Origin of the sequence: Microbacterium sp. cf046, from assembly GCF_900114345.1 — a bacterium.
In the GTDB taxonomy this organism is placed as follows: Bacteria; Actinomycetota; Actinomycetes; order Actinomycetales; family Microbacteriaceae; genus Microbacterium.
Genome location: NZ_FOZJ01000001.1, coordinates 455,919 through 569,501 on the forward strand (window position 1 = coordinate 455,919; position 113,583 = coordinate 569,501).

102 protein-coding genes and 3 tRNA genes (2 of these 105 running past the window's edge) are annotated in these 113,583 nt (G+C 69.8%); 61 read left to right on the forward strand and 44 right to left on the reverse strand.

Features of this window, described 5'->3' with window-relative positions:
* Positions 1 to 276: the start of a GNAT family N-acetyltransferase gene (locus tag BM349_RS02120; RefSeq protein ID WP_091702022.1), read on the reverse strand. 1,014 nt of this gene lie to the left of the window's left edge; 276 of the gene's 1,290 nt are visible here — the first part of the coding sequence; it begins with the start codon at positions 274 to 276; its stop codon lies beyond the left edge, outside the window.
* Between the two features lie 201 nt (positions 277 to 477).
* Here BM349_RS02120 and BM349_RS02125 point away from each other — a divergent pair, with 201 nt between their 5' ends.
* The 6 genes from BM349_RS02125 to BM349_RS02150 all read left to right on the forward strand — a co-directional run bounded on the left by BM349_RS02125 (position 478) and on the right by BM349_RS02150 (position 9,652).
* Positions 478 to 2,583 (forward strand): acyl-CoA dehydrogenase family protein, encoded by a 2,106-nt coding sequence (locus tag BM349_RS02125; protein WP_091702026.1) that lies wholly within the window; start codon positions 478 to 480, stop codon positions 2,581 to 2,583.
* A gap of 117 nt (positions 2,584 to 2,700) precedes the next feature.
* A complete protein-coding gene (locus BM349_RS02130; protein ID WP_091702031.1) occupies positions 2,701 to 3,663 on the forward strand; it encodes an NAD(P)-dependent alcohol dehydrogenase in 963 nt (320 codons plus the stop codon).
* 30 nt (positions 3,664 to 3,693) lie between these two features.
* Positions 3,694 to 4,287 (forward strand): DNA-3-methyladenine glycosylase I, encoded by a 594-nt coding sequence (locus tag BM349_RS02135; protein WP_302848242.1) that lies wholly within the window; start codon positions 3,694 to 3,696, stop codon positions 4,285 to 4,287.
* 39 nt (positions 4,288 to 4,326) lie between these two features.
* Entirely contained in the window at positions 4,327 to 4,932 is a 606-nt protein-coding gene (locus BM349_RS02140) for a TetR/AcrR family transcriptional regulator (RefSeq protein WP_091702034.1), read from the forward strand.
* Between the two features lie 9 nt (positions 4,933 to 4,941).
* Positions 4,942 to 7,188, forward strand: a complete 2,247-nt coding sequence (locus tag BM349_RS02145; protein ID WP_091702037.1) for an LLM class flavin-dependent oxidoreductase — start codon at positions 4,942 to 4,944, stop codon at positions 7,186 to 7,188.
* Between the two features lie 109 nt (positions 7,189 to 7,297).
* Positions 7,298 to 9,652: an ATP-binding cassette domain-containing protein gene (locus BM349_RS02150; protein ID WP_091704753.1), complete on the forward strand. Its 2,355-nt coding sequence runs from the start codon at positions 7,298 to 7,300 to the stop codon at positions 9,650 to 9,652.
* Positions 9,653 to 9,754: 102 nt separating this feature from the next.
* On the opposite strand, the gene BM349_RS02155 is transcribed toward BM349_RS02150, so the two are convergent.
* From BM349_RS02155 to BM349_RS02175, 5 genes are all read right to left on the reverse strand, one after another.
* Positions 9,755 to 11,104, reverse strand: a complete 1,350-nt coding sequence (locus BM349_RS02155) for an HNH endonuclease signature motif containing protein (RefSeq protein ID WP_091702040.1) — start codon at positions 11,102 to 11,104, stop codon at positions 9,755 to 9,757.
* Positions 11,101 to 12,084 (reverse strand): NYN domain-containing protein, encoded by a 984-nt coding sequence (locus BM349_RS02160; RefSeq protein WP_091704757.1) that lies wholly within the window; start codon positions 12,082 to 12,084, stop codon positions 11,101 to 11,103. The genes BM349_RS02155 and BM349_RS02160 overlap by 4 nt, the downstream gene beginning before the upstream one ends.
* Before the next feature lie 212 nt (positions 12,085 to 12,296).
* Complete coding sequence (locus tag BM349_RS02165; protein WP_091702043.1) at positions 12,297 to 12,779, reverse strand: recombinase family protein; 483 nt, start codon at positions 12,777 to 12,779, stop codon at positions 12,297 to 12,299.
* A gap of 56 nt (positions 12,780 to 12,835) precedes the next feature.
* Entirely contained in the window at positions 12,836 to 14,572 is a 1,737-nt protein-coding gene (locus BM349_RS02170) for a cation:proton antiporter (protein ID WP_091702047.1), read from the reverse strand.
* Between the two features lie 5 nt (positions 14,573 to 14,577).
* Entirely contained in the window at positions 14,578 to 15,624 is a 1,047-nt protein-coding gene (locus BM349_RS02175; RefSeq protein WP_091702051.1) for a malate dehydrogenase, read from the reverse strand.
* A 166-nt stretch (positions 15,625 to 15,790) separates the two neighbouring features.
* Between BM349_RS02175 and BM349_RS02180 the strand changes: the two genes are divergently transcribed.
* Both BM349_RS02180 and pip read left to right on the forward strand, forming a co-directional pair.
* Positions 15,791 to 16,663, forward strand: coding sequence for a KPN_02809 family neutral zinc metallopeptidase (locus tag BM349_RS02180; protein WP_091702056.1), 873 nt, complete (start codon positions 15,791 to 15,793; stop codon positions 16,661 to 16,663).
* Positions 16,660 to 17,634, forward strand: coding sequence for a prolyl aminopeptidase (gene pip, locus BM349_RS02185; protein WP_091702060.1), 975 nt, complete (start codon positions 16,660 to 16,662; stop codon positions 17,632 to 17,634). The genes BM349_RS02180 and pip overlap by 4 nt, the downstream gene beginning before the upstream one ends.
* Before the next feature lie 11 nt (positions 17,635 to 17,645).
* Here pip and BM349_RS02190 read toward each other — a convergent pair whose 3' ends face one another.
* From BM349_RS02190 to BM349_RS02220, 7 genes are all read right to left on the reverse strand, one after another.
* Positions 17,646 to 19,301 carry a GMC family oxidoreductase gene (locus BM349_RS02190; protein ID WP_091702065.1) on the reverse strand — a complete coding sequence of 552 codons (1,656 nt, stop codon included), beginning with the start codon at positions 19,299 to 19,301 and terminating at the stop codon, positions 17,646 to 17,648.
* Positions 19,298 to 21,022, reverse strand: a complete 1,725-nt coding sequence (locus tag BM349_RS02195; protein ID WP_091704761.1) for an aldehyde dehydrogenase family protein — start codon at positions 21,020 to 21,022, stop codon at positions 19,298 to 19,300. Before BM349_RS02195 ends, BM349_RS02190 begins: the two co-directional genes overlap by 4 nt.
* A 143-nt stretch (positions 21,023 to 21,165) precedes the next feature.
* Positions 21,166 to 22,593 (reverse strand): MFS transporter, encoded by a 1,428-nt coding sequence (locus tag BM349_RS02200; protein WP_091702069.1) that lies wholly within the window; start codon positions 22,591 to 22,593, stop codon positions 21,166 to 21,168.
* A gap of 13 nt (positions 22,594 to 22,606) precedes the next feature.
* The gene (locus BM349_RS02205) at positions 22,607 to 23,881 is read right to left on the reverse strand and encodes a kynureninase (protein ID WP_091702073.1); all 1,275 of its coding nucleotides are present in this window, start codon (positions 23,879 to 23,881) and stop codon (positions 22,607 to 22,609) included.
* The gene (locus BM349_RS02210) at positions 23,868 to 24,854 is read right to left on the reverse strand and encodes an amidohydrolase family protein (RefSeq protein ID WP_091702077.1); all 987 of its coding nucleotides are present in this window, start codon (positions 24,852 to 24,854) and stop codon (positions 23,868 to 23,870) included. Before BM349_RS02210 ends, BM349_RS02205 begins: the two co-directional genes overlap by 14 nt.
* A 3-nt stretch (positions 24,855 to 24,857) precedes the next feature.
* Positions 24,858 to 25,718, reverse strand: coding sequence for a tryptophan 2,3-dioxygenase (gene kynA / locus BM349_RS02215; protein WP_091702080.1), 861 nt, complete (start codon positions 25,716 to 25,718; stop codon positions 24,858 to 24,860).
* A gap of 27 nt (positions 25,719 to 25,745) precedes the next feature.
* Complete coding sequence (locus BM349_RS02220) at positions 25,746 to 26,006, reverse strand: glutaredoxin family protein (RefSeq protein ID WP_091702084.1); 261 nt, start codon at positions 26,004 to 26,006, stop codon at positions 25,746 to 25,748.
* A gap of 76 nt (positions 26,007 to 26,082) precedes the next feature.
* On the opposite strand from BM349_RS02220, the gene BM349_RS02225 reads away from it, so the two are divergent.
* Positions 26,083 to 27,228: a glycosyltransferase gene (locus BM349_RS02225; protein WP_091702089.1), complete on the forward strand. Its 1,146-nt coding sequence runs from the start codon at positions 26,083 to 26,085 to the stop codon at positions 27,226 to 27,228.
* Here BM349_RS02225 and BM349_RS02230 read toward each other — a convergent pair whose 3' ends face one another.
* The 3 genes from BM349_RS02230 to BM349_RS02240 are packed head-to-tail and all read right to left on the reverse strand — an operon-like array spanning position 27,229 to position 31,025.
* Entirely contained in the window at positions 27,229 to 28,074 is an 846-nt protein-coding gene (locus BM349_RS02230) for an SDR family NAD(P)-dependent oxidoreductase (RefSeq protein WP_091702094.1), read from the reverse strand. It lies immediately after the preceding gene.
* A gap of 37 nt (positions 28,075 to 28,111) precedes the next feature.
* On the reverse strand, positions 28,112 to 29,851 hold the full coding sequence (gene menD, locus BM349_RS02235; protein ID WP_091702098.1) for a 2-succinyl-5-enolpyruvyl-6-hydroxy-3-cyclohexene-1-carboxylic-acid synthase: 1,740 nt from the start codon (positions 29,849 to 29,851) through the stop codon (positions 28,112 to 28,114).
* Positions 29,852 to 29,858: 7 nt separating this feature from the next.
* Positions 29,859 to 31,025, reverse strand: coding sequence for a xylanase (locus tag BM349_RS02240; protein WP_254773687.1), 1,167 nt, complete (start codon positions 31,023 to 31,025; stop codon positions 29,859 to 29,861).
* Between the two features lie 232 nt (positions 31,026 to 31,257).
* On the opposite strand from BM349_RS02240, the gene BM349_RS02245 reads away from it, so the two are divergent.
* Positions 31,258 to 32,124 (forward strand): alpha/beta hydrolase, encoded by an 867-nt coding sequence (locus BM349_RS02245; RefSeq protein ID WP_217645635.1) that lies wholly within the window; start codon positions 31,258 to 31,260, stop codon positions 32,122 to 32,124.
* Positions 32,121 to 33,227, forward strand: a complete 1,107-nt coding sequence (locus tag BM349_RS02250) for a M20 family metallopeptidase (RefSeq protein ID WP_217645636.1) — start codon at positions 32,121 to 32,123, stop codon at positions 33,225 to 33,227. The genes BM349_RS02245 and BM349_RS02250 overlap by 4 nt, the downstream gene beginning before the upstream one ends.
* 1 nt (position 33,228) lies before the next feature.
* Here BM349_RS02250 and BM349_RS02255 read toward each other — a convergent pair whose 3' ends face one another.
* Positions 33,229 to 33,951, reverse strand: coding sequence for a TetR/AcrR family transcriptional regulator (locus BM349_RS02255; protein ID WP_091702114.1), 723 nt, complete (start codon positions 33,949 to 33,951; stop codon positions 33,229 to 33,231).
* Positions 33,952 to 34,124: 173 nt separating this feature from the next.
* Here BM349_RS02255 and BM349_RS02260 point away from each other — a divergent pair, with 173 nt between their 5' ends.
* The 8 genes from BM349_RS02260 to BM349_RS02295 all read left to right on the forward strand — a co-directional run bounded on the left by BM349_RS02260 (position 34,125) and on the right by BM349_RS02295 (position 43,359).
* Entirely contained in the window at positions 34,125 to 35,987 is a 1,863-nt protein-coding gene (locus BM349_RS02260) for a S9 family peptidase (protein ID WP_091702119.1), read from the forward strand.
* A 121-nt stretch (positions 35,988 to 36,108) separates the two neighbouring features.
* The gene (locus BM349_RS02265; protein ID WP_091702121.1) at positions 36,109 to 37,806 is read left to right on the forward strand and encodes a peptide ABC transporter substrate-binding protein; all 1,698 of its coding nucleotides are present in this window, start codon (positions 36,109 to 36,111) and stop codon (positions 37,804 to 37,806) included.
* A 24-nt stretch (positions 37,807 to 37,830) separates the two neighbouring features.
* The gene (locus BM349_RS02270) at positions 37,831 to 38,796 is read left to right on the forward strand and encodes an ABC transporter permease (protein WP_091702124.1); all 966 of its coding nucleotides are present in this window, start codon (positions 37,831 to 37,833) and stop codon (positions 38,794 to 38,796) included.
* On the forward strand, positions 38,793 to 39,695 hold the full coding sequence (locus BM349_RS18885) for an ABC transporter permease (RefSeq protein WP_091702127.1): 903 nt from the start codon (positions 38,793 to 38,795) through the stop codon (positions 39,693 to 39,695). The genes BM349_RS02270 and BM349_RS18885 overlap by 4 nt, the downstream gene beginning before the upstream one ends.
* Positions 39,692 to 40,696, forward strand: a complete 1,005-nt coding sequence (locus BM349_RS02280; RefSeq protein ID WP_091702131.1) for an ABC transporter ATP-binding protein — start codon at positions 39,692 to 39,694, stop codon at positions 40,694 to 40,696. Before BM349_RS18885 ends, BM349_RS02280 begins: the two co-directional genes overlap by 4 nt.
* A complete protein-coding gene (locus BM349_RS02285) occupies positions 40,693 to 41,676 on the forward strand; it encodes an ABC transporter ATP-binding protein (RefSeq protein WP_091702135.1) in 984 nt (327 codons plus the stop codon). The genes BM349_RS02280 and BM349_RS02285 overlap by 4 nt, the downstream gene beginning before the upstream one ends.
* Before the next feature lie 16 nt (positions 41,677 to 41,692).
* A complete protein-coding gene (locus BM349_RS02290) occupies positions 41,693 to 42,787 on the forward strand; it encodes a tartrate dehydrogenase (RefSeq protein ID WP_091702139.1) in 1,095 nt (364 codons plus the stop codon).
* A 56-nt stretch (positions 42,788 to 42,843) separates the two neighbouring features.
* The gene (locus BM349_RS02295) at positions 42,844 to 43,359 is read left to right on the forward strand and encodes a glycine cleavage system transcriptional repressor (RefSeq protein WP_091702144.1); all 516 of its coding nucleotides are present in this window, start codon (positions 42,844 to 42,846) and stop codon (positions 43,357 to 43,359) included.
* 43 nt (positions 43,360 to 43,402) lie between these two features.
* Here BM349_RS02295 and BM349_RS02300 read toward each other — a convergent pair whose 3' ends face one another.
* On the reverse strand, positions 43,403 to 44,020 hold the full coding sequence (locus BM349_RS02300; RefSeq protein WP_091702147.1) for a TetR/AcrR family transcriptional regulator: 618 nt from the start codon (positions 44,018 to 44,020) through the stop codon (positions 43,403 to 43,405).
* Positions 44,021 to 44,120: 100 nt separating this feature from the next.
* Between BM349_RS02300 and BM349_RS02305 the strand changes: the two genes are divergently transcribed.
* Positions 44,121 to 45,623, forward strand: coding sequence for an MFS transporter (locus tag BM349_RS02305; protein ID WP_091704765.1), 1,503 nt, complete (start codon positions 44,121 to 44,123; stop codon positions 45,621 to 45,623).
* Positions 45,624 to 45,656: 33 nt separating this feature from the next.
* On the opposite strand, the gene BM349_RS02310 is transcribed toward BM349_RS02305, so the two are convergent.
* From BM349_RS02310 to BM349_RS02325, 4 genes are all read right to left on the reverse strand, one after another.
* A complete protein-coding gene (locus BM349_RS02310; RefSeq protein WP_254773688.1) occupies positions 45,657 to 46,790 on the reverse strand; it encodes an aminotransferase class I/II-fold pyridoxal phosphate-dependent enzyme in 1,134 nt (377 codons plus the stop codon).
* Positions 46,791 to 46,938: 148 nt separating this feature from the next.
* Positions 46,939 to 47,011, reverse strand: a tRNA-Phe gene (locus tag BM349_RS02315).
* Between the two features lie 69 nt (positions 47,012 to 47,080).
* Positions 47,081 to 47,154 (reverse strand) — tRNA-Asp (locus BM349_RS02320).
* A gap of 30 nt (positions 47,155 to 47,184) precedes the next feature.
* Positions 47,185 to 47,257, reverse strand: a tRNA-Glu gene (locus BM349_RS02325).
* A gap of 223 nt (positions 47,258 to 47,480) precedes the next feature.
* Here BM349_RS02325 and BM349_RS02330 point away from each other — a divergent pair.
* Entirely contained in the window at positions 47,481 to 48,842 is a 1,362-nt protein-coding gene (locus tag BM349_RS02330; protein WP_091702154.1) for a M23 family metallopeptidase, read from the forward strand.
* An 18-nt stretch (positions 48,843 to 48,860) separates the two neighbouring features.
* On the opposite strand, the gene ppa is transcribed toward BM349_RS02330, so the two are convergent.
* On the reverse strand, positions 48,861 to 49,394 hold the full coding sequence (ppa, locus tag BM349_RS02335) for an inorganic diphosphatase (RefSeq protein ID WP_091702158.1): 534 nt from the start codon (positions 49,392 to 49,394) through the stop codon (positions 48,861 to 48,863).
* 172 nt (positions 49,395 to 49,566) lie between these two features.
* Here ppa and tilS point away from each other — a divergent pair, with 172 nt between their 5' ends.
* Positions 49,567 to 50,562: a tRNA lysidine(34) synthetase TilS gene (gene tilS / locus BM349_RS02340; RefSeq protein ID WP_091702162.1), complete on the forward strand. Its 996-nt coding sequence runs from the start codon at positions 49,567 to 49,569 to the stop codon at positions 50,560 to 50,562.
* Between the two features lie 15 nt (positions 50,563 to 50,577).
* Here the strand turns inward: tilS and BM349_RS02345 are convergent, their stop codons facing one another.
* Positions 50,578 to 51,123, reverse strand: a complete 546-nt coding sequence (locus BM349_RS02345; protein ID WP_091702165.1) for a DUF937 domain-containing protein — start codon at positions 51,121 to 51,123, stop codon at positions 50,578 to 50,580.
* Positions 51,124 to 51,242: 119 nt separating this feature from the next.
* Between BM349_RS02345 and hpt the strand changes: the two genes are divergently transcribed.
* The 12 genes from hpt to lysS all read left to right on the forward strand — a co-directional run bounded on the left by hpt (position 51,243) and on the right by lysS (position 62,131).
* Positions 51,243 to 51,794 (forward strand): hypoxanthine phosphoribosyltransferase, encoded by a 552-nt coding sequence (gene hpt, locus BM349_RS02350; RefSeq protein ID WP_091702170.1) that lies wholly within the window; start codon positions 51,243 to 51,245, stop codon positions 51,792 to 51,794.
* A gap of 164 nt (positions 51,795 to 51,958) precedes the next feature.
* Positions 51,959 to 53,965: an ATP-dependent zinc metalloprotease FtsH gene (gene ftsH, locus BM349_RS02355; RefSeq protein WP_091702174.1), complete on the forward strand. Its 2,007-nt coding sequence runs from the start codon at positions 51,959 to 51,961 to the stop codon at positions 53,963 to 53,965.
* 9 nt (positions 53,966 to 53,974) lie between these two features.
* Entirely contained in the window at positions 53,975 to 54,565 is a 591-nt protein-coding gene (gene folE, locus BM349_RS02360) for a GTP cyclohydrolase I (protein ID WP_091702177.1), read from the forward strand.
* Entirely contained in the window at positions 54,562 to 55,398 is an 837-nt protein-coding gene (folP, locus tag BM349_RS02365) for a dihydropteroate synthase (protein ID WP_091702181.1), read from the forward strand. Before folE ends, folP begins: the two co-directional genes overlap by 4 nt.
* Positions 55,398 to 55,787 carry a dihydroneopterin aldolase gene (gene folB / locus BM349_RS02370; RefSeq protein WP_091702186.1) on the forward strand — a complete coding sequence of 130 codons (390 nt, stop codon included), beginning with the start codon at positions 55,398 to 55,400 and terminating at the stop codon, positions 55,785 to 55,787. Before folP ends, folB begins: the two co-directional genes overlap by 1 nt.
* Positions 55,784 to 56,317 (forward strand): 2-amino-4-hydroxy-6-hydroxymethyldihydropteridine diphosphokinase, encoded by a 534-nt coding sequence (gene folK / locus BM349_RS02375; protein WP_091704768.1) that lies wholly within the window; start codon positions 55,784 to 55,786, stop codon positions 56,315 to 56,317. The genes folB and folK overlap by 4 nt, the downstream gene beginning before the upstream one ends.
* Complete coding sequence (locus BM349_RS02380; protein WP_091702189.1) at positions 56,314 to 56,796, forward strand: DUF3180 domain-containing protein; 483 nt, start codon at positions 56,314 to 56,316, stop codon at positions 56,794 to 56,796. Before folK ends, BM349_RS02380 begins: the two co-directional genes overlap by 4 nt.
* Positions 56,753 to 57,355, forward strand: coding sequence for a PH domain-containing protein (locus BM349_RS02385; protein WP_091702192.1), 603 nt, complete (start codon positions 56,753 to 56,755; stop codon positions 57,353 to 57,355). Before BM349_RS02380 ends, BM349_RS02385 begins: the two co-directional genes overlap by 44 nt.
* A gap of 2 nt (positions 57,356 to 57,357) precedes the next feature.
* Complete coding sequence (locus tag BM349_RS02390; protein ID WP_091702196.1) at positions 57,358 to 58,992, forward strand: PH domain-containing protein; 1,635 nt, start codon at positions 57,358 to 57,360, stop codon at positions 58,990 to 58,992.
* Positions 58,989 to 59,702, forward strand: coding sequence for a Rossmann-like and DUF2520 domain-containing protein (locus BM349_RS02395; protein WP_091702200.1), 714 nt, complete (start codon positions 58,989 to 58,991; stop codon positions 59,700 to 59,702). The genes BM349_RS02390 and BM349_RS02395 overlap by 4 nt, the downstream gene beginning before the upstream one ends.
* Positions 59,703 to 59,728: 26 nt before the next feature.
* A complete protein-coding gene (locus BM349_RS02400; protein WP_091702205.1) occupies positions 59,729 to 60,514 on the forward strand; it encodes an MBL fold metallo-hydrolase in 786 nt (261 codons plus the stop codon).
* Between the two features lie 69 nt (positions 60,515 to 60,583).
* Positions 60,584 to 62,131 (forward strand): lysine--tRNA ligase, encoded by a 1,548-nt coding sequence (gene lysS / locus BM349_RS02405; RefSeq protein ID WP_091702209.1) that lies wholly within the window; start codon positions 60,584 to 60,586, stop codon positions 62,129 to 62,131.
* A 23-nt stretch (positions 62,132 to 62,154) separates the two neighbouring features.
* Here the strand turns inward: lysS and BM349_RS02410 are convergent, their stop codons facing one another.
* Positions 62,155 to 63,333: a DUF4192 family protein gene (locus tag BM349_RS02410; RefSeq protein ID WP_091702212.1), complete on the reverse strand. Its 1,179-nt coding sequence runs from the start codon at positions 63,331 to 63,333 to the stop codon at positions 62,155 to 62,157.
* Between the two features lie 112 nt (positions 63,334 to 63,445).
* On the opposite strand from BM349_RS02410, the gene BM349_RS02415 reads away from it, so the two are divergent.
* Both BM349_RS02415 and cls read left to right on the forward strand, forming a co-directional pair.
* On the forward strand, positions 63,446 to 63,634 hold the full coding sequence (locus BM349_RS02415) for a hypothetical protein (protein WP_091702215.1): 189 nt from the start codon (positions 63,446 to 63,448) through the stop codon (positions 63,632 to 63,634).
* 48 nt (positions 63,635 to 63,682) lie between these two features.
* Positions 63,683 to 65,146, forward strand: coding sequence for a cardiolipin synthase (gene cls / locus BM349_RS02420; RefSeq protein ID WP_091702218.1), 1,464 nt, complete (start codon positions 63,683 to 63,685; stop codon positions 65,144 to 65,146).
* Here the strand turns inward: cls and BM349_RS02425 are convergent.
* Positions 65,127 to 66,302: a polysaccharide pyruvyl transferase family protein gene (locus BM349_RS02425; protein WP_175525160.1), complete on the reverse strand. Its 1,176-nt coding sequence runs from the start codon at positions 66,300 to 66,302 to the stop codon at positions 65,127 to 65,129. The two genes, cls and BM349_RS02425, sit on opposite strands and share 20 nt — an antisense overlap.
* Before the next feature lie 77 nt (positions 66,303 to 66,379).
* On the opposite strand from BM349_RS02425, the gene BM349_RS02430 reads away from it, so the two are divergent.
* From BM349_RS02430 to BM349_RS02465, 8 genes are all read left to right on the forward strand, one after another.
* Positions 66,380 to 67,309 carry a glycosyltransferase family A protein gene (locus BM349_RS02430; RefSeq protein ID WP_175525161.1) on the forward strand — a complete coding sequence of 310 codons (930 nt, stop codon included), beginning with the start codon at positions 66,380 to 66,382 and terminating at the stop codon, positions 67,307 to 67,309.
* A gap of 9 nt (positions 67,310 to 67,318) precedes the next feature.
* On the forward strand, positions 67,319 to 68,476 hold the full coding sequence (locus tag BM349_RS02435; protein ID WP_091702229.1) for a glycosyltransferase family 4 protein: 1,158 nt from the start codon (positions 67,319 to 67,321) through the stop codon (positions 68,474 to 68,476).
* An 89-nt stretch (positions 68,477 to 68,565) separates the two neighbouring features.
* On the forward strand, positions 68,566 to 69,417 hold the full coding sequence (locus BM349_RS02440) for a nucleotidyltransferase family protein (RefSeq protein WP_091702232.1): 852 nt from the start codon (positions 68,566 to 68,568) through the stop codon (positions 69,415 to 69,417).
* Positions 69,418 to 69,434: 17 nt separating this feature from the next.
* Positions 69,435 to 69,686, forward strand: coding sequence for a PqqD family protein (locus BM349_RS02445; protein ID WP_175525162.1), 252 nt, complete (start codon positions 69,435 to 69,437; stop codon positions 69,684 to 69,686).
* 61 nt (positions 69,687 to 69,747) lie between these two features.
* The gene (locus tag BM349_RS02450; protein ID WP_175525163.1) at positions 69,748 to 71,142 is read left to right on the forward strand and encodes an O-antigen ligase family protein; all 1,395 of its coding nucleotides are present in this window, start codon (positions 69,748 to 69,750) and stop codon (positions 71,140 to 71,142) included.
* 103 nt (positions 71,143 to 71,245) lie between these two features.
* Positions 71,246 to 72,751, forward strand: a complete 1,506-nt coding sequence (locus tag BM349_RS02455; RefSeq protein ID WP_091702242.1) for a tyrosine-protein kinase domain-containing protein — start codon at positions 71,246 to 71,248, stop codon at positions 72,749 to 72,751.
* On the forward strand, positions 72,748 to 73,932 hold the full coding sequence (locus tag BM349_RS02460; protein WP_091702245.1) for a glycosyltransferase family 4 protein: 1,185 nt from the start codon (positions 72,748 to 72,750) through the stop codon (positions 73,930 to 73,932). The genes BM349_RS02455 and BM349_RS02460 overlap by 4 nt, the downstream gene beginning before the upstream one ends.
* Positions 73,929 to 74,828, forward strand: a complete 900-nt coding sequence (locus tag BM349_RS02465; RefSeq protein WP_091702248.1) for a polysaccharide pyruvyl transferase family protein — start codon at positions 73,929 to 73,931, stop codon at positions 74,826 to 74,828. Before BM349_RS02460 ends, BM349_RS02465 begins: the two co-directional genes overlap by 4 nt.
* Positions 74,829 to 74,834: 6 nt before the next feature.
* On the opposite strand, the gene BM349_RS02470 is transcribed toward BM349_RS02465, so the two are convergent.
* Entirely contained in the window at positions 74,835 to 75,914 is a 1,080-nt protein-coding gene (locus BM349_RS02470; protein WP_091702251.1) for a glycosyltransferase family 4 protein, read from the reverse strand.
* Between the two features lie 90 nt (positions 75,915 to 76,004).
* Here BM349_RS02470 and BM349_RS02475 point away from each other — a divergent pair, with 90 nt between their 5' ends.
* Genes BM349_RS02475 through BM349_RS02485 form a run of 3 tightly spaced genes read left to right on the forward strand, consistent with a single transcriptional unit; the run spans position 76,005 to position 78,947 of the window.
* The gene (locus tag BM349_RS02475) at positions 76,005 to 76,994 is read left to right on the forward strand and encodes a glycosyltransferase family 2 protein (protein WP_091702254.1); all 990 of its coding nucleotides are present in this window, start codon (positions 76,005 to 76,007) and stop codon (positions 76,992 to 76,994) included.
* Positions 76,984 to 77,988, forward strand: coding sequence for a glycosyltransferase family 2 protein (locus tag BM349_RS02480; protein ID WP_091702257.1), 1,005 nt, complete (start codon positions 76,984 to 76,986; stop codon positions 77,986 to 77,988). The genes BM349_RS02475 and BM349_RS02480 overlap by 11 nt, the downstream gene beginning before the upstream one ends.
* On the forward strand, positions 77,985 to 78,947 hold the full coding sequence (locus tag BM349_RS02485) for a hypothetical protein (RefSeq protein ID WP_139230863.1): 963 nt from the start codon (positions 77,985 to 77,987) through the stop codon (positions 78,945 to 78,947). Before BM349_RS02480 ends, BM349_RS02485 begins: the two co-directional genes overlap by 4 nt.
* 13 nt (positions 78,948 to 78,960) lie before the next feature.
* On the opposite strand, the gene BM349_RS02490 is transcribed toward BM349_RS02485, so the two are convergent.
* Positions 78,961 to 80,772, reverse strand: coding sequence for an ABC transporter ATP-binding protein (locus tag BM349_RS02490; protein ID WP_175525164.1), 1,812 nt, complete (start codon positions 80,770 to 80,772; stop codon positions 78,961 to 78,963).
* A gap of 260 nt (positions 80,773 to 81,032) precedes the next feature.
* On the opposite strand from BM349_RS02490, the gene BM349_RS02495 reads away from it, so the two are divergent.
* On the forward strand, positions 81,033 to 81,638 hold the full coding sequence (locus tag BM349_RS02495) for a hypothetical protein (RefSeq protein ID WP_091702267.1): 606 nt from the start codon (positions 81,033 to 81,035) through the stop codon (positions 81,636 to 81,638).
* A 69-nt stretch (positions 81,639 to 81,707) separates the two neighbouring features.
* Here the strand turns inward: BM349_RS02495 and BM349_RS02500 are convergent, their stop codons facing one another.
* From BM349_RS02500 to BM349_RS02520, 5 genes are read right to left on the reverse strand one after another with little or no spacing between them, the layout of a single operon-like run.
* Positions 81,708 to 82,847, reverse strand: coding sequence for a glycosyltransferase (locus tag BM349_RS02500; RefSeq protein ID WP_091702271.1), 1,140 nt, complete (start codon positions 82,845 to 82,847; stop codon positions 81,708 to 81,710).
* Positions 82,844 to 83,893, reverse strand: a complete 1,050-nt coding sequence (locus BM349_RS02505) for a glycosyltransferase family 4 protein (protein ID WP_091702275.1) — start codon at positions 83,891 to 83,893, stop codon at positions 82,844 to 82,846. The genes BM349_RS02500 and BM349_RS02505 overlap by 4 nt, the downstream gene beginning before the upstream one ends.
* Positions 83,893 to 85,056 (reverse strand): glycosyltransferase family 4 protein, encoded by a 1,164-nt coding sequence (locus BM349_RS02510; protein ID WP_091702279.1) that lies wholly within the window; start codon positions 85,054 to 85,056, stop codon positions 83,893 to 83,895. The genes BM349_RS02505 and BM349_RS02510 overlap by 1 nt, the downstream gene beginning before the upstream one ends.
* Positions 85,053 to 86,195 carry a glycosyltransferase family 4 protein gene (locus tag BM349_RS02515; RefSeq protein ID WP_091702283.1) on the reverse strand — a complete coding sequence of 381 codons (1,143 nt, stop codon included), beginning with the start codon at positions 86,193 to 86,195 and terminating at the stop codon, positions 85,053 to 85,055. The genes BM349_RS02510 and BM349_RS02515 overlap by 4 nt, the downstream gene beginning before the upstream one ends.
* Positions 86,192 to 88,141: a glycosyltransferase gene (locus BM349_RS02520; protein WP_254773689.1), complete on the reverse strand. Its 1,950-nt coding sequence runs from the start codon at positions 88,139 to 88,141 to the stop codon at positions 86,192 to 86,194. The genes BM349_RS02515 and BM349_RS02520 overlap by 4 nt, the downstream gene beginning before the upstream one ends.
* Before the next feature lie 52 nt (positions 88,142 to 88,193).
* On the opposite strand from BM349_RS02520, the gene BM349_RS02525 reads away from it, so the two are divergent.
* From BM349_RS02525 to BM349_RS02535, 3 genes are read left to right on the forward strand one after another with little or no spacing between them, the layout of a single operon-like run.
* Entirely contained in the window at positions 88,194 to 89,201 is a 1,008-nt protein-coding gene (locus tag BM349_RS02525; protein WP_091702287.1) for a MauE/DoxX family redox-associated membrane protein, read from the forward strand.
* 11 nt (positions 89,202 to 89,212) lie between these two features.
* Positions 89,213 to 89,872 (forward strand): arsenate reductase/protein-tyrosine-phosphatase family protein, encoded by a 660-nt coding sequence (locus BM349_RS02530; RefSeq protein ID WP_175525165.1) that lies wholly within the window; start codon positions 89,213 to 89,215, stop codon positions 89,870 to 89,872.
* The gene (locus BM349_RS02535) at positions 89,869 to 91,059 is read left to right on the forward strand and encodes a glycosyltransferase (protein WP_139230864.1); all 1,191 of its coding nucleotides are present in this window, start codon (positions 89,869 to 89,871) and stop codon (positions 91,057 to 91,059) included. The genes BM349_RS02530 and BM349_RS02535 overlap by 4 nt, the downstream gene beginning before the upstream one ends.
* Here the strand turns inward: BM349_RS02535 and BM349_RS02540 are convergent.
* Positions 91,038 to 92,585 carry a hypothetical protein gene (locus BM349_RS02540; protein ID WP_091702299.1) on the reverse strand — a complete coding sequence of 516 codons (1,548 nt, stop codon included), beginning with the start codon at positions 92,583 to 92,585 and terminating at the stop codon, positions 91,038 to 91,040. The genes BM349_RS02535 and BM349_RS02540 overlap by 22 nt on opposite strands.
* A gap of 138 nt (positions 92,586 to 92,723) precedes the next feature.
* On the opposite strand from BM349_RS02540, the gene BM349_RS02545 reads away from it, so the two are divergent.
* From BM349_RS02545 to BM349_RS02560, 4 genes are all read left to right on the forward strand, one after another.
* A complete protein-coding gene (locus tag BM349_RS02545) occupies positions 92,724 to 93,449 on the forward strand; it encodes a hypothetical protein (RefSeq protein ID WP_091702303.1) in 726 nt (241 codons plus the stop codon).
* A gap of 85 nt (positions 93,450 to 93,534) precedes the next feature.
* Complete coding sequence (locus BM349_RS02550; protein WP_091702307.1) at positions 93,535 to 94,713, forward strand: hypothetical protein; 1,179 nt, start codon at positions 93,535 to 93,537, stop codon at positions 94,711 to 94,713.
* 124 nt (positions 94,714 to 94,837) lie between these two features.
* On the forward strand, positions 94,838 to 97,366 hold the full coding sequence (locus BM349_RS02555; protein ID WP_091704778.1) for an ATP-dependent Clp protease ATP-binding subunit: 2,529 nt from the start codon (positions 94,838 to 94,840) through the stop codon (positions 97,364 to 97,366).
* Between the two features lie 92 nt (positions 97,367 to 97,458).
* The gene (locus BM349_RS02560) at positions 97,459 to 97,962 is read left to right on the forward strand and encodes an amino-acid N-acetyltransferase (protein WP_091702312.1); all 504 of its coding nucleotides are present in this window, start codon (positions 97,459 to 97,461) and stop codon (positions 97,960 to 97,962) included.
* Between the two features lie 13 nt (positions 97,963 to 97,975).
* Here the strand turns inward: BM349_RS02560 and BM349_RS02565 are convergent, their stop codons facing one another.
* Genes BM349_RS02565 through paaA form a run of 6 tightly spaced genes read right to left on the reverse strand, consistent with a single transcriptional unit; the run spans position 97,976 to position 102,488 of the window.
* Positions 97,976 to 98,746: an enoyl-CoA hydratase/isomerase family protein gene (locus BM349_RS02565; RefSeq protein ID WP_091702316.1), complete on the reverse strand. Its 771-nt coding sequence runs from the start codon at positions 98,744 to 98,746 to the stop codon at positions 97,976 to 97,978.
* An 8-nt stretch (positions 98,747 to 98,754) separates the two neighbouring features.
* Positions 98,755 to 99,855 (reverse strand): 1,2-phenylacetyl-CoA epoxidase subunit PaaE, encoded by a 1,101-nt coding sequence (gene paaE / locus BM349_RS02570; RefSeq protein ID WP_254773690.1) that lies wholly within the window; start codon positions 99,853 to 99,855, stop codon positions 98,755 to 98,757.
* A 5-nt stretch (positions 99,856 to 99,860) separates the two neighbouring features.
* Positions 99,861 to 100,364 carry a 1,2-phenylacetyl-CoA epoxidase subunit PaaD gene (gene paaD, locus BM349_RS02575; RefSeq protein WP_091702323.1) on the reverse strand — a complete coding sequence of 168 codons (504 nt, stop codon included), beginning with the start codon at positions 100,362 to 100,364 and terminating at the stop codon, positions 99,861 to 99,863.
* The gene (gene paaC, locus BM349_RS02580) at positions 100,361 to 101,188 is read right to left on the reverse strand and encodes a 1,2-phenylacetyl-CoA epoxidase subunit PaaC (RefSeq protein WP_091702326.1); all 828 of its coding nucleotides are present in this window, start codon (positions 101,186 to 101,188) and stop codon (positions 100,361 to 100,363) included. The genes paaD and paaC overlap by 4 nt, the downstream gene beginning before the upstream one ends.
* Positions 101,185 to 101,490, reverse strand: a complete 306-nt coding sequence (gene paaB / locus BM349_RS02585) for a 1,2-phenylacetyl-CoA epoxidase subunit PaaB (protein WP_091702330.1) — start codon at positions 101,488 to 101,490, stop codon at positions 101,185 to 101,187. The genes paaC and paaB overlap by 4 nt, the downstream gene beginning before the upstream one ends.
* Positions 101,490 to 102,488 carry a 1,2-phenylacetyl-CoA epoxidase subunit PaaA gene (paaA, locus tag BM349_RS02590; RefSeq protein WP_091702334.1) on the reverse strand — a complete coding sequence of 333 codons (999 nt, stop codon included), beginning with the start codon at positions 102,486 to 102,488 and terminating at the stop codon, positions 101,490 to 101,492. The genes paaB and paaA overlap by 1 nt, the downstream gene beginning before the upstream one ends.
* Positions 102,489 to 102,537: 49 nt before the next feature.
* Here paaA and paaI point away from each other — a divergent pair, with 49 nt between their 5' ends.
* On the forward strand, positions 102,538 to 102,945 hold the full coding sequence (gene paaI, locus BM349_RS02595) for a hydroxyphenylacetyl-CoA thioesterase PaaI (RefSeq protein ID WP_091702339.1): 408 nt from the start codon (positions 102,538 to 102,540) through the stop codon (positions 102,943 to 102,945).
* Here the strand turns inward: paaI and paaZ are convergent.
* From paaZ to BM349_RS02610, 3 genes are read right to left on the reverse strand one after another with little or no spacing between them, the layout of a single operon-like run.
* A complete protein-coding gene (gene paaZ / locus BM349_RS02600; protein ID WP_091702344.1) occupies positions 102,942 to 105,011 on the reverse strand; it encodes a phenylacetic acid degradation bifunctional protein PaaZ in 2,070 nt (689 codons plus the stop codon). The two genes, paaI and paaZ, sit on opposite strands and share 4 nt — an antisense overlap.
* On the reverse strand, positions 105,008 to 105,886 hold the full coding sequence (locus BM349_RS02605) for a 3-hydroxyacyl-CoA dehydrogenase family protein (protein WP_091702347.1): 879 nt from the start codon (positions 105,884 to 105,886) through the stop codon (positions 105,008 to 105,010). The genes paaZ and BM349_RS02605 overlap by 4 nt, the downstream gene beginning before the upstream one ends.
* A complete protein-coding gene (locus tag BM349_RS02610) occupies positions 105,883 to 106,623 on the reverse strand; it encodes an enoyl-CoA hydratase/isomerase family protein (protein WP_091702350.1) in 741 nt (246 codons plus the stop codon). Before BM349_RS02610 ends, BM349_RS02605 begins: the two co-directional genes overlap by 4 nt.
* A gap of 135 nt (positions 106,624 to 106,758) precedes the next feature.
* Between BM349_RS02610 and BM349_RS02615 the strand changes: the two genes are divergently transcribed.
* The gene (locus tag BM349_RS02615) at positions 106,759 to 107,391 is read left to right on the forward strand and encodes a TetR/AcrR family transcriptional regulator (protein ID WP_254773691.1); all 633 of its coding nucleotides are present in this window, start codon (positions 106,759 to 106,761) and stop codon (positions 107,389 to 107,391) included.
* A 122-nt stretch (positions 107,392 to 107,513) separates the two neighbouring features.
* Positions 107,514 to 108,230, forward strand: coding sequence for a hypothetical protein (locus tag BM349_RS18690; RefSeq protein WP_175525166.1), 717 nt, complete (start codon positions 107,514 to 107,516; stop codon positions 108,228 to 108,230).
* Between the two features lie 317 nt (positions 108,231 to 108,547).
* Here the strand turns inward: BM349_RS18690 and BM349_RS02630 are convergent, their stop codons facing one another.
* The gene (locus tag BM349_RS02630; RefSeq protein WP_091702363.1) at positions 108,548 to 110,101 is read right to left on the reverse strand and encodes an amino acid permease; all 1,554 of its coding nucleotides are present in this window, start codon (positions 110,099 to 110,101) and stop codon (positions 108,548 to 108,550) included.
* A 176-nt stretch (positions 110,102 to 110,277) separates the two neighbouring features.
* On the opposite strand from BM349_RS02630, the gene BM349_RS02635 reads away from it, so the two are divergent.
* The 3 genes in view from BM349_RS02635 to BM349_RS02645 are tightly spaced (each overlapping or abutting the next) and all read left to right on the forward strand, a layout consistent with a single transcriptional unit that may run on beyond the window.
* Positions 110,278 to 111,633 (forward strand): glutamine synthetase family protein, encoded by a 1,356-nt coding sequence (locus tag BM349_RS02635; protein WP_091702367.1) that lies wholly within the window; start codon positions 110,278 to 110,280, stop codon positions 111,631 to 111,633.
* Complete coding sequence (locus BM349_RS02640) at positions 111,614 to 112,399, forward strand: gamma-glutamyl-gamma-aminobutyrate hydrolase family protein (protein ID WP_091702371.1); 786 nt, start codon at positions 111,614 to 111,616, stop codon at positions 112,397 to 112,399. Before BM349_RS02635 ends, BM349_RS02640 begins: the two co-directional genes overlap by 20 nt.
* Positions 112,396 to 113,583, forward strand: partial view of an aldehyde dehydrogenase family protein gene (locus tag BM349_RS02645; RefSeq protein ID WP_091702374.1) — the 5' portion only. 180 nt of this gene lie beyond the right edge of the window; the window shows 1,188 of its 1,368 coding nt (coding positions 1-1,188); it begins with the start codon at positions 112,396 to 112,398; its stop codon lies beyond the right edge, outside the window. Before BM349_RS02640 ends, BM349_RS02645 begins: the two co-directional genes overlap by 4 nt.

The window sequence follows — 113,583 nt, forward strand, 5'->3', positions numbered from 1 at the left end:
CCCCGTCTCATAGGCGGGGACTCCATCATGATCGACGTGCCACCAGCCGATGCCGCCGGCCGGCACTCCGTCGACTTCGACGGTCCACATCCGGGCGCGATCATCCGCGCCGAGTCGGAGGTAGCGGTCGTGGCGTTCCCGAAGCTGCTCCGGCGTCTCGGGGCCGCCCAGGTGCCGGGTCATCTCGGGGGCGTTGGCGCGCTCGAGCAGCGGGAAGTCCTCGTCGCTCCAGCGGCGCAGTGCAACCTCCAACGCATCCCTCTCGTCGTCGGCCATTGTCGTCCGGCCCTCCGACACCCGCAACGCCGGTGGGCGCGACCGTCACGGGCAGTTCGCTGTCAGGAGGGTACAAGCCGCCCGGCCCGGCGTGCCGAGGCGCGTTGTGCACTTCGTCCAATTGAGTTTGTCTGCGCTTGTGGGAGTCCTACCGTCGAAGAGACTCCTCCCTCCACCGATGCTCCACCGAAAGGTGCCCCAATGGCCGACGCCGCCGTACGTTCCAAGAAGCCCGCGACCAGCAAGCGCACGCCCGCCGGAGGTGCTCCCACCGCGCCGCACACCGCGGCAGAGGCATCCGAAGCGCGCATCGACCTCGACCGGGTCACCGACATGCTGCTCGGCACATGGGCCGACACCCGCCGCGAGGCTCGCGAGATGATCAAGGACCCCGCGTTCTGGCGCGTCGACGGCCTCAGCATGGACGAGCACCGCGAACGCGTGCTGAGCCAGATGCACCTCCTCGTCGACAACGGCGGCGTGCACCGCGCGTTCCCCGCGGAGTACGGCGGCGCCGCGGACAACGGAGCGAACATCGCCGGTTTCACCGAGCTCGTCGCGGCCGACCCGAGCCTGCAGATCAAGGCGGGCGTGCAGTGGGGCCTGTTCGGCTCGGCGGTGCTGCAGTTGGGCACGAAGGAGCACCACGACAAGTGGCTCCCCGGCATCATGAGCCTGGAGATCCCCGGCGCGTTCGCGATGACCGAGACGGGTCACGGGTCGGATGTCGCCGCGATCGGCACCACGGCCACCTACGACGCGGCGACCGAGGAGTTCGTGATCCACACGCCGTTCCGCGGCGCCTGGAAGGACTACCTCGGCAACGCCGCGCTGCACGGCATCGCGGCCACCGTGTTCGCGCAGCTCATCACGGACGGCGTGAACCACGGCGTGCACTGCTTCTACGTTCCGCTGCGCGACGAGAACGGCGACTTCCTCCCCGGGATCGGCGGCCAGGACGACGGGCTCAAGGGTGGCCTGAACGGGATCGACAACGGTCGGCTGCACTTCGACCATGTGCGCGTTCCCCGCACGAACCTGCTGAACAAGTACGGTGACGTCGCGCCCGACGGTACGTACTCGAGCCACATCTCCAGCCCGGGTCGCCGCTTCTTCACGATGCTCGGAACCCTCGTCCAGGGGCGCGTGTCGCTGGACGGCGCGGCATCCTGGGCATCGGCGATCGCACTCGACATCGCGATCACCTACGCGAACCAGCGCCGTCAGTTCGACTCCGGCGCCGGAAGCGACGAGGTGGTGCTGCTGGACTACGGCAAGCACCAGCGTCGTCTGCTCACCCGTCTCGCGACGACGTACGCGTCGATCTTCGCCCACGACGAGTTCCTCCAGAAGTTCGACGCAGTCTTCAGCGGGCAGGCCGACACGGATGAAGATCGCGAAGACCTCGAGACGCTCGCGGCCGCGCTCAAGCCGCTGTCGACCTGGCATGCCCTCGACACCCTGCAGGAGGCTCGCGAGGCCTGCGGTGGGGCGGGCTTCCTGTTCGAGAACCGCCTCGTGGGCCTGCGCTCGGACCTGGACATCTACGTGACGTTCGAGGGCGACAACAACGTCCTGCTGCAGCTCGTCGGCAAGCGCCTGCTCAGCGACTTCGGCAAGCAGTTCAAGGGCAAGGACGCGAAGGCGCTCGCCGCGTACGCGCTCGGGCACACCGCCGGCAAGGTGTTCCACGGCGCAGGACTTCGCCAGCTGGGGCAGACGGTGACCGACTTCGGATCGACCGCTCGTGCGATCGAGCGCGGGCTCCGTGCCGATCAGCAGCACGAGCTGCTCGCCGGCCGTGTGCAGCAGATGGTCACCGACGTCGCGACGCGCCTGCGTCCGGCATCCGGTCTGTCGCCCGCCGATGCGGCCGCCCTCTTCAACGCGAACCAGTCCGAGCTCATCGAGGCCGCTCGCGCGCACGGCGAGCTGCTGCAGTGGGAGGCGTTCACGGATGCCGTCAACGCCGTCGAGCACGCCGGCACGAAGCACGTCCTCACCTGGCTGCGCGACCTGTTCGGCCTCGGGCTGATCGAGAAGCACCTCGCGTGGTACCTGATCAACGGGCGTCTCTCGTCCCAGCGCGCGGGCGCCGTGTCGTCGTACATCGATCGCCTGTGCCTGCGGCTGCGGCCGCACGCGCAGGACCTCGTGGACGCATTCGGCTACGCGCCGGAGCACCTGCGGGCCCCGATCGCCTCCGGCGCCGAACAGGCCCGCCAGGATGAGGCGCGCGACTACTATCGCGTGCTCGCCGAGTCGGGCGGGGCGCCGATCTCCGAGAAGGTCGCGAACAAGCGGTAGTCCCCCGACGCAGTCTCACAGGTGAAGCCTCATGAGGGGGCATGTAAAGGATTCTTGACATTTGAATCCACAGCGCGCTACTGTCGATGTCAAGGATTCTTTACATCAGGAGGCATCATGCGCGCTGTCGTCAACCGTCGTTACGGCGGACCCGAGGTCGTCGAATTGGCCGACATGCCCGACCCCATCCCGCGGGCGGGCGACATCGTGGTGCGTGTGGAGGCGACCGACCTCACCGCCGCGGACGCCGCCCTGCGGTCCGGGTCGCCGTTCGCCGCGCGCCTGTTCGCGGGACTCACGAGGCCGCGGCTCGCAGTGCTCGGCGCCGACTTCGCCGGCACCGTCGCCGCGGTCGGCGACGGTGTGACGCGCTTCTCGGTGGGCGACGCGGTGTGGGGCGCGACCGGGGCGGCCATGGGTGCGCACGCCGAGCTCGTCGTCGTGCCGCAGGAAGGCGCAGTGGCGCTGCGCCCGGCGAGCCTGACGGCGACGGAGGCGGCATCCCTCGTCGATGCGACTGCGCTCGCGTTCCTTCGCGACACCGCTGCGCTCAAGGCGGGCGAACGGATCCTCATCAACGGGGCCTCGGGGGCCGTGGGCACGGCCGCCGTGCAGCTCGCCGTCGACATGGGCGCGGAGGTGACCGCGGTCTGCAGTGCCGAACGACTCGATCTCGTCCGCGAACTCGGCGCGTCGCACGCATTCGACTACCGCGCGGTGGACGTGACTGCGCTGCCCGAGCGGTTTGACGTCGTCTTCGATGTCGTGGGCAACATGGGGTACCGCCGGGCTTGCCGCATCCTCACGCCGACCGGTCGGTACCTGATCACCGTGCCGACGGCGGGCGCCTTGGGCTGGCACCTCCTTACGCTCGGCTCACGCGGTCGGCGATCCCGGATCGCGTTCACCGGACTCCGCAAGGCGTCCGTCGTGCGCGGCGATCTCGAAGCCACCGGCGCGCTGGTCGCGTCGGGCCGCATCCGAGCGGTCGTCGACGAGGTGTACCCGTTCGCGCGGGGCCGCGATGCGCACGCGCATGTGGCGCGTGGCAAGGCGGGCCACGTCATCCTCACGCCGTGATGCGGTGTCGACGGCGGCGCCTATCCTGACGTGGTGACCTCTGATGTGCGGATCGGCCCCGACGGCGTCGCCCGCTGCGCGTGGGTCGGCGACGACGCCGAGTACCTGCGATATCACGACGAGGAGTGGGGCCGACCGCTGCACGGTGACAGGGCCCTGTTCGAGAAGATGGCACTCGAAGGATTTCAAGCCGGGCTCTCGTGGATCACGATCCTCCGGAAGCGACCCCGGTTCCGCGAGGTCTTCGACGCGTTCGATCCGGCCACGGTCGCCGCGTACGGAGATGAGGACATCGAGCGGCTGATGGGGGATGCGGGCATCATCCGCAACCGCTCGAAGATCGAGGCGACGATCTCCAACGCCGCGCTGGTGCTCGAGATGGCGGACGGCGAGCTGGACGCCTTCATGTGGTCATTCGCGCCGCCGTCGTGGCCGCGGCCCGGCTCGTTCGCCGACGTGCCCGCAGTGACCGAGGAGTCGGTGGCCATGAGCAAGGCGCTGCGGAAGCGGGGCTTCCGATTCGTCGGACCCACCACCATGTACGCGCTCATGCAGTCCGCGGGGATGGTGGACGACCACGTCGCGGGCTGCTGGCGCGCGCAGCCCCGCGAGCACGACTCGTAGAAACGGATACTTCATCCGTTTCTACGGTATGCTCGACGCATGAGTCCTCGAGCCGATGCCGTGCGCAGCCGCGAGCGCATCCTCGACGAGGCCCGTCGCCACGATGTGCGCGCGCTTCGGCTCAACGACATCGCTCGCGACGCGGGGGTCGGCATCGGCACGGTGTACCGGCACTTTCCAACGGTTCGCACGCTGATCGAAGCGCTCAGCGTCGACTCGCTCGCGCGGCTCAGTGAGGCGGCCGAGGCCTCCGCCACCGAGCAGGACGCAGAACGGGCGTTTCGCGGATTCCTCTCGGATGCCCTCTCCCTCCAGCTCGCGGATGCCGGCCTGGAGTCCGTCCTGACCGATCTCGCGCGCACCGACCCGGTCGTCCACAGTGAGTGCGCAGCCGCGCGAGCGAAGGTCTTCGACGGCTACGGGTCAGTGCTCGCCCGTGCCCAGCGCGACGGCGTCGCTCGCCCGGACATCTCCGCTGCACAGCTGCAGCGACTCGTGTGCGGCATCGAGCACGCGGTGCGTCTCGGCACTCCGGCGGACCGCGAGATGCTCCTCGACATCCTCCTCGCCGGCATCCGCCCCGCATCGCGCACACCTGCGGCCGTCGCGACGGCCGCCCCGAGCCCCGTCGTCGCGGCGGGCTGAAAGGACCCCGTGGACTACGGACACCAGCTCGCATTCGGCGCATTCATCACCCCGACCTCGGCGAACCCGCAGAACCCGGTGCTGCTGTCGCAGGTCGCCGAGGCATCGGGCCTCGATCTCGTCACGTTCCAGGACCACCCCTATCAGCCGGCGTTCCTCGACACCTGGACGCTCATGACGTTCGTCGCGGCACGGACCGACCGCATCCGGATCGCGCCCAACGTGCTGAACGTGCCGCTGCGCCCACCGGCCGTGATCGCGCGTTCGGCGGCCAGCCTCGACCTGCTCTCCGGAGGCCGCTTCGATCTCGGCCTGGGCGCCGGCGGATTCTGGGATGCCATCGAGGCCATGGGAGGCAGGCGGCTCACGCCGGGACAGGCCGTCACGGCGCTCGAGGAGGCGATCGACGTCATCCGGATGCTGTGGGACACGAGCCAGAAGCGCGGCGCGTTCACGGACGGCGGCATCCACCGGGTCCACGGCGCGAAGCGCGGCCCGCGCCCGGCACACGACATCCCGCTGTGGATCGGTGCGTACAAGCCGCGGATGCTGTCGCTCACCGGGCGCAAGGGAGACGGGTGGCTGCCCTCGCTCGGCTACATGAAACCGGGAGACCTGTCCCGGGGCAACGCGGCCATCGACGAGGCGGCCGGATCAGTGGGCCGTGACCCGCGCGAGATCCGCAGGCTCCTGAATGTGGGCGCGCTCGCCGCCGACCCTGCGGAGTTCGCGGAGCGCATCGCGACCCTGGCCCTGGAGGACGGCATCTCCACGTTCATCCTCGCCGGCGACGACCCGAACGGACTGCGATCGTTTGGCGCGGAGGTGGCCCCGGCCGTCCGCGAGATCATCGCACGCGAGCGCGCGGAGCGCGGCACGGCCGTGGCGCCGCTCCGCTCGGCGGCGTCGCTCGCGGCGCGGAGGGGCGGCATCGACTACGCAGGTGTGCCCGACGGGCTCCGCGCGATCGAGCCCGGCGACTTCGAGTACGCGGATGTCCGCGCCACGTACATGCGCGGCGGAGCTCCCGGCATCGTGCTGCAGCCCGATTCGCCCGCGCAGGTCGCCGAAGCGGTCGCGTATGCGCGGCGGCATCCGCAGCTGCCCCTCGCCGTGCGCAGCGGCGGCCACGGCATCAGCGGCCGGAGCACGAACGACGGCGGGATCGTGATCGATCTGCGACTGCTGAACGAGATCGAGGTGCTCGACGAGGACCGTCGGCTCGTGCGCATCGGTCCGGGCGCGCGGTGGATGGAAGTCGCCCAGGTGCTCGGCGAGCGCGGCTGGGCGCTCAGTTCCGGCGACTACGGCGGCGTGGGCGTCGGGGGACTCGCGACCGCCGGCGGAATCGGCTTCCTCGCCCGCGAGCACGGCCTGACGATCGATCATCTGCGCGCGGTCGAGATCGTGCTCGCCAACGGCTCGATCGTGCGCGCCGACTCGTCCGCGCGCCCCGACCTGTTCTGGGCCGTCCGTGGCGCCGGGGCGAACGTGGGCATCGTGACGGCGTTCGAGTTCGAAGTCGACGAGGTCGGGGAGATCGGCTGGGCGCAGCTCGCGTTCCAGGTCGACGACGTCCCCGGGTTCCTCGAAGGCTACGGTCGCGTGATGGAATCGGCGCCCCGCGACCTCACCGCCTTCCTGCTGATGGGTGCGGCACGCCCAGGCGAACCGCAGATCGCTCAGCTGTACGGAGTCGTGGACTCCGCCGACCCCGATACGATCATCGCCCGCCTCCAGCCCTTCGCCGAGCTCGCGCCGATCGTCCAGCAGTCCGTGCAGCTCACGACCTACGCACGGGTCATGGCCAACGCCGACCTCGGCCCGCAGCACGGTGCCGGTGAACCGCACTCGCGCTCCGCGCTGGTCGCGCACGTCACGCCGGCGTTCGCCCGCGCGGCCGAGCGGATGCTGGCATCCGGCGCCTCGTCCTTCTTCCAGCTCCGCGCGGTGGGCGGAGCGGTGGCGGACGTCGCCGAGGATGCCACGGCGTACGCGCACCGGACGGCGAACTTCTCGGTCGTCGCGATCGGCGCCGACGCGGCGCGGCTGGATGCCGCCTGGCGCTCGCTCGCCGCGCACACGGCGGGGATGTATCTCAGCTTCGACAGTTCGCTGCGGCCCGAGCGGATCGCGGAGGCGTTCCCGCCCGCGACCCTCGCGCGGCTCCGCGCGATCAAGGCGGCGGTGGATCCGACGGGCGTGTTCACCGACAACTTCGCGGTCGAGCCGGCGGCTGAGACCGAGGTCGCCTGACGCATCCGGCTGCGCCGGCCCTGCACTGAGCATGGACGAGCAGGATCGAGGAAGCAGGCTGTCCGCAGTCGTGGGCACAATGGAGGGTCGCATCGATCGAGAGGACCCCATGACCGAGGCATCCGGCACCCACATCGCCGATTCGCACGAGATGATCCGCGTGGTCGGCGCCCGCGAGAACAACCTGAAGAACGTCAGCGTCGACATCCCGAAGCGCAGGCTCACGGTCTTCACCGGGGTCAGCGGGTCGGGCAAGTCCTCGCTCGTCTTCGCGACGATCGCGAACGAGTCGCAGCGACTCATCAACGAGACCTACCCCACGTTCGTGCAGCAGTTCATGGGCCAGCTCAACCGCCCCGAGGTGGACGCGCTCGAGAACGTCAGCCCGGCGATCATCGTCGACCAGGAGCGGATGGGCGCGAACTCCCGGTCGACCGTCGGGACGGCCACCGATGCGCAGGCGATGCTCCGCATCCTCTTCAGCCGGCTGGGTCAGCCGCACGTCGGATCCCCGCAGGCCTTCTCGTTCAACATCCCGTCGGTATCGGGTGCCGGCGCTGTCACGTTCGAGAAGGGCGGGAAGAAGGTCAAGGAGCGCCGCTCGTTCGAGATCACCGGCGGCATGTGCCCTCGCTGCGAGGGGCTCGGCGAGGCGAGCGACGTCGACCTCGACGAGCTGTTCGACAGCTCGCTGTCGCTGGCCGGCGGTGCGATCAAGATCCCCGGCTACAACGTCGACGGCTGGATGGTCCGCGGCTTCACCGAGTCGGGCTTCGTGGACCCCGCCAAGCCGATCAAGGACTATTCCGACCAGGAGCGCGAGGACTTCCTGTACAAGGAGCCCACCAAGGTCAAGATCCAGAACATCAACATGACCTACGAGGGACTCATCCCGAAGATCACGAAGAGCTTCCTCCAGAAGGATCGCGACTCGCTGCAGCCGCACATCCGCGCCTTCGTCGACCGCGCCGTCAAGTTCACGGCGTGCCCGGACTGCAAGGGGACGCGGCTGAACGAAGGTGCGCGCTCCTCGAAGATCAAGGGCGTGAACATCGCGGATGCCGCCGCCATGCAGATCACCGATCTGGCCGACTGGCTCGCCACGATCGACGATCCCGAGGTCGCGCCGCTCATGCAGGGTCTCCGCGCGACGATCGACTCGTTCGTCGACATCGGACTCGGCTACCTGTCGCTCGACCGGTCCTCGGGCACGCTGTCCGGCGGCGAGGCGCAGCGAACGAAGATGATCCGGCACCTCGGATCGGCGCTCACCGACATCAGCTACGTCTTCGACGAGCCGACGGCGGGACTGCACCCGCACGACATCCAGCGCATGAACGCGCTCCTGAAGCTCCTGCGCGACAAGGGCAACACTGTGCTGGTCGTCGAGCACAAGCCCGAGGTGATCGAGATCGCCGACCACGTCGTCGACCTCGGCCCCGGCGCCGGCCGCGCGGGCGGCGACATCCAGTACACGGGAGACGTCGCCGGGCTGCGGACCTCCGGAACGATCACCGGGCGGCACCTCGACGACCGGGCGAAGCTCAAGCAGTCCACCCGCACGGCGAAGGGCGCCCTCGAGATCCGCGGGGCGACGCAGCACAACCTCAAGAACGTCGACGTCGACGTCCCGCTCGGGATCCTGACCGTCGTCACGGGCGTGGCCGGCTCGGGCAAGTCGTCGCTGATCCACGGGAACGTCCCCGCGTTCGACGACGTCGTCGTTGTCGACCAGGCCCCCATCAAGGGGTCGCGCCGCAGCAGCCCGGCGACCTACACAGGGATCCTCGATGCGATCCGCGCTGCATTCGCGAAGGCGAACGGCGTGAAGCCGTCCCTGTTCAGCGCCAACTCCGAGGGAGCGTGCCCCGCCTGCCGTGGGCTGGGCGTGATCATCACGACACTCGGGTTCACCCAGACCGTCGAGACGCTCTGCGAGCTGTGCCAGGGCACGGGATTCAGCGATGAGGTGCTCGAATACACGCTCGACGGCAAGAACATCGCCGAAGTGCTCGGCATGTCGGCCTCCGAAGCGGCCGACTTCATCACCAAGGGACCGGCTCACACCACCCTGCTGCGGATGATCGACGTCGGCCTCGGGTACATCACGCTCGGGCAGGCGCTGAACACCCTCTCGGGTGGCGAGCGGCAGAGGCTCAAGCTCGCGATCTCGATGGCGAAGAAGGGTGCGATCTACGTGCTCGACGAGCCGACGACCGGCCTGCATCTGGCCGATGTGGACAACATGCTCGCGATGCTCGACCGGCTCGTCGAGGCCGGCAACTCGGTCATCGTGATCGAGCACCACCAGGCGGTGATGGCGCACGCCGACTGGATCATCGACCTCGGTCCTGGCGCCGGCCACGACGGCGGGGTGATCGTATTCGAGGGCACGCCGGCCGATCTGATCGCCGAGGCCGGCACCCTCACTGCGAAGCACCTCAAGGAGTACGTCGGCGCCTGAGCCAGGTACGAGGGTCGTCGGCAGTACTGGGCGCTGAACGTCTGCAGTGGCGCTTATCGGCCGGATCCGGTGAGTCAGGGTCACTCCGGCGTGCTCCTCGGGTCAGGCGGCGTAGTCGTATCTGGCTCGTCCGCCGAGTCTGGGGGTGCGTGCGGGGTCGACGTGCGGGGGTGGGATGAACCAGACTTTCGCGCGAATGCCGACGCCGTCGATGCGGATGTCCCACTTGTTGTCGTGGATGCGGTGGTGACAGGACTCGCAGAGCAGGATGCCGTTGTTCAGGTCGGTGGGTCCGGCGTCTCTGGCCCACCATCGGATGTGGTGGACCTTGGTGTGTCCGGGTGGTGCCCCGCACATGGCGCAGCCGCCGTCGCGTTCGACCAGCGCGAGCCGCTGCATGGTCGTGTAGAGGCGGCGTGTTCGCCCCCAGTCGAGGATCTGGGAGGCTCCGCCGAGGACGCAGGAGATGATCTGCCCGCCGGCGGCCATCCGCCGGGCTGTCGAGATTGAGACCGGGGTGGTGATCCCATCGACGGTGGCGTACCCGGTGCCGTCGACCAGGTCCTCGTGGTCGATCCGCACCACGACCGTCGCGCCGGCCAGGGGTAGATCGGTGTCCGCGCAGCCGAGCGCGTGTTCGCAGAGCCGGACGAGCGCGTCGGCTTGCATCTGCACCACGGATCGGCGCGGAACGTCCAGGTCGGCGGTGCCGTCCCGTTGCGCATCCTTGGTGGCGCGCATCTGGTCGGAGACGAGCGCTTCGATCGCGGTCTTCACCGGTGCGGCGTGTTCCGGGGTGAGCCGGCCGGACAGCTCGAACATCCCGTCCACCTCCCGCATCGTGAACCGTTCCAGGCCGCGCCTCTCATCCTCGCGTGGACCGACGCCGTCCGGGTCCAGCCACGCCTCCGCCCGGACCAGCACCCGGTTCAGGTGATCCATCGTCAACCCGGGCGCCTGTTCGACCAGCGTCCGCTCCGCCGCATCCACAGCCTCAACCCCGGCGCGGAACGCGACCCGGTCCAGCACGGCGATGATCGCCCCCGCGGCCCGCTCGGTGAGTGTCGCCTTCGCCAACGCCTCCGCCACATGCGGGTGCCGTGCCGGCGCGGTCTCCCCGGATAGCAACCGGCGCGGCGCGGTCGCTTCCCCGACTCTCACGAGCCGTGCCGCATCGCCGGTGGTGGTTCCGCCGGTAGCCGCGATCAGCGCGGTCGGGTTCCGGTATCCCTGTGTCTTCGCCAACCCCTCTGACCCGAGCTCGGGGCGGGACCGGCGGGCGATCTCCGCCGCCAACACCGTCTGATCCGCGTCGAGCATCCGCCGCATCCGGCAATACCGCTCATGCACCGCGATCAGATCACTGTCACCCAGCGACCCCGCATCCGCGCCCGACCAGACCGACCGCACCGCATCGACCTCCGCGGGAAGCAGATCAAGCGTCCTGGTCATAGAACAAATGTACTAATGACTTCCGACATCGCTAGGAGCGATTCACCGTCCCGACGGAGGGCTGTCGTTCTCGTCAGACTCACCGCGCAATGACGGTCGAAGGCGCACAAGGTGCCCGTTGTCGTGTGCTCGACTTCAGCGATGTCGCCGTGCGCCTCAAGGAAGCTGGAGAACCGGCGAAAGCCGAGGGTCTTCTCATTGAAGAGGGGATCCATCCGCTGCATGAACGACTTGATGAATGCTGCCGTCATCCAGTCGGCATCGGACCTCTCATGTCCATATCGAAGCGCTCGCTCGAGAAGCATCCCGGCGTCCGCAGGCCGCAGATCGGGCTCTTGCAGCTGCGGCGCATCCATGTCCTGGTCCGCACGTGCGGCACTCGGGCGGAAGTCTTCAGGCGACTCGTCCGCGACCCTTTCGGGCTCGGTCAGTCCCGGAACAGAGTCAATCGGGTGATACTCGTCGCACGCGCGAGCCAAATAGATGCTGGTGGGTCCTCCGGTGCCGATGCCCACCACGTGCTTCCCCAGCCGACGGCACCGCTGTGCGAGGGGCGCAAAGTCTGAGTCGGCCGACACGAACACGACGTGAGTCAGGTGATCCTGACGCACGACGTCTTCGACGGCGTCGATGGCAAGACGGATGTCGGCCGCGTTCTTCCGGTTCGATACTCGGAACATCTGGACGAGCTCCACTGCATGCAGCCCGAAGTCTTGGCCGTATCCGGCCATGAAGGGCGATGTCCAGTCGGCGTAGGCGCGCTTCAGCGTCACGGTGCCGAACGATGCGGCGAAGTCGATGAAGGGGGCGACTTCGACCCGCGCGGTGGCGATGCGATCCATGATCGCTTCAACGGGAGGCCGGCCATCCTTGGTCGCCTCCCAGTCGCGGGTCGTATGGGCCTGTCCGTGGACTTTGCGGTACCGGCTCAGGACCACGTTCTCGAAGTCGAAATACAGCGCCACTCTCTCGGATGTCATGGCCAACTTTGGCATGCTCGGGACGGCGTGCATGCAGTGCAGTCGGCTACCGGGCTCGGTTGGTCGCCGCCGTCGTGCCTCGCTCGCAGTCGAGTGCGTGTCGATCACCCGGACCTCCGATCGATGGCGCCAGCTGCAGACGAGAGGAGAGTTGCAAGCGGATTCGCGCACGCACCAATCGCCGCGAGCTCAGCGAGTCCCCCAGCGCGCGCTCAGCGTCCGGCGTCGAACAGGTGGCGCCCGCCGTGGCCGAGCACCTTCACGACCACACCTCGTCGGTGCAGCTCGGCGACCGTCCGGGTCTCCTCGTCGATGTCGCGGCCGAGTGCGTGCACGGTCGCGACGACGAGCACGTCGCCGGTGCGAAGGGTGCCGAACAGCCGGACGAGCCGTTCCTCCCACGACTCGAGCGTCTCGGGTGCGGGATGCCGGAACCCCTCGATCGGCACGCCGAAGCGGGTCAGCTCGTCGCGCTGCTCGGTCACGCTCGGCATGTCATCCCGCGAGATCACCAGTCCGACCAGACGGGAGCCGGCCGGGCGCGCCAGCCACCAGTCGCGATCCTGCTGCAGCTCGGTGAAGCACTTCGGGCAGTCGGCGGCCTGGTGGGGCAGGTGCAGGGGGCTCGTCTGGCTGTGCGGGTCGGCGTCGAGCGCGGCTGAGCGCGTCACCGCGGCATCCGTCGTCTCGCTCATTCGTCCATTCTCACCCGGAGGCGACCATTCCCGATACCGGATGCCCGCCCGCCCGGTCACAGCTCGTCATCGAGCCGGAGTTCGAGGCTGAGCTGGTCGGCATCGAGCTCGGCGAGCGCGTGCCGCAGCGCCGCAGTGCTGAACGCGCCATCGCGTGAGAGGGCATTCAGCCTCACCCGCATGACGCCGATCATGGCGAGCCGAAGCTCGAGCATCTCGTGGCCGTACGCGGTCATGTCGTCATCCGGCGGCTGCGTCATGCGGGATCCGACGACGTCGACCATCTCGCTCGAGAACGCGGTGCCGTCCCGCCTGGTCAGCGCGCCCCCGGTGAGACTGGATGCCGCGGCCATGCGCATCTCCTCGTCCAGCCGCTTCTGCTCCTCGGCCGACGGGCCTGAGCCGCCCGACCCTTCGAGTCCGAGCCACCGCACGACCCACGGCAGGGTGAAGCCCTGCAGCATCAGGCTGCCGACGGCCACGAGGAAAGCGACGAAGACCAGCAGCGCCTGGATCGGACCCTGCGGCAGCGTCTGGGCGGCCGCCAGGGTCACGACACCGCGCATTCCGGCCCACACGATCACCGTGCCGTGCCGCCAGCCCAGCGGAGACGCCTGGTAGTAGTCGAGGTCGGCGAGTGTGCGTGAAACGCGGGTCCGCATCTGCTGCAGCCGCTTCTCGCGCCGCTCGGGGGATGCCGACCCGCGCCCTCTGCCGTCGGCTCGCGGTTCCGAACCCCGCGCCTCGATCTCGTCGATGCGGGTGTTGAAGCTCTCCAGATGCTCCCGGTTGAAACGTCGGGCTCGCCTGCCCTGGGAGGAGACGAGGACGCTGACATAGGCTGCGCGGACGATCAGGATGATCCCGATCGCGGCACCCGCGAGCCACGCGCCGTGCCAGAGACCTTCGTGGTCCTCGATGTTGGCGCGGACGATCTCCTTGAGCTGGAGGCCCATCACGAGGAAGACGGCCCCCTCCAGCATGAGTTCGACGGTGCGCCAGTTCAGCTCGTCCGACAGTCGCTGCTCCGGCGTGAACCAGCGCGCGGCGCCCTGCCCTGTGACGATTCCGGCGACGACGGCAGCGACGAGCCCCGATCCGCCGAGCTGCTCCGTCGGCAGGTATGCCACGAACGGCACCACGAAGCTCAGCGCCGTGTTCGCAGCCGAGTGCCCGACCCAGGTGCGAACGCGCAGCGCGAGCAGCCCGACGAGCGCGCCGATCACCACCGCGATGACGACCCCCCACACGAACGCCCACAGGGCGCCGCCCACGGGCACGCTTCCGACGGCGATCGCGGCGATCGCGGTGCGCAGCAGCACGAGCGAGGTCGCGTCGTTGAGCAGGCTCTCGCCCTCGAGCATCGTGACCACCCGAGGCGAGATGCCGAGCTTCTTCACGATCGAGGTGGCCACGGCATCCGTCGGACTCAGCAGCGCGCCGAGGGCGATCGCCAGGTACAGGTCGATCCCCGGGATCACGAGCACGAAGAACAGCGCGAGGGCCGCCGTGCTCACGAGCACGAGCAGGATCGACAGGCCGGCGATCGGCCGGAAGTCCCTGCGGAATTCGATCGCCGGCAGCGACACCGCCGATGAGTAGAGCAGCGGCGGCAGCACTCCCACCAGGATGATCTCCGGATCCACCTCGAACGCGGGGAAGAACGGGAGCAGGCTCACCCCGATGCCGATCGCGACGAGCGCAAGCGGCCCGGCGATGCCGACCTTCGGGGCCAGCGCAGTCGCCAAGGCGATCACGACCACCCCGACCACCGCGACGACGAGCGCCTCCATCGCGGCTACAGCACCCCGAGCGCGCGGACGGCGTCGCGCTCGGCGACGAGCTCGGCCACGGAGACGTCGATGCGTTCGCGCGCGCGAGCGTCGAGCGGGAGGCCCTCCACCACGCGGTATCCCGCGCCGTCGGAGTACACCGGGAAGGAGCTGACGAGGCCCTCCGGAACGCCGTACTCGCCGCGCGAGACGACCGCGGCGGATGTCCAGGCGGTGCCGGCTTGCTCGTCGCGCACATGCTCGATCGCGGCGTTGGCCGCGGACGCGACGGAGGACGACCCGCGCACCTCGATGATCTCCGCTCCGCGCTTGGCGACGCGAGGGATGAAGACCTCGTCGAGCCAGGCGTCCGCCGCCGCGCGGTCGCCGAGGCGAGCGGCGAGCGCGTCGATCACGGGTTCGTCCCGCACGCGAGCGTGTGACACGTCCGGGAACTGCGACGCGGAGTGATTGCCCCAGATCGCAAGTCCGCTGATCTCGTCGGGCAGCACGGCGAGTGCTTCGCTCAGCTGGCCGATCGCCCGGTTGTGATCCAGCCGCGTCAGTGCGGTGAACCGGTCCGCCGGCACGTCCGGGGCGGATGCCGCCGCGATGAGCGCGTTCGTATTGGCGGGGTTGCCGACGGCGACGACTCGGATGTCGTCGGCGGCGGCGGCGTTGATCGCCGCGCCCTGCGGGCCGAAGATCCCGGCGTTGGCGGCCAGCAGGTCGGCTCGCTCCATGCCCGGCCCGCGTGGGCGGGCGCCGACCAGCATGGCGATGCTGCACCCGTCGAACGCCGCGAGCGGGTCGTCGGTCACGTCGACCTCACGGAGGAGGGGGAACGCGCAGTCCTGCAGCTCGAGGGCGGCGCCTTCGGCGCTGCGAACGCCCTGCGGGATCTCGAGCAGCTTCAGTCGGACCGGGCGGTCGGGTCCGAGCATCTCTCCCGCGGCGATGCGGAACAGCAGCGCGTAGCCGATCTGTCCGCCTGCGCCGGTGATCGTGACGGTCGTCGGTCGTTCCCGAGCCGCCGGAGGGTGCGGATCGGATTGCCGCTGAGTGCCTGCCATGACCAGAGCCTATTCCGCGCCCCACGACGACGGAGCGCCGGTCTTCGGCCCGCGGCGGTGCCCGGAACCCGGCGTGGGCGACAGACGGGGCGGACGAGCATAGCAATCCGCGGCGGGCAGAGGGAATGTCCCCGTCTGTCCACACCGACACGGGTACCGTGAACGCATGACTTTCAACGACAACGCGAGCGTCGGCGGCAACACCGCTCGTCGTCGCGGGGGCGGTATCGCCGTAGCCGGCGGAGGCATCGCCGGGCTCGGAGCGCTCGCCGTCCTGCTGTTCCAGCTGTTCACCGGCACCGACATCTCCGGGCTCCTCGGCGGGGGCGGAGTGCCGAACCCGAACGACACCGGCAGCGAGATCGCGAACTGCGAAACCGGCGCCGACGCGAACGCCAGCGACGACTGCCGTCTGGCCGCGGCATCCCTCTCGATCAACCAGTACTGGTCCGAGACGGTCCAGGGGTACACCGAGCCGACGCTCATCATCGTCGACGGTTCCACGAGCACCCAGTGCGGAACTGCGTCCAACGCGACCGGACCCTTCTACTGCCCCCCGGAGCAGACGGTGTACATCGACCCCACGTTCTTCGCGCTCCTGCGTGAGCAGTTCGACGCGACCGCCGGCCCGCTCGCCCAGCTGTACGTGCTCGCCCACGAGTACGGCCACCACGTCCAGAACCTCATCGGCGTCATGGAGCAGTACCCGAACAACGGCACCGGCGAGGACAGCAATGGAGTCCGCACCGAGCTGCAGGCGGACTGCTTCGCCGGCGCCTGGGTCGCCGCCGCCTCGCAGACGCTCGACGAGAACGGGGTGCCGTACCTCCAGGCGCCCACGCCCCAGCAGATCAATGACGCGCTCAACGCCGCCCAGACCGTCGGCGACGACCACATCCAGCAGGAGTCCGGCGGTGCGGTCAATCCCGAGAGCTGGACGCACGGCTCGAGCGAGCAGCGGGCTCGCTGGTTCACCACGGGCCTCGAGCAGGGTGCCACGGCATGCGACACGTTCGCCGTCCCCGGGAGCAGCCTATGAGCGATCCGGGTGAGCTCGACTGCCTCTACCCGGAGATCGAACCGTACGAGTCCGGGATGCTGCTGGTCGGCGACGGCCACCGCATCTACTGGGAGCAGAGCGGCAACCCGGAGGGCAAGCCCGTCGTCTTCCTCCACGGCGGTCCCGGCGCGGGCACGTCCGCCTGGCACCGACGGTTCTTCGACCCGGAGAAGTACCGGATCGTGCTGTTCGACCAGCGCGGGTGCGGTCGCAGCACGCCTCACGCGAGCGAACCGCACGCCGACATGCGGTTCAACACCACCTGGCACCTGGTCGCCGACATGGAACTGCTTCGGCGCAACCTCGGCATCGATCGCTGGCAGGTCTTCGGCGGATCGTGGGGCAGCGCTCTCGCGCTCGCCTACGCCGAGACCCACCCCGGATCGGTCACCGAGCTCGTGCTCCGGGGCATCTTCACCCTCCGCCGCCACGAGCTGGAGTGGTTCTACGAGGGCGGTGCGTCGGCGATCTTCCCCGAGCTCTGGGAGGAGTTCATCGCACCGATCCCGGTGCTGGAGCGGTCGCGCATGATCGAGGCGTACCACCGTCGCCTCAGCGACCCGGATCCGGCGGTCCACGTGCCCGCCGCGGTCGCCTGGTCTCGGTGGGAGGCCTCCACGCTGACGCTGCGCCCGGACCGGGACCTGGTCGCCGGCATGACCGAGCCCGCAGCCGCCACGGCGTTCGCTCGCATCGAGAATCACTTCTTCCTGCACGACGGCTGGTTCCGCGAGCAGCAGCTCATCGACGACGCGCCCAACCTGCGCGGCATCCCGGCGGTGATCGTGCAGGGGCGATACGACATCTGCACCCCCATCATGACCGCGTGGGACCTGCACCGCACCTGGGGCGAGGCCGAGCTGATCGTCGTGGACGACGCGGGTCACTCGGCGAGCGAGCCGGGAATCGCCGCGGCGCTGGTCGCGGCGACCGACCGCTTCGCGAACTGACGACCGGCGCGCTAGCGACCGCGCACGAGGTCCGCGGCGACCTCTCCGACCACGATGGCCGGGGCGTTCGTGTGGCCGCGGATGAGCGTCGGGATGATCGACGCATCCGCCACCCGCAGGCCGCGGACCCCGCGGACGCGCAGCTCGGGGTCGACGACGGATGCGGCATCCGACCCCATTCGCGCGGTGCCCACCGGATGGTAGAGCGTGTGCGAATAGCGGCGCAGCGACAGCTCGGCACGCTCGCCCGGCGTCATGTCCTCGCCGCCCTCGGGCTGCACCCACCCGCTCGTGGTGACGGCGCGCAGCGCGTCGGTCGCGACGAGGCGTTCGCACTCGGCGAGACCGGCGAGCATCGTCGCCTCGTCGAGCCCTCCGGGATCGCTGAGATACCTCGGATCGATCTCGGGCTTGTCGGCCGGATCGGCCGAGCGCAGGCGGATCGTGCCTCGGCTGTGAGGTCGCAGGAGGATCGCGCCCACCGTGACCCCTTCGGCCGGCGTGGCGATGAGGCCCTCGCCCACATAGGGGACGGAGGCGAAGATGATCTCGATGTCGGGCAGCGCGTCGGCCATACCCGCGCGGTCGGCGACCTCGGTGCGCACGAACCCGTACGCCTCCCCGACGTTCGAGGTCAGCATCCCCTTGCGAGCGGTGAGGTAGCGAGCGAGCTCCGCGACGCGCTCGGCGCCGTAGAGCGTGCCGCCGTGGGCGGCGGGTGCGAGGCCGGCGACGAGGTGATCCTGCAGGTTGGCGCCCACTTCGGGACTGTCCACGATGACGGGGATGCCGTGCTGGGCCAGGTGGTCGGCCGGGCCGATGCCCGAGAGCATCAGGAGCTGAGGGGTGTTGACGGCGCCGCCGGCGAGGATGACCTCGCGCCGCGCGAGAGCATGGCGGGTGATGCCGTCGATCTCCACGTAGACGCCGGTCGCACGCGGCAGGTCATCGGCTGCTGAAGCCGTCGAATGGTCGAACGTGACCCGCCGCACGAACGCACCCGTCAGCACACGCAGATTGCGGCGACGCCGAGCGGGACGCAGATAGGAGTCCGCCGTGGACGCGCGAGCACCCCGATGCTGGGAGACCATCGTCTGCGAGAATCCCTGGCCCTCGGGGAGGTTCGGGGGAGTGACCGCGTGGCCGGCCTCGGCGGCCGCCTCGAGGAACGCGGCGGTGTGCGGTCGAGGATCGCGTTGATGCTCGACGGCCTGGGCGCCGTCGGTTCCCTGCGTCGGGTCCATCGCGTCCTGTGTGCGCTCGACCCGCTGGAAGTAGGGCACCAGCCCATCCCACGACCAGCGCTCGCCCGCCGCGTCCGCCCAGTCGTCGTAATCTGCGGCGAACCCGCGGATCCACATCATCGCGTTGAGCGAGGACGAACCGCCGAGTGTCTTCCCGCGCGGCCAGTAGATCGTGCGGTTCTCGAGGGCGGGCTGCGGCACGGTGTCGTAGTTCCAGTCGTATTCGCCGCGGAAGAGCTTCGAGAAGGCTGCGGGCACGTGCAGCGGGAGCGCGGAGTCGGGGCCGCCGGCTTCGAGCAGCAGCACCTCGACGTTCGGGTCCTCGCTCAGTCGCGCCGCGAGTGCGGCGCCCGACGAGCCCGCGCCGACGACGATGTAGTCGGCACCGAGATCGCTGCCCGCACGTGAAGGCGCCGCGCTCATGCGCGGTAGGCCTGCACGAGCGTCCCCACCAGGCGGGCCAGGTTGCCGTCCATGCGATAGCGCGTGAACCCCTCGCTCACCGTCGCGCCGGTGCGCGAGTCGACGAACCACGGCGGCTTCGGCAGGACGGAGCCCTTCGACAGGCTCCGGGTCCGCAGGATCCGCGGGATCGATCGCGGGAACGGCCGGAAGGGACCACGTGTAAGGGAGCGCTCGACGCGGTCGAGCAGCAGCGCGTTGTGCACGACGCCGATGCCGCTGACCACCTCGTCCAGCGTGCCTCCCGGATAGCCGCCCCAGGTGAGGGTGGGGGTGAGGAACGCGAAGGCCGTCCACGAGTTGACCGAGATGGCGCCGTAGCGCAGGTCGGCGATCGCCCGCTCGAATCCATCGCCGAGCGCCGCCTGTGTCTCGGGGTCGATGAGCACGTTCGCACCCAGGGTGCCCACGAGCCTGTCGTTCGCGTGCGCGACGGCGGCGTCGAGGAACTCCTGTCCGTTGCCGCCGAGTTCGACGACGCCGAGCACCGGGGCGAAGTACTCGGTCGTCTCGAGCGCGGTCGCATCGTCGCCCGGTGCGACCTCGATCAGGAGTCGGGTGCCGTCCCCGCTGCGGGTGGCATCCGGATAGCTGGATGCCGCCGACTCGAGCTTCTCGTCGCTGCGCGGGTACCAGACCGGTCGGGCCGGAGCCTTGCCGAAGGACTCGCGCAGGGCGGCGAGGAACTCCACGCGCTGGGGCCAGTCGGCGCTGATGATCACGACCTGCCCGGCGATGCAGTTGTGTCCGCTGTTCTGCAGGCGCATCGTCGCGATGTGCTCGGTCTGATAGCGCAGGTCGGCATCCGTCCACCGTCCGGGCACCACGATGATGGGCGAGACGCCGCCGAGCTCTGCCGTGATGGGCTTCTTCAGCTGCGGACGACCGTCACGGCGCCGTCTGGTCGCGGCGGCCCCGCTGCCCCACACGATCGCGTCGAACGTCGGAGCTGCACCGGTGATGTGGACGTGGTCGATGGCGGCGTGACCGGTGAGGTAGGCGCCGACCTCGCCGCCGCCGCGCACGATGCGCAGGAATCCGGGCTCGATGAGCGGCGCGAGCGCCCGCTCGTAGACGGGGACGAGTGAGTCCTGGGTCGGGTTCACCTTGAGGATCGCGACGCGATTGTGGGCGAGCAGCTCGTACAGGACGTCCAGGACCGGGATGGAGGTCACGTTGCCCGCGCCCAGGACGAGTCCGACTCCGCCGCTGATCGTCGGGTGCAGCTGACCCAGCCCGGCGGAGGCACGCGCCTGTTCGGCGGTCACGCCGGGCTCGAACCAGACCTCACCGGTGTAGCCCGAGAGCAGCAGTCCGTCCATCGCATGGAGGGGGAAGGTGTGCGCGCGGATGCGGCCACCGGGTGCGGCGTCCGTCGTGACGCCGTCGAGCGGGCTCGCGCCCTTTGCGAGGGCCTCCAGGCTCTCCCGGTACGCGGCGAGCGCGACGAGCGTCGCGTAGGGACCGGCCAGCCACTCCTCGCCTCGGAGCGGGTGCCCCGGCTCGAGTCCCTTGGAGAGGGAGGCGACGTCGGCCCATTCCTCGGCGTTGGCCGCCGTCGTGGCGTGCAGGCGTTCCAGGAGCCGGGCGCGCTGGCTCAGCGTCAGGTGCGACCACGATCGCGACCCGGTGCCCAGGTCTGCGATCGCCGCGTCGAGCCGTTCGCGGTCGGCCGCCGGCAGGGCGCCGGCCGTCGCCGCCCCTCTCGCGGCGGGCTCGGCTGCGAGGGTGGCTGACTTCGCGGTGGGCGTCACTGCGCTCTCCTTCGGGCGGGGAGCTCCAGCTTACGTCCGGAACCCAGTGCCATCCTGTGTGCGCCTGGATGTCACCGCAGCAGAGCGGCCCCGTCGATGTCGGCGCGGCGCAGGCGGTAGCGGGAGAGCGTGAGCAGGCTGAGGCCGATGAGCGCTGCGGGCACGACGCTGAAGCTGATCACGATGCCGGAGATCGCGGCATCCGGCTGCGTCACGCTCGCTCCGGCGGTGGAGGAGACGTACCCGGTCAGGGCGAGGATGATCGTGAGCACGGAGGCGCCGAGGGCGAATCCGATCGTCTCGCCCGCGGTCCACACGCCGCTGAAGGCGCCCGCCTGCCCCGGACCCGACGCGACCTCGTCGTGCGAGATGACATCCGGAAGCATCGCCATCGGCAGCGCCTGCATGCCGGCGTACGCGATGCCGGCGACGGCGACCGGAGCGTAGATCCATTCGCCCGGCACCCACAGCGCGAAGACGATCGTCAGCGCCGCCACGGCGAAGACCGCACCTGCGATCGCGAACGTGCGCTCCTTGCCGAGGCGTCGCGAGACCAATCCCCACCCGGGGGCGGCGAACAGGGCGGGGGCGATCAGTGCGATGAACAGCAGCTGGACTGCGTCCTCGGAGTGCATCACCCAGGTTGCGACGTACTGCGCACCGGCCAGCATGAGCCCGGTCGCGAGCGCCTGCAGCACGAACGTCGACAGCAGCGCCCGGAACGGCGCGCTGCGGCGCAGCGAGCGGATGCCGGCCGCATAGTGCTCGCGGATCGGCACACGCGCCGGCGCCGCGAGTGCGGGGGCGGGAAGCGGGGCTCCGGTCGCGGTCACCGGGCGGCGGGCGACCGTCGTGGCCACCAGCATCCCTCCCGCGATCACGACGCCGGAGACCACCCCCATGATCAGGTACCCGGTGGTCGGATCGCCCGTCACGCCCCGCAGCGCCGGGCCGCCCGCACCGAACAGGAGGATCGAGAACGTGAGCACCACCACCCGCCAGGTCAGCAGGCGGGTGCGCTCGTCGTAGCCCGGGGTGAGTTCGGCGGGCAGCGCGATGTACGGCACCTGGAAGAGGCTGAACGCCGTGGCGGTGAGCAGGAATGCGATGAGCACCCAGATCGCGCCGACCACGGCGCCGAGGGCCGGCGGCACGGCGAACGTCAGCGCGAACAGCACGGGGATCGAACATGCTCCGATCAGCATGAGACGCCGGCGTGTGCCGTGGCGGGCGAGGTCGCGATCGGTCAGTGCGCCGATCACGGGGTCGATCACGACGTCCCAGATCTTGGCCGTCGTGATGACGGCGCCGGCCGCGAGGGCCGCGACTCCGAGCGAGTCGGTCAGGTAGTAGGTGAGCACCAGGCCCGGGAGCGTCGCGAAGCCGCCGGTGCCCACCGAGCCGGTGGCGTAGCGTGCGATCGTGCCCGCGGAGAGGCGGTCCGGGCGCGCGGCCGTGTACGCCGACGGCGCGCCGGCGTCGGGAACGTCGGTGCTCATCGCGCCAGTGTAGTCACGGGCGTCCGGCGGCCGTCACGGCGTCGCGCACGGCGATCATGCCGGCGAGCGTCTCGGCGAAGCTCGTCGACAGCGGCGACAGCCCGATGCGCAGACCGCCCGGATCGCGGTAGTCCGGAATGACGTCCTGGGCCCACAGTGTCGCCGTCACGGCGCGCATGGACGGATGCTGCAGCGTGACGTGTCCGCCGCGTTCGGCCGCGTCGCGGGGCGACGCCACGGTGACCCCGAGCCCGGCGAGCAGTTCGTCGGCGAGGCGGATCGAGAACTCGGTGAGGGCGATCGATTTCGTCCGGATCGCGTCGATTCCGACATCCTCGATCAGGGCGAGCGTGTCCTGCAGTGCCAGCATCCCGACGATCGGCGGCGTGCCGGAGAGGAAGCGCCGCATGCCCGGACTCGGCACGTATTCGGGCCCCATTGCGAAGACGTCGGCGTTTCCCATCCATCCCTGGATCGGCTGTGCGAGCGATGCCTGGTGCCGACCTGCGACATAGGCGAACGCGGGAGACCCGGGCCCGCCGTTGAGGTACTTGTACGTGCATCCGACGGCGAGATCGAATCCCCAGGCGTCGGCCTCGATCGCGACCGATCCCGCCGAATGGCACAGGTCCCACAGGATGAGCGCGCCCGCCTCGTGGGCGATGCGGGTGAGCGCAGGGGCATCGGCGAGGTAGCCGGAGCGGTACGCGATCTGACTGAGCACCACCACTGCGGTCTGCGGACCGACCGCGGCGTGCAGCGCTTCGGCGGTGACGCCGGACGCGCGATCGACATCGATCCAGCGCACGCGCCCGCCGCGTTCCGTCGCGATGCCCTCGACGAGGTAGCGGTCGGTGGGGAAGTTGTCGGTGTCGACGACGATCTCGACGCGAGCGGGATCGGAGGCGTGCTGCGCGTCGAACGCGGCTCGGATCAGCTTGTAGAGAAGCACCGTCGTCGAATCGCCGATCACGGTCTGACCCGGAGCAGCGCCGATCGCCGAGCGGCCGATCGTGTCTCCGATCTGGAACGGCAGCTCCATCCACGATTCGTCCCAGCCGCGGATGAGCCGCCCGCCCCACTGCTCGTGCACGAACCGCTCGAGTCGCTCTGCGCTGCGGTGCAGCGGTCTTCCGAGCGAATTGCCGTCGAAGTACACGAGGGTGCTCTCCGCTCCGATGAACTCGTCGCGCACTGCCGCCAGCGGGTCGGCGGCATCCAGGGCGGCCGCCTCGTCGGCCAGGGATGCGAACGGCTCCGGGGCGCCCGCGGCGTCAACCGTGTTCATCGTGGATCAGCTCCTCCGTCGGGACGACCGTCGCGCCGGCGAGCCAGGCGGGGACGGCGTTGATGTCGGCGGGCGGCGCGCCCGGGACGAATGTCGAGACGCCGCGCGATCTCTCGGCCCGCGGCCAGGGATCGGTCAGCGCGCCGAGCAGCTCCGCACCGCGAAGTCCCGCGAGGTGGAGCGCTTCGAGTTCACCGGCGTTCACACCGATCGGCAGCTCGCCGTTGCCGAGATCGGTGCCGTACAGCGCCAATCCGCCGGCCCGGAGGAAGGCCGACAGGTTCGCGCCCGCGATCTCGCGGCTCGACGCATCATCCCGGTGGATGTCGAGCGTCGATATCCACCGCTGTCCGGCGGCCACGGCTCGGACGATCAGTTCGCGATCGAGGACCTCGGTGAACGGGGTGTGCGCGAGCGCCGCGGCACCGGCATCGACGGCGCGACGGGTCATGCCTTCGCCCTCCGCATGCACCACCACGGGAAGTCCGTGCTCGCGCGCCGCGGCGACGATCGCCGTCAGCGTCGCATCGTCGGGCACGGGGCCCGCCTGCGCATTGAGGGCGACCTTGATGACGGAGGCGCCGAACGTGGCCTGCTCGTCGACGGCGGTCGCCGCCCCGCCGGCGACACCGGGATGCGCCGAGGCGTCGGTGATCTCGCGAACCGTCGCGGCGGGGGCCCACGACCGCCCGGCCGGATACCCGCCGGGAGCCGTGAGGAATGCGCCGGCGTATGCCACGCGCGGCATGCCCTCTGATGGCCGTTGCGCGAGCACGGTCGGATCACCGCCCAGGTCGAGCACGCCCGCGATGCCGTGGGCGCCGAGCCGCCGTTCGTCGATCAGATGCAGGTGCACGTGGTGATCGATGAGCGGCGGAAGCGCGACGCCGGACTCACCCGTGAGTGCACGACGGCAGAGGGCGGCTTCCTCGCCCAGCAGCTCCCGCAGGAGGAACGGATCGTGGTGCGGCATCCGTCAGTTTCCGATCTCGGTCCTGACCGCGAACAGCTCAGGAAAGAACGTGAGCTCGAGCGCCTTCTGCAGGAACGGCACACCGCTCGAGCCGCCGGTCCCCTTCTTGAAGCCGATGATCCGGTCGACGGTCTTGAGGTGGCGGAACCGCCAGAGCTGGAAGTTGTCCTCCAGATCCACGAGCTCCTCGCAGGTCTCGTAGGCGGCCCAGTGCGACTGCGGGTCCGCGTAGATCGAAGCGAAGACCGGTACGAGCTCGGGGGTGAACGTCCAGGCCCTGGTGACGTCGCGGTCCAGCACTGCGGCGGGAATCGCGTACCCGGCCCGCGCCAGCATCCGCAGGAACTCGTCGTAGAGACTCGGCGCCTCGAGCGTCGCCCGCACCAGCTGCTCCGCGGCCGGATCCGTTGCGAACACGCGCAGCATCGCAGCGTTCTTGTTGCCCAGGGTGAATTCGACCGCACGGTACTGGGCGGACTGGAATCCGCTGGCGTTGCCGAGCACCCCGCGGAACTGGGCGTACTCGGCCGGTGTCAGCGTCGCGAGGACTGACCACTGCTCGGTGAGCGTGCGCTGGATGTGCTTGACCCGCGCGATGCACTTGAGTGCGGGAGCGAGCCGGTCCTCGCGGAGGAAGAGGCACGCGGCGGACAGTTCGTGCAGCACGAGCTTGAGCCACAGCTCCGTGGTCTGGTGCTGGATGATGAACAGCAGCTCGTCGTGATGCTCAGGTGAGCTGAGCGGATGCTGCGCCGCCAGGAGCGTGTTCAGCTCGAGGTATCCGCCGTAGCTCATGCGGTCGGAGAAGTCGGTGACGACCGACCCTTCGATCGCGCGCGTGTTGCCCTCGACGCCTTCGCTCACGAGGTCAACCCTAGTGAGCGGGGCGAACTAGATCAGCGACAGCTCGCGAAGCTTGGTCTCGACGTCGGCATTGGACGGCTCGACGTGGTGCGACGCGTCCGGGTAGACCACGACGGGGATGCTGGTGCGGCCCGAGATCTCGCGCGCGACGTCCGCCGCGGCGGGGTCGGTCTCCAGATCGACGTACTCGTAGCTCACTCCGAGCGAGGCGAGCTGATTCTTGGTGCGGACGCAGTCGCGGCACCAGTCTGCGCCGAACACCGTCAGGGTCGAGGGGGAGGAAGTCATGCTTCCATTCTCCGGCATGGAGCCTGTGCGACCGCCGGGTGCCCGAGGGGCTCGCGCATGCGACGATAGAGGCTCTATGCAGCTGTCGATCATCGTCCCGACATACAACGAGGCTCCCAACGTCGCGGAGCTCGTTCGGCGCGTCACCGATGAGACCGAAGGCATCGACGCGGAGATCATCTTCGTCGACGACAGCACCGACACCACGCCCGATGTGATCCGCGAGGTCGCGGCATCCGCCGGCCTGCCGGTCCGACTGATCCACCGCGACCATCGCAGGGGCGGACTCGGCGGAGCGGTGCTCGAAGGGTTCGCGGCGGCGGAGTCGGATGCGTGCCTCGTGATGGACGGCGACCTGCAGCACCCGCCGGAGGAGATCAGGGACATCTACGCGCGGTTCGCGCGCGGTGACGTCGATGTCGTGGTCGCCTCGCGGTATGCGGGTGACGGAACGTCGGCCGGCCTGGCCGACCGCACTCGCGTTCTCGTCTCGAAGGTCTCGACCGCGCTCACGCGGGCGATGTTCCCGATCCGTCTCAAGGACGTGTCCGACCCGATGACGGGGTTCTTCCTGATCGATCGTCGTGCCGTGGATGCCGCGACCCTGCGGCCCCGCGGCTTCAAGATCCTCCTCGAGATCCTGGCGCGAAAGAACCTCCGCATCGCCGAGGTGCCGTTCGACTTCGCGGGGCGCCACGCGGGCGAGTCGAAGGCGTCGATGCGCCAGGGCGTGCACTTCCTCACGCAGCTGACGGCCCTCCGCTTCGGGAAGATGTCGCTGTTCGCGGTGATCGGCGGACTGGGGGCGATCGCGAACGTCGCGATCGTGTGGGGCCTCACGCATGTCGGCGTCAACTACCTCGTCGCGGCGATCATCGCGTCGGAAGTGACGATCGTCGGCAACTTCCTGCTGCAGGAGCGCTTCGTGTTCCAGGACATGAAGGGCGAGGCATCGGGCGTCTGGGCGCGATTCGCCAAGTCCTTCTCGTTCAACAACGCCGAGCTGCTGATCCGGATCCCGATCGTCGCGATCATGGTCAGCGGCGGTCACATCTCTGCAGTGATCGCGACCGCGATCACGCTGATCGTCGCGTTCATCGTCCGCTTCGTGTTCCACTCGCTCGTCGTCTACGCGCCGCGCAAGCCGGGCGTCGAGGTCAGCCGGGCCCGCCACATCGTCGAGGAGCTGGACGCGCAGGCCATGGCTCCGGGCGAGCTCTAGTCACCAGTCTCCGCGCAGTCCGAGCGACCGGCCGCCGTCGACGATCAGCTCCTGACCGGTGATGAAGCGTGCGCGAGGACTCGCCAGGAATCCGACGGCCTCGGCCACGTCCTCCTCATGTCCGATCGCACCGAGGACGTTGGTCCGCTTCACGCGGTCCAACTCGGCATCCGTCACCCGGCCGCGGGGAACGATGCCCGGCGAGACCAGATTGACCGTGACGCCGTACGGGCCGAACTCGATCGCCGCGGATCTCATGTAGCCGGCGAGGCCGGCTTTGGCCGCGGCGTAGTCCGCGAACCGCGCCTTGCCGGCGCTCGCGATGATCGACCCCACGCTGATGATGCGACCCGACCGCTGCGCGATCATCTTCGGCGCCACCGCGCGCACGGACGAGATCGCCCCGCGCAGGTTCACGGCGAGCACCCGGTCGATGACCTCCGGCGACTGATCCCACAGCGCGGCGCTCTCGCCCCGGGCGCTCCCGCCCGCGCAGTTCACGAGGATGTCGACGGCCGGAAGCGATGCGAAGAAATCCGCCACGGCCGCATCGTCCTGCAGATCGACGCGCGCGGCATGCGCGGCGCCTCCGTGCTCCCGCGCCTCGGCGACGACCGCGTCGAGCGTGGCAGGCGTGCGACCGAGGACGTGGACTTCCGCCCCGCTCGAGGCCAGTCGGAGCGCGACCGCCCGGCCGATCGCTCCGGACCCGCCCGTGACCACGGCGCGGAGTCCCCCGAGTTCGGGAGGTGAGTCGACGCGGACCACATACGGTCGCGCCATCTCGACCAGGGCCGGCTTCCTGCGGAGTGTCGCCCGGACCCGATCCGTGAACCTGCGTACCATGTTTCGTCTCTCCCTCGCGGTCAGCGGACCGGTGGATTCACCGGAGCCCGAGCCGTCGCAGCAGATTTCCGCCGAATCTCCTGATCCGCTGACGGAGGCTGAGCGCACGCTCACCCCCGCCGAGCAGGGAGTAGTAGGCCTTCAGCTGCGCGATGTCCGCCGTCTTCTCGGAGAAGACCTCGAGCACCCTCGGGCCGGGCGCGGTCATGTCCGTGAGCCATGCGACTCCGTCGGCCGTGGCGTCGGCGGTGGAGGACGCCGAGTATTCGATCCCGAGGGACTCGATCCAGCCGCGGGCGCTCAGGCCGTGCTCCGCGCTGACATGGCGTCCGGCCACGGGCGAGTAATTGGCCGGCAGCGGCACGTGCATCACGGCCCCGCCACCGTTGTTCAGCAGCAGGATCCGCAGATTGGCCGGAGTATCGCGGATCCACAGGGAATTCATGTCGTAGAAGAAGGTCAGATCCCCGATGACCACGAACGTCGGCTTCGCCGTGACCGCGGCATAGCCGATCGCCGTGGACAGGCAGCCGTCGATCCCGTTCACTCCGCGATTGCAGAACACGTCGACCGTCGGATCGATCGAGTACAGCTGAGCCATCCTGATCGGAGCGCTGTTGGCGATGTGGAGCGCGCTCGCCTCGGGGAGTGCGCGCACCAGGGTGCCGATCGCGGTCAGCTCGCCGTGCTCGGTGGGTGTCGCTGCGATCGAGTCGGCAGTGCTCCGCATCCGATCCGCGTAGCCGGTTGCGGCCGGTGCGCCGGCATGCGCAGCGACCACGCTCTGCAGGAACTGCTCGGGACGGCACTGGATGACGTCGGTCAGAGATCGGAAGGGATCTGCGACGGCGCCGTCCGGATCGACCTGCCAGTGCTCGTGCCTGCTGCGACCGACGAATGCCTTGAGCTCGTCCTTGTAGACGATGTTCCCGCCGAAGGTGAGCACCACCTCCGGCGCGAGATCGGGGTTCGACGCCGCTGCGAGGTGCAGGAATGCGAGCGGATTGTCGATGCCACCGGGTAGGTGCACATTCGCGAGGTGGTCTGCCATCACGGCCGCGTCGAACACCTCGGTGAACGCGGCGCCGGCGGCCAGGGCGCGCTCACTCGGCCGCGGGCCCTGCCCCCACACCAGCAGGACACGTCTGCCTGACATTCGCTCGGCGAGCGCGGTCCAGTCCGGCGCGCCGCGATCGAGCCGGTGTCGCGTGATCACGCGGACGTCGGGGAGATGCAGCTTGTTGAACGGCACGCCGCTGTGACTCGCGATCGGCACATTGAGGTGCACCGGACCTCCGCCGCCCTCGCGAGCCGCGACGAGCGCTTCGTTGATGACCCGGTTGCAGTACCAGCGGTCGCGTTCGTTGGAGATCGGCCGCAGATTCCCCGCATAGCGGACGAATCTGTCGAACAGTCCGGGCTGGTCGATCATCTGATCTTCGCTCTGCCCCAGGAATTCGGGCAGCCGGTCTGTGGTGATCGCGACCAGCGGCAGCTTCTGAGCGGCTGCCTCGGCCAGTGCCGAACCGTAGTTGAGCGCTGCCGTGCCGGACGTGCAGATGGTCACCGCCGGCTCGCCGGTCGCCTGGATCAGCCCGAGCGCGAAGAACGCCGCGGAGCGCTCATCGACCACCGAGTGGAGGCGGAAATCCTGGTCGTTCTCGAGGGTCCGGGTGAACGCGTAATGCCTGCTCCCCGGCGAGATCACGATGTCCTTCACGCCGTGGGCCTTCAGCAGCGCCGTCAGTTCCAGGACGAGAGGTTCATTCGCGTACATGCGGGGATCAGCCGATGAGGCCGATGAGCGCGTCGAGCCCCATGCCGTAGTTGATTCGCACCGTGGGCATCGCGAGCTTGTCCGTCCCGATGGTCACATAGCCCGGCTCGATCGTTCGCGCCATCTCGAAGCCGGCCTTGCGCAGGCCCTCCTTGGCGGTCTCGTTGTAGTGGCCGAACGGGTACGCCATGACCTCCTTGACGCCGAGGATCGCGGCGGACTGCTCCATGTCCGCGGCGATCTCGTCGGCGGTCCAGTTGACCATGCGTCCCTGCCCGTTGGCACCGGCGGTGTGCATGTCGTGCGTGTGCGAGCGCTGCTGGACGTACATCGACGGCGAGGGACCGGTCCCGTCGACCGTGATGCAGAACGCCGTGGTCAGCAGCTGCTTCTCGATGACGATGGGCATGCCGAGTTGCAGCCAGGAGATGTCGCAGTCGTCGTCGGTGATGATCACCGAGTGGGTGGGCAGGAAGAGACGGCCGTCGATGAAGGCGCTCAGCTCATCCCATGTGGGCAGGTAGAACCCGCCGGTGGCGATGTGCTCCATGTGCGCTTCGAAATCCCCGATGTACGCGTAGTTCCCTCGCAGCCAGCCTTCCTCGCCCTCGGGCTTGGTCGTGAACTGGTGGTACATCAGGATCGGGATGGCGGCTTCCTCGGCCGCGTTCTCCTCGGGCGTCTTCCACGATCCGTTGAGCGTGATCTGCCGGTCGGTGCAGGCGACCGGCTCGGATCCGTTGATGCGGTTCGCGACCGTGAAGGCTGCGGCATCCTCCGGCGTGGAATACCAGCCCGCGAAGACGAGCCCGTCCCGCTGGGGCACGGGCAGCTTTGCGTAGAGCTCTCCCTGCGTCTGCAGCACAGGCGCCTCGGTGATCCCGTCGCCGGCGAAGGTCACCGCGCAGGCGTTCGGATCGTCGGTCGACGCGAGCAGCTGCTCCGACGCAGTGAGCGGCGTCGAATCGGGCGTCGGGCTCGCCGATTCCTGCGGCTCGATCGGCGGGGCTGCGGAGTCGTTCGAGCGTCCGAGGTTGGCGACGGTGACCGCGACGGCGATGATGATCGCGGCGACCAGGACGATCGCCGCGGTGAACGCGACGAAGCGGCGGCGGCGTCGCACGCGCGGCGATACGCGGTGTGCGCGCGCACCGTTGGGGGTTGGTTGGGTCACGATCGTCTGTCCCCGGCAGAAGGGCGGCGCCTCCGACCGTCGGATCGGCGCCTCCGGGCAATCGTAAAGCCTCTACCCGATCAACCCCTGGACCGGGCTCGGTCAGCGCCGGATCCATTGAGCATTCCGTTGGGGAACAGGTCCCCGAAATCGCAAGTCATTGCTATAGTCAACGCAATTGACTTGGAACTGCGACACAGAGAGGCGGGCGACGATGCGACCCTCGCACGACATGTCCCCCCTCGCCGTTGACTGCGACGGGATCCGGATCGCGGCAGACATGAGCGGCGCCGGCCCGGCGGTGCTGCTGCTGCACGGCTATCCCGAGACGCGGGCGATGTGGCGAGACGTGGTCGACTCCCTCGCCACGACGCACACGGTCGTCACAGCCGACCTGCGGGGCTACGGCGACTCCGCGAAACCCCGCGGTGAACGCTATTCGAAGCGTGAGATGGCGCGCGACCAAGTGGTGCTCATGCGCGAGCTCGGATTCGAGAGGTTCGCCGTCGTCGGGCACGATCGCGGCGGTCGCGTCGCGCACCGGATGGCGCTGGATCACCCCGACGCCGTCGTCGCGCTCGCGGTCCTGGACATCGTGCCGACGCTGCACATGTTCGAGCACGTCGACCTGGCGATGGCGACGAGCTACTTCCACTGGTTCTTCCTCGCTCGGGAGGACGGGCTGCCCGAGGCGCTCATCACCGCCGCGCCGCAGGCGTGGCTGCGCAGCCGGTTCACCGGCCGGAGCCTCGCAGGGGAGGGTCTCATGCCCGACGCGTATCCCGAGTACGAGCGCTGTTTCGACGTCGACACCGTGCACGCGTCCTGCGCCGACTACCGCGCAGCCGCGTCGATCGACCTGGATCACGACCGCGCGGATCGTCTGGCCTCGCGCAGCATCAGCGCTCCGCTGCTGGCGCTGTGGGGCACCGCGAGCTACGTGGGCCGGAATTTCGACGTGGTCGACGCGTGGCGGCCGTATTCGGGGAACGTGTCCGGCGCCGGAATCACAGCCGACCACTATCTCGCCGAAGAGGCGCCGGAAGCGACCGCGGCCGCGCTGGCGGAATTCCTCGGCAGCGCGGAGGTGTCGTGGTGAGCGCCGCAGATCCCGCGCGCGTCCTGGCGCGACTGGAGGAGCTCGTCACCGCCGAGACGCCGACCGACTACGGCGACGGCATCGCGGCGGCGCAGCGACTCGTGAGGTCGTGGATCGATGCAGCCGTGGGTGCCCACGGCGAGGTCGAGACCGTCGGCGGCGTGGCGCATCTCCTCTGGCGCGGCGGCGACGCGCCCGAGGTGCTGCTCCTCGGGCATCTCGACACCGTCTTTCCACTCGGGACCGCTCGCGAACGGCCGTACCGCCTCGACGGCGATCGGGCGACAGGCCCCGGTGTCTTCGACATGAAGGCGGGGATCGTGATCATGGCCGAGGCCCTTGCGCTCGCAGCGCACTCCGGGAAGGTCGCCGTCCTCCTGACGAGCGACGAGGAGACCGGATCTGCGACATCGCGAGGGCTGATCGAACGCGAGGCGGCACGCGCCGGATCGGTGCTCGTGCTCGAGCCGAGCCTCGACGGAGCCGTCAAGGTCGCTCGCCGGGGCGGTAGCATCTACCGCCTCCAGGTGCACGGGCGCGCCGCGCACGCCGGGCTCGACCCGTGGGAGGGCCGCAGCGCCCTCACCGAACTGGCTCACCAGGTGCTCTCGCTCCCCGCGCTCGCCGACGATGCCTGCGGGACGACCGTCAGTCCGACCGTTGCGAGCGCGGGCACGGCCACCAATGTCATCCCCGATCATGCCGAGGTGAAGATCGACGTGCGGGCCTGGACGATGGGCGAGCTGGAGCGCGTCGACGCTGCGATGCGATCGCTCACGACATTCACACCGGATGTCGCGCTCGAGCTCAGCGGTGGCATCAACCGTCCCCCGATGGAGGACGACTCCTCCCGCGAGCTGCTCGTGATCGCCCGCGAGGTCGCCGCTCGGCTCGGCCAGGCCCCGGTCGAAGCGGTGTCAGCAGGCGGTGCCTCCGACGGCAACTTCACCGCAGCAGTCGGCGCTCGCACGCTCGACGGGCTCGGCCCGAGAGGAGGAGGCGCTCATGCCGTCGACGAGTGGATCTCGATCGCCTCGATGCTCGAGCGGATCGATCTGGTCTCCGGCATCATCGACGAGATCGCCGGCGGATCGACGGGCTGACTCAGCCGGAGTTCGCAGGAGCGTGGCGCTCGATGCTCTCCAGGAGCAGGTCGAGCGCGGTCTCCCATGCACGCGGATCGCGGATGCCGGGGAGGTTCGATCCGACCCACGCGATGTTCGGATGCTGCTCGAGGTCGAGCCGCCGGAAGTCCATCTGCCAGGTGAGGTCGTCGGCATCCCGAACATCCTCGGGAAGAGCCGTGAGAGCGGCCTGGATGCTCGTGGCCGAGCGGATCAGCTGGCCGAGTGCGCGCGCGTACAGCGCCGACTGCTCGGGTCCGTAGCCGCCGCGGCGCAGCGCGCCGATGGAGAACTCCATCGACGTGAAGTCGGTCGGGCGGCGCAGCGCCATCTGCAGGGCGAACTCCGGATAGCGCATGTAGTGGTCGTGGATCAGATGGGCCTGCGCGCGGAGGTCGGCCATCCAGTCGTCGGTCGCGATCATCGCGCCGCTGTACGAGCGCGCGCGGAGCGTGTCGATCAGGGCGAGCAGCAGCTCGTCCTTGTCGCGGAAGTGACGGTAGATCGACGTCGGATGCGCGTCCAGCTCTTCGCCGATCGCCTGGAAGGTGAGCCGGTCGAGCCCGTCGCGCTGCACGACCGCGTCTGCGGCGGCGATGATGATCTCGCGGCTGAGCGAGTCGCGAGCCCGCCGCGGTCGAGTGCCCTTGGCCGCTGTCTTCGCGGGCTTGGCACTCGTCTTCGATGCCTTCGGTGTCGCCATCGCCTCTCTCCACTTCCGCCGCGTCCGCGTGCGCCGGCGGTCCCGGTGTGAATCACGGTACCCCACGGCGCACACGGTGCTAGTCAACGACGATGATTGATCGCAACCGCGTTCCGCAATGATAGCCAATGATATAGTCAACGTGCCTGACGATGATGTGAAGGAGTCGTACGATGACTGTTGCCCACACCGATCCGGATGCCGACGTGATCGCTGCCCGATTCGCCGCTCCCCGTCTGCTGACGGTGCGCCCAGTGGTCGGCTCGGCCGATCTCGCGCTGCTCATCGAAGACCATCCCGAGGGTTCGAGGGCGCGCGTGTGGCGAGCGGGGGAAGAGCCGACCGCTCTGCTGCCCTTCCCCGTCGGCGTGGGTTCGGTGCTCACCGGGGACGGCCGCTGGGTGGTGGACCTCGACGACGGCGGGGGTTCTGAAGTGGGATCCCTCGTGGCGACATCCGTCGACGGCACCGAGGTGGTCGATCTCACACCGGGGCGCGAGCCGTTCGTGCTGCGGGGACTCGAGGCGAGCTTCGACGGCTCTGCGGTGGTCGCCACCGTCGTGGATGAGGCCGGGTTCCACGTCCTGGTCATCCCGGCCGCGCCATGGGGCGAGCCACGGGTGGTCTACAGCAACCCGGTCGAGGCGTGGTACGGCCAGATCTCTCCCGACGGCGCCCTCGTGTCGGTGGACACGACCGAGCACAATCCGGGTGTCCGCCGGCCGGCGCTCACCATCATCGACACGAGGTCGCTGGAGACGGTCGCCGTCCTGGACGACCTGCCGGAGGGCCCGGTTCGCGGAGTCCGCTTCTCATCCGTGATCGGCGACGATCGCGTGCTCGTGAGCACCGAGCGCAGCGGCTTCGCCCGTCCGGCGATCTGGGGCGTGCGGACCGGGGACCGGATCGACTTCGACCTGCCGGGCCTGCGCGGTGAGGTGATGCCTCTGGACTGGCACGCGCCGACGGGGAGGGTGCTCGCGCTGCACGTCGAGGACGGGGTGCACCGGCTGCTCGTGCTCGACGAGCAGGACGGATCCTCGCAGGTCGTCCTCGAGGGCGGGAGCTTCGCGGATCCTGACGTCGCGGATCTGCATCCCTTCCAGTGGGCGTCGTACTTCGCTCCCGACGGCGAGGTGCGAGCGGTCCGATCGAGCTGGGCCATCCCGCTCCACATCGCCGGACTCGCCGTGGACGGCTCGGTCCGATCGCTCGTCGCGCCGGGAGCGACTCCCCCGGGAGTGCCCTTCACCTCGGCGATGGTCGAGAGCGCGGACGGGACCCGCGTGCAGGTGTGGCTTGGTCTGCCGGCCGGCCGCGAGCCCATCGGAACCGTGCTCGAGGTGCACGGCGGCCCCAACCTGGTCGCCGTCGACGCCTACGATCCGTCCGCCCAGGCGTGGATCGACGCGGGCTTCGCCTACGCGTCGCTGAACTATCGCGGATCCGTCACGTTCGGTCGCGCGTTCCGCGAGGGGTTCTGGGGTTCGGGCGGCGATCGGGAGATCGAGGATGTGGCCGCAGCCGTCGGCTGGCTCCGCGGTCGGGGCCTCGCGGACCCGGCGTCGACGTTCATCACCGGCGCGTCCTTCGGCGGCCACCTGACTCTGCTGAGCGTCGGACGCCTCCCCGACCTCTTCGCGGGCGGACTCGCCCATGTCGCCGTCGCGGAGTGGTCGGCTGCGATCGCGGCGATGAATCCGGCGGTCCGCACGGTCTGGTCCACATGGGTGCCCCCGGAGATGGTCGAGCGGTTCTCGGCCGTCACCTACGTCGACGACGTGCGCGCGTCGGTGTGGATCAACCAGGGCTCGATCGACACACGGACGCCGATCGTCGGCGTGCAGCGATTCGTCGACGACCTGGCCGCACGGGGCGGGGATGTCGTCATGGATGTGTTCCAAGGCGGCCACGAGCCCACGGGTCTGGCCATGCTCGAGCACACTCAGCGGCGGATGGCCGACCTCGCGCTGCGCGCGATCCGGGGCGAGGCATGGTCGGATGCGGCCGCTTCGAGCACGTCGGACGATCTCTAATCAGTAACGTTGACTATAACCCTTGCTAAAGGGTGCGGAGCCGTCTTATAGTCGGAGCACCGCCCGGCTCCACCCCTGCAGTTCGCACCCGACGTCATCTCACGATCACGGAGTTCCGCACATGCCGAAGTCACCGCAAGACAGCCTCCCCATCCGCTCTCGCAAGGCCGTCACGGCCGCGCTCCTGACCGCAGCCCTCGTCGGCTCGCTCGCCGCGTGCTCGGCCGGCGGTTCGACGCCGGAGCCGGCCGCCACCGACGTGCAGACCGGCGGCGAGATCGTCATCGGCGCCGAGCAGGAGCCCGACTGCGTCGACTGGATCGCGACGTGCGCAGGGTCGATCTGGGGCACGTACATCATGCAGATCCCCACGATCCCAACGGTGTTCGAGACCCGGCTGGTCGACGACGAATGGACGCCGGTCGCGTCCGACCTCGTCGCCGAGGAGCCCGTCGCCGAGGCCGCAGGCGACGGCATGACGATCACGTACAAGATCAATCCCGACGCGGTCTGGTCCGACGGCACCCCGATCACGTCCGCCGACTTCGAGTACACCGCCCTGCAGATCCGCGACGGCGATGACATCTTCGACAAGACCGGCTACGACCGCATCGCATCCGTCGACGCATCCGACCCCCAGACCGCCGTCGTGACGCTCGATTCCCCCTATGCCGGATGGCGGACGCTGTTCAGCGTGTACGGCGTGCTGCCGGCGCATCTGCTCGAAGGCCAGGACCGCGCGGCGATCATGACCGACGGCTACGACTTCAGCGGCGGCCCGTGGAAGATCGAGTCGTGGGACCGCGGCACCTCGGCGACCCTCGTGCCGAACGAGAACTACTGGGGCGAGAAGCCGAAGCTCGACAAGGTGACCTTCCTGTTCCTGCCCGACACGACCGCCGCGTTCCAGGCGCTCAAGAGCGCTCAGGTGGACGTGCTCTACCCGTCACCCCAACTGGACGCAATCAGCCAGATCGAGGGAGGGCTGACGGGGATCAACTCGCAGATCGACTCCCGCAGCGGTTCGCTCGAGGCCATCTGGCTGAACAACGCCGCGTTCCCCTTCGACTCGAAGGCCGTGCGGCAGGCGGTCGCCTACTCGATCGACCGCGAGGCGATCGTCGAGCGCCTGTTCGGCAGCCTCGGCATCGACACCCCCCAGCAGAGCTTCAACAGTCCGATCGTGGGGGCATACGCCGCCGAGGACTTCGCGGAGTACACGCAGGATCTCGACAAGGTCGCCGACCTCATGGAGGGCGACGGATGGTCGAAGAACTCGGATGACATCTGGGAGAAGGACGGGCAGACCGCGACCTTCTCGATGGAGACCCTCGCGGGCAACAAGCGACGCGACCTGACCACTCAGGTGCTGCAGTCCCAGCTCGCGGAGGCCGGCTTCGAGATGACGATCAACTCGGTCACCCCCGCGGACCTGTTCGGCACCATCGCGCCCGAGGGCGACTTCCAATCCGGGCTCTGGGCGCTCGTGGACACGTTCGCGGATCCGACGCTCAGCTCATCGTTCCTCTCGACGAACATCCCCTCGGCGGACAACGGATTCTCCGGGATCAACTTCTACCGCGTGTCCATCCCGGAGCTGGACCCGCTGCTCACGCAGGTCGACACCGAGCTCGACGTCGACGCGCGCATCGCGGCCTCCAAGGAGGCGGATGCGGTGATCGCCGAGAACGTCCCGTCGCTTCCGCTGGACACCGTGCCGCTCGTGCTGCTGTGGAGTGACAAGGTGGGGGGACCGCTCGAGATCAACCCGGTCGAAGGCCCCTTCTGGAACCTCGCCGCCTGGGGCATCGCGGACTGACGCCGGATCGGCCCAGGAGAGATCGTGTTCAGCTTCATCGTCCGGCGGGTGCTGTACTCGCTGCCGGTGATCCTGGTCGCATCGTTCATCCTCTTCTGGGCCGTCCGCTCCACCTTCGATCCACTCGCGAAGCTGCGCCAGACCGCGGATCCCACCGCCCTGCAGCGGGAGATCGAGCGGCTCGGCCTCGAGCGGTCGGTGTTCGAGCAGTACTTCCTCTGGCTCCGCGCCTTCGTCACCGGCGACTGGGGCATCAGCACCCGCACCGGCACACCGGTGCTGCCGCTGATCGGGGACGCGCTGTGGCCGACCCTGCAGCTCGCCTTCTGGGGGCTGCTGGTCGCCGTCATCGTCGCCGGAGCCATCAGCGTCTTCTCGGCGGTGCGGCAGTACTCGCTGGGCGACCAGGTCTTCACCGGCGCGTCCTACATCGGGATCGCCATGCCGGCATTCTGGTTCGGGCTGATCCTCATCCAGGCGCTCGCCGTCTGGCCCAAGGAGACGTTCGGCCTGGACGAGCCTCCACTGTTCTTCATCGGACTGCCGCCGGTGTCCGAGGTGGGCGTGTTCGACTACGTCCGGCACCTGATCCTGCCGGTCGCCGCGCTCATGATCGCGCTGGTCGCCTCCTGGAGCCGGTTCGGGCGGACGGCGATGCTGGATTCCCTCTCGAGCGATTACGTCCGAACTGCCCGAGCGAAGGGCGTGCCCCGCAGGGAGATCATCTGGCGCCACGCCGTGCGCAACTCGCTCGCGCCGTTCGTCACGGTGGTCGCACTGGATGCCGCCATCCTGATCGGCGGCCTCGTCGTCACTGAGCAGATCTTCGCGATCCCGGGCATGGGGCGGCTGTTCCTGCAGTCGCTCGTGGCCGGCGACGTGTTCGTCCTGCTCCCGTGGATGATCGTCGTCGCGATCGCCGTCGTGCTCTGCAACCTCGCCGCCGACGTCGGCTACGCGATCCTCGACCCGAGAGTGAGACTGTCATGAGCGGGGCGGGACTGACCGGCCAGGAGGAGCTGCTCGAGAAGCAGTCGACCTCGGCCGGATCGACGCGGCAGCTGATCAAGCGCTTCGTCCACCACCGGCTCGCGCTGGCGAGCCTCATCATCCTCATCGTCCTGCTCATCGTGTGCTTCGGCGCACCGTGGATCGCGCCGTACCCGCAGGGGATGCAGGATCTGCTGCTCGGACCGACGACGCCGTCCGCGGAGCACTGGCTGGGCACCGACGAGCTCGGCCGCGACTACCTCAGCGAGATCCTGTACGCGGGGCAGATCTCGCTCGCGATCGGACTGAGCGTCGCCCTCCTCGCCACCGTCGTCGGCACCGCCCTCGGGGCCGTCGCCGGCTTCGCCGGCGGATGGGTGGGCGAACTCATCATGCGGATCACCGACCTGTTCCTGATCGTGCCGGCGATCGCGCTGCTCGCCGTCATCATCCAGGGCCTGGGTCCGTCCCCGACGACGATCGTGTTCGCGCTGACCGCACTGGGATGGACCTACATCGCGCGTGTCGTTCGCGCGCAGGTGCTCTCACTGCGCGAGAAGGACTTCATCGAGGCCGCGCGCGGCATCGGCGCCTCGAACATGCGCATCATCGTCTCCCACCTGCTGCCGAATCTCGCGGGGGTGATCGCGGTCGCGATGAGCCTCGCGGTCGCGGCGGCGATCATCGCGGAGTCCACGCTGAGCTTCCTCGGCTTCGGTGTGCGCCCGCCGCAGACCAGCTGGGGCTCGATGCTCAGCCAGGCCGCGGGGTACGTCGGGACACCGCAGGTGTACCTGCTGTACTTCCCCGGCCTGTTCATCCTGATCACCGTGCTGTGTGTCAACTTCATCGGCGACGGGCTGCGCGATGCCCTCGACCCGCAGGGGAAGAACCTGTGAGCGCCGATGCTCCGCTGCTCGAGGTCGAGCACCTCTCGGTCGCGTTCACGACCGACGCGGGAACCGCACGCGCGATCGAGGACGTCTCGTTCACCCTGCATTCGGGAGAGACGCTCGGAATCGTGGGGGAGTCCGGCTCGGGGAAGTCGATGACCGCGATGGCGATCATGGGCATCCTGCCCAAGAGCGCCGTCGTGTCCGGCTCGATCAGGCTGCGCGGCCGCGAGCTCGTCGGTCTGTCGGACGATGAGCTGCGCGAGGTCCGGGGCAACGAGATCGCGATCGTGTTCCAGGATGCGCTGACGGCGCTGAATCCCGTCGCGACCGTCGGCGAGCAGCTGATCGAAGCCGTCCGCGTCCACCGACCGGACACCAGTCGAGAGCAGCGGCGCGCCCGGGCGATCGAGCTGCTGACGCTCGTCGGCATCCCTGCGCCGGAGAAGCGCATCGAGCGATATCCGCACGAGTTCTCCGGCGGCATGCGCCAGCGCGTCATGATCGCGATGAGCATCGCGAACGAGCCCGATCTGCTCATCGCCGACGAGCCCACGACCGCGCTCGATGTCACCGTGCAGGCCCAGGTGCTCGAGGTGCTCCGCGAGGTGCAGCGCCGGACGGGCACCACGGTCGTCGTGATCACGCATGACCTCGGAGTCGTCGCGGGCATCGCCGACCGGGTCATCGTCATGTACGCGGGGGGTGTCGTGGAGGCGGCCGACGTCGACCCGCTGTTCTACGAGACCGGGCACCCCTACACCTCGGGACTGCTCGCATCGCTGCCGCGGCTGGACCGCCGCTCCTCCCGCGAGGAGCGGCTGTATCAGATCCCCGGTCAGCCGCCGATCGCGACGAAATGGCCGGAGGGATGCCGCTTCGCGCCGCGCTGCGCGCACGCCGTCGCCGGCCGCTGCGATGTCGTGGTGCCTCCGCCCGTGAACGTCGGCGGAACGCACACCGTCAGCTGCGTCAGAGTCGGCGAGTGGCGGGAGGAGGTCGTATGAGCACCACGTTGACGGTGGACAGCCTCGTCAAGGAGTACCCGGTGGGCGGCGGGCTCTTCAGCCGAAGCAAGGAGGTCGTCCACGCCGTGTCGGACGTGAGCCTGACGGTAGCCGGCGGGTCGACCTTCGGCCTGGTGGGCGAGTCCGGCTGCGGCAAGTCCTCGCTCGGGCGCAGCGTCGCGAAGCTGCAATCGTCGACCTCGGGCATGATCCGCCTCGACGACGCCGACATCACGCGCGTGCACGGCACTCGGCTCAAGGCCCTGCGCCGACGCATCCAGTTCGTCTTCCAGGATCCGTATGCATCGCTGAACCCGCGCAAGTCCGTCCGCGACACGCTCGCCGAGCCGTTGCGCATCCACGGACTGCACCGTCGCAACCAGTCCGGCCGGGTCCTCGAGCTCCTCGACATGGTCGGGCTCAACCCCGCCCATGCGGATCGCTACCCGCACGAGTTCTCCGGCGGTCAGCGTCAGCGCATCGGCATCGCCCGGGCGCTCGCCGTCCAGCCCGAGGTCATCGTGCTCGATGAGCCGGTCAGCGCGCTGGATGTCAGTGTGCAGGCCGGCGTGCTCAATCTCCTGGATGACCTCCAGCGGGATCTGGGCCTGACGTACCTGTTCATCGCGCACGACCTGTCGGTCGTCCGGCATCTCAGCGATCGGGTCGGGGTGATGTACCTCGGGAAGCTGATCGAGGAGGCGCCCGTCGACACGCTCTACGAGCACCCCATGCACCCGTACACGCAGGCGCTGCTCTCGGCGATCCCGGTTCCCGATCCCCGCATCGAGCGTGCGCGCGAGCGGATCGTGCTCACCGGTGACGTCCCGAGCCCGGTCTCGCCGCCATCGGGATGCCGATTCCGCACGCGCTGCTGGAAGGCCACCGACAGGTGCGCCGCCGAGGTGCCCGAACTGGTCGACCTCGGCGGCGGCCAGCGCGTGGCGTGCCACTATCCCGCTGCCCGCGACGTCCTGTGATCCTCGAGGAGACCCCATGACCCAGCCCGCCCATCGCATCGCCGTGATCGCCGGCGACGGGATCGGCCCCGAGGTCGTGCCCGAGGGGATCCGGTCGCTCGAGGCCGCGGCATCCGCCTTCGACATCGCACTCGACTTCGAGGAGTTCGGCTTCGCGAGCGCCGACTACTGGGTCCGGCACGGCAGCATGCTCCCGGACGACTGGTTCCAGACCCTCAGCGGCTTCGACGCGATCTACTTCGGCGCGGTCGGCTGGCCCGAGATCGTCCCCGATCACGTGAGTCTGTGGGGGAGCCTGATCCAGTTCCGCAGGGCGTTCGACCAGTACGTGAACCTCCGCCCGTGCCGGTTGATGCCGGGAGTCATGAGCCCACTGACCGGCCGTGAACCCGGAGACATCGACTTCTACGTCGTCCGCGAGAACACCGAAGGCGAGTACTCGTCGATCGGCGGGCGCATGTTCGAGGGCACCGACCGGGAGTTCGTCGTCCAGGAGACCGTGATGACCCGCACGGGTGTCGATCGCGTCCTCCGCTACGCCTACGAGCTCGCCGAGCGCAGACCCGCACGCCACTTGACGTCGGCCACGAAGAGCAACGGCATCTCGATCTCGATGCCCTACTGGGACGAGCGCGTCGCCGCGATGGGGGCGGAGTTCCCCTCGGTGCGTCGGGACCAGTTCCACATCGACATCCTGACCGCGAACTTCGTCCTGCACCCCGACTGGTTCGACGTCGTCGTGGCGAGCAACCTGTTCGGCGACATCCTCTCCGACCTCGGTCCGGCGTGTACCGGGACGATCGGCATCGCTCCGAGCGCGAACATCAATCCCGAGCGCCGCCACCCGAGCCTGTTCGAACCGGTGCACGGGTCCGCGCCGGACATCGCCGGGCAGGGGATCGCCAACCCGATCGGCCAGATCTGGTGCGGCGCCATGATGCTCGAGCACCTCGGGCATCCGGAGGCGGGCGCGGCGATGCTGTCGGCGATCGAGACGGTGCTCGGGAGGGGCGCCGCGGCTGCGCCGTTCACCCCGGACCTGGGCGGCGCATCGACGACGACGGCGCTCGGTGCCGCGATCGCCGCCGAGATCGCCGGCCGCCGGCAGTAGTCCGCGGTCTCGCCGGCACCCCGGCGCGGCCGGGCCGCGGTCGGTACGCTGAGCCCATGACAACGCTTGTGCTCACCGTCGTCGGGGCCGACCGGGCCGGGCTCGTGGCAGCGGTCGCCGACGCGGTGGACGCGCACGGCGGCAACTGGGAGAACAGCCAGCTCGCCGAGCTCGCCGGGGCGTTCGCGGGCATCATCGAGGTGTCCGTCGCGACGGATCGGGTCGACGAGCTGCGCGCCGCGCTCTCGGCGCTCGACGGGCTGCTGACGGTCACGGTCCACGCGAGCGGCGCGGCGGCGGGGGAGCTCGCCGGATCGCGCGAGTTCGGGTTCCGCGTGCTCGGCAACGACCATCCGGGCATCGTCCGCGAGATCTCCTCGACGCTGAGCTCCTACGGGATCAGCATCGAGCGCATGTCGAGCGAGACCCGCGATGCCGCGATGTCGGGCGGCCGCCTGTTCGAGGCGACGATCGTCGCGAGGGTGCCGGCATCCGTCGAGGTGGATGCGGTGCAGTCCGCGCTCGAGCAGCTCGCCGCCGAGATCCAGGTCGACGTCACGCTCGGTTCCTGAGCGACGCGCCGGGGCGCTGTCGCGCTGGTCGTCTCGCCGAGATTCAGGGCCGGATGCCGGCCGCAGGCAGGATGATGCGATCGATGTTGCCGATCATGAACTCGCGGTCCACGGGCTTGCGCAGCATCAGTGTCCGATAGGCGACCATCGCCGGGCCCACCAGGCAGAGCTTCTCGATGTCGACGTCGGCCGGGATCTCCCCGCGATCGATCGCTCGCTGGAAGATGATGCGGTTGGCCGCAGCGCGCGGCTCCACAAGAGCCTCCTGTGCGGCTTCGGCGAGTTCCGGATCGCGCGCGATCATCGACACGATGCCCGCCATGACCTTGAGCTTGCGCTCGCTCTCACGGATCGTGGGGGTCTTCACGAGCGCGACCAGATCCCCGCGGAGGGAGCCGGTGTCGGGCGGCGACGCGAGGTCGATGTCGCTGGACTTCATGCACGCGACCGCATCGAGGACGAGCTCGGACTTCGACGCCCATCGGCGGTAGAGGGTCGCCTTCCCCGCCTTCGCGCGCGCGGCGACCATGTCGACAGTCATGCCGTCGTATCCCGTCTCCGCGAGCACGTCGAGGGCGGCTTCGAGGATCTCGGGGTCGCGGGTGTGGTCGCGCTTACGGCCGAGCCGTGGCTTGTCGTCGACGAGGTCGAGCTGCGTCATCGCAGGGCGCCTCCTTTCGGGTCCGGTCCGATATTACCGGGAGGTAAATTCCTGAACCGGTTAGATCCGGAACTCAATAGTACCGTATATAGTGGCATTCATGTCTTCTCTCCCCACAACGCCGACCCCGACCAACCGGGGTCATTGGATGACCCTCGCCGTGGTCGGCCTCGCGCAGCTCATGGTCGTCCTCGACGCCACCGTCGTGAACATCGCCCTCCCGTCCGCTCAGGCCGATCTCGGCTTCACCGACGGCCAGCGCCAGTGGATCATCACCGCCTACTCGCTCGCCTTCGGCAGCCTGCTGCTGCTCGGCGGTCGCCTGTCCGACCTGATGGGCCGCAAGCGCACCTTCATCATCGGTCTCATCGGGTTCGCGATCGCCTCAGCGCTCGGCGGAGCGGCCGGCACGTTCGAGCTGCTCGTCGGCGCGCGTGCCCTCCAGGGGGCGTTCGGTGCGCTCCTGGCGCCCACCGCGCTTGCGGTGCTGACCACGACCTTCACGATCCCGAAGGAGCGCGCTCGCGCCTTCGGCGGGTTCGGCGCGATCGCGGGCGCCGGCGGTGCGATCGGGCTCCTGCTCGGCGGCATCCTCACCGAAGCGCTCAACTGGCGCTGGAACCTGTACATCAACGTGTTCATCGCCGCGGTGGCGCTCATCGGCGCGCTGATCTACATCCCGCTGATGGCCCGCACCGGCCCGCGTCCGAAGCTCGACATCCCCGGAACGATCCTCGTCTCGGCCGGGCTGTTCGGTCTGGTCTTCGGATTCTCCAACGCCGAGACCGACGGCTGGGATTCGCCGCTCACGTGGGGCATGCTGGCGGCCGCCGCGATCCTGCTCGTCGCGTTCGTCCTCTGGCAGCTGCGCGCGGCGCACCCGCTGCTTCCCCTGTCCATCCTCCTGGACCGCAACCGCGGAGCCGCCTATCTGTCGGTCATGATCGCCGGCGCCGGGATGTTCGGGATCTTCCTGTTCGTCACCTACTACCTGCAGCTCACGCTCGGGTACTCGCCGATCCAGACGGGTCTGGCCTTCCTGCCGATGATCGGGATGCTGGTGCTGGCCGCCCAGCTCGGCACCAACATCTTCGTGCCGAGGTTCGGTCCCAAGGTGCTGGTTCCGGTCGGCATGACACTCGGCGCGATCGGCATGATCTGGCTCACGTTCCTCGACGGCTCGAGCGCCTATGCCGCGAACATCATGCCGCCGCTCATGGTGATCGGCTTCGCGATGGGCACGATCATGCCGGCATCGATGCAGACGGCCACCCTCGGCGTCGACAGGCACTTCGCCGGAGTCGCGTCCGCAACGGTGAACACGAGCCAGCAGGTCGGCGGCTCGGTGGGGACCGCGCTGCTGAACACGCTGGCGGCGACCGCGGCTGCGGACTTCCTGGTCGCGAACGCACCCGTGACCCAGGAGGTCGGCATCCAGGCGGCGCTGGCCGGGTACTCGACGGCGTACTGGTGGGGAGCGGCGTTCTTCGCGACCGGCGCCGTGATCGCGGCGCTGCTGTTCCGTCGGCGCGGAAACGGGCTGTCGCTCGCACAAGCCCCGGTCGCCGCGGCACCCGAGAACGAGCCCGCGATCGCGCACTGATCATCGCCGGACGCCGTGGCGGCCGGCGCGGCGCTACGGCGTCCGCGCGGCCGCCACGAGTGCGGGGAGCGCGCGATCGATCATGTCCATCGTCGCCGTCAGGGACACCCGGAAGTGCTCCGGCCGATCGAAGATCGTCCCGGGCATGAGATGGACGCCCTGCGCGGCCAGGTCGTCGCAGTACGCCTGGGCGTCGCCGCCCGGGGCCTCGCCCCAGAGGTAGAACGTGCCCTCCGGCCGGGTCAGCGTGTAGCCCGCATCGCTGAGCGCCCCGTAGAGCCGGTCGCGCTTGCGCGTCAGCTCCGCCATGTCGATCGACACGCTCTCCAATGCAGGCACGCTGTACTGCATCAGCGCGTTCGGGAAGCCCCAGCCGATCGCGAGCTGGACGGGCATGAACGCGCTGCGCAGCACGTCGCGGTCGGATGCCGGCAGCAGCGGCGACAGCGCGAGGTAGCCGAGTCGCTGGCCAGGGGCCAGCAGGACCTTGCCGTAGCTGTAGTCGATCATCGTCCACGGATACGAGCCCACCGGACTCGCGAACCCGATCCCGTCGAAGCGGATGCGGCGATACGGCTCGTCCGAGAGCAGCCAGATCCGGCGTCCGTGCGCACGGGATGCGCGCTCCAGCACGTCCGCGAGCTCGTCCCACGTCTGCTTCGGGAAGACCCGGCCGGTCGGGTTGGACGGCGAGTTCACGATCACGACCCGAGTCCGCGGAGTGATCGCACGGGCGATGGCGTCGATGTCGAGCGAGAAGTCCGCGGGGTCGAGCGCAGCAGTGACCGGAACGAGGTTCGCGGCGAGCAGCATCGGCTCGTAGCAGAACCAGCCCGGCACCGGGATGACGATCTCATCCCCCGCATCCGCCACGAGCGCGAGAGCGAGCGCGATCGCGCCGAAGGCGCCTTGGGTCATCGCGATGTCATCGGGCTCGAACTCCAGTGCGAGCTCGCGGCTCAGCCCGGCCGCGGCGGCCTCCTGGGCGGGGCGCTCGTTCGATTTGTACGCATACCAGTCGACCGATCGCGGCTCGAGCTGCGCGCGCATGGCGTCGGTGAGACCGGGCAGCGCCATCTCGTGCGGGTTGCCGAACGTGAAATCCAGCGCATCGGGATCGTCCGCGATCCCCTGCATCCGATCGAAGAACGCCGTGACCCTGTCCACGGACGATTTCGCCCGGACTGCTCGCTCCGACATCGTCATGCCGGTCAGACTTCCAAGTCCGGCATCCGCCGTCAATGGCATCGCAGGCGGCCGGGCGAGGGCGGGAATGAAGAAACCCCCTCCTGTAGAAGCCAGAAGAGGGTCTCAGTGGCTCCGACGGGCGTCGATCCCGTGACCTCACGATTTTCAGTCGTGCGCTCTACCAACTGAGCTACAGAGCCTCGCGGCGTGCGAGATGCCGCGTCCTAGACGAAGGGCCCTCTTCGAAGAAAGGGCCCGTCGCTGTGGAGCGACCCTGACGGGACTTGAACCCGCGACCTCCGCCGTGACAGGGCGGCACGCTAACCAACTGCGCTACAGGGCCATGCGTATGAAGTTGTGTTGTTGTCGGGAGTGACCCCAACGGGATTCGAACCCGTGCTACCGCCGTGAAAGGGCGGCGTCCTAGGCCACTAAACGATGGGGCCGGATGAACCCGGAGGCTCACCGTTACCGACGCTCAAGCATACGCAATCCCCCGCTGATCCGCCAATCGAGCGCGCGCCTGACGATGTGCGTCCGATCACCTAGGTGGAATAGGCAGGTGCGGATCCGCGCGAACAGGAGCACCATGGAAAAGCAGTGCTTTCCGTTGCGCGTGTGACTCATGTTGCTAGTGTGAGGGAAGTCGACTTCGCGACGGGAGGATCAGTGGACTCCGAGAAGACCCTCGACGAGTGCGGCTGCGCGCCGACATCCGTCGAGCGCCGGCGTCTCTGGCCCGCCGTCAGCCGTCGCAGCGCGCTCGGAATCGGGCTCGGCGTCGTGGCGCTGGGGGTGGCCGGAGGTCCCGCGATCTCGAGCGCCTTCGCCGCGGACTACCCGTCGTGGGACGACGTTCAGGCCGCGAAAGCCAACGAGGCCGCCAAGGCCGCCGAGGTGTCCAAGATCCAAGGGCTCATCCAGAGCCTCAACAACGAGGTCGCTCGCACGCAGGAGGCCGCAAAGGTCGCGTCCGACATCTTCTACGAGGCGCAGCAGGCGTTCTTCGCTCAGGCGCGCCGCGCCGATGAGCTGCAGTCCCAGGCCGATGCACAGGCCGCGCAGGCCACCGAGTCCGCGAACAAGGCCGGTCGGCTCGCGGCGCAGCTCTACCGCAACGGCGGCGACGACACGTCCCTCGAGCTATTCTTCGCAAGCTCGGCGGCCTCGACGGATGACCTGCTGGCGCGACTGGGCACGATGGACAAGCTCATCGAGCGCAACAGCGCCGTGTACGCGGACGCGGTCACCGCGCGCGACTCGGCACAGAGCCTCAGCGACCAGGCAGTCGTCGCGCGCGATGAGCGCGACCGTCTGCAGCGCGACGCGGAGCAGAAGATGGTCGCCGCGCAGGAGGCGGCGAACGCCGCGCAGGCCGCCCTGGATGCGCAGAAGGCGAACCTCTCGACCCTGGAGGCTCAGCTCGCGGCTCTGCAGGACACCACCGCCAAGACGATCGCCGACTATCAGGCGGGCGTCGAGGCGGCACGCATCGCCGAGGAGAAGCGTCAGGCCGAGCTGCGCGCCGAGGCCGAGCGCCGTGCCGCGGAGGCGGCGGCCGCGGCACCCTCAGGAGGCGGCGGCGGCGGTGGCGCCGGCGGGGCGGTCTCCGGTTCCGGGTGGGCCAGGCCGGGTTCCGGCGGGATCACGTCCGGCTACGGTCCCCGCTACGTCCAGTGCGGCAGCGGGTACTGCTCGAGCGGCTATCACGAGGGCACCGACCTCGGTCAGGCGTGCTGGTCGGGCATCTACGCGGCTCAGGCCGGGACCGTCGTCTACGTGGGATACAACGGCGGATACGGCAACTACATCAAGATCGATCACGGCGGCGGCATCGCCACCGGGTACGCGCACATCTCCAACGGCGGCTTCTATGTGGGCTGGGGCCAGTGGGTCAACTCCGGCCAGCTGATCGCTGCGACCGGCAACACCGGCAACTCCTTCGGCTGCCACCTGCATTTCGAGGTGTACGTCAACGGCAGCACCACCAACCCGGAGCCGTTTATGGCGGACCGGGGCATCTGGCTCTGAGCCGAAGCCGAACCGTCGTCAGACGGTCTTGGGCGCGACACCCTCACCCTGGGTCTTGGTCTCGCCCTCGTGCTCTGCGAAGCGGACGATCGACTCGGCGAGCAGACGCTCCGCCTCGTCCTTGCCGGCCCATGCGTCGACCTTGACCCACTTGTTCGGCTCGAGATCCTTGTAGTGCTCGAAGAAGTGCTCGATCTCCTTCTTCGTGTACTCCGGCACGTCCGCGAGGTCCTGGATGTGGCTCCAGCGCGGGTCCTTCGTGAGGACGGCCACGAGCTTGTCGTCGCCGCCGGCCTCGTCGCTCATGCGCAGCACGCCGACCGGCCGCACGTTGACCATGACTCCGGGGAACAGGGTGACATCGAGCAGGACGAGCACATCCAGCGGGTCGCCGTCCTCGCCGAGGGTGTTCTCGAAGAACCCGTAGTCGGCCGGGTAGCCCATCGGCGTGAACAGGACGCGGTCAAGGAAGACGCGCCCGGTGCCGTGGTCGACCTCGTACTTCACGCGGCTGCCGCGTGGGATCTCGATGACGGCGTCGTGTGCGACCATGCGTGTGCTCCTTGGTGACGGGTGCGGATGCCGCGCACCAGCCTAGTCGTCGCGTTTTCCGCGGCAGAACTCCACCCGTCCGGTTCGGCGGACGCCTCCAGCGCCGCTCGTTCGCGCCGCCCGCGCGCAGATCGGTGGAGTTCTGGCGACCGGTGCCCGGTACCGTGGCTCCGTGACGCAACGCCCGAGCCTCGACCCCGCGGTCGCCGAGGTGCGCCTGGCGGTTCGCGGTGCCCTTGCCGGCCTTGCCGACGGATCCGCGGTGATCGTCGGGCTGTCGGGCGGACCCGATTCGCTCGCACTCGCCGCCGCCGTCGCGTTCGAGGCGCCCAAGCGCGGCATCCGGGCCACGACCGTCACGGTCGATCACGGCCTGCAGCCGGGATCGGCTGACCTCGCCGAGGCCGTTGCGCGTCAGGCGATGCGACTGGGTCTCGCCCCGCTCGTCGTCCGGGTCGACGTCGGTGCCGATGGGGGGCCGGAGGCGGCCGCCCGCGCGGTCAGGTACCGGGCGCTGGCGGATGCCGGATCGGGTGCGGGAGCTTCTGCCGTCCTCGTGGGACACACCCTGGACGACCAGGCCGAGACCGTTCTGCTCGGACTGGCGCGAGGCTCGGGCTCGACGAGCCTGCAGGGCATGGCGCCGGTTGCCGAGCTCGCGCCCGGCATCGCACTCCTGCGGCCGTTGCTGGGCGTGCGGCGGGCGACGACCCGAGCGGCGTGCGCGGCCGAGCAGCTCGAGGTCTGGGACGATCCGCACAACGTCGATCCGCGCTTCACGCGGGTGCGGGTGCGCGAGCGCGTGCTGCCGGTGCTCGAGGCCGAACTCGGCCCGGGCATCGCCGAGGCGCTCGCCCGCACCGCCGCGCAGCTGCGCGAAGACGCCGACGCCTTCGACGAGATGATCGACGAGACGATCGAAGACATCGTCGAGCACGCCGAGGCGGGCATCTCGGTATCGGCGGCGGCTCTTGCCGCGAACCCTGCGGCCCTGCGGCACCGGATCATCCGGCACGTCGTCGCGTCCGAGTTCGGTGCGAGCCTGACGCGCGCGCAGACCCTCGGGGTGGCCCGTCTCGTCACCGACTGGTCGGGTCAAGGGCCGATCGACCTGCCCGGATGCCGCGCCCGCCGCGTCGGCGGAAGGCTCGAGTTCACCGCATCCTGAGTCGGCGCAGCCCGCCTACTTCTGGCCGCCGAGGAGCCCTCCGAGCAGGCCGCCGATGTCGATCCCGCCGGGTGCGGCCCCGCCTGATCCGGTCGCACCGCCGCCGAGCAGGCCGCCGATGAGGTCGCCGAGTCCGCCGCCGCCGTCCGCGGGGGCACTGCTGTCGGGCGCAGCGCCCTTCTGCCGGTTCGCGATGAGTCCAAGGATGATCGGCGCGAGGATCGGCAGCAGCTTTCCGAAGTCGATGCCCGCGGTCTTCGGCTCATCCGTCAGCTTCTGCGCGACCGCCTGCTCCTGTCCGCCGAAGATGTGCCCGAGGATCTTCTGCCCGTCGGCCGTGTCGAGGGCGTTGAGGTCGACCGTGCCGCCCGACACCTCGCTGCCGTGCTTGCCGAGCGCCTTCTCGAGCGCCGATGCGCCCTCGGGCGTCTGCGCGTTGCGCTGAAGGCCGCTCAGAATCGTCGCTCCGCCTTCTTCGATCGCCCGTCTCGCCTCGCTCGGGTCGACCCCGAGCTGCGCGGCGATGTCGTCGATCGGAAGCGCCTCGAGAATGTCGTCCATACCGGCCACAGGGAACCCCCTCGTCGTGACGGGCCTCGGTGCCCGCGATCGCCAGCCTATTGTCCGGCTGCGACCCGGGCCACTGGGTGGGGGCTTGCCCCGACACCTACACTCGAGACATGCGCGCCGCCGACGTCCAGAGTGAGATCACGCAGGTCCTGGTCACCGAGGAGCAGATCCTCGTCAAGCTCGAGGAGATCGCGGCGCAGGTCGCCGACGACTACGCCGGAAAGGACCTCCTGCTCGTGGGCGTCCTCAAGGGCGCGATCATGGTCATGGCCGACTTCTCCCGAGCGCTTCCGACCCTCGTGCCGATCGACTGGATGGCGGTCTCCTCGTACGGCGCCGGAACCCAGTCCAGCGGAGTCGTGCAGATCCGGAAGGATCTGGACACCGACCTCCACGGCAGGCACGTCCTGATCGTCGAGGACATCATCGACTCCGGCCTCACCCTGAGCTGGCTCCTCGAGAACTTCGCATCGCGGGGAGCGGCATCCGTCGAGGTGTTCGCCCTCCTGCGCAAGCCGGATGCCGCCAAGGTGCATGTCGAGTGCCGCTACGTCGGCTTCGACATCCCCAATGAGTTCGTCGTCGGGTACGGCCTGGACTACGCCGAGAAGTACCGCAACCTGCGTGATGTCGCCATCCTGGCGCCCCACGTGTACGGCTGACGCGACCGGGACCCCGAGCCGTGCTCGTGCCGGCGGCTTACGCCGTAGGCGAATGCACAGACTCCGCATAGACCGCCCGCGATACCCTGAATTCACCGTTGCCGTGGCATCGAGCCCTCGCGCGAACGGATCGTCGACGAAAGGGAACGGGCGCCGCCCGCACCATGGACTTCAAGAAGATCACTCGAAACCCGCTCTTCTACGTGCTGTTGATCGGCATCTTCCTGATCGTCGGGTTCTCGCTCATCTCGAGCCTGGGCGGGGCGAAGCAGATCTCCACCCAGGAGGGTCTCAAGCTGCTCGACGGCACCACGGTGACCGAGGTGCTCAACACCGACGGCGACCAGCGCGTCGACATGAAGCTGTCGGAGCCGTACGACGGCGCCACCGACGTGCAGTTCTACTACGTGACGGCACGCGCCTCCGAAGTGGTCGACGCGATCAATGCCGCCGACCCCGCGGACGGCTTCAACGACGCCGTGCCGCGTCCGAGCTGGTTCGACGGCTTCATCTCGCTCATGCTGCCCCTGCTGCTGCTGGGTGTGCTCTTCTGGTTCCTGCTCTCGAGCGCCCAGGGCGGCGGCAGCAAGGTCATGCAGTTCGGCAAGTCCCGCGCGAAGCTCGTCTCCAAGGAATCCCCCACCGTCACATTCGACGACGTGGCAGGCGCCGATGAGGCCATCGAGGAGATGCAGGAGATCAAGGACTTCCTGAAGGACCCTTCGAAGTTCCAGGCCGTGGGCGCCCGCATCCCGAAGGGCGTGCTGCTGTACGGCCCTCCGGGAACCGGAAAGACCCTGCTCGCCCGCGCCGTCGCCGGTGAGGCCGGCGTGCCGTTCTACTCGATCTCTGGCTCGGACTTCGTCGAGATGTTCGTCGGCGTCGGCGCGAGCCGCGTGCGCGACCTGTTCAACCAGGCCAAGGAGAGCTCGCCCGCGATCATCTTCATCGACGAGATCGACGCCGTCGGACGCCACCGCGGCGCCGGGATGGGCGGCGGTCACGACGAGCGCGAGCAGACGCTCAACCAGATGCTCGTCGAGATGGACGGCTTCGACCCGAAGGTGAACGTGATCGTGATCGCGGCGACCAACCGCCCCGACATCCTGGACCCGGCCCTACTTCGACCGGGCCGCTTCGATCGGCAGATCGGCGTGGACGCGCCCGACCTGAAGGGTCGCAAGCGGATCCTCGAGGTGCACGGACGAGGCAAGCCGCTCGCCGAGGGCGTCGATCTCGAGGTCGTCGCGCGCAAGACACCCGGCTTCACCGGCGCCGACCTGGCGAACGTCCTGAACGAAGCGGCTCTGCTGACTGCTCGCTCGAATGCGCAGCTCATCGACAACCGCGCGCTCGACGAGGCCATCGACCGGGTCATCGCGGGTCCGCAGCGTCGCACGCGTGTGATGCGCGACAAGGAGAAGCTCATCACGGCCTACCACGAGGGCGGTCACGCGCTCGCGGCCGCGGCCATGAACAACACCGACCCGGTCACGAAGGTGACGATCCTGCCCCGCGGCAAGGCCCTCGGTTACACGATGGTGCTGCCTCTCGACGACAAGTACTCCGTCACCCGCAACGAGCTGCAGGATCAGCTCACCTACGCGATGGGCGGTCGTGTCGCCGAGGAGATCGTGTTCCACGACCCCACGACCGGGGCCTCGAACGACATCGAGAAGGCAACCGGGATCGCGCGGAAGATGGTCACCGAGTACGGCATGACGAACGAGGTCGGCCCGGTCAAGCTCGGCTCCGCCAGCGGCGAGGTCTTCATGGGCCGCGACATGGGCCACGGACGCGAGTTCAGCGAGAAGATCGCCGAGCGGATCGACATCGAGGTGCGCGCGCTGATCGAGCAGGCCCACAACGAGGCATACCAGGTGTTGAACGACAACCGCGAGGTGCTCGACCGCCTCGCCCTCGAACTGCTCGAGAAGGAGACGCTCGATCACTTGGAGCTCGCTGAGATCTTCAAGGACGTCAAGCGGCTGCCGCCGCGCCCGCAGTGGCTCTCCAGCAATGAGCGCCCGGTCTCGCACCAGCCGCCGGTCGAGGTGCCCAAGCGCCGCGCCGAGGCAGGCCTGGCCGCATCCGTCGAGGCGGAGCAGACCGCGCCCGAGAAGGCTCCGAAGCGCCGTCCGACCGGGCAGGCGCGGCCAGCGACCGCGTAGGCTCGGCCCGTGGCCGTAGACCGTGAGCGCATCGCCGCGCTCGTGCAGGATCTGCTCGTGGCGATCGGGGAGGATCCCGAGCGCCCGGGTCTGCGCATGACCCCGCAGCGCGTCGCCGACGCGTACGGCGAGTTCTTCTCCGGCGTGGGGGAGGATGCTGCGGCCCCGCTCGCGCACACGATCTCGGTCGCCCGGGGTCCTGCCCCCGAGACGGTGCCGTCCGGCGCCGTCATGCTCCGCGACATCCGCTTCCGCTCGGTGTGCGAGCATCACCTGCTGCCGTTCCGCGGGCACGCGCACATCGCGTACCTGCCAGGCGAGCAGGTCGTCGGCCTCGGCGCCCTGCCCAAGCTCGTCGAGATCCTCGCGTCCCGCCCGCAGGTGCAGGAGCGCCTCGGCGAGCAGATCGCCGACACGATCGCCGCATCCCTCGATGCCCGAGGCGTGCTGGTGGTCCTGGATGCGATGCACGAGTGCGTCACGATGCGCGGCGACCAGCAGTCCGACGCCTCCACCGTCACGATCGCCGCGCGCGGCGACCTGTCCGAACCGGCCGCCCGGGCGGAGTTGATCGCGCTGCTCGGAGCGTCGCGCGAATGACGACGCTCATCATGGGGATCGTCAACGTGACCCCCGACTCGTTCAGCGACGGAGGCCGCTTCGTCGACCCGGACACCGCGATCGCCCATGGCCTGTGGTTGCGCTCAGAAGGCGCGAACCTGCTCGACGTGGGCGGGGAGTCCACGCGGCCGGGTGCGGAACGGGTGGCCCCCCGCGTCGAGCAGGAGCGCGTCCTCCCGGTCGTGCAGGCCCTCGCCGAGGCCGGCGTCGTCGTCAGCATCGACACCATGAACGCCTCGACCGCGCTCGCGGCCGTCGACGCCGGCGCGCGGATCGTCAACGACGTGTCGGGCGGCCTGGCCGATCCCGATCTCCTCTCGGCAGTCGCAACCACCACCGCGGAGCTCGTCCTCGGTCACTGGCGGGGTCCATCGGCCGACATGTACGCCCGCGCCGAATACGGCGACGTCGTCCGCGAGGTGATGCGGGAACTCGCCGAGCGCGTCGACGCGGCCGCCGCTGCCGGCATTCCGCCCGGGCGGTTGATCGTCGATCCGGGGATCGGTTTCGGCAAGAAGGGCGCGCAGAACTGGGACGTGTTGCGCGCGCTGCCGCGAGTCATCGGCCTCGGTCATCGCGTGCTGGTCGGCACGAGCCGCAAACGGTTCCTCGCCGAGCTGCTGAGCGCGGACGTCGACGGCGACGGGGTCTCGGAGATGCGACGAGACCTGGCCACGGCAGTGACGAGCGTGCTCGCCGCCGACGCCGGCGCCTGGGCGGTGCGCGTGCACGATGTGATCGCGACGCGGGACGCGCTGGATGTCGCATCGTCGTGGTGGCGCCCGCACGCCGGCGACCAGGGGAGCGAGTGATGGATTTCGCAGACGAGATCACGTTGACCGGCCTGCGCGTCTTCGGGCGCCACGGCGTCTACGACGATGAGCGACGCGATGGGCAGTACTTCGTGATCGACGTGACGCTCTTCGTCAGCACGAAGGCGGCCGCCGCGAGCGACGACGTCGCCGACACCGTGCACTACGGCGATGTCGCCGAGCGTATCGCCGAGATCGTCGCGGGCGAGCCCGTGAACCTCCTCGAGACGCTCGCACAGCGCATCGCCGACATGCTGTTCGAGAACGAGCGGGTGCGCATGGTCGCGGTGACCGTCCACAAGCCCGATGCCCCGATCGAGCGGGAGTTCGCCGACGTGTCCGTCACCATCCGCCGTGCGAAGACCGATGAGTGGGGAGCACCCTCGTGAACCGCCGCCTCGCCGAGGGGTTCAGCGCAGACATCACGCGCACGGAGCACCCCGCCGTCCGAGCCGTCGTCGCCCTCGGTGCGAACCTCGGCGATCGGGCCGCGACGCTGGACGCCGCGATCAGCGAGCTCGAACGGCTTCCCCTGGTCGACGCGGTTCGCGCGTCTGCGGCTGTCGAGTCGGTCGCCGTGAAGCCGGATGGACCGGATGCCGATGCGCCGGCGTACCTGAACGCCGTCGCGATCCTCACGACGCGACTCGCGCCGTCGGTGCTCCTCGCGTTCCTCCAGGCGATCGAGGCGCGCCACGGCCGGGAGCGCCGCGAACGGTGGGGCGACCGCACACTCGATCTGGATCTCATCGCATACGGCGAGGTGGTCAGCAGCGACGCCGTCCTGACGCTGCCGCATCCGCGTGCCGCCGAGCGCGACTTCGTGCTGGTGCCGTGGCTGTCGATCGATCCGGATGCCGAGCTTCCCGGCCGGGGACGGGTGGACGAGCTGATCGCCCGGCTCGGAGACGCCCCATGAGGCGCACCGGCGCCGGCATTCTGATCATCGCCGCGGCGATCGGCGTCGCGGTGGGCTTCCTGCTCGATCAGGCACTCACCGCGGCCGGCCGCGCAACGTTCACGCCCTCGATCACGCTCCCGATCTTCCTGGTGCTGCTCGGGGCGATCGTCGTGGCGCTCGCATTGCCGATCCGCCGTGCGACGCGCGGCACCCTCGCCGCGCCGGTCAACCCGTTCTGGGCGGTGCGGATCGCGATGCTGGCGAAGGCCTCCAGCATCGTGGGCGCTGCGGTCGCGGGCATCGCCGGCGGGCTGGCCCTCTTCCTGCTGACCCGCCCGGTTTCACCGTCGCTAGGCTCATTGGGCGCCATCATCGCGACCGCGGTCTGCGGTGCCGCGCTGGTGGCGGCGGGCCTTTACGCGGAGCACCTCTGCACGATCCGGAAGGACGATGATGACGAACATCCCGGAGGCGAAGACCCCGGAATCAGAACCTGACCGGGTTCAGGATCCCGTGGTCGATTCCGACGTGCTCGATCGCGACACGTACGACACGATCCGCGAGCCGCGGTCATCCGCACGCCTTCCGCTCGGCGACGGCACCTGGCACCAGCTGGCCCGCCAGTACGTGTGGGTGCAGCTGATCTCGACAGGAGCCATGGCGCTGGTGGTGCTGGTCGCCGTCCTGCTGCTGACGCTCCTGTGGCACCAGTGGTGGGCGTGGATCCCGGGCGGGATCTTCCTCATCATCCTGATCTGGACCCTCGTCATCACCCCCCGCCAGGCGCGTGCGTACGGCTATCAGCTGCGTCATGACGACCTCGTGTTCCGTCGGGGCATCCTGTGGCAGCGGGTCGTCGCCGTCCCCTATGGCCGGATGCAGCTCGTGGACATCACGCATGGACCGCTGGACCGTGGATTCGGCATCGCGCAGCTCAAGCTCGTGACCGCGGCGGCATCCACCGGTGTCGTGATTCCCGGCCTCACACAGCAGGCGGCCGAGCAGCTGCGCGACACGCTGGTCGACGTCGCCGAGACCCGTAGGACGGGCCTGTAAGGGTGACCACGCAGCCTCCCCCACCCGCGAGCGCACCCGGCGCTGCCGCCGAGACCCCGCGCGCGGCGCCGTCGCTCACCGACGGCGAGTGGCACCGCCTCCATCCGCTGACCCCGTTGTTCCGCGGCGGGCTCTTCCTGGTCGTCATCGCCGGAATCGTGATCGCCAATCTGCGGGATCGGCTCGTGTTCATCTTCCTTCCCTGGCTCGACGACGACATCGACATCGACGTCCAGGTCGAGGAATGGCGCGGCGGCGATCCGATCGACTTCATCATCGCCAACAACCTGTATCTGCTTGCCGGAGCGGTGCTGCTGGGTGTGCTGCTGGTGCTCATCGGGCTGTTCTTCCTCTCCTGGCGCTTCCACACGTTCCGGATCACCGGCGACGACGTCGAGGTGCGCAGCGGCGTGCTGTTCCGCACGCACCGGCGCGCACCGCTGGACCGCGTGCAGGGCGTCAACCTGACCAGGCCGATGTTCGCCCGCCTGGTCGGTATGGCGAAGCTCGAAGTGGTCGGCGCGGGGCTGGACTCCAACGTCAAGCTGGAGTACCTGTCCACCTCGAACGCCGAAGCGGTCCGCGCCGACATCCTCCGCCTCGCCTCCGGGCGACGGCTCGCCGAGGCGAGGGCGGCCGGCGCCGCGCCGGGTGTGACGAGGCGTGCGGCGGCGGCATCCGTCGTCAGCGCGGGGATCAACGGGCTGATCGCGGGCGCGGAGGAACCGGTCAGCGAGCCGGAGTCCGTCGTGCACATCCCGGTCGGGCGACTGATCGCGTCCCGCCTGCTCAGCACGTCGACCCTGTGGCTGATCGCGATCGTCATCGCGATCGTGGTCGGATCCATCGCCGGAACGCCGTGGGTGCTCTTCACGCTCGTCCCCGCGCTGATCGGCTTCGGCGCCTACTGGGTGCGCACGATCACACGCTCGCTGCGCTATTCGATCGCCCCCACGCCGAGCGGGGTGCGCATCACCTTCGGCCTGTTCACGACGATCACCGAGATCCTCCCGCCCGGTCGCGTGCACGCCGTCGAGATCGACCAGTCGATCCTGTGGCGCCCGTTCGGCTGGTGGGCGATCACGGTGAACCGCCTCTCCGGCCGCGGGCTGGCCGATGGCAGCAACGATCAGTTCACGACGGTCCTGCCGGTCGGGACCCGCGACGACGTCGAACGCGTGCTGCGTCTGCTGATGCCCAATCTGCCCGAGGACGAGTGGCCACTCGTGTTCGAGCACGGCATCCTGGGCCCGCAGCCGGAGGACCCGTACACGAACACCCCCCGTCGCGCCCGCGCGCTGAGGCCCCTCTCGTGGAAGCGCAACGGGTTCCTGCTGCTGCCGCATGGGCTGCTGCTGCGCCGCGGCGCGATCTGGCGCAAGCTCGCGATCTTCCCGCTCGCGCGCCTGCAGAGCATCGGCATCGAGCAGGGACCCCTCGACCGCGCGCTGTCGGTCGCCGGCATCCGGGCTCACACGATCCCCGGTCGCGTCCCGGGCCGCTTGGGGATCATCGATCGGGATGCCGCTCTCGCCGTCTTCGAGGACGCCGAAGCGGCGGCACTCGCAGCCGCCTCCAGCGACCACAGCCATCGCTGGGCGGGCGAGTCGCCGGGCGACCAGGAGGACCGGCCGTGAGGCGCGACGGACGGCTGGGGGTCGGCATCATCGGCGCGGGCCGGGTCGGACCGGTGATCGGAGCCGCGCTCGGGGGCGCCGGCCACGCGATCGTCGGCATCACGCGAGGCTCGGACGAGGAGCGGGTGGAGGCGATCCTGCCGGGAGTGCCCGTCCTGGATGCGCTCGAGGTCGTGCGCCGCAGCGAGCTCGTGGTGATCGCCGTGCCGCATGACGAGCTCCCGGGACTCGTGGCGGGCCTCGCCGAACTCGATGCGTGGCAGCCGGGTCAGCTCGTTCTGCACACCGACCCGGGCTACGGAACCGCGGTGCTCGCGCCGGCCGTCGCCAAGGGCGCGATTCCGCTTGCGGTCCACCCGGCGCTCGCGTTCACCGGGACCTCGATGGACCTCCGCCAGCTCTCCCACGCATACGCCGCAGTGACGGCACCGGCCCCGGTGCTGCCGATCGCCCAGGCGCTCGCCGTCGAACTGGGCTGCGAGCCGGTCGTGGTCGCCGAGGAGGCGCGCCCCGCGTACGCCGAGGCGCTCGCGACCGCCACGGAGTTCTCGCGATCGATCGTCCGGCAGTCCACCGAGCTCCTCGCGCAGGCGGGAGTGCCGAGCCCCGGCCGCTACCTGTCACCGCTCATCCACTCGACCGTCGACCACGCCCTCTCGGATGCGGGTTCCCTCGGCACGGGCGACCCGACCGCTACCATCGACGGATGATCGGCTTCGGCTGAGCGGAGGCACGGATGCGCATCACCCGGATCGGCGGCCCCACGGTCCTCATCGAGTGGGACGGGTGGCGCATCCTGACCGATCCGACCTTCGATCCGCCTGGGCGGACCTACGCGTTCGCGCTCGGGACGTCGTCTCGGAAGGTGACCGGACCGGCCGTCGAGCTCGATGAACTCGGCGCGATCGACCTCGCCCTGGTCAGCCATCATCACCACGCCGACAACCTCGACGATGCCGGACGCGAAGCGCTCGGTCGTGCCACGACGGTCCTCACGACGGAGGTGGGCGCGCAGCAGCTGCGTCATCCCGACGTGCGCGGACTCGCGCCGGGCCAGAGCATCACGCTGCAGGCGGAGGGCCGCCCGCCACTCACCGTCGCCGCGACGCCCTGTCGTCACGGTCCGCCGCTGACCACGCCGATCGTCGGACACGTGGTCGGGTTCGCGCTGACGCTCGAGAGCACCCCGCATCCGGGCCTGTGGGTGACCGGCGACACCGTGATGTACGGCGGGCTGCGCGCAGCTGCGGCGAACATGCGGCCCGATGTCATGATCGTCCACATCGGACGCGTGAAGTTCCCGCGGACCGGCCCCCTGACATACACGATGGATGCCGCGGACGCGGTCGAGCTCGTCGAGCTGACCGAGCCCGGAGTGGTCGTCCCGGTCCACGTCGAGGGATGGAGCCACTTCTCGGAGCAGGAGGAAGCGGCCGGGGCCGTCTTCTCGACCGCGTCGCCGGATGTGCAGGGGCGCATCCGCTGGCTGCCGCTCGGGGAGGCGACCGAACTGCCGGGCTGAGCAGGGTTCGGGAGGCGCGCAGGTGCCCGCCGATAGACTTGGGACCGACTTCCGAGGAGCCCCCACACGATGAGCACTGCCCCTGCGCCCGACGACGAGATCGAACCGACCGACGAGGACATCGACCCCACTGAGCTTGCCGAGGTGTTCGAGCAGAAGGCCGTACGGCTCGCCAAGCGCGAGCGGCTGATCGCCGAGCGGACCGACGCAGCCGGCGGCGCGTACCCGGTCAGCCTCCCGATCACCGACACGATCAGCGATCTGCGCGCCCGGTACGGAGATCTCGAGGCCGGTGCCGAGACCGGCGCGACCGCGGCGGTGGCGGGTCGTGTCGTGTTCAGCCGCAACACCGGCAAGCTGTGCTTCGCCACCCTGCAGGCCGGCGACGGCAGCCGCATCCAGGCGATGGTCTCCCTCGCCGGAGTCGGCGAGGAGTCCCTCCAGCAGTGGAAGGACCTGGTCGACCTCGGCGACCACGTCTTCATCACCGGCGAAGTGATCTCCAGTCGCCGAGGCGAACTGTCGATCATGGTGTCGGAGTGGCAGATCGCCGCGAAGGCGATCCTCCCGCTGCCCAACATGTACGGCGAGCTCTCCGAGGAGAGTCGCGTGCGCAGTCGCTATCTCGACCTGATCGTGCGCGACCAGGCACGTGAGACCGTGCGCGCCCGCGCGAAGGTGAACGCTTCTCTGCGGCAGACTTTCGCCGACCGCGGGTACATCGAGGTCGAGACCCCGATGCTCCAGGTTCAGCACGGCGGTGCTTCTGCCCGCCCGTTCGTCACCCGATCGAACGCGTTCGACACCGAGCTGTTCCTTCGCATCGCGCCGGAGCTGTTCCTCAAGCGCGCGGTCGTCGGCGGTTTGGACCGCGTGTTCGAGATCAACCGCAATTTCCGCAACGAAGGCGCCGACTCCACGCACAGTCCGGAGTTCGCCATGCTCGAGTCGTACGAGGCGTACTCCGACTACAACGGGATCGCCGATCTCACCCAGGACCTCGTGCAGAACGCGGCGCTCGCGGTCGCCGGTTCGACCACCGTGACGTGGGCCGACGGCACCGAGTACGACCTCGGCGGCGAGTGGGACCGCATCTCGATGTACGACTCGCTGTCGGCGGCATCGGGCGTGTCGATCACCTCGGCGACCTCGCTCGACGAGCTCCGCGCGCTCGCGGCACGCGAGGGCATCGAGGAGCCGCCGCTCGCCACGCACGGAAAGCTCGTCGAGGAGCTGTGGGAGCACTTCGTGAAAGGCGACCTCGTGCGGCCGACGTTCGTCATGGACTTCCCGCTCGACACCAGCCCGCTGGTGCGGGAGCACCGCTCGATCCCGGGCGTCGTCGAGAAGTGGGACCTGTACGTCCGCGGATTCGAACTCGCGACCGGATACTCCGAGCTCGTCGACCCGGTGATCCAGCGCGAGCGCTTCACCGAGCAGGCCAAGCTCGTCGCGCGCGGCGATGTCGAGGCGATGCGCGTCGACGAGGAGTTCCTGCGGGCGCTCGAGCACGGGATGCCGCCATCGGGCGGGCTGGGCATGGGCATCGATCGACTGCTCATGGCGATCACCGGTCTCGGCATCCGCGAGACGATCCTGTTCCCACTGGTCAAGTAGAAATCCAGGCCGCAGCACCGGGCTCAGGGACGCCGGAACGCCCAGTCGGGAAGATGCCCCGCAAGCACGAAGGAGCGGACGATCTCGGCGAGCCCGTGCTCGGGCTCGATCTCGCACGCGAGCGACGCGTAGCGCTCGGCGTGCGTCGAGCGGCCCAGCGCCCAGGCCAGCCATGCGCAGGTCGCAAGCGGACCGGCACGGACCGCGCGCGGTGCCGCGGCCGCGATGCGTCGGGAGAGGGCCAGCGCGGCTTCCAGCCGGTCGGGGTCCGGCCGCTCGCCCTCCCCCCACATCTGCATCGCGAGGTGTGCCGGGTACTCCTCGCCGGACTCCCAGCGCAGCTGCGCATCGAGGGCCTCATCGCCTGCCGCCATCCCGCCGCACCACTGCACGAGGGCGATGTCGCGCAGCGCAGGGCGAGCCAGGCACCAGGCGAGCGCTGCTGCATCGAAGGGGGCGAGGGAGGAGGCATCCCAGTGCATCGCCTCCTCGAACAGGGTTGGCAGGTCGTCCAGTCCGCACACGGCCGAGAGCGCCTGGGGATCCACGCGCCGGCCGTCCTGGGATGAAGCTGGGGCCGCATCGGCTGGGCCAGTCGTGCGTTCGCTCGAAGCCGTGCCGGCCGAGTCCGGCCCGCAGACGAGCCGGACGGCATCCTCGAGCGCGGCAAGTGCCCGGGCCGTGCGCTCCTTCTCAGCCACGTCGACGTCCGGCAGCGCGGCGCCCGCGGCCTGATCGCCTTCGGCGACCGACAGCTGCTCGGCCCCCTTCGGCGCGTCGCCGAGCTCTTCGAGCGGCCGGCCGAACCCGGGGCAGGTGGGGTCGAACTGCGAACCCCATGCGTCTGCCGCGACGCAGAGCGCATCGGTCACACGCACACAGCAGGCGTCCGCGCGGCGCTCGAGCGCCGCGATGAGGTCGCGGTGCGGCATCCCGCCATGAGCGAACGACTCGTCCGTGTAAGCGATCGCCGCGACGGCGTCGGCATCAGGCAGCCTGCACACCATGCCGATGAGGGTCGCCGCGATGCGGTCGGTCTCGTCGGCCTCATCCGCTGCGGGCAGGTCGAACCGCATCGCGCCGATGCTGCGGGACCCCGCGAACGGGACGAGCACGAGGCTGCGAACGGGGTGGTATCCGAGCATCTTCGGGATGAGGGACAGGAACTGCGCCGCGTTCGCGGCCTTGACGATCGTGGTCATGCCACGACCCTGTTCGAGCGTACGCCCCGCCGGACGGGCGGTGCGGAGGCCCGTGGAGGGTCGCGGTCGACGGGCGGGGTGGGGAGGAATCGTCGGACGGTATCCTTGAGTCATGGATGATTACTGGGTGGCCGTGTTCTGGTCGCTGCTGCCCACCGTCGTGGTCAGCGCCCTCTTCTTCTTCATCCTGCGGAGCATCCTGCGCGCCGACCGCACGGAGCGCCGCGTCTACGCGCGCATCGAGGCGGAGGAGCGCGCCAAGCGCGGCCTCCCGCCGGCACCTGCGGCAACCGAGCGCTGAGCCGAACTCCCACTACGCTGGGGGAACGCCGGGCGGGGAGGCCACTACATGACGATCACGTTCGATGCGTCGTGGTGGGTGATCCTCGTCTTCCTCACCGACCTGACGATCCGCATCGCCGCGATCATCATCGTTCCGAGGAATCGCCGGCCGACGGCCGCGATGGCGTGGCTGCTGGCGATCTATTTCATCCCCCTGATCGGGGTTTTCCTGTTCCTGCTGATCGGGAACCCGCGCCTGCCGCGCAAGCGCCGCCGCATGCAGGAGCAGATCAACACCTACATCCACGACACCAGCGAGCACCTCGATTTCGGCACCTTGCGCCCGCACGCGCCGGACTGGTTCACCTCGATGGTGACCCTCAACCGCAATCTCGGCGCCATGCCCCTGGCCGGCGACAACGCCGCCCACCTGATCTCCGACTACCAGGAGAGTCTCGACGCGATGGCCGACGCCATCCGCGAAGCCGACCGCTACGTGCACATCGAGTTCTACATCCTGCAGACCGACGAGTCGACCGACAACCTCTTCCGCGCGCTCGAGGAGGTCTCCGCACGCGGCGTGACGGTGCGCGTGCTGCTCGACCACTGGGCCAACCGCGGCAAGCCGTTCTACAAGAAGACGCTGAAGCGACTGGACGCGATGGGCGCGCAATGGCACCTGATGCTGCCCGTGCAGCCGTTCAAGGGCAAGTACCAGCGTCCCGATCTGCGCAACCACCGAAAGCTGCTCGTGGTCGACGGGCAGGTCGCTTTCATGGGCTCGCAGAACGTGACGGACTCGACCTACAACCTGAAGAAGAACATCAAGCGCGGCCTGCACTGGGTCGACCTGATGGCCCGGCTCGAGGGTCCGGTGGTCGCATCCGTCAACGCGGTCTTCCTCTCCGACTGGTACAGCGAGACCGACGAGATCCTCACGGACGAGATCGACCTCTTCGACGTGAAGTCCGGGCCCGGTGACCTCGACTGCCAGATCATCCCGTCCGGTCCCGGGTTCGAGTTCGAGAACAACCTGCGACTGTTCCTGGGCCTGATCTACTACGCGCAGCGGAAGATCATCATCGTCAGCCCGTACTTCGTGCCCGACGAAGCCCTGCTCAACGCGATCACCACGGCCTGCCACCGCGGGCTGCACGTGGAGCTGTTCGTCTCGGAGGAAGGCGATCAGGCGATCGTCTATCACGCCCAGCGCAGCTACTACGAGGTCCTGCTGCGGGCCGGCGTGAAGATCTGGATGTACCGCAAGCCCTACATCCTGCACAGCAAGTCGATGACGATCGACGACGGGTTCGGCATCATCGGCTCCAGCAACATGGACATGCGCTCATTCGGTCTGAACATGGAGATCTCGATGCTCGTGCGCGGTGAGCAGTTCGTCACCGAGATGCGCGACGTCGAGGCGAGCTACCGCGCGCTGAGCCGTCAGCTCACGCTCGAGGAGTGGGAGCGGCAGCCGTTGCGCTCCACCGTGCTCGACAACCTCGCCAGGCTCACCTCGGCGCTGCAGTAGGCGGGACGACCCTCTCAGCTGAAGTCGAGAGGCTGTCGGCGTCGAGGGCGGCACGCAGGAATCCGAGGGAGCCGATTCGCTGGAGCTCTCGCGCGCGCTCCGCCGCATCCCAGTCGACGTCGCGCAGCACACCGACCCCGTCAGCCGACGTGGGCTCCAGCTCGAGGCCATGGGCCTCCAGCAGCGACCCGATCCTGGAGTCGCTCCGGAACCGCGTGCACACCACAAGTGGTCGCCGGAAGAGCAGTGCGAAGACGCACGCGTGGAACGAGTCGGTGATCACGACCGACGCGTGCGCGATCGCGGCGACGAACCCCACCGGCCCGACATCGGCGTGCACGGGGCTCTCGAGATCGTGGAGGTCGGCCACCCGCGGGGATGCCGCCACCTCGCCGACCCCTGCCTCCTGCTGCGGGGTGAGGCGCCCGATCATGAAGCGGAGAGCGTACGGTTCGGGTTCGATCCTCGGTTCGTCCTCGATCAGCTCGTCCCATTCGGCGCGCGTCAGCAGCAGAGTGGGATCCAGGACGACGGGCACGTCGCGTCCGGTCAGTGCACGGACGACCTCCGCGGCGCTGCGCTCCCGGACGGACAGGTGGGGGATCTGCTCGAGCCAGCGGGCGTAGTGCGCGTGCAGGAAGCGCGGCACCGCGGCGGCCCCGAAGCTCGCGGCGTAAGACACCCGATTCTCCGGCGAAGTGAAGTCGAGGAAGTCCATGCCGTTCGCCCGGCGGTAATGCGGATTCCACACCTGATCCGACCCGGCGATCACCCGGTCATACCGCTCAGCCCAGTACCGACGAGGCGCGTCGGCGAACTGCATCTCAGACGTCTGAATGAATGACGCGGTGAATCGCGCGTTGGCGTCGCGCCGGCGCTCGAGGAACGGGGGTGGTGCCGGACGCGAGCGTGCCACCGTCTCGCGCACGCGGCGGGCGCGGCGTTCCAGGAACTCCGCAGGCCGGTAGCGCAGATCGTCGATCGTGCGGGGGATCAGCATGGCGCGGGGCCATGGACGAGGCGTATTGCGGATGGTCTCCGGCGCCCGGCCGATCTGGCGCAGCGCCTGCTGCAGGGCGTAATTCTGCAGGCGATTGCCGTAGTTGCCGTCGTCGTTGATCGTGACGATGCCGATCGACTTCGCCTCGGTCACCACCGTGTGAATCCATGCACCATGGACTCACTCTAGGGAGCCGGACGAGCTCATCCAACGGGCGCATCTACGATCGACACATGACGGCGGCCGATCCTCTCGTGAGCGTGATCGTCGCGACCAACCGGGTCAGTCGTTTCCTCCCTGAGGCGCTCGAGTCGGTCATCCACCAGACCTACGCGCAGCTGGAGCTCGTCATCGTGGATGACGGGTCGCCGGATGCTCGAGCGGTGGAGCGTGCCGCCGGATCCGTCGCCGGCGCCCGGACGATCCGGATCGCCGCCTCCGGCGTCTCGGTCGCGCGCAACGTCGGCGTGGGCATGACGTCCGGCGCGTACCTCGTGTTCCTCGACGATGACGACCGCTGGCTACCGGATCGCCTCGCCGCGCAGGTCGCGGCCCTCGAGGCGGCTCAGGACGCGGTCGCGTCGTACTGCGGGATGCAGGTCATCGACGCCTCCGGAAGAGTCGTGGTCCGCGCCGATCAGTGGCAGGTCGACGGCCCGCTGGACATCGCTCGCGGTCAGGGCGGCATCCTGCTGCCCAACCTCATGATCAGGCGGTCGGAGTTCCTCGCCGTCGGGGGATTCCACTCCCGCATGCGCCAGGCCGAGGACCTGGACCTGACGCTCCGGCTGGCCGGACGGGGCCCCTTCGTCTTCGTGGACCGCACCCTGACCGAATACCGCACCCACGAGGAGAACACCACCAAGCGCACGCGGGAACTGGTCGGTTCCATCCGGCGGATCGTGGAGCTGCATCGATCGGACGCACGGGCCCGTGGCGATCAGCCGCTCGCCGATGCGCTGACCGAGCGCCTGCGTCACAACGAGCGCTACGCGTGGTGGCGCGCGACGGGATCCGCCCGTCGATCACTGGCGCGCGGCGATGTGCGGGGCGCCGCGAGCGCGATCTGGTGGGCGCTGAGGACACAGCCTCGTGGTCTGCCGGGAGGCGTGCAGAGCCGCCTCGGGCGCCGATTCAGCCGACGTGCGCGACCGCGGCACTAGGCTCGCCGTGTGACCGGGAGCGGGGAGTCGCGGCGGCGCCTGATCCACGTCATCACGCCCGGCGATCACTTCTCGCCCTTGACGGGATCGGCGACCGTCTCGGTCGTGCACGGCCTCTCCGTCGCACGTGCACCGGGCTCGCCGCGGCCCGCGGTCCTCGTCGCGGCGGGCACGTACGCCGACCGCTACGACAGCGCCGACGTTCTCGAATACCGGCAGCGTCCGACGCACCGGGTGGATCGCTATGTCGACGCCGTGCGCTCGAGGTGGGGCCTCAGCCGCAGCCGAGCCCGTGACCGGTACCGGGCGGCGCTGATCGACCAGGATTCGTGGGACCCGGCTTTCGTGATCGGCCACAACGCGGTCCAGCTCGTTCCCGTCGTCGATGCCGCCAGGCACACTCCGGTCCTCTACGCGCACAACGACCTGCTCCGTTCGTACAGCCGACGCGAAGCGGGCGCGACCCTCGATCCCGCCGCGGCGATCATCGCCGTCAGCTCCTACCTCGCGGAGCGGCTGCAGTCGTCGTTGCCACCTGCTCTTCGGGGCCGGGTGGAAGTGGTCGCCAACGGCGTCGATGTGGCCGCATTCGATGCTCCGCCGCGTCCGTCCGGCCGGCCGCTGCACGTCGCCTTCCTCGGGCGCATGGTGCCCGACAAAGGCGCGGACGTGCTCGTCGATGCCCTGACTCGGCTGAACCGGCCTGACATCCACACGAAGGTGATCGGCTCGGAGGGCTTCGACCCGCGCTCGGCGCCCTCGACGTTCGAGAGGTCGCTGCGTCAGGCATCCGCGCCATTGGGCTCACGCATCGAGTTCCTGCCGTTCCAGCCGCGCGCGGAGGTCGTCCGCCTGCTCGCGGATGCCGATGTCGTCGTGGTCCCTTCGCGATGGCCGGAGCCCTTCGCGCTGACGGTCCTGGAGGGCATGGCGTCGGGCGCGGCCGTCATCGCCTCGGACATCGGGGGCATCCCCGAGGCGTGCGGCGGGGCTGGAGTGCTCGTTCCCGCGGGCGACACGGACGCGCTCGCACTGGCGCTCGCGGCACTCACCGATGACGAGGATGCGCTGCGCGCGCTGCAGGCGTCTTCGCGCGAGCGGGCGCGCTCCCGCGACTGGAGCGTGGTGGCACGCGAACTCGACGCCGCGCTCGCGCGGCACGCGTAGTCCCTCCGCCGCGCCGGGGACCGCTTCGACCCGCGGAGGGTTGGCTAGTCTGTGGCTCAGACCGCATCGAGCCAGAGAGCCTGCCACGCGTGAACGACCACGAGACCGCGATTCCGCTGGGATTCCGACTGAGGCTGGGTCGCGCCGCGGTGCAGACGATCGCGGAGCGTGCGGGAGCCGACGTCCTGCACATCAAGGGCGACGCCGTCTATCCGGAGCTGCGACCGCACATGCGCTCGGGTTCGGACATCGACATCCTGGTGCGGCCGGCGCATGTCGCGGCGATCGACCGGGCACTGCGGGCATACGGCTGGACCGTGTACAGCACGTTCGTCAACGGCTCGCCGTTCGGCCACGCGCAGACCTACTCCCATGCAGTGTGGGGCTACGTCGACGTCCATCGCCTCTTCCCCGGCATCGGGCTGGATCCGGGCGACGCGTTCGCGCGGCTCTGGCAGGGCAGGGGGAGCATGGAATTCGCCGGGAAGCCGTGCCCGGTGCCCGGCCGTACGGAGCAGGCGACCGTGCTCGTCCTCAACGCGGCACGCGGCAGATCGGACTCGATCCAGGACCTGCGGAGCGTCTGGTTCGACGCCACGGTGGACGATCGCGCCCGCATCGAATCGCTCGTCGCCGAGCTGGATGCCCGCACGGCATTCGATGCGGCGCTCGGCCAGCTCGACAGGCATCGTGGCGAGCCCGATTACCGGCTCTGGAAGGCCGTGTCCGAGAACGGCACTCGTCTCGAGGAGTGGCGCGGACGACTCGGCGCCGCGCCGACGCTCCGGCTGCGCGCGCTCATCCTCTTGAAGGCGCCGATGGTCAACGTCGAGCATCTGGGGCACGAGCTGGGCAGGACGCCGACCCGCCGCGAGATCGTCCGCGAGTTTTTCGCGCGCCCTGTGCGCGGGCTTCGCGAAGCACGCGCGAGGCGGCGGTGAGCATGGAGGCGTGGAGGATGCGGGTCGCGGACGGAGTGGGAATCGAGGTGGACGGCGACGTGGTCTACGCCGCGCCGCTGCCGGATGGCCCGATCATGGTGCTCCAGGGAGTCGCCGCACTGATCTGGACGGTGTCGGCCGGTCTCGAGCGCGGCGATGTCGCCGGAGTCGTCGCGGAGCGCACCGGCGCGGACGTCGCCTCGATCCGCGCCGACATCGACGCGTTCCTCCGCGAGATGCTGGAGCGCGGGCTGCTCGTCGAGGACTGACCGCCCGCATCCGTTCCGCGGGTCACCTGCGATACTGGATCGACCCTGCGGAGGGATGGGGATGGTTTCGAGCGCGCGTGCACGCGCCGTCCGCACTCGGCTCGCCGAGTGGTGGGCGGCTGCTTGGCGCTGGGTGCTGATGGCAGCCGGTGCCGCGCTCGCCGTGTACCTGATCCTGGATCGGGGCATCTCCAACGGCGTGGTGACCGCCGCAGCGATCGGCGTCCTGGTGATCGGCGTCGTGCTGACCGGGAGCGTCCCGCTGGCGATCCCGCTCCTGGCGATGCCGGCGCTGTTCGTCGTCCAGCGCGTCGGGTTCGGAGGCGGCGATCTCACCGCCTCGGACGTCGCCCTTGCGGCGGCCTTCGGAACTGCCCTGCTGCTCGGAAAGCGACCGTACAGCGCGCCGATGCGCCGGATTCTCTGGTTCAACCTGCTGTACCAGTTCGCGACCCTCTTCACCGTGATCGTGAACCCTCAGATCGCCAACACCGTCGAGTGGTTCCATGCGTGGCTGCTGATCTCAGGAGCCCTGGTGGTGGGCTGGGCGCTCGGCCGGGCCGGCTATGCGAGGACGGCACTGCTGCTCATCGTGGGCGCCGGATGCGTGATCGCGGTCGGGACGGTCTTCACGGGGCTCATCCACTACCTGCACGGCAACTTCTCGGCCGTCTACCCCACGTGGCCGTGGCAGATGCACAAGAACTTCGCGGGCACGGCGATGTCATTCGCCGCGATCATCGCGTACCTGCGGCCGTCGTGGGCGCGACTGCCCGACGAGTGGATGCGGCGCGCGCTCTGGCTCCTGGTGGTGGCGATCCTGCTCACGCAGTCGCGCCAGGCGCTCGTCGGGCTCGTGGCGGTGATCCTCGTGGCCGTCGGCCGCCGAGCGGTCACCGGACGATCGAGGCTCGCCCTGCTGCTCATCATTCCGGCGGCCTGGCTGGTCGCCTCCATGATCATCGATCAGATCAACTCGCAGAACCAGCACAACTCGGTCTTCCAACGGCTGGACTGGCTGCGCGAGGTCTACGCCTTCTGGAAGCACTCGCCGATCTTCGGACACGGGCTGCGCTTCTGGTACTACAACGACACCGTGCCGTACCAGCCGCCGCAGGCGGAGCTGGAGGTCGTGGCATCCGCGGGGCTGGTGGGACTCGCCGCGTTCGTGGCGATGTGGGTCGGCATCCTGATCGTGCTGTGGCGCATCGATCCGCGCTACGGGACTCTCGCTTTCGCGCTCCCGCTGAGCCGCATCGTGCAGGGCCAGTTCGACCTGTTCTGGACCTCCGTGCAGACCTCGATCCCGTTCGTGGTGGCCGGCATCTGCCTGGGTGCACTGGCGCTGAGCCAGGAGTCCGCGAAGACGCATTTCGAGCTGCGCGAGGGCGCGACCGGGATGTTCCCTCGCGCAAGGATGTCGCGCCGATCGGCGGCGGCGGGACCACCTCGCTGAACTCCACTGCATCCGTGAGTGTCCTCTCAGATCGCGTGGCATACGATGGAGCCGACTGGGGCCGCGGTAGCGTGCGCCCGCCCGACGAGCATCAGGAGGTGCGATGGAGCTGCGCGACTACCTTCGCGGCATCCGCCGGCACTTCCTCGCGATCCTGATCATGACGGCGGTCGGGGTCGGCGTCGCCTACGCGTGGACCCTGGTGCAGAACCCGGTCTACGAGGCGAGCGCCGACGGCATCATCCAGGCGCAGAACACCACCGAGGGCCAGACATCGCTCAGCGGCGATGCGATGGCACAGCAGATGGTCGAAACGTATCTCGAGATGGCCTCGTGGCAGGACGTCGCCGACGCAGCGATCCAGAAGCTCGGACTGCAGATCACGGCCGACCAGGCATTCGCCCGGATCGTCGTGGTCAACCCCGCGAACACCGCCATCCTCCGCGTGACGGCACAGGGTTCATCGCCCGAGGACGCGGTCGCACTCGCCGAGGCCTGGATCCAGGCCCTGGCCACCGTGATCGACGACTACGAAGGCGATGGGACGCAGGGGACCGCGCCGCTGACCATCACCGTCGCGTCGTCGGCCTCACTGCCCACGACACCCGTGTTCCCCGACCTGTCGACCTCGCTCATCGTCGGCGGTGTCCTGGGCTTCGGGTTCGGTATCGCGTTCGCGCTGATCCGAACCGTCTCGGACCGGCGGATCCGCAGCGCCGACGAGGTCGAGGCGCGGACGAACATCCCTGTCGTCGGCACGATTCCGACCGCCGAGGCGCTGGGCGGCGAGAGCCGTCTGTTCGACCCGACCGCGGCCGGTCCCAAGGGAACGGGCTTCGCGGTGTCCGAGGCGCTGCGCTCCCTGCGGACGAATCTGCAGTTCATGGACGTGGACAATCCTCCGCGGACGATCGTGGTCACGAGCCCGCTGCCCGGCGACGGCAAGTCGACGATCGCATGCAACCTGGCACTGACTCTGGCCGCCGGCGGCAAGCCGGTGGTCCTGGTCGACGGTGACCTGCGGCGCTCGACCGTCGCGGCGAGCATGGGACTTCCCGGCGGGGCGGGCCTGAGCGACGTGCTGTCGGGTCGTGCCGAACTCGCCGACGTGCTCCAGCGCACGCCGCGCTCGCCGAACCTCTACGTGCTGACCGCGGGCAGCGTCCCCCCGAACCCGAGCGAGGTGCTCGGCTCCGGACGGATGCGCAAGCTCCTCGCCGACCTCGCCGTGCACGCCACCGTGATCGTCGACGCCCCACCGCTCCTGCCCGTCACGGACGGCGCGGTGCTGACCCACCAGGCCGACGGCGCGCTGGTCGTCGTCAGCCTCGCCAAGACCACCTACGACCTTCTCGAGAAGTCTCTCGACACGCTGCAGAAGTCGAACGGCCGCGCGCTCGGCGTCGTGCTCAACAAGGCGCCGCTGAAGGGCATGGACGCGTCGCCGTACTCGTACGAATACCGCCGCGAGTACGGCAAGGCCGCGAAGGCGGATGCCGCGCCCGCGGTGCGTGACGATCACCCGGCCGACGCGAACCTCAACGCCCTGTTCGGCAGCCCCGAGGCAGAACTCGCCGAAGAGCGTCGCCCGCGCGCTCGGCGGGCGTGAGCGCGGAGCCACACTCGGACGGTGAGGGTGGAGTCCGCGCCCTCCCGCGGATCGCGCTCATCAGCTCGTCCTTCGCGCCGGCGGTCGGCGGCGTCGAGGAGGCGGTGCGGCAACTCGCGAACGGCCTGCGCTCGAACGGGCACTCGGTCGAGGTCTGGACGGTGGACCGCGACGGTTCGTCGGCAGTCGGAGACGTCGACGGGATCACGGTGCGCTACCTGCCCGCCCCGCTCCCGGCACGCTCTCTCGGCTCGGCGGCGCACTTCGCCCGCGCGGCGCCGTCCGCCTGGCGGGAGTGGAAGCGGGCGTTCCGCACCTTCCAGCCCGCGATCCTGCACGTGCACTGCTTCGGTCCCAACGGCCTGTACGCGCTCGCGGTGCGCCGCCGGTTCGGACGCCCGCTGGTGCTCACATCCCACGGAGAGACGATTGCCGACGACGGCGGCGTCTTCGGGCGCTCTGCGCTGCTCCGTCGTGGCCTGCGCCGCGCGATCGCGCGGACGGACGCCGTCACGGCGCCGAGCGACGTCGTGCTCGAGGACCTGATCGCACACTACGGATTGCGCCGGGGCGTGGTCATCCCCAACGGGGTCGACCTCACCGTGACCGTGGAACGCCGGTCCGAGGAGCAGCCCACTCTGGTCGCCGTCGGCCGTCTCGGCCATATGAAGGGGTTCGACCTGCTCCTCAGGGCGTTCGCGGCGGCCGAGCTCGAGCCCGAGGTGCGGCTCGTCATCGGCGGTGACGGTCCCGAACGGGGGAGCCTCGAATCGCTGGTCGCCTCGCTCGGGCTGGGAGCACGGGTCGAGCTTCGCGGGTGGATGCCCGCCGCGGAGGTGGCCGAGGTCATGGCCGGCGCCCTGGCGGTCGTGGTGCCCAGCCGGATGGAGGCGTTCGGCATCGTCGCGCTCGAGGCGTGGCGCAGCGCTGCCCCGCTCGTCATGACCGATCGGGGAGGTGCGCGGAGCTTCGTGCACGACGGTGTGGACGGCATCCTGATCGACCCCGAGGACACCGAGCGGTTCGCCGCAGTGCTGCGGCGACTCGTGGATGATCCCGCCCTGCGGCGTCGTCTCTCGGATGCCGGCACGATCCGTGTGCGCGACTTCGGCTGGGACGGCATCGTCGCGCGCTACGAAGACCTCTATGCCCGAACAGGCGCAGTCGGCGAGGACCGGTGACGTACACGAATCCGATGCGCCGTCGCCTGCGCGGTGCGAGACGAGCGCTCGCAGCGTCGCGGCATCCGGCCATGTGGCGCTCCGGCGTCGTCGTCCCCACGTACTGGTGGGACGGCCACCCGAACTTCGGCGACGCCATGACGTCGTGGCTGCTGCCGACGTACGGCGTCCTTCCGGTGCACCGGGTCGCCTCCCGGGCGCGCCTGGCGGGGGTCGGGAGCGTGCTGGAGTTCCTGCCCGACGACTTCGACGGTGCGATCTGGGGCAGCGGGCTCATCCGCGACGAGCCCCATCCGCTGCCTCGTGCACATGCGCTCGCGGTCAGAGGGCCGCTCTCGCGGGAGCGCATCGGAGCCGCGGATGCGGTCGCGCTGGGCGATCCCGGCATCCTGGTGTCCCGCCACCTGCGTCGTCCCGCACCGAAGTGGGACGTCGGGCTCGTGCCGCACGGGCACCATCGGAGCCACGAGCGGTTCCTGGCGCTCGCGGACGCTGCCGGCTCGCGCGTGCGGGTCGTCGACGTGCACCAGGAGGCTGCATCGGCAGTGCGCGAGATCGCCGCGTGCGGGCTGATCGTCACCACGTCGCTGCACGGCCTGGTGACCGCCGACTCGTTCGGCATCCCCGCGGTCTGGACGACCCTCGATCCGCCGCTCGAGGGCGGGGACTTCAAGTTCCGCGACTACGAGGCGGCGCTCCCCGGGACGAGCAGCCGATTCATCGCCTACGACGAGGACTGGACGCTGGACGCACTGCGCGACGCTGCCCGAACTGCGGATGCCGATGATGTGGTGCGGATGGGCGACGCACTCGTGCGCTCGCTCGACGGGCTGCGCGGCGCCGTGGGTCCGCTTCCCCGGTTCCCGATCGGAGCGGTCAGCGCCTTCCGACGCTGACGGCGCTCACGCCCCGACGGATCTCCACACCGCTGCATGACCGAGGGCCGAGCGTTCCCAGGTGAACTCGGTCGCACGCTCGCGGCCCGAACGCACCAGCGCGGCGACCGCCGGATCCCCGGAGGTCACCGTCAGGACGCCATCGGCGACCCCCGCGGCGGTCGGCGGCACGAGGATGGCCGACCCGCCCGCGACTTCGGGGAGGCTGCTGGTGTCGGCCGCCACGACGGGGACGCCCGCGGCCATCGCCTCGAGGACCGGAAGTCCGAACCCCTCGTACAGGGAGGGCACGACCACCGCGGCGGCTGAGGCAACGAGGCCGGGAACGACCGCATCGGGAACGCGTCCGATCAGGCGGGTGCCCGGCATCCCGTCGAACAGTCGGGTGCGCCGCGCGTGCGCCGGGCCGGCGAGGACGAGCTGCAGGTCGGGTCGCTCGCGGTGGATGCCGGGCCACGCCTCCGCGAGCGCCTCGAGGTTCTTCCGCGCGGAGGCCCCACCGGCGTGCAGGACGTACCGCTCGCCGATGCCGAGTTCCGCGCGCTGGTCGTGCGAGAGGGGAGCCGCATCGAAGAAGCGCGCGTCGACGCCGTTGTGGATGACGTGCGGATTGCGGACGCCGAGGAACGCGACGGCTTCGGATGCGGTGAACTCCGAAACGCAGACGACGGCATCCGCGTCCCTCGCCTCCTGGGCGGCCGCCGCCACCGGCGCCGATTCGTCGGGATAGCGCCACGCCACGACGTCGTGCAGCGTGATGACATCGCCGTGCGGCGCCGGCGGCAGTTCGAGGTTCATCCGGTGCGTGACCGCGGCAGATCCGTACAGGAAGCGCCCGATCACGCGCCGCGAGCGCGCCGACGCCCCCGCCACCCTGCTGACCGGCAGCCGCCGATTGCCCGCGAGCGGCGATCGGACCGACCGCACGATGGCGCGGTCCACCCTCCACGGGGCGCCGCCGACCTCGGCCAGCGCGGCGCCCGCACGGCCCGCGATCTGCTCCTGATACGCCTGCGCGCCCATCGGGGTGTCGGTCGCAAGGGTCGCGATCGTGAGACGGTCCGCGTGTGCTGTGATGGTGGGCATCCGTTCTGCATTGCCGGCACGACGAATCTAGTTGAATAGGAGCGGGGCAGCGCATCGACCGGGGCGCGGCAGGAGAGAAGGCGAAGGCACATGCCACGCAGTGCAGCTGTGATCGTCGCCACGTATCGCCGGCCCGATTACGTGCGTGAGTGCCTCGACCACCTGGCCCTGCAGACCGTCGCTCCGGACCGGATCATCGTCGTGGACGCATCGCCCGACGATCTCACGCGCGCCGTGGTCGCCGAGTACCCGCATGTCGAGTACCGGCGCAACGACATGGGAGCCGGAACGCTCGCCTCCTCGAGGGCGATCGGCGTCCAGGGTGTGACCGAGGACGTGATCGCCTTCATCGACGATGACGCGTACGCCGAGCCGCAATGGCTCGAGGAGCTCCTGGCGGCCTATGACCTCGCCGATGTGGGGGCGGTGGGCGGCCGCGCACGCAACGGGCAGCCCGGCGAGGAGACCGAGGGCATCGACCGGATCGGGCGCTTTCTTCGCAACGGGCGCCTGACCGGATTCTTCGCCGCCGATCCGGGCCGCATCATCCTCGCCGACCACATGCTCGGTGCGAACATGTCGGTGCGCACCGACGTGCTGCGTTCCTTCGGCGGCATCCACGACTACTACCCAGGTACCTGCCTCCGGGAGGACGCCGACATCGCGCTGCGCGTCCGGCTCGCCGGCCATCGGGTCGTGTACGCCCCCGCCGCCGTCGTGCGCCATGTCGCGGGCGACTACGCCAGCGGACGCCGGTTCGATCTGAGATACCGGTACTACGGCGCGCGGAACCACATCATGCTGCTGGTCACCACGATCGGGTGGGCCGACCCGCGGTTCGTCCGGTACCTGGCCTCTGCCGCGGCCGGCATCCCGCGGGAAGCGCTGTCGGGCCTGTCGGCCGTCACGGACGCCTCCCGCCCGAGTGCGACCGCGAAGGTGCGCGGAATCGGCGGCGGGTTCGTGCGTGCGACGGTGGACCTGGCCGGCACGCTCGCGGGACTGGCGCGGGCGGTTCGGCCGGTCGACCGTGCACGATCCGTGCCGCCCCTGTCGCCGAGCGGATCCCATGGCAGCTGAGGCTCCCGGCACCGGCGATCGCCTGTCGTTCGCCCTCGTCATCCCGACTCATCAACGCGCCGACCTCGTCGCGCAGGCGGTCGACAGCGCGCTGCGGCAGACTCGCCCGTTCGACCAGGTGATCGTCGTCGCCGATGGCGTGGACGACCCCGCGGTCACCGCTTTGGCCGGCGGACCGGTGGAACTCACCGCGATCGCCAAGAGCGGCGTCGCGGCAGCCAGGAACGCCGGACTCGCGCTGTCGCGCACGGACTGGGTGTGCTTCCTGGACGACGACGACCTGCTGCACCCCGAGTACCTGGCCCGTCTCGAGGGCGAGATCCGGAAGGCGCCCGAGATCGGCGCCATGAACGCCGAGTACTGGAGCTTCGCCGCCGCAGCCGGACCGGAGGACGAGTTCTCGGCCTCCACGCTCGAGGAGTGCCTCACGGCGATCGCCACTGCGGTTCCGGTCAAGGACCTCAGTTACCTCCGCATCGAGGGTCGCAGCTTCGACCGGCTCCTCGAACGGCTCCGCGGATCGATGAGCACCGCGGCCGTGCGACGCGACCTGCTCGTGCGTGCCGGCGGCTTCCCCGACGGGATGATCACCGCGCAGGACTGGGTGATGTACGTCAATGTGGCGCGGCTGACCGAGTGGCGGGTCCTCCGGGAGCGTCTCGCGTTCTTCCGCGATCACCCGCGGACCGCCACGCGCACGAACTCCCCCCTCAAGGGCCTCACCGCCCTCAGCGCGATCCGATCGTTCTGGCAGCCGAGCGACCTTCCGACGCCGGCTCACCGCCCTCTCGACGCGTACCGGGGCTACTACCGCCACGTGCTGAACTGGACGCTGCGGTCATGCTGGAGCGCCCGTGACATGCGCGCCTATCGCGAGGCACTGCGCATCGCTCGCGACATCCTCCCGCACCGCACCGATCGTCTGCGTGCCGCGGCACCGCACTGGCTCCGCGGTCGCGCGAGTGCACTCCGCCAGCGGGGCGCTCCGTCATGAGCCCCTCGGGCGTGCGGACCGCGTACGTCGTCCTGACCCATCGGGACTGGCCACAGGCGCAGCGGCTCGCCACAGCCATTCTGGCCTCCAGCCCGGACGCCCGGGTGCTGCTGGCCCATGACGGCCGCCGCGAGTTGTTCCCATCCGCCGTCGAGGACCCGCGGATCGAGGTCTTCGAGCATGGTCGTGCGAGCGACTGGGGTTCATGGGAGCTCGTCGAGGCGACACTCGACGCCTTCGCCCGCGCCCGCGCGCGGTTCGACCCGGAGCTGGTGTGCCTGATCTCGGGCAGCGACTACCCGGTCCGGTCCCTGCAGGACTGGGAGCGCCGCGCGATCGATGCGGACAGCTGGATCGGGACCGCGGAGCCGCTGCGCTACACGCCGCACTGGGGCACGCGGCGCGGAGAGGGCGACGATCGCTGGACACGGTACGCCTACCGCTGGTTCCGATCTCCGTGCGCTCGGCCGGACCGCCGGACGTGGCGGTGGTGGGTGCGGCTGCGCACCGCTCTGGTGCTGCGGCTGGAGCCTCTCATCGGCCTTCGCATCGTCGGCCGCGGCCGCGGCCTGCACTACGGCGTCCGCCGCCTCCCCGCGCCGTTCACCGCGCAGCGGCCGTGCTTCCTCGGCAGCCAATGGCTTGCGGTGCGCCGGCCGGAGCTGGACAGACTCCTCGACCGAGATTTCGCGCGCGGGTCGACGCTGCGCCGGATCTACGCACACGCGATCATCCCCGACGAGTCGGCCCTGGTCACCGCGCTCAGCCGTGTGCGCGCGCCGAGCACGCAGCCGCCGGTCACACACGTGCAATGGGATACGGCACGCGATCAGCCCGTGACGTGGACGCTCGAGGACCTCGACGAGCTGCTCGCGTCCGGCTCCCCGTTCTGCCGGAAGGTGGACCCGATCGCGAGCGCGGGACTGCTCGACGAACTCGATCGGCTCTCGGCCGCGTAGCGCTCGCCGGCGCTCAGTTCAATTCGCCGAGCTCCACGAGCCGGGCGAAGTCCGTGCTCTCGCCGCGCACCTGCTCGAAGCTGCCGCGGGCCTCGATGTGTCCGTCCTTGAGGAAGACGAGGGTGTCGGCGGTGCGGACGGTGCTCAGTCGGTGCGCGACGATCAGGATCGTGATCGTCCCCTGGAGCGTTCGCAACGTCGTCGCGATCTCGTGCTCGGTCGCGTTGTCGAGCGCGGAGGTCGCCTCGTCGAGCACGAGTACGCTCGGTCGTCGGTAGAGGGCCCTGGCGAGTCCGAGCCGCTGCTTCTGCCCGCCCGAGAGGCGCACGCCGCGCTCACCGACCTTGGTCGCGAGCCCGTCCGGCAGGTCGGCGATCAGCGACTCGAGCTGCGACATGACGATGACCTCGGCGATGCGCGCATGATCGATGTTCTCCGGTGAGATCCCGAACGCGATGTTGGCCGCGACGGTGTCGTTGACCAGGAAGACGTCCTGCGGCACCACGCCGAGGCCCTGGTACCAGGCGGCCCGGTCATCGAGGATCGGCCGTCCGCCGCACTCGATCAGACCTTCCGTCGGCTCGAGCAGTCCCAGGATGAGGTCCAGCAGCGTGCTCTTGCCCGCACCGCTGGAGCCGACGAAGGCCGTGGTGCGGTTCTGCGCGATCGTGAGCGTGATCCCGTCGAGGACCGGAACCACCGCATCCGGATAGCGGAAGCCGACACGACGGATCGCGATGTCGCCTGAGTAGCGCAGGTCGCTCAGCGGCTGCTCCTCGTGGGTTCCGCCGACGGCGAGCTCCTCCGAGATCCGCGAGACGATGTCCAGCCCTGCGCGGCCGGTGCGGATCGTCGCGAGGCTCGCCGTGATCTTGTTGAGGGTGGGCAGCGCCCTGAGGGATGCCGCCGCGAACACCCCGAGAACCGTGACGGCGTGCGCGGGGGTGCCGGTGGCGAACAGGAGTGCGGAGATGCCCACGATCGCCACGACGAAGACGATCTCCAGCACGTACCTCGGCGCGTCCGACAGGATCGCGAGCTCGCGACCGGCGTGCGCACGGCGCAGCCGCGCGTCCCGGAATCCATCGACGAACGCGCTGGCGCTGGAGGTCAGACGCGCCTCGCGGAACCCCTCCAGACCGGGCATCAGGAACTGCCACGCCTCGAGGCTCGATTCGGCCATGTCCTCGCCGATGCGCGCCTGCCGGCCGCGCAGCAGCTGCTGCAGGCCGAAGACGAAGAACGCGAACAGCGCGACGGTCAGGAGTGTCACCAGCGGCGCCGTGATGGCCAGGATCGTCGTGATCGCCACGATCAGGAGCGTGTCCGAGATGAGGCTCATCACGCCCAGGAGCACCGAGGACGACTGGTTCGTCGCGTCGGTGATGTTGCGGTACACCTCGCTCAGCCTCCGTGCGCGGTGGTCCGCGTACGGAGCGAGCACGTAGCGGCGCATCAGCTCCGACGACGACAGTGCCGAGACACGGGTCGTGCGGCCGAGGAGCCACCAGCGGAACAGCAGCGCGGCGCTGCTCTTGACCACGAACAGCAGCGTCACGAATCCCGCGACGAGCGGGATCAGGACCGACGGATCGGTCGTGCCGGCGATCCCGGCGATGACCGCCAGCGCCCCGCTGTCGGGCTCGGTGCCGGTCAGCAGCTGTGTCAGCGGGACCATCGCCGCGACGCCGAGGGTGTCGAGGGCGGCCAGGACGATGGAGAGCGCCACGGTGCTCGAGACCCACGGAACCGGCTTGGCACCGGCCATCTCCAGCATCATGCGCAGCTGCCCGGTGAGGCTGGGCTCGCTCGCCGAGCGCACCATCGTTCTCCTTCGTGCGGTTGCCTCATCGCCGGGCGGCCCGGCGAGGCTGAGGCGTCGGCTCATCCCCAGATGAGTCGAGGTGTGTGTTGCGATCTCGTTTCGCCGTATTGTGGAGGGCGCGCATTACGGTATCATCCGAAGTGTCTCCCTCTACTGGGGGTGGACTCCTGGGGATCGATTTGGGGATCGATTCGAGTCCGTCGTGCGAAGTCTGGCCATGCAGACGAGCTCAACACAGCAAACTTCCTGAAGGGGTACCCATGAGCGACATCGAGAACATCGAGCCTGAAAAGAAGGGCGTGAGTCGTCGCACCGTGACGAAGGCGATGGCCTGGGCCGTCCCCGCGATCGCCATCGCAGCACCGGTGCCCGCATTCGCGGCTTCCGGAGGCCCTCCCGGAGTGGCCGTCGGCCAGGGCTGTAAGCTGCCCGGCAACAGCCAGGCCAACGCCTGCGCGGCGATCTTCGCCGGCATCCCCGGCCTGGACGCTGCCAAGGCATTCGCCATCCCGCTGCTGATCACGAATAACACCAGCAAGCCGATCGTCCTGAAGCCGAGCATCACCATCTCGAACGTCTCCAGCGGCCTCGGGTTCGACGTCAAGGGCGTCAACCCGCCCTACTGCACGGTGATCCCGGTCGGCGGCAGCGTCAAGGTCATCGTGTACGCGAACTCCGACAACAGCGCCAACCAGGCGGTCACGTTCGACCTGACCATCCCCTGGGGCCACGACTGCAACGACGTCGACCACCCGCCGATCGTCATCACGGGCATCACGATCGACTCGTTCCCGCCGTGCTCGAGCAACACGCCGTTCCCGCAGGGTCCGCCCACGTGCGACCCGCCGTTCTACGCAAACCCGTAACACGCTGACAAAAGGCGGGCTGCATCTGCAGCCCGCCTTTTGCGTGCCCAGGGCGCTCGTCCGCGGGACTCAGGGGCTCTTCGGGCGCGCCATGCTCGCGAGGATGCCGAGCATCGCGTCCGCACGATCGTTCCAGTCGGCGACGGCTCGATCCGCCCCCGCCGGAAACGGCTTCGCTGCTCGGAGTGCAGCGATGACCGCATCCGTGAAGCCGGCGCGATCTGCGATGACGATCCTGTCGTCCTCGGCATCCCGGAATCCGGCGACGGCCGTCGAGACGACGGGTCGCCCCACCGCCTGGTACTCGTAGAGCTTGATGGGGTCGAGGCTGTCGGTGAACGGTGTGACCGCGTGCGGCACCACGAGCACGTCCGCGTGCTGAAGGTAGGCGACCACGTTGTCGTGAGGGCGCGGTCCGAGCAGCGTCACGCCCGCATCGCGCAGGTTCACGCTCGCGGCGGACGCCAGCGCATTCGGGCCGACGAGCACGAGCGACCCTCGATCGCCGAGGTCGCGCGCCAGCGTCTCGCACAGGGCGATGTCGAGACGGTCTTCGTGCAGCGTGCCCACGTAGAGGACGATCGGTCCGCTGGGCAGATCGGCCGGGCGGGGCGACGGGCGGCGGTACGCCTCGGCGTCGACCGCGTTGCGGATGAGCGCCACCGGGTCGCGATCGCTCGGCCTCTGCGCAGACTTGCGTCGCTGCAGCTCGGCGGAGCAGGCGACGACCTGATCGGCATCGGCGAGCAGAAAGCGCTCGTGCGTCGCGACGCGGTCCAGCTGCCCGGCAGGGCGATCGGCGGCCAGCCAGTCGTCGGTCATGTCGTACAGCGTGCGCCAGCCTGTCCGGCGCGAGATCTCCGCACCGCCCGGATCATTCACCCAGAGGATCGGATCGTCCATCCCGAGCCTGCGCGCGGCGCGCACGACCTGCTGCGTGATGCTCGCGTCGGCGCGATCGCCGAGCCGGCGAGGCAGCAGCTTGAGCGGCCGCATCGTCCACAGTCGGCCCGCAAGCGTCGAGTCATCGAGACCGCGCCCCCGACGCGGGCGCCTTCCGGAACGCAGCTCGTGGGCAGGATCGGCGGGCGGTTCCACGAACAGCACCCGCAGCGCCGGGTCGGCGTGCAGCATCCGCCAGATCAGGTGCTGGTTGCGCCGCCACACGCCGTCCCAGCTCTCCAGCGAGATCACCACGAGGTCGGTCATGCGCGGCTCCGGCGCTTCTGGATCGCGCCACGGTAGACGGCATCCGTTCCGCGCACCTGCGCGTCGATCGTGTAGTCCGCCTGCTGCCTGGCGCGTTCGGCCGCGCCGAGCCGGGCGCGGCCGTCTTCGTCGCCGGCGAGCTTCACCAGCACGTCCGCCGCGGCGTGCGCGTCGTCGGGGGTGAACAGGGGTCGCGGATCCAGGCCGTCGAGCAGCTCGACATGGCCGCCGGCATCCGCCGCGATGACGGGCAGACCGGACTGCATGGCCTCGAGGACCGTCAGGCCCAGGCCCTCCACGGGACATGACGCGAGCAGGATGCCGGCGCGGTCCATGAGGTCGGGCACGTCCGTGCGGTACCCGAGGAACTCCGCCGACGCCCCGACGCCGAGCTCATGCGCCATCGTCTCCAGCGCTTCGCGCTCCGGTCCGATTCCGGCCACCTGCAGCCGCCATCCCGCTGCGGCCAGCCCGGATCGGGCGAAAGCGTCCACCGCCACGGCAGTCTGCTTCTCGGGCTGCAGTCGCTGGGCCACCAGGATCACCCGCTCGCGGACGAGGCTCGACGGCTCACGCGGGTCGAGCCCGGAGTGCACGACCGTGCTGGTGCGGCCGATCGAGGCTGCCACGGCGCGGCTGATGGACAGCTCCGCGTCGACCGTGCCGGCGACCAGGCTGTCGAGCCGCAGCGGCCCGACGCGCCCTCGTTCGCTCGCGAAGTGACGGGTGGAGACGACTGCAGGGCGGCCACGCTGCCAGCGCAGTGCGACCACGGCCGCGACATCGGCGGCGGACATGTGCGTGTTCACCACATCGGCGTGCCCGCGGAGCCCGCGCAGCGCGCCGAGGACCTCGAGGGTGCGCGCAGCCGACGTGTGGCCCACGCCCGCCTCTGCGAGAGGAGCGCGCATGCGATCCGGATGCCCGCCGATGACGTGCACCGTGTCGCCGGCCCCCGCCTGCGCGGTGGCGAGCCGCAGGACGTGGCGCTCGACACCCGAGAATCCGTCCGAGCGGATGGCGTGGACGATCCTGAGCCCTCCCATCAGCGGCCCGCGCCGTCGCCCGGCGCCTGAGCAGTGGGTGAGGAGCTCTGCAGCCGGCTCACCGTCTCGAGGTAGCGCGCCGCGATGCGGGTCCAGGAGTACTCCTCGGCGGTGGCGCGGCACGCATCTCGGAGACTGCCGGTGGGAGCGTCGCGGATCGCTTCGAGCCGCTCGGCCAGAGCTGCCGCATCGCGTTCGATGAGGTACCCGTTCACACCGTCCACCACGAGGTCGGGCGCGGCGCCGACAGGCGTGCTCACGACCGGGATGCCGCACGCGAGCGCCTCGAGCACCACGAGTGCGTTCGCCTCGTACGCGCTGGGCAGCACCAGCACGTCGGAGGCCCAGAGGGCGGGCGCGGCGTCAGGGAGCAGACCGGCGAACGTGACGCGGTCGGAGAGTCCCAGGCGGGCGGTCGTCGCACGAGCTCGTTCGATCATCTCGGGCGTGCCGCCGACGACGAGGAGGTGCACGCGCGGCGTCCGGACGAGGGCATCGAGCGCGATCGGGAGGCCCTTGCGGTCGAACTCGTGGCCGATGAACACCGCGACCGGCTCGGGTCCGTCCAGACCCAGCTGCCGACGCGACGTCTCGCGCTCCTCGACGGCGGGCGGGCGGAACCGATCGATGTCCACGCCGTTGGGGATCACCTCGATCGGCGGTCGCACCTCTCCGTACGTCTCGGTCAGCAGCGCGGCCTCGCGCTGCGTGAGCGCGATGATCGTGCGGTGATAGTCGCCGCGATAGCGCTTGCGGTCGCGAGCGGCGGTGAACAGGTGGAGCGGATTGCGCACCATCCGCCAGAAGTAGTGGCCGCGGGCGCGCATGGCGGCCTGCAGCAGCCCGTGGTTCACGTACAGATCGCCGACGAGGGCGTCGTTGTGGCAGATCGAGACCGCGTCGGGGCGGGCTGCGAGGAAGGCCCTCGCGCGACGGGTGCCGGTCGTCGAGAACCAGACCACATCCCACACGTGTCCGAGCCGGGAGCGGGGCGCGGTCCTGGAGCGTCCGCCCGCGTCCGCCCGCGTGAAGCGCTCGGTGTGGGCACCCGCGGCGGTGAGCGCCCGTTCCAGCTCGTAGGCGACCCCGGCGACTCCGCTCCCGGGGGCGATCTCGGGCGCGATCTGCACGATTCGCATGGCCTGGGGCCCCGCGGCGCTCATGCCTCGGCCCCCGTCGCCGCGCGCTCGGCGATGATCTCATCCACGAGGGCAAGATACCGCTCGGCGATCGGCCGCCAGCCGAGGTGCTCGACGCTGCGCCGCGCTCGGACCCCCCACTCGGCGAGGTCGGCATCCGCGAGGTCCTCGAAGCGCGCGCCGATCTCGCGCGCGTCCCGCGCGACGAGGTAGCCGTTGTCACCGTCGACGATGAGCTCGGGTGCGTAGCCGACGGGCGTGCTGACCACCGGGAGACCCGACGCGAGGGCCTCGAGGACCACGAGCGCATTGGCCTCGTACGCGCTGGCGAGCACGAAGATGTCGGCCGCCGCGAAGAACAGCGGCAGGTCGGTCCGGGTGCCCACGAAGAGGACGCGCTCGGCGACACCCAGCACGTCCGCTCGCGCGCGGGCGGCGTCGATCGCCTGGGCGTTGCCCCCGACGACGAGCAGCAGGACCGACGGAGCGAATACGAGCGCCTCGATCGTCTGATCCAGACCCTTGCGGGAGAACTCGTGGCCGATGAAGAGCACGACGCGCTGGTCGTCGTCGAGATGGAAATCGGCGCGGGCGCGGCGCCGGGCTTCGGGGGTCGGCGGGCGGTAGGCGTCGAGGTCGACCCCGTTGGGGATGACGACTATCCGCGAGCGGACCCGGCCGTACACGCGCCGCAGGGTGTCGGCCTCCGACCGCGACAGCGCCACCACCGCGCGGTGCAGGCCCGATCGGTAGCGGATCGAATCGCGGACGTACGTGAAGATGTGCGTCGGATTGCGGATCATCCGCCAGAGCCCGTTGCCGCGTGCGCGCATCGCGGCGCCGACCACACCGTGATTGACGTAGATGTCGCCGGTCATCACATTGTTATGGCAGATCGCCACGGCGTCGGGGCGCTCGGCGAGGAACCGCCGTGCCCGGACGGTGCCGACCGTCGTGAACCACACCATGCGGCGGAAGAGCGCGAACGCGCGCATGAGCGGGTGCTTCGGCCATCCTCGCGTCGGCCGTCGCTGAGCCGTCGCGACGGTGAACGATTCGACCGTGTGGCCCATGGCGGCCAGCTCGGTCTGCAGGTTCCAGGCCACGCCGGCCACGCCGCTGCCCCGGCCGATGTACGGAGCGATCTGCACGATGTGGGTCATCGCACTGACCGCCCGGTGAACCGGGCTTCCACTCGCACCGGCCCCAGTCGGTACACCGCTGCACGGCGGCGGGCTCGACGCCCTTCGTCGCCCGGCAGGACGAATGCGCGGACCATCGCGCCGGCCCAGTTCGCCGCGCGGGCGAGCTGCCAGCCGGCGGTGCCGAAGTGCTTGCGCAGGTATCGCTCCTGCGATGCGTAGAAATGCGCTTCGCGTCGTGCGCTGTCGGAGCTCGTACCGCCCCCGGAGTGCACTGCCCTGGCCCCGGGCACGCCGGCGTGACGCCACCCGAGCCGGGAGGCCCGGTATGCCCAGTCCGTCTCCTCCGCATAGAGGAAGAACCGCTCATCGAAGCCGCCCACCTGGGCGAGTGCCTCCGCGCGCAGCAGGATCACCGATCCGATCACGAACCTCGGGCCCCGCTGCAAACGGCCCAGGCCGACGGCCTCGAGCAACGCGTTCGCCGGCGAAGGGAACGGCCACTCCACTCGAGCGGCTCGGCCGGATTCATCCACCTGGGCCGGCCCGACGCTGGCCAGGTCGGGTGCGGCGCGCAGAGCAGTGTGCAGTGTGGCGATCTGATCCCGGGAGACCCGCGCATCGGGATTGAGCAGGAGCACATCGGCATCCGGGGCGAGCCGGTCGGCGAGGGCCAGGTTCACGGCCGCACCGAACCCGATGTTCGCGCCCGAGTCGATGTACCGGACGCCGAGCTCCTCGCACATCGCGGCGATCTCCGGCAGCGAAGAGTTGTCGACGACGGTGACGGTCGCGCCCGCGACCGGCTCCAGCGCGAGCCGCAGCATGCCCGGTGCGCCGTACGCGACGACGATGATCTCCAGATCGCGCGCGGGGCCGGCTGCCGCGTGCTGCGTGCCGGCGTAGAGGTCGAGGTAGTCGCGCGCGACAGCATCCCAGGTGCACTCCGCAGCACGGACGAAGCCGGCCGCTCGCAGTTCCGCGCTCCGCGGTCCGGTCGCCTCGAGCAGCGCGTCCGCGAGAGCGGCGGCATCCGAGTGAGGGACGACGATGCCGGCGCCCCCCACGACGTCCGGCAGGGCGCCCGCATCGCTCGAGACGACCGGCACGCCGCTGGCCATCGCCTCGACAGCGACGCGACCGAACTGCTCGGTCCACCTCGGTGTCGGAACGGACGGGACGGCGAGCACATCGACCGAGCCGTAGAACGCGGGCAGGTCCTCCGGCGGGAGCATGCCGACGTGGATCACACGATCCGCAATGCCCCTCTGCCTCGCGCGTGCCGCCAGTGATGTCGCGAGCGGGCCCGCGCCGGCGATGCGAGCGATCAGTCCGGGAGTGCGCGCGACCGCATCCAGCAGCACGTCGATGCCCTTCTCGGGGACCAGCCGCCCGACGAAGCCCACGGTCACCGCTGCGGGGTCGACGACCGGCTCGGTCGGCGCGAACTCATGCAGGTCCACGCCCAGCGGGATCACGCGGGCTCGCCCTGCGAAGCCCTTCGACTCGGCGATGCGCGCGGCCTCGGTGTTGCATGCCGAGACGCCCGCCGCACTCCGGAGCGCCGCTCGCTCGAGCCAGCGGAACGGGACCGGATACCGCTTCCAGAGGTTCTGCGCGGTGTAGAGCACGTACGGCGCGCGCTGGCGGCGCAGGGCGCGCAGCAGCCGGACCTCCGCGGTGGCGAGCGCGAACGGCTCCTCGTGGATGTCGATGACGTCCCACCGCTCGCCGAGTGCCCGCCACAGGGGACGCGGGTCGTACACGAAGAGCGCGGGATGCGTGCCCCACGTCCGCACCGGAATGGTCTGCGGCTCCTCCCCGGCCGCCAGCGTGACCGGGGCGCCGCCCGCATTCCATCGCGCCGCGGCCAGCAGGGTGACATCCGCGCCGAGCGCGCGCAGCGCCCGCTCGCGGCCGCGCCACGCGGCGACCGTCGCGCTGTGCGAGATCCGCAGTACGCGCACAGCACCTCCCCGGTCGGCCTCTGCCTCCACCATCATCGCCTAGGATCGGGTCATGCTGGGGCCGCTTGCAATCGTCGCGCCATTCGTCATGGCTGCCGTTCTGATCGCGAGCGCCGTCGGCAAACTGCGGCACCCCGACGACCTCGCCGGGTGGAGCGAGATCGGGGTTCCCAAGGCCCTGCGCAAGGAGTGGATCCGGCGGGCGCATCCGTGGGGTGAACTCGCTCTCGGTGTCGCGCTCATCGTGCTGGGAGGCATCCTCGGCGTCCTGGCCGCGCTGGTCGCCCTCGCGCTCATGGCCGCCTATCTCTGGCTCGTCTGGCGCGCCGTGGCCCGGGCCGAGGACGCGTCGTGCGCCTGCTTCGGCGTGCGCAAGCGCGTGACGAAGGTGACGGTCGCGCGCAATGCGTGGCTGACCGCGCTGGCCGCGATGACCGTTGCCGTGATCTGGACCACGCCGACCTTCGGCGGTGCGCTGGCCGCCGCCGCCGCGCTGTCCGCGTGGCTGTGGCTCCTCGCAGCGGCGATCGCGGTGGTCACCGCACTCTTCGTGGTGTGGCCGGAGGGCGGCGACGAAGCCCCAGCCCCACCCCCCCAGCCGGAGTACCGGCCGGGTGCCGACGACGACGAGGAACTGGACTACATCCGCGCCCGCACGCCCGCGGTGCCGCTGATGCTCGCCGACGGAACGACGGTCAACCTGCGCACCCTGACGGCTCGTCCGCTGCTGCTGCTGTCGGTCTCGTCCACGTGCGGTGGCTGCGAGCCGGTGATCGAGCGGGTCGGCGAGTGGCGCGAACTCCTCCCCGAGGTCGACATCCGCCTGCTGCTCTTCTTCCCGCCCGACGCCGACACATTGACCGAGCGCACCGAGCCGCAGTCCCTCCATGACGTGAACGGCTATGTGAGCGGATCCCTCTCGGATCACTGGATGACGCCGACCGCCGTCCTGCTGGGAGTCGACGGTCTGCTCGCGGGCGGACCCGTCGTCGGATACCTGCCGATCACCGACTTCATCTCCGATATCCACGAGAGCCTGCACTCGGTTCCCGTCGAGTGATGGGGTTGAGCATGGTGGCCGAATTCTCGATCCTCACCGTGTGCACCGGCAACATCCATCGCTCACCGCTCGCAGCGAGCCTGCTCGAGACCTGGGCGGGCTGGTACCTGCCGGCCGAGCTGTCGTCGCACGTGGACGTCCGCAGCGCGGGACTCGCGGCCCCGGTCGGATCGCCGATGGGTCGCCGCGTGCGCGCCATGGCCGAAGCGCTCGGCGCCGACGGATCGAACCACGCCGCCCGCCAGATCGACGACGAGCTGATCGCCTCGTCGAGCCTCGTGCTCGTCGCCAGCAGGCGCCATCGCGACGAAGTGCTCTCGCGGGTTCCGAGCGCGCTGCGGGTCACCTTCACGATGCGCGAGGCCGGGCGCATCGCCGCCGGTATCGTCGCCGACCATCGCCCCCTGGTCGTTCGCGACCTGGTCGAGACGGTGGCCGCGATGGCGAACCGCCGCGGTGACCACGTCGATCCGGCGACCGACGATGTGATCGACCCGCAGGGTCTGGGCGACGACGCCTACCTTCAGATGGCCGGCGAGGAGGTCGTGCCGCTCGCACACCTCGCCGCCCTGCTGCTGGGGATGCCCCGCCCCGATCTCGACGCGTACATCGCCGCGGCTCAGGATCCGGCCGCACTGACGGCTCGCTTCACCGATGCGGAGCGACCTTGAGGCGACGCGGCCGGCGACCGGGCGCCGGCTCGCTGCGGGTGCTGCATCTGGACCACACCTCAGCCCCCGGCGGCGCTGAGCTCGCCCTCGTGCGCATGCTCTCCGCGCGACCGTCCTGGCAGCCGATCCTTCTCGTTCCGCCGAGTGGTCGAGAGGGCGCATACGGGCGACTTCCCGCGACCGTACCGGTCCGGGCGGGTGGTGTCACTCAGCCCTCCGGTGTGAGCGCGGGCGGTGCGCGCACGATCGTCGGCGGCGGCCTCCGCCTCGCCCTGCAGGCCGCGGCCACGCGATTCGACCCGGCCTTCCGCACGGCCGACGTGGTCGACGCCAACACGGCGCGCTCAGCCGCTTACGGTGCGCTCGCGGCGGTGACCTCGCGGGTGCCGTTCGTGATCCACCTCCGCGATCTGGTCCGGGCCGACGCCCTCGGCCGGTTCGGCTTCGAGACGATGGCGCGGCTTGCACTCCCGCGTGCCGACGGCGTGGTGGCCAACTCGCGCGCGACGCTCGAATCGGCGCGGCCGTTTCTGCGCGCCGACGCGATCACCGCCGTCATCCCGAGCGCATCGGGCCTGACTTTCGGAGCGCCTCCCGGCGGACGTGAGCCGGGTCCCCTGCGGATCGGGATGCTGGCCCGCATCGACCCGTGGAAAGGGCAGATGCTGCTGCTCGAGGCGTTCGCCGAGGCGTTCCCCGGGGGCGACGAGCGACTGGTGCTCGCCGGGAGCGCGCCCTTCGGTCATGCGCAGTTCATGGACGACCTCCGCATTCGCGCCGCAGAACTCCGCGTGGAGGAGCGCGTCGATCTCCTCGGCCACGTCGAGGATGTGCCGGCGGTGCTCGGGCAGTGGGACATCGCCGTCCAGGCGTCGCTCCGACCCGAGCCGCTGGGTCAGAACGTGCTGCAGTATCTCGCCGCGGGCGTTGCCACGATCGTCGCCGACGAGGGCGGCCCGACCGAGTGGGTCGAGGACGAACGGAACGGCATCCGCGTGACGCCGCGGGACCCGGATGCGCTGACCGTGGCCCTGCAGCGTCTCGGAGGCGACGCGGCGCTCCGGACGAAGCTCGCTCTCGCTGCGCGCGCCACCCCCGGTCTGCTCACGGACGATGAGGTGATGCGCGCCCACGCCGAGTTCTATCGCGCGGTGCTCGACGGGCGTCAGCCGCAGGGCACCTCGTAGAGCCGCATGCCTCCGAAGAACTCGGGGTCCGCGTCCGCCGCGTCGGTCGTGCACCCGAGGCCGTCGCCGATCGCCGCGAGCTCCGCGTCGGAAGGGGCGTCGAGGCTGACGATCCACACCGTGGCCCCCTCTGCCGGCACCGCCCCCGGCGACTCCTCCAGTTCGATCGGCTCGGTGCCCGCTACGGAGCGGAGTTCGACGGTCGGCTGGGCTGACGCCGGGAGCCGGTCGACGATGTCCGCGGCCCATGCGTCGTCCTTGGCCGTCCGGGCGAGCGCATACGCGACGCCGGAGTGCGGATTCCGCTGGATGACCGCGAGCGCATCCCCCGGCCGTGCCGACTGGTCGAGGTCGCCGACGAGCGCGGGGACGTCGTCGTAGACCCCCGGCGGCTGCGCGAGCTGCAGCGCCGCGATCCAGGCGGCGCCGGCGAGGAGGATCGCCGCGCACGCTCCCGCGACGACGGACGGGATGCGGTCGCGAGCGGTCGCCGCGAAGACGGCGGCCCCGACGATCAGCGCCGCACCCAGCGACGCCCAGGACAGATACCGCGCGGTGTAGGCGGGCATCACGATCCAGGACAGCGCGAACAAGGCCACAGGTGCTGCGAAGGCGAGGGCGGCGGCGAACAGCACGGGGCGAACGCCCCCCGCTCTCGCGGATCGGCCGGCCGAGCCCGCGGTCACGAGCATCGCCGCCGCAGCCGCCGCGGCCAGGACGATCAGACCGAGCCCGTCCCAGACGACCGCGCGGTACACCGAGACCCCAGCGGCCTGAGCGAGCCCCGAGATGCCGGAGCGGAGGCCGGGCGCTGGGAGCCATGCGATCTGGCTCTGCTGGCTGTCGCCGATGAGGGCCAGTGCGACCCCGACCGCGAGCGCCGGTGCAGTCCACGACACCCAGCGGAGGAGCCATCCGCGGTGGCGCCCGAGGGCGAGCACGCCGATGCACAGCAGCGCGACGATGCTGATCACGTGCATCGCCACGGCGAGGACGGCAGCTGCGCAGTAGCCGATCCAGTTCCATCGACGGCCGCGGTCCGCGCGATCGGCGGCGAAGACCGCGAGGGCCAGGAACATCAGCGTCAGCGCATAGGGCCGTGCCGTGGCGCCCGCGGTGATCGCGGCACCGTTGAGTGCGAAGAAGATGCCGGCCGCCAACCCCGACCGGATGCCCCACCACCGCAGCGCGATGGCGGAGACGGTCGCGGCGGTGACGGCGAACGCCAGCAGGGAGGGAATCCGCATCCCGATCTCCACCCCGACGACGGATGACAGGAGACGGATCAGCAGATAGTACGCGCCCTGAACCGCGTCGCCACCCGCGAGGGACCGCACGAGGTCCGAGGGCGCGAGGGCGGCGTGCATCGACGTCGCGTACTCGTCGCGCCAGAGGGGGACGGTGAGGCTCCTGCTGACGCCGAGCAGCAGCGCGAGGATCGCCGGCAGGCCGATCGTGAGCGCGGGCATCAGCGCGAACGTCGTGCGGGAGGCCGAACCTGCCTCGTTCGTCTTCAGCGACGTCACGGGTCAATGGTAGAGGTGCGCCGACCAGGACTCCCGCTCGGATCGCCACGGGGAGCCCGCGCGTACGGCCGTCTGCTGTGACCTCCCCGTGACCGATTTCCCGGGCTAACCTCAGCCGCGATACGCGAGGATCGGCACATGACCCTGCCTCGTCGCCTGCTCGCCCTCCCCGTCGCTCTCCTGCTGGCGGGAGGTGCGCTCGCCGGCTGCGCGACTCCCGCCGCCAGCGCCCCCTCGTCCAGCCCGAGCGCGAGCGAGGGCGCCGAGGTCGAGATCGACGCGGCATGGCTGGACGACGGCCGCATCATCGGACTCGTCACCGTGGGCAGCTCCACGTGCATCCCCGCCGCCGACGACGCGACCCTTCAGGCGGACGGCTCGCTCGCTGTCACGCTCGTCGAGCCGGATGCAGACACCGCGTGCACCCGCGACATGGTGCCCCGCGTGACGCTCGTCGAGGTTCCCGAGGGCGTGGATCCGTCCGAAGACCTCGCGATCACCGTCTCCGGAGACGGCTACTCGGGCAGCGCTGAGCTCGAAGGCGTCGAGGGCCTCGTCGGCGGCGGGATGACGGACTACCTGCCGAGCGCCGGATGGACCGAGACCGACGGTCAGTTCGTGCTGCTCACGTGGGGATCATCCTCCTGCGTCCCGGTCATCTCCGAGGTCTCGGCATCCGGCCCCGCCGAGGTCACCGTCACATTCGAGACCCCCGCGGCGGACCAGGTCTGCACGATGGACATGGGTCCCCGCGCGAGCGTCGCAGTCGTGGACGGCCTCGAAGAGGACAGCGACGTCTCGCTCGTCCTGGCAGGCAGCCCCGAGTTCGACAACGTGCGCATCCCGATCTACGGCTCGAACTGATCTGACCGCGGGCCGACGACGTCGGCCTTCGCCACGCGTCACGCACCCCGGTGTGCGCCGCTGCCTGTACGGGCAGGATGTGGGTATGCGATCACTGGTGACGCTGCCGCCCGCTCTCGAGCGGACGCCCACCGCGGTCCGGAGCACGACGTCCGTCGTCGACGGAGACGATCTGTGGTTCGAAGTGGATGCCGAGCACGGCGTGCTGGTGGGCGACCGCGCCGACCATGTCGCCGTGGCGCTGCTGATGCCCGCGATGCGGTCGGGCCGTGACCTGCATGTCGGCGGCATCGTCACCGATGTCCTGCTGCACCAGTTGAACGACGATGCGCAGGCTCTCGTGAGATGGATCGATGCCGGCTGTCGCCGTGTCCGGGTGTCGGCGGATGCGGCAGAGCCGGCCCGCCCGGCGCCGAGCGGCGTCGCAGCAGGGTTCTCGGGCGGGGTCGATTCGTTCGCAGTGCTCACCGAGTACACGCTCGCAGCCGACGTGCCCGAAGCGCTGCGAATCACGCACCTGCTCAACAACAACGTCGGCGCGCACGGGTCGGGCGGGCGCGCCCTCTGGCAGCGGCGCTGCGAGGGCGTCCGCCGGGTCGCGTCCGATGTCGGCCTCCCGCTCGTAATGGTCGACAGCAACCTCGAGGCGCACTACCCGCGGATCGGCTTCATGCAGTCCGTCACGTTCCGCAACGCCTCCGTCGCCCACTTCCTCAGCGGCGGCATCGGCCGACTGCACTATGCGGCCGGATTCCAGTACGCGCACGTCGGCGTCCTGCGCAGCGGTGACATCTCCGCGCTCGACCCGATCACGCTGCCCCTGCTGTCGACCCCTGGGCTCATCCTCGCCTCCGCCGGCGCGGGATCATCACGCGTCGCGAAGACACTGGCGCTGGTGGGTCGGCCCGAGGCCCGCTTCCTCGATGTGTGCATCGACACCGACCCGACCAGGACCGTCAACTGCTCCCACTGCTGGAAGTGCATGCGCACGATGCTCACGCTCGAGATCGCCGGGCACCTGGAGGAGTTCTGCCCGCAGCCCTTCGAGCTCGAGCCGTATCTCGCGCGGCGGGAGGACTACATCGTCGAACTGCTGGCGTCGGAGTCGCCGCTGTCTCGAGAGGTCGTCGACTTCGCCGCCGAGCGCGGGTGGAGCTGGAGCCGCCGAACCCGCGCGCGGGCCGGAGTGCGACGGGTCCGCGAAGCGAGCGTTCGTGGAGCGCGCGACTGGCGCCACCGGCTCCGCAGGGCGCGCACCGCGTAGGAAGCGAGGTCCGCAGGGCATCACGCCCATGGCGAACAGCGCCGTATCGGCATCCTGCCCTCGTTACCCTCGATGTAAGCGCGCGGAAGTGCGCCACATGGCCCCGAGGCCGGAGGAATGGATGATGTTCGAGAGATTCACGGATCGCGCCCGTCGGGTGGTTGTGCTCGCCCAAGAAGAGGCGAAGATGCTCAATCACAACTACATCGGCACGGAGCACATCCTGCTCGGCCTCATCCACGAGGGTGAAGGTGTCGCCGCAAAGGCGCTCGAGTCGCTGGGCATCTCGCTCGACGCCGTGCGCGAGCAGGTGCAGGACATCATCGGCCAGGGCCAGCAGCAGCCGACCGGGCACATCCCCTTCACTCCGCGCGCCAAGAAGGTGCTCGAACTGTCGCTGCGCGAAGCGCTGCAGCTCGGCCACAACTACATCGGCACCGAGCACATCCTGCTCGGACTGATCCGCGAGGGCGAGGGCGTCGCCGCCCAGGTGCTCGTCAAGCTCGGCGCCGACCTGAACAAGGTGCGCCAGCAGGTCATCCAGCTGCTCTCCGGCTACCAGGGCAAGGAGCCGGCCGCCGTCAGCGGCGCCGCGCACGACAACACCCAGGCCGCCCAGGGCGGCTCGGCGGTGCTCGACCAGTTCGGCCGCAACCTCACGCAGGCTGCGCGCGAGAACAAGCTCGATCCGGTCATCGGTCGCGAGAAGGAGATCGAGCGCGTGATGCAGATCCTGTCGCGCCGCTCGAAGAACAACCCCGTCCTGATCGGCGAGCCCGGCGTCGGCAAGACCGCCGTCGTGGAGGGTCTCGCGCAGGCGATCGTGAAGAACGACGTGCCCGAGACGCTCAAGGACAAGCAGGTCTACTCGCTCGACCTCGGCTCGCTCATCGCCGGTTCCCGCTACCGCGGTGACTTCGAGGAGCGCCTCAAGAAGGTCACCAAGGAGATCCGCACGCGCGGCGACATCATCGTCTTCATCGACGAGATCCACACCCTGGTGGGTGCGGGTGCCGCCGAGGGCGCGATCGACGCGGCATCGATCCTCAAGCCGCTCCTCGCCCGCGGCGAGCTGCAGACGATCGGTGCCACCACGCTCGACGAGTACCGCAAGCACTTCGAGAAGGATGCGGCCCTCGAGCGCCGCTTCCAGCCGATCCAGGTCGCCGAGCCGAGCCTGCCCCACGCGATCAACATCCTGAAGGGGCTGCGCGACCGCTACGAGGCGCACCACAAGGTGCAGATCACCGACGGCGCGATCGTCGCGGCGGCCAACCTCGCCGACCGGTACGTCAGCGACCGGTTCCTGCCCGACAAGGCGATCGACCTGATCGACGAGGCCGGCGCCCGCCTGCGCCTGTCGATCCTCTCCAGCCCGCCCGAGCTGCGCGAATTCGACGAGAAGATCGCGAACGTGCGCCAGCAGAAGGAGCAGGCGTCGGAGGACCAGGACTTCGAGAAGGCCGCATCGCTGCGCGACGAGGAGAAGTCCCTCCTCGCCGAGCGCCTGCGCCTGGAGAAGCAGTGGAAGAGCGGCGACGTCGCGACCCACGCCGTGGTCGACGAGGGCCTGATCGCCGAGGTTCTGGCGCAGGCCACCGGCATCCCGGTGTTCAAGCTGACCGAGGAGGAGTCCAGCCGCCTCGTCTTCATGGAGAAGGCCCTGCACGAGCGGGTCATCGGCCAGGAGGAGGCGATCTCCGCGCTCGCCAAGACGATCCGCCGGCAGCGCGCGGGCCTCAAGGACCCCAAGCGCCCGAACGGCTCGTTCATCTTCGCCGGTCCGACCGGCGTCGGAAAGACCGAGCTGGCCAAGGCGCTCGCCGAGTTCCTCTTCGACGACGAGGCCGCGCTCATCTCGCTCGACATGTCGGAGTTCGGCGAGAAGCACACCGTCTCGCGGCTGTTCGGTGCCCCTCCGGGCTTCGTCGGCTTCGAAGAGGGCGGCCAGCTCACCGAGAAGGTGCGCCGCAAGCCGTTCAGCGTGGTGCTGTTCGACGAGATCGAGAAGGCGCACCCCGACATCTTCAACTCGCTCCTGCAGATCCTCGAGGAGGGTCGTCTGACCGACGGTCAGGGCCGCATGATCGACTTCAAGAACACGGTCATCATCATGACCACCAACCTCGGCGCGCGCGACATCGCGGGCGGTCCGGTCGGGTTCCAGGTCGAGGGCGACACCGCGACCTCGTACGACCGCATGCAGGGCAAGGTGAAGGAAGAGCTCAAGCGCCACTTCAAGCCCGAGTTCCTCAACCGCGTCGATGACATCATCGTGTTCCCGCAGCTGTCCAAGGAGGAGCTGGTGCAGATCGTGGATCTGTTCACCAAGCGCCTCGGCGAGCGGCTGCTCGACCGCGACATGACGATCACCCTCACGCTGCCCGCCAAGGAGCGCCTGATCGAGATCGGATTCGACCCGGCGCTCGGCGCGCGGCCGCTGCGTCGCGCGATGCAGCATGAGGTCGAGGACCGGCTGTCGGAGCGCATCCTGCACGGCGAGCTGAACGCCGGCGACCACATCACGGTCGACGCGGTCGACGGCGAGTTCGTGTTCGAGAACGGCCCCCGCGGCGAGAAGGTCGCGGTCGGGATCGCCTCGGCCGGCGAGATCACCTCGACGCCCGACCTGGCGGTCGCCAGCGGGGAGTAAGGCCCGATCGAGCCCGAACCATACGGAGAGCGGATGCCACGGCATCCGCTCTCCGTCGTTCTGCGGCCCGCTCGGCTCGTAGGCTGGAGCTTGTGAGCGACTACACGGTGCGGGCGGCGCGGGCGGCGGACATCCGCGGCATCCGCGACCTGCTGGAGCCCTACGTCCAGCGGCGCATCCTCCTCGGGAAGGACCTCGTCGTCCTGTACGAGGCCGTGCAGCAGTTCGTCGTGGCCGAAGACGCGTCCGGCACGCTCATCGGCTGCGGCGCGCTCCACGTCATGTGGGAGGACCTCGGCGAGGTTCGCACGCTGATCGTGGCCGACGAGTGGCTGCACCGCGGTGTCGGCCGCAAGATCGTGGGTGCGCTCGAGAAGAACGCGAAGGCGCTCGGGCTGAGCCGGCTGTTCTGCCTCACGTTCGAGGTCGAGTTCTTCACGCGCCGGGGGTTCACCACGATCGGCGAGCAGGTCGTCGATCCCGACGTGTACTCCCAGCTCATCCGCAGCCCCGACGAGGGCATCGCCGAGTTCCTGGATCTCGCGCATGTGAAGCCGAACACACTCGGCAACACGCGGATGCTCAAGCGCCTGTAGCGGATGCCGCGGCTCAGCGCCCCGTGAAGACGGGCGGTCGCTTCTCCTGGAACGCTGCGAAACCCTCGCGATAGTCACCGGTGTCGCAGAGCGCCGCCTGAGCGGCGTTCTCGATCTCGACGGAGTCCCAGAGGGCCAGCCGCTCGTCGCGGATGCGACCGATGAGCTCCTTGCTCGCGAGGAACGCCGCGGTGGCTCCCGACGCCGCCTTCGCCGCCGCGGCCGTGGTCGCGCCGAGCACCTCGTCGGCGGGGAGCACCTGCGAGAACAGGCCGGACTGCACGGCCTCGGTGCCGCTCATCAGTCGTCCCGTGTAGATCAGGTCGAGCGTCTTGTGCGCGCCGAGCCGTTCGTAGAAGAGGGCATGCCCGCCGGAGTCGAGTGTCGCGCCGAGCGCAGCGAAGGGCGAGCCGATCTTCGCGGTGTCGGCGACGTAGACGACATCGGTCGCGATGAGCAGCCCGAGGCCGACACCGAGGCAGGCGCCCTGGGCGGCCGCGAAGGTCGGTGCCGGAAAGGCCGCCATCCGGCGCAGCAGCGGTGTCACGAGACCGCCGAGGTAGCCGATCACGTCGTCGTCGCGCGGATCCACCCCCGAGATGTCGCGCCCTGCGCAGAAGGCCCGCCCCTCACCGCGGAGCACGAGCGCGCGCACGTCGGCTGCTTCTGCCGCGTCGTAGGCTGCGCCGAGCTCTGCCAGCGCCTGCTCGTCGAGGGCGTTGAGCTTGGCCGGGGCGTTGAGCACGACGTGCGCGACGTCATCTGCGATGGTCAGGTCGATCACGGCGGCTCCTAGACGTCGTAGTCCACGACGACCCGTTCGGTCGTCGGGTGCGATTGGCAGGTGAGCACGTAGCCGCGCTCGAGCTCATCCGGTTCGAGCGCGAAGTTCTGCGTCATGCGGACGGCGCCCTCCACGACGCGGGCGCGGCAGGTGCCGCAGACCCCTCCCGCGCAGGCGAACGGCACGTCGCCGCGAACGCGGAGCGCGGCATCCAGAATCGGCTCGTTCGCCGCGACCGGCGACTCCACGGTGGACGACATGCCGTCGAGCGTGAACTCGACGGTGCAGGTCTCGTCGCCCGCGCGGATCTCGACGGGACGGCCGCGGTCGACGCGCGGGCCGTCGGCGTCGGTCGTGAACAGCTCGAAGCGGATGGCCTCGGACGGCACGCCGTGGCGCTCGAGCGTCTCGCGGCACAGCGTGACCAGCTCGAACGGGCCGCACAGGAACCACTCGGTGACGGTGGCCGGAGGAACCAGCCGGTCGAGGATCGCGTCGAGCTTCTCGGCGTCGATGCGGCCGGACAGCAGGGGCGCCGTGCGCTGCTCGCGGGAGAGCACGTGATGCAGCGCAAGGCGGGCCGGGTAGCGGTCCTTGAGATCGGCGAGGTCCTCCAGGAACATGACGTCCTGCGTCGCGCGGTTCGTGTAGACGAGCGTGAACTGGGCCGTCGGCGAGGAGGCGAGCACGGATGCCGCGAGCGCCATCATCGGCGTGACCCCGGAGCCCGCCGCGATGCCGGCCAGGTGCGCGCCGTCCAGGTCGGGCAGATTCGAGGTGAAGGTGCCCTCGGGGCTCATGACGTCGATGCGGTCGCCCGGCTTCAGGTTCTCGTGCGCCCACACCGAGAACAGCCCGCCGAGGTCACGCTTGATCCCGACGCTGATGCTGCCGGGGGTCGGCGGGCGACAGATCGAGTAGCTTCGGCGCACTTCGTGGCCGTCCACGTGCGCGCGCAGCGCGACGTACTGGCCGGGGAGGTAGTCGTATTCGCCGTGCAGCTCGGGGGGGACCGCGAAGGTCACCTCGATGCTCTCGGCCGTGAGCGGCCGCACTTCGGCGATCTCGAGCTCGTGGAAGCGTGCGCGGCGCCGTGTCGTCGTCGCCATCCCGCTCACAGCACCTTGAAGTGGTCGAACGGCTCCAGGCATGCACGGCATTCATAGAGCGCCTTGCACGACGTCGAGCCGAAATGCGCGACCTCACGGGTGTCGAGCGACCCGCAGCGGGGGCACTTCACTGCCATCCGCAGGCGGATCGGTCCTTGGGCGACCGACGCCCGGCCGCTCGGCGGCGCGATGCCGTACTCGGTGAGCTTGCGGTTCCCGGCAACCGTCATCCAGTCGGTCGTCCAGGCGGGCGAGAGGGTCGTGCGCACCTCGACGGTGTCGTAGCCGGCCGCCGTGAGGGCCAGGATGACGTCGTCGCGCATCGCCTCGACCGCGGGGCAGCCGCTGTAGGTCGGCGTGATCGTGACGACCGCGCGATCGCCGTCGACCTTCACGTCGCGCAGCACGCCGAGATCCTCGATCGTGAGCACCGGAACCTCGGGGTCGGTGACGGATGCCGCGACGCGCCAGGCGTGTTCGCGGGAGTGGACGACAGTCTGCGTGCTCACCAGGTGGCCCCCGGATGCTGCCGCGCGAGCACCTGCATCTCGGCGAGGACGTAGCCGAGCGTGGAGAAATGACTTCCGTGTCGGCCGCCAGCCGAGGAGATGAAACCCTTCGGCTCGTCGAGCTCCGCCTCCGCGAAGACGACCGCGATCACCGCATCGAACCCTTCTCGCAGTGCGGAGGGGCGAGCCGCGATGCCCTCGAGGCGATCGATCAGCGGCTCGTCGCGGAACAGCTCGTCGACGTACGGCCAGATGTTCCCGAGCGCGCGGATCATCCGCGCACGCGACTCCTCGGTGCCGCCCGCGAGCCGCAGCACCCACTGAATGGCGTGATCGCGGTGGTAGTCGACTTCCTTGAGCGACTTGTCGGCGATGGCGGCGAGCGTCTCATCCGTCGAGTGCCGCAGCGCCGAATAGAGCTCGTACATGTAGGTCGCGGCGACGAGCTGCCGCGCGATCGTCTGGGCGAAGTCGCCGTTGGGCTGCTCCACGATCCAGGCGCAGCGGAAGTCGGACTCGTCGCGGAAGTACGCGAGCTCGTCCTCGGTCCGACCCGACGCGGTACCGGCATACCGCAGGAGCGAGCGTGCGTGGCCGAGCAGGTCGAGCGCGATGTTGCCGAGCGCGACGTCTTCCTCGAGCTCCGGCGCGCGGGCGATCCACCACCCGAGCTGCTGCGAGAGGATCAGGGCGTCATCGCCCAGCCACAGCGCGTACTCCGCGACGTCGGGCGAGGCGATCGCGTCGGACTCGCCGGTGAGCTCGGCCGCGAGGGAGAGCTCGTCGACGGTGACCGAGCCGTGGATGTCGTCGGTGTCGCTCACAGGTGCGGCACCCCCTCGGAGGCCTTGTAGTACACCGCATGGCGGTAGTTCTTGCCCGCCGGGCTCTCGAAGAAGGCGCCCTTCGCGTCGGGGTCGCTCGTCGTGATCGCATCGGCGGGGACGACCCAGATCGAGGTCCCCTCTCCGCGGCGGGTGTAGAGGTCGCGCGCGTTGCGGACGGCCATCTCGGCGTCGGGCGCGTGCAGCGACCCGGCGTGCACGTGGCTCAGGCCGCGGTTCGCGCGGACGAAGACCTCCCAGAGCGGCCACTGCTCGGCCGGGGATGCGCCAGGAGTCGCCATCACGCCACTCCACTCTCGGTCGTTGAGCGAGCGGAGCGAGACGAAACGGCCTGCTTCCGGGCATACTCGGCGGCAGCCTCGCGCACCCAGGCGCCGTTCTCGTGGGCCTCTCGGCGGGCGCGCAGGCGCTCGCCGTTCATGGGTCCGCGGCCGGCGAGCACTTCGAAGAACTCGGTCCAGTCGATCTCGCTCATGTCGTACTGCTGGGTCTCGTCATTCCACCGGAGGTTCTCGTCGGGCAGCGTGATCCCGAGCGCTTCGGCCTGGGGCACCAACATCCCGACGAAGCGCTGACGCAGCTCGTCGTTCGAGAAGCGCTTGATCTTCCATGCCGTCGACTGCGCCGAATTCGGCGACTGCTCGTCGGGCGGGCCGAACATCATCAGGCTCGGCCAGTACCACCGGTTCACGGCATCCTGCGCCATCTCGCGCTGGGCGGGCGAGCCCTGCATGAGCGTCAGCAGGATCTCGAAGCCCTGCCGCTGGTGGAAGGACTCCTCCTTGCAGATCCGCACCATCGCGCGGCCATAGGGCCCGTAGGACGCACGGCACAGCGGCACCTGGTTGCAGATCGCGGCGCCGTCCACGAGCCAGCCGATCGCGCCCATGTCGGCCCACGTCGGGGTGGGGTAGTTGAAGATCGACGAGTACTTCGCCTTGCCGTCGATGAGCTGCTGGGTCATCTCGTCGCGCGTGATCCCGAGGGTCTGCGCGGCCGAGTACAGGTAGAGGCCGTGGCCCGCTTCGTCCTGCACCTTCGCCATCAGGATCGCCTTGCGCTTGAGGCTGGGCGCCCGCGTGATCCAGTTGCCCTCGGGCTGCATGCCGATGATCTCGGAGTGCCCGTGCTGGGAGATCTGCCGGATCAGGGTCCTGCGGTAGGCGTCCGGCATCCAGTCGCGCGGTTCGACGCGCGAGTCGGCGGCGATGAGCTCGTTGAAGCGCCACTCCTCGTCGGAGAGCTCGGGCTCGACGGCCGTGAGGTCTGCGGTGGTCATCTTCGACTCCTGGTCTTTACAGAACGATCGTTTAGTTATTATTGCAGACATGGAGCGACCCACGAAAGCGATGATGGAGCGAGACCTCGCCTCGGCGGCACTCGGGATGGTCGTCGACCTCGACGAACCCGGCCACGCCGTCGTGCACATGGTCGTGCGCGACGACATGACCAACGGCTTCCACATCACCCACGGTGGGCTCGTGTTCGCGCTCGCCGATACGGCCTTCGCGATCGCCTGCAACGAGGACGACCGCATCACGGTCGCCCAGGGCGCCGACGTGACGTTCCTGAAGTCCACGGTCACGGGCCAGACCCTCACCGCGACCGCCGTGCGCCGTGCGCGCAGCGGCCGCACCGGGCTCTACGACGTGACGGTGACGGATGAGACCGGCGAGGTCGTGGCGGAGATGCGCGGCCGGTCGCTCACGACCGACCGCATGCTCCCCGAGCGCTAGACGGCCGCGAGCTCCTTCGCGACGAGGGTGAGCACGTCGTACTGCGCGACGATCTCGTCGTTCTGGTTGCGGATGACGGCATCCCAGCGGACTTCGCCGTACTCGTCGGTCTCGCGCGGGGTGATCTGCTTCGCGGTGAGCTCGACGCGGATCGTGTCACCGGGCGAGACGGGCGTGACGAACCGCAGGTTCTCGAGCCCGTAGTTGGCGAGCACGGGCCCGGGATCGGGGTCGACGAACAGCCCTGCGGCCCAGGAGACGAGCAGGTAGCCGTGCGCGACGCGACCCGGGAAGAACGGGTTGGCTGCGGCGGCGTCCTCGTCCATGTGGGCGTAGAACGTGTCTCCGGTGAACTGGGCGAAGGTCTCGATGTCGGCGAGCGTGACCTCGCGCGATGCCGACACGACCTGATCGCCGATGCGCAGTTCGGCGAGGGACTTGCGGAACGGATGCCGCCCCTCCGAGTTCGCCGCCGCGCCGGTGTGCCAGACACCGGTCAACGCGGTGAGCATCTCGGGCGAGCCCTGCACCGCGGTGCGCTGCATGTGGTGCAGGACGGCGCGGATGCCGCCGAGCTCCTCACCGCCGCCGGCCCGGCCGGGACCGCCGTGCACGAGGTTCGGCAGTGGCGAGCCGTGACCGGTGGAAGAGCGCGCGTCGTCGCGGTCCAGCAGCAGCACGCGGCCGTTGAAGGCGGAGATGCGGCCCATCAGCTCGAGAGCCACGGCCGGATCGTGGGTCGCGATGCTCGTGACGAGCGAGCCGCCACCGCGTGCGACGAGGTCTCCCGCTTCGGTGAGCGTGTCGTACGACAGCACCGAGGTGACCGGACCGAAGGCTTCGATCTCGTGCACGGCCTCAGTCCCCGTGTCGGCGAATCGGAGCATCAGGGGCGTGAGGAACGCGCCGTCGGGCGACGTGCCCACCGATCCGTCGGCGCGGGTGACCTCGGGCGCCGCGGTCGACCCGACGACCACTTCGCCGCCGGCCGCCGTCAGCTTGGCGACCTGGGCGAGCACATCGTCGCGCTGCGCCGTCGATGCGAGGGGGCCCATCGTGACACCCTCGGCGCGCGGGTCGCCGACCACGACGCGCTCGGCGATCCTGCTGCGAACCGCATCGATCAGTGCGTCCACCGAGGCTGCCGGTGCGATCGCGCGCCGGATCGCGGTGCATTTCTGACCCGCCTTGGAGGTCATCTCCGTCACGAGCTGGCGCACGTACGCGTCGAACTCCGGCGTGCCGGCGACGGCGTCCGGGCCGAGGATCGAGGCGTTGATCGAGTCGGTCTCACTCGTGAAGCGCACGCCTCCCGTCTGCACGCTGTCGTGGGCGCGCAGCCGCTCGGCGGTGGAGGCGCTGCCGGTGAAGCCCACGATGTCGCCCAGTCGCAGATCCTCGAACAGCGTCGGCACGCTGCCGCTGACCAGCTGGAGCGAGCCTTCGGGCAGAAGTCCCGACTCCACGAGGATGCGCACGAACGCCTCGGCGAGGTACCCCGTGGGGGTCGCGGGCTTGATCAGCGACGGCATCCCGGCCAGGAACGCGGGCGCGAACTTCTCGAGCGACCCCCACACCGGGAAGTTGAAGGCGTTGATCTGCACCGCGACACCGGGCAGACGCGTGTAGATATGCCGGCCGAGGAATGAGCCGTCCTTGGACAGGGGCTCGACGGGGCCGTCGACGTAGACACGGGCGTTGGGCATCTCGCGCCGCGCCTTGCCCGAGTACGAGAAGAGCACGCCGATGCCGCCGTCGATGTCGACCCAGGAGTCGGCCTTCGTCGCACCGGTGCGCGCCGAGACCGCGTACAGCTCCTCCTTGCGCTCGGTCAGGGCGAGTGCGAACTTCTTCAGGAGCACGGCACGTTCGTGGAACGTGAGTGCACCGATGCTCGCCTGCCCGACGGTGCGGGCGTACTCCAGCGCCGCACCGAGGTCGAGACCCTTGGTGCTCACGAGCGTGACGAGCTCACCGGTCGATGCGTCGCGCACCTCGGCGGCATCGGAGGTGTCGGCGGGCGTCCACCAGGCGCCCTGGACGTAGCTGGGCAGGATGTCGGTCATCGGTTCTCCGATCGTTCGGTCGGCCAACGGTAGAAGCCCTCGCCGCTCTTGCGGCCGAGCTTGCCCTCGGCCACCATTCGGCGCAGCAGGGCGGGCGGTTCGAACCGCGGGCCGAGCGCGCTCTGCAGCTCCTCCGCGATGCCGAGGCGCACGTCCAGGCCCACGATGTCGGTCGTGCGCAGCGGACCGACGGGATGCCGGTACCCGAGCGTCATCGCCGCATCGATGTCCGCCGCGCTCGCGACGCCCTCCTCGAGCACGCGGATCGCCTCCAGCCCGAGCGCGACGCCGAGCCGGCTCGAGGCGAAACCGGGGGAGTCGTGCACGACGATCGGCGTCTTGCCGATCGCGTCCACCCAGCCGCGGGCCTCGTCCACGAGCGCCTGGTCGGTTGCGGCACCGACGACGATCTCGACGAGCGCCGATGCGGGCACGGGGTTGAAGAAGTGCAGCCCCAGGAAGCGCGCGGGCCTGGCGAGGTCGCCGGCGAGGTCGTCGATCGAGATCGATGAGGTGTTGGAGGCGAGCGCGGATGCCGAGGGCAGCGCTCCCTCGGCCCGGGTGAGCGCATCGGCCTTGAGTCCGCGATCCTCCGGGACGGCCTCGATCACCAGGGCGCAGTCGGAGAACGCGGCGGTTTCGGTGCCGGTGGTGAACGCGGCGGTGAGCTCGGTGAGCGAGCGCTGCGTGGTGCCTCGGTCGACGGAGTGCTCGAGGCTCTCGCGGATGCGCGCGGCCGCGGCATCCGCAGACCCGGCATCGCGCTCGACGACGACGACGTCGGAGCCGGCGAGCACGAACGCGTGCGCGATGCCCGCGCCCATCCGGCCGCCTCCGAGCACGCCGACGCGAGCCGGCGCCGCGCCGCCGGTCATCGCCGGGCTCGCTTCTCGAGGAACTCGGTCATCCGGCGCTCCTTCTCCGGGCTCTCGAACAGCTCGGCCTGCAGGTCGAGCTCGATCGCGGGGTGTTCGCTGCGGGCAGCGCGGAGCGCGCGCTTGGTGTGCTGAGTGGCGAGCGGATCGTTCGCGGCGATGCGGTCGGCCATGGCGTGCGCGGCATCCAGCAGTGCATCGGCGGCGTGCAGCGACGAGACGATCCCCCACGCGAGGGCCTCGTCGCCGTCGAGGATGCGGCCGGTCAGCAGGAGCTCGCTCGCTCGCGCCTCGCCGACGATGTCCCGCAGGCGCCAGGTGGCGCCGGCCGCGGCCATGATGCCGAGGCCGGTCTCGGGGTTGCCGATCTTCATCCGCGGTGTTCCGATGCGGAGGTCGGCGGCGAACGCGAGCTCCGCCCCGCCGCCGAGCGCGTAGCCGTCGATCGCGGCGATCACCGGCATCGGCAGCTCGTTCACGCGGATGAACGCCGTGGCGTTGATGCCCTGACGGGCGTCTGATGCGCGGCGCACGCGCAGCTGCGCGATGTCGGCGCCCGATGCGAATACGCCGTCCGACCCGGTGAGGATGAGCGTGCGCGGCTCGGCCTCGAGCTCTGCGCACAGAGCGTGCAGCGCGTCGATCATCTGCTGATCGATCGCATTGCGCTTCTCGGGCCGATTCAGGGTCGCGACCACGCGGTCGGCGGAGCGGTCGATGAGCAGCGTCTGCGTCATAACCGGCCCCTTCGCGCGTGATCGCTCCGCGCCGAGGACCTGGATCGTCCGCGGGCACGGTCGTGTACGACCAATACCTTACCGATCGTTCAGGAAAAGCGCCTCTCGGGGCATCGCCGATGCCAGACTGGTGGCGTGCTCGAACCGCCCGCCACCTCCGAACGACCCGCCGTGCCCGACGCGGCGGCGCGCCGCGGGCGGCCCGGCTACGACCAGCGGCAGTTCCTCGAGATGGCCGTCGACGTCTTCAACGAGCACGGCTACGACGCAACCTCGGTGGCTTCGCTGGCGACACGCCTGGGGCTTTCGAAGTCGGCGCTGTACCACCACTTCGAATCCAAGGAGCATCTGCTGCGGCTCGCGCTCGACGAAGCACTCGGAGGCCTCGAGGGCGTGCTGCTCGAACAGGGCGCGCGGGAGGGGGGTGCGGGCGAGCGTCTCGGCTACGTGCTGCGCGGCGCCGTCGGCGTGCTGATCGACAGGCTTCCGTACGTGACGCTGCTGCTGCGCGTGCGGGGGAACAGCGACGTCGAGCGGCAGGCCCTGGAGCGCAGGCGCGCGTTCGACCATGGGATCACCGGCATGGTGCGGGCCGCGCAGCGGGAGGGCACCGTGCGGTCGGACGTCGACGCCTCCGTGGCGACGCGGCTGCTGTTCGGAATGGTCAACTCGATCGTCGAGTGGTACCGCCCGACAGGCCCCGAAGGCGCGGCCGAGCTCGCTTCGGATGTCCTGACCGTCGCACTCGACGGACTCCGCCCCCGCTGACCCGCTCGCGAGACTTCAGACATGCACGGCTCCGGGCGCCTCCGACCGTGCCGGAGTGAAGTCTCGCGGGGGAACGGCGAGGGGGGCGGGGAGCGGAGCGGAGCCGGAGTTAGCCTGGGTGCATGAGCGGCGAACCTCCCCGCAAGCGGCCGTCGCCGGCTGTCTATCGTCGCCGACGGATCGTGCTGCTGCTCGCGCTCGTCCTCATCGCCGGGATGGTGTGGCTGCTGATCGCGCAGCCGTGGAGGGGCGCTGCCGAGAATCGCGCCGATCCGACGCCGACCGCGACCCAGGCGGCCGCGACGGACCTGCCGGTGCCCGGCACGACCACGCCGACCCCGACCCCCACTGCGACCCCCACCGCGACGCCGACACCGACCCCTACGCGGACATCGACGTCGACGCCTGCTCCCGATGCGACGCCGACAGCGAAGCCGTGCGTCGCGCGCGACATCACCGTCGAAGCGCTCACCGACCAGGACACCTACGAGGCCGGCCAGAATCCGCAGCTGTCGATCCGGCTCACGAACAACGGGGGCACGGACTGCACCCTCAATGTGGGCACGAGTGGCCAGGCGTTCACGATCGTCAGCGGGACTGACGTGTGGTGGCGTTCCACCGACTGCCAGACCGAGCCGAGCGACATGGTCGTGCTGCTCGCCGCCGGTCAGTCCGTCTCCAGCGCGGCACCGCTGGTGTGGGACCGGACGCGGTCATCGGTCAGCACGTGCGCGGATTCCAACCGCCAGAACGCGCCCGGCGGGGGAGCCTCGTACCACCTGAGCGTCGAGATCGGCGGGATCGCGTCGACCCAGTCGGCGCAGATCCTGCTGTACTGATCACCCGCTCTCGGCGATCTCACTGGAACTGTCCCCCGAAGAGGGGACAGACGGATGCGGAAGCCGCGCGTACCGTTGGAAACAGCTCCCGTTTCGACGGCTCATAGTTGTCCCCAGCAACGTCTCGTCCCCAGCGAGGAACTGAGCCCCCGGAGAGCACTTGGCCCTCTCGAGTCACTCCCCGCGCAGGGGGTGGCCCGAGGGGGCCGAGTCAATTCCCCTGCGAGACCGCAGCGCGGCATCCCGTTTCAGGCGACAGCGCGGGGTCGGAGCATCCCCCCGGACCACTCCGACCCCGCGGCCCCTGCGAGGGCTTGTCAGGTCTTCGGCTGCTCCTCGCCGAAGACCTCCGTCTCCATGGCGTCGTAGCCCTCTTCCTCCGGGTTCCAGTGCTTGCCCTCGGAGAGCGCGTACTCCTCCTCGGGCGAGAGCACGAGGCGGTGCCGGAAGAACAGGGCGAATCCGACCAGGATCACCACGTAGACGATGAAGATCGCGATGATCGCCGGGACGAAGGTCGGGTTCAGCAGGAAGCCCACGAAGATGAGGGCTGCGATCACGGCGGCGATGACCGCGCCGGTGATGCCCCACGGGCTGACATACGGGCGGTTCGCGTTCGGGAACTTCCTGCGCAGGATGATGAACGAGATCATCTGCAGCAGGTAGGCCAGCACCGCGCCCCAGACGGCGATGTTGAGGACGATCGCGCCCGCCACCGCGCCGGCGCCCTCGTTCAGGGCGGCGACTGTGTCCAGGACGACCAGAGCGATGAAGCCGATCACCGCGCCGACCGTCAGCGCGACCCACGGCGTCTGCCGCTTGCCTGTGAGGGAGAGGAATCGCGGGTAGTAGCCGGCACGCGAGAGGGAGTACATGTTGCGCCCGTACGCGAACATGATCCCCTGCAGCGAGGCGAGCAGGCCGACGAGCGCGAACAGTGCGAGCAGGGCGGCGAGCTGGTCGCCGACGATCGCGCGGAACCCGTCGAGCAGGGGCTCGGCCGCCACTCCGGTCGCCTCGGCGCCGATGACGCCGGTGTTCAGGAACAGCACCAGCAGACCGGTGACGATCAGCGTGCCGCGCGCCCAGAAGCCTGCCTTCGGGATGTCGCGCACCGGGTCGTGGGACTCCTCCGCCGCGAGCGGGAGCTCCTCGATGCCGAGGAAGAACCACATCGCGAACGGCAGGGCGAACAGGATCGGAAGCACGCCGTGCGGCAGGAACTCGGTCTGACCCGGGTCGGGGACGATGTCCCACAGGTTGCCCCACTGGAAGGCGCCGGAGACCAGCGCCATGATCGAGAACACCACGATGATGCCGATCGAGATGATCGAGACGACGATCGCGAACTTGAAGGAGATCGCCGCACCTGCGGAGTTCAGCAGGATGAACACGGCGTACAGGATGATCCACCACACCCACGTCGGCATCGAGAAGTTCAGCAGCTCGCTGGTGATCGCGTCGGCGTATGACGCGGAGAAGTAGACGATCACCGCGGTCGTGGCGACGTACTCGATCGTCTCCGCGGCGCCGGTGACCAGGCCGCCCCATGGCCCCATCGCCGAGCGGGCGAACGAGTAGGCGCCTCCGGTGTGCGGCATCGCGGCGGCCATCTCTCCGATCGAGAAGATCATGCCGTAGTACATGGCGACCAGGATCACGAAGGCGATCAGCATCCCGCCGAAGCCGGCGAAGTCGATGCCGAAGTTCCAGCCCGAGAAGTCGCCCGAGATGACGGCGGCGACCGCGAGGCCCCACAGTCCCCAGATGCCGGCGGAACGCTTGAGCGTCCTCTTCTCGAAGTATCCCTGGCCTGCCCGCGTATAGGTTGCTCCCGCAACCTTGGCGGAATCATTGCGCGACTGTGACATCTGTCCTCCGTGCATTCGGGTGCGGCGCGAGGGCGGCGCCTTTGCGCATGATTGTGTTCCCTAAAGGTGGGTTCTGTCTACCTTTGCAGTCAACTTCGTGGTTACAGTGGACGCGGCGCCGGCCACTCGGACCGGCGCTCTCCACGCGCAGCGCACTGCGCCAAGGAAGGTGACGGATGCCAGGGAACCTCAGCGTCTCGGACCTGTACGCCGCGATCGCGGCCGACGAGATCGACACCGTGATCGTCGCCTTCGCCGACGCGCAGGGCCGTCTGGTCGGCAAGCGCGTGTCGGCCCGTCTCTTCCAGGAGGAGGTCCTCCCGCACGGGGCGGAGGCCTGCAACTACCTGCTGTCGGTCGACGTCGACATGAACACGGTCGACGGCTATGCGATGTCGAGCTGGGAGAAGGGGTACGGCGACATGATGCTGCTGTCCGACCCCGCGACCCTTCGGCGGATCCCGTGGATGCCGGGCACGGCGCTCGTGATGGCGGATCTCGAGTGGGAGGGCGGCGACCCGGTCGCCCAGTCGCCGCGCGCGATCCTCAAGCACCAGCGCGCACGCCTCGCCGAACGCGGACTGACCGCCTATGCGGGCACCGAGCTCGAGTTCATCGTCTTCGACGACACGTATCGGGATGCCTGGGCCAAGGGCTACCGCGACCTCAGACCGTCGACGGACTACAACGTCGACTACGACCTGCTCGCCTCGGGTCGGCTCGAACCGCTGCTGCGCGATATCCGCCGTGGCATGGACGGCGCCGGGATGTACTGCGAAGGCGTCAAGGGGGAGTGCAACCTCGGCCAGCAGGAGATCGCGTTCCGCTACGCCGAGGTGCTCGAGACGGCCGACCAGCACTCGATCTACAAGAACGGTGCGAAGGAGATCGCCGAGAAGCACGGCAAGGCGCTCACCTTCATGGCGAAGTTCAACGAGCGCGAGGGCAACAGCTGCCACATCCACCTGTCGGTGCGCGGCGACGACGGCACTCCGGTCATGGCGGGCGACGGCGAGTACGGGTTCAGTCCCTTCATGGAGCACTGGATCGCCGGCATCCTGGCGACGCTGCGGGAGTTCACGCTGCTGTACGCGCCGACGATCAACTCGTACAAGCGCTACCAGAAGGGCACGTTCGCGCCGACCGGCGTGGCGTGGGGGCTCGACAACCGCACATGCGCGCTGCGCGTGATCGGGCACGGCCAGTCGCTGCGCCCCGAGAACCGCGTGCCCGGCGGCGACGTCAACCCGTACCTCGCGATCTCGGCGATCATCGCAGGAGGTCTGTACGGCGTCGAGAACGAGCTGCCGATGCCCGACCCGCTCGCCGGGAACGCGTACTCGTCGGGTGTCGACCACCTGCCCACCACGCTGCGCGACGCCGCGCAGCTGTTCGAAGAGTCCTCGGTCGCCCGGGCGGCCTTCGGCGACGACATGGTGGAGCACTACCTGCATCAGGCGCGGATCGAGGTCGAGGCCTATGACGCCGCCGTGACGGACTGGGAGCGGATCCGTGGTTTCGAACGTCTCTGACGACCCGCGCTCGACGCACCGGCGGGCGCCGGTGATCGGGCTGACGACCTACCTCGAGCAGGCCAAGCAGGGCGTGTGGGACGTTCAGGCGGCATTCCTGCCGCACGTGTACTTCGACGCCGTGTCGGCCTCGGGCGGTGTCGCCGTCCTGCTTCCGCCGCAGCCGAACGCGGAGCTCGCGGCATCCGTCGTCCTGGACGGCCTCGACGGGCTGATCCTCACCGGCGGCAAGGATGTGCAGCCGGAGCTGTACGGCGCGGAGCGGCATCCGCTCACCGACGAGCCGCGACCCGATCGCGACGACTGGGAGCTGGCGCTGTTCCGAGGCGCCGACGAGCGGCGGATCCCGGTGCTCGCGATCTGCCGGGGCTTCCAGCTCGTGAACGTCGCGCGAGGGGGAACACTGCACCAGCACCTGCCCGAGGCACTCGGAACCGAGCGCTACCGGGTCGGAGGCGGCGTCTTCGCCTCCAATTCCGTGCAGGTGGATCAGGGCACCGCGCTGGCCGCCCTCGTGGGCGAGGACGACCTCGCCGTGCACAGCTATCACCACCAGGGCGTCGACCGGCTCGGCGAGGGACTCGTGGTCACCGCGCGCACCGACGACGGGCTGGCGCAGGCCTTCGAATCCACAGGCGACGGGTATGTGCTCGGCGTGCAGTGGCATCCGGAGCAGGACCTCGAGGACCGCCGGCTGTTCGCGGGACTCGTGGCCGCGGCATCCGAGTATGCCGCTTCACGCATGCAGTCGGAGGCGGTCTCGTGACCGAGGGCTTCACGGTCATCAACCCTGCGACGGCCGCCCCGATCCGCGAGGTCGCGAGGGCCGGGATCGTCGATGTGGATGCGGCGATCACCCGCGCAGTCCGTGCACAGCGCTCCTGGTCGGGCCTCGCACCGATCGCCCGTGCCGACGCGCTGCGCGCATTCGCCCGGGTCGTCGAGACGCACGTCGAGGAGCTCGCACTGCTCGAGGTGCTCAACTCCGGGCATCCGATCAGCTCCGCCCGGTGGGAGGCGTCGCACGTCGCACAGGTGCTGAACTACTACGCCGGCGCGCCCGAGCGGCTGGCCGGTCAGCAGATCCCGGTGGCCGGCGGCATCGACATCACCTTCCACGAGCCGTACGGCGTGGTCGGGATCATCGTGCCGTGGAACTTCCCGATGACGATCGCCGCGTGGGGCTTCGCGCCCGCGCTCGCCGCCGGCAATGCCGTCGTGCTCAAGCCCGCGGAGCTCACACCGCTCACGGCCATGCGGCTCGGCGAGCTGGCCCTGGAGGCCGGGCTCCCCGAGGGGCTCTTCGAGGTGATCACCGGCTCCGGGTCGGTCGTCGGTCAGCGGTTCGTGTCGCATCCCGACGTGCGCAAGGTCGTCTTCACCGGCTCGACCGAGGTCGGGACGGATGTCGCCGCGGGCTGCGCCCGGGCGCTCAAGCCGGTGACCCTCGAGCTCGGCGGGAAGAGCGCGAACGTGATCTTCGAGGATGCCGATCTCGAGCGCGCGGCCGCGTCGGCGCCGGGGGCCGTGTTCGACAACGCGGGGCAGGACTGCTGCGCGCGCAGCCGGATCCTGGTGCAGCGGTCGGTGTTCGACCGCTTCCTCGAGCTGCTCGAGCCCGCGGTCGCGGACTGGCGGGTGGGCGACCCGCACGACGAGGCGACGGAGATGGGCCCGCTCATCTCGGCTGCGCATCGCGACACGGTGACGCCGTTCATCAAGCACTCGCGCGTCGCGTTCCGCGGTTCGGCACCGGGGGGTCCGGGATTCTGGTTCGCCCCTGCGGTCGTGCTCCCCGAGAGCCGTCAGGACCGTGTCGCGCAGCACGAGATCTTCGGCCCGATCGTCGCGGTGCTGCCGTTCGAGGACGAGGCCGACGCGATCGCCCTCGCGAACGACACGATCTACGGCCTGGCGGGGTCGATCTGGACCGAGAACCTCGGGCGCGCC

What these genes read in the sequence shown, in the direction of transcription:
- BM349_RS02125 (WP_091702026.1), top strand. Translation starts at nt 478, where the DNA reads ATGGCCGACGCCGCCGTACGTTCCAAGAAGCCCGCGACCAGCAAGCGC.
- BM349_RS02130 (WP_091702031.1), top strand. Translation starts at nt 2,701, where the DNA reads ATGCGCGCTGTCGTCAACCGTCGTTACGGCGGACCCGAGGTCGTCGAA.
- BM349_RS02140 (WP_091702034.1), top strand. Translation starts at nt 4,327, where the DNA reads ATGAGTCCTCGAGCCGATGCCGTGCGCAGCCGCGAGCGCATCCTCGAC.
- BM349_RS02150 (WP_091704753.1), top strand. Translation starts at nt 7,298, where the DNA reads ATGACCGAGGCATCCGGCACCCACATCGCCGATTCGCACGAGATGATC.
- BM349_RS02155 (WP_091702040.1), bottom strand. Translation starts at nt 11,104, where the DNA reads ATGACCAGGACGCTTGATCTGCTTCCCGCGGAGGTCGATGCGGTGCGG.
- BM349_RS02160 (WP_091704757.1), bottom strand. Translation starts at nt 12,084, where the DNA reads ATGACATCCGAGAGAGTGGCGCTGTATTTCGACTTCGAGAACGTGGTC.
- BM349_RS02165 (WP_091702043.1), bottom strand. Translation starts at nt 12,779, where the DNA reads ATGAGCGAGACGACGGATGCCGCGGTGACGCGCTCAGCCGCGCTCGAC.
- BM349_RS02170 (WP_091702047.1), bottom strand. Translation starts at nt 14,572, where the DNA reads ATGGAGGCGCTCGTCGTCGCGGTGGTCGGGGTGGTCGTGATCGCCTTG.
- BM349_RS02175 (WP_091702051.1), bottom strand. Translation starts at nt 15,624, where the DNA reads ATGGCAGGCACTCAGCGGCAATCCGATCCGCACCCTCCGGCGGCTCGG.
- BM349_RS02180 (WP_091702056.1), top strand. Translation starts at nt 15,791, where the DNA reads ATGACTTTCAACGACAACGCGAGCGTCGGCGGCAACACCGCTCGTCGT.
- pip (WP_091702060.1), top strand. Translation starts at nt 16,660, where the DNA reads ATGAGCGATCCGGGTGAGCTCGACTGCCTCTACCCGGAGATCGAACCG.
- BM349_RS02190 (WP_091702065.1), bottom strand. Translation starts at nt 19,301, where the DNA reads ATGAGCGCGGCGCCTTCACGTGCGGGCAGCGATCTCGGTGCCGACTAC.
- BM349_RS02200 (WP_091702069.1), bottom strand. Translation starts at nt 22,593, where the DNA reads ATGAGCACCGACGTTCCCGACGCCGGCGCGCCGTCGGCGTACACGGCC.
- BM349_RS02205 (WP_091702073.1), bottom strand. Translation starts at nt 23,881, where the DNA reads ATGAACACGGTTGACGCCGCGGGCGCCCCGGAGCCGTTCGCATCCCTG.
- BM349_RS02210 (WP_091702077.1), bottom strand. Translation starts at nt 24,854, where the DNA reads ATGCCGCACCACGATCCGTTCCTCCTGCGGGAGCTGCTGGGCGAGGAA.
- BM349_RS02220 (WP_091702084.1), bottom strand. Translation starts at nt 26,006, where the DNA reads ATGACTTCCTCCCCCTCGACCCTGACGGTGTTCGGCGCAGACTGGTGC.
- BM349_RS02225 (WP_091702089.1), top strand. Translation starts at nt 26,083, where the DNA reads ATGCAGCTGTCGATCATCGTCCCGACATACAACGAGGCTCCCAACGTC.
- BM349_RS02230 (WP_091702094.1), bottom strand. Translation starts at nt 28,074, where the DNA reads ATGGTACGCAGGTTCACGGATCGGGTCCGGGCGACACTCCGCAGGAAG.
- menD (WP_091702098.1), bottom strand. Translation starts at nt 29,851, where the DNA reads ATGTACGCGAATGAACCTCTCGTCCTGGAACTGACGGCGCTGCTGAAG.
- BM349_RS02245 (WP_217645635.1), top strand. Translation starts at nt 31,258, where the DNA reads ATGTCCCCCCTCGCCGTTGACTGCGACGGGATCCGGATCGCGGCAGAC.
- BM349_RS02255 (WP_091702114.1), bottom strand. Translation starts at nt 33,951, where the DNA reads ATGGCGACACCGAAGGCATCGAAGACGAGTGCCAAGCCCGCGAAGACA.
- BM349_RS02260 (WP_091702119.1), top strand. Translation starts at nt 34,125, where the DNA reads ATGACTGTTGCCCACACCGATCCGGATGCCGACGTGATCGCTGCCCGA.
- BM349_RS02265 (WP_091702121.1), top strand. Translation starts at nt 36,109, where the DNA reads ATGCCGAAGTCACCGCAAGACAGCCTCCCCATCCGCTCTCGCAAGGCC.
- BM349_RS18885 (WP_091702127.1), top strand. Translation starts at nt 38,793, where the DNA reads ATGAGCGGGGCGGGACTGACCGGCCAGGAGGAGCTGCTCGAGAAGCAG.
- BM349_RS02285 (WP_091702135.1), top strand. Translation starts at nt 40,693, where the DNA reads ATGAGCACCACGTTGACGGTGGACAGCCTCGTCAAGGAGTACCCGGTG.
- BM349_RS02290 (WP_091702139.1), top strand. Translation starts at nt 41,693, where the DNA reads ATGACCCAGCCCGCCCATCGCATCGCCGTGATCGCCGGCGACGGGATC.
- BM349_RS02295 (WP_091702144.1), top strand. Translation starts at nt 42,844, where the DNA reads ATGACAACGCTTGTGCTCACCGTCGTCGGGGCCGACCGGGCCGGGCTC.
- BM349_RS02300 (WP_091702147.1), bottom strand. Translation starts at nt 44,020, where the DNA reads ATGACGCAGCTCGACCTCGTCGACGACAAGCCACGGCTCGGCCGTAAG.
- BM349_RS02305 (WP_091704765.1), top strand. Translation starts at nt 44,121, where the DNA reads ATGTCTTCTCTCCCCACAACGCCGACCCCGACCAACCGGGGTCATTGG.
- ppa (WP_091702158.1), bottom strand. Translation starts at nt 49,394, where the DNA reads ATGGTCGCACACGACGCCGTCATCGAGATCCCACGCGGCAGCCGCGTG.
- BM349_RS02345 (WP_091702165.1), bottom strand. Translation starts at nt 51,123, where the DNA reads ATGGACGACATTCTCGAGGCGCTTCCGATCGACGACATCGCCGCGCAG.
- hpt (WP_091702170.1), top strand. Translation starts at nt 51,243, where the DNA reads ATGCGCGCCGCCGACGTCCAGAGTGAGATCACGCAGGTCCTGGTCACC.
- ftsH (WP_091702174.1), top strand. Translation starts at nt 51,959, where the DNA reads ATGGACTTCAAGAAGATCACTCGAAACCCGCTCTTCTACGTGCTGTTG.
- folP (WP_091702181.1), top strand. Translation starts at nt 54,562, where the DNA reads ATGACGACGCTCATCATGGGGATCGTCAACGTGACCCCCGACTCGTTC.
- folB (WP_091702186.1), top strand. Translation starts at nt 55,398, where the DNA reads ATGGATTTCGCAGACGAGATCACGTTGACCGGCCTGCGCGTCTTCGGG.
- BM349_RS02380 (WP_091702189.1), top strand. Translation starts at nt 56,314, where the DNA reads ATGAGGCGCACCGGCGCCGGCATTCTGATCATCGCCGCGGCGATCGGC.
- BM349_RS02385 (WP_091702192.1), top strand. Translation starts at nt 56,753, where the DNA reads ATGACGAACATCCCGGAGGCGAAGACCCCGGAATCAGAACCTGACCGG.
- BM349_RS02400 (WP_091702205.1), top strand. Translation starts at nt 59,729, where the DNA reads ATGCGCATCACCCGGATCGGCGGCCCCACGGTCCTCATCGAGTGGGAC.
- lysS (WP_091702209.1), top strand. Translation starts at nt 60,584, where the DNA reads ATGAGCACTGCCCCTGCGCCCGACGACGAGATCGAACCGACCGACGAG.
- BM349_RS02410 (WP_091702212.1), bottom strand. Translation starts at nt 63,333, where the DNA reads ATGACCACGATCGTCAAGGCCGCGAACGCGGCGCAGTTCCTGTCCCTC.
- BM349_RS02415 (WP_091702215.1), top strand. Translation starts at nt 63,446, where the DNA reads ATGGATGATTACTGGGTGGCCGTGTTCTGGTCGCTGCTGCCCACCGTC.
- cls (WP_091702218.1), top strand. Translation starts at nt 63,683, where the DNA reads ATGACGATCACGTTCGATGCGTCGTGGTGGGTGATCCTCGTCTTCCTC.
- BM349_RS02430 (WP_175525161.1), top strand. Translation starts at nt 66,380, where the DNA reads ATGACGGCGGCCGATCCTCTCGTGAGCGTGATCGTCGCGACCAACCGG.
- BM349_RS02445 (WP_175525162.1), top strand. Translation starts at nt 69,435, where the DNA reads ATGCGGGTCGCGGACGGAGTGGGAATCGAGGTGGACGGCGACGTGGTC.
- BM349_RS02450 (WP_175525163.1), top strand. Translation starts at nt 69,748, where the DNA reads ATGGTTTCGAGCGCGCGTGCACGCGCCGTCCGCACTCGGCTCGCCGAG.
- BM349_RS02455 (WP_091702242.1), top strand. Translation starts at nt 71,246, where the DNA reads ATGGAGCTGCGCGACTACCTTCGCGGCATCCGCCGGCACTTCCTCGCG.
- BM349_RS02470 (WP_091702251.1), bottom strand. Translation starts at nt 75,914, where the DNA reads ATGCCCACCATCACAGCACACGCGGACCGTCTCACGATCGCGACCCTT.
- BM349_RS02475 (WP_091702254.1), top strand. Translation starts at nt 76,005, where the DNA reads ATGCCACGCAGTGCAGCTGTGATCGTCGCCACGTATCGCCGGCCCGAT.
- BM349_RS02480 (WP_091702257.1), top strand. Translation starts at nt 76,984, where the DNA reads ATGGCAGCTGAGGCTCCCGGCACCGGCGATCGCCTGTCGTTCGCCCTC.
- BM349_RS02485 (WP_139230863.1), top strand. Translation starts at nt 77,985, where the DNA reads ATGAGCCCCTCGGGCGTGCGGACCGCGTACGTCGTCCTGACCCATCGG.
- BM349_RS02490 (WP_175525164.1), bottom strand. Translation starts at nt 80,772, where the DNA reads ATGGTGCGCTCGGCGAGCGAGCCCAGCCTCACCGGGCAGCTGCGCATG.
- BM349_RS02495 (WP_091702267.1), top strand. Translation starts at nt 81,033, where the DNA reads ATGAGCGACATCGAGAACATCGAGCCTGAAAAGAAGGGCGTGAGTCGT.
- BM349_RS02500 (WP_091702271.1), bottom strand. Translation starts at nt 82,847, where the DNA reads ATGACCGACCTCGTGGTGATCTCGCTGGAGAGCTGGGACGGCGTGTGG.
- BM349_RS02505 (WP_091702275.1), bottom strand. Translation starts at nt 83,893, where the DNA reads ATGGGAGGGCTCAGGATCGTCCACGCCATCCGCTCGGACGGATTCTCG.
- BM349_RS02510 (WP_091702279.1), bottom strand. Translation starts at nt 85,056, where the DNA reads ATGAGCGCCGCGGGGCCCCAGGCCATGCGAATCGTGCAGATCGCGCCC.
- BM349_RS02515 (WP_091702283.1), bottom strand. Translation starts at nt 86,195, where the DNA reads ATGACCCACATCGTGCAGATCGCTCCGTACATCGGCCGGGGCAGCGGC.
- BM349_RS02525 (WP_091702287.1), top strand. Translation starts at nt 88,194, where the DNA reads ATGCTGGGGCCGCTTGCAATCGTCGCGCCATTCGTCATGGCTGCCGTT.
- BM349_RS02530 (WP_175525165.1), top strand. Translation starts at nt 89,213, where the DNA reads ATGGTGGCCGAATTCTCGATCCTCACCGTGTGCACCGGCAACATCCAT.
- BM349_RS02545 (WP_091702303.1), top strand. Translation starts at nt 92,724, where the DNA reads ATGACCCTGCCTCGTCGCCTGCTCGCCCTCCCCGTCGCTCTCCTGCTG.
- BM349_RS02550 (WP_091702307.1), top strand. Translation starts at nt 93,535, where the DNA reads ATGCGATCACTGGTGACGCTGCCGCCCGCTCTCGAGCGGACGCCCACC.
- BM349_RS02555 (WP_091704778.1), top strand. Translation starts at nt 94,838, where the DNA reads ATGTTCGAGAGATTCACGGATCGCGCCCGTCGGGTGGTTGTGCTCGCC.
- paaE (WP_254773690.1), bottom strand. Translation starts at nt 99,855, where the DNA reads ATGGCGACGACGACACGGCGCCGCGCACGCTTCCACGAGCTCGAGATC.
- paaB (WP_091702330.1), bottom strand. Translation starts at nt 101,490, where the DNA reads ATGGCGACTCCTGGCGCATCCCCGGCCGAGCAGTGGCCGCTCTGGGAG.
- paaA (WP_091702334.1), bottom strand. Translation starts at nt 102,488, where the DNA reads ATGACCACCGCAGACCTCACGGCCGTCGAGCCCGAGCTCTCCGACGAG.
- paaI (WP_091702339.1), top strand. Translation starts at nt 102,538, where the DNA reads ATGGAGCGACCCACGAAAGCGATGATGGAGCGAGACCTCGCCTCGGCG.
- paaZ (WP_091702344.1), bottom strand. Translation starts at nt 105,011, where the DNA reads ATGACCGACATCCTGCCCAGCTACGTCCAGGGCGCCTGGTGGACGCCC.
- BM349_RS02605 (WP_091702347.1), bottom strand. Translation starts at nt 105,886, where the DNA reads ATGACCGGCGGCGCGGCGCCGGCTCGCGTCGGCGTGCTCGGAGGCGGC.
- BM349_RS02610 (WP_091702350.1), bottom strand. Translation starts at nt 106,623, where the DNA reads ATGACGCAGACGCTGCTCATCGACCGCTCCGCCGACCGCGTGGTCGCG.
- BM349_RS18690 (WP_175525166.1), top strand. Translation starts at nt 107,514, where the DNA reads ATGAGCGGCGAACCTCCCCGCAAGCGGCCGTCGCCGGCTGTCTATCGT.
- BM349_RS02630 (WP_091702363.1), bottom strand. Translation starts at nt 110,101, where the DNA reads ATGTCACAGTCGCGCAATGATTCCGCCAAGGTTGCGGGAGCAACCTAT.
- BM349_RS02635 (WP_091702367.1), top strand. Translation starts at nt 110,278, where the DNA reads ATGCCAGGGAACCTCAGCGTCTCGGACCTGTACGCCGCGATCGCGGCC.